The 115,343-nt window shown below is 32.5% G+C and carries 98 protein-coding genes and 1 tRNA gene (2 of these 99 only partly in view); 30 read left to right on the forward strand and 69 right to left on the reverse strand.

What is annotated here, in order from left to right:
* Nucleotides 1-123: the 5' end (the start) of a sodium-translocating pyrophosphatase gene (locus tag ABD715_RS07325; RefSeq protein WP_344787488.1), read on the reverse strand. 2,148 nt of this gene lie to the left of the window's left edge; the window shows 123 of its 2,271 coding nt (coding positions 1-123); its start codon is at nt 121-123; the stop codon falls past the left edge of the window.
* 131 nt (nt 124-254) lie between these two features.
* Nucleotides 255-788 carry an inorganic diphosphatase gene (locus tag ABD715_RS07330; protein WP_344787489.1) on the reverse strand — a complete coding sequence of 178 codons (534 nt, stop codon included), beginning with the start codon at nt 786-788 and terminating at the stop codon, nt 255-257.
* A gap of 227 nt (nt 789-1,015) precedes the next feature.
* Between ABD715_RS07330 and ABD715_RS07335 the strand changes: the two genes are divergently transcribed.
* Together ABD715_RS07335 and ABD715_RS07340 are read left to right on the forward strand one after the other, a co-directional pair.
* Entirely contained in the window at nt 1,016-3,235 is a 2,220-nt protein-coding gene (locus ABD715_RS07335) for a M1 family metallopeptidase (protein ID WP_344787490.1), read from the forward strand.
* 17 nt (nt 3,236-3,252) lie between these two features.
* Nucleotides 3,253-4,425: a cytochrome-c peroxidase gene (locus ABD715_RS07340; protein ID WP_344787491.1), complete on the forward strand. Its 1,173-nt coding sequence runs from the start codon at nt 3,253-3,255 to the stop codon at nt 4,423-4,425.
* 9 nt (nt 4,426-4,434) lie between these two features.
* On the opposite strand, the gene ABD715_RS07345 is transcribed toward ABD715_RS07340, so the two are convergent.
* The 6 genes from ABD715_RS07345 to ABD715_RS07370 form a co-directional block, all read right to left on the reverse strand.
* Nucleotides 4,435-5,556, reverse strand: coding sequence for a glycerate kinase (locus ABD715_RS07345; RefSeq protein ID WP_344787492.1), 1,122 nt, complete (start codon nt 5,554-5,556; stop codon nt 4,435-4,437).
* Between the two features lie 21 nt (nt 5,557-5,577).
* Entirely contained in the window at nt 5,578-7,185 is a 1,608-nt protein-coding gene (locus tag ABD715_RS07350; RefSeq protein WP_344787493.1) for a sodium:solute symporter family protein, read from the reverse strand.
* A gap of 2 nt (nt 7,186-7,187) precedes the next feature.
* Nucleotides 7,188-7,523 (reverse strand): GNAT family N-acetyltransferase, encoded by a 336-nt coding sequence (locus ABD715_RS07355; RefSeq protein WP_344787494.1) that lies wholly within the window; start codon nt 7,521-7,523, stop codon nt 7,188-7,190.
* Between the two features lie 134 nt (nt 7,524-7,657).
* Nucleotides 7,658-7,807 carry a hypothetical protein gene (locus ABD715_RS07360; RefSeq protein ID WP_344787495.1) on the reverse strand — a complete coding sequence of 50 codons (150 nt, stop codon included), beginning with the start codon at nt 7,805-7,807 and terminating at the stop codon, nt 7,658-7,660.
* A 133-nt stretch (nt 7,808-7,940) separates the two neighbouring features.
* Nucleotides 7,941-9,245: an MGH1-like glycoside hydrolase domain-containing protein gene (locus tag ABD715_RS07365; RefSeq protein ID WP_344787496.1), complete on the reverse strand. Its 1,305-nt coding sequence runs from the start codon at nt 9,243-9,245 to the stop codon at nt 7,941-7,943.
* A 101-nt stretch (nt 9,246-9,346) separates the two neighbouring features.
* Entirely contained in the window at nt 9,347-11,941 is a 2,595-nt protein-coding gene (locus ABD715_RS07370; RefSeq protein WP_344787497.1) for a TonB-dependent receptor, read from the reverse strand.
* A gap of 140 nt (nt 11,942-12,081) precedes the next feature.
* On the opposite strand from ABD715_RS07370, the gene ABD715_RS07375 reads away from it, so the two are divergent.
* From ABD715_RS07375 to ABD715_RS07395, 5 genes are all read left to right on the forward strand, one after another.
* The gene (locus ABD715_RS07375; protein WP_344787498.1) at nt 12,082-13,104 is read left to right on the forward strand and encodes a LacI family DNA-binding transcriptional regulator; all 1,023 of its coding nucleotides are present in this window, start codon (nt 12,082-12,084) and stop codon (nt 13,102-13,104) included.
* A gap of 101 nt (nt 13,105-13,205) precedes the next feature.
* The gene (locus ABD715_RS07380) at nt 13,206-13,685 is read left to right on the forward strand and encodes a phytanoyl-CoA dioxygenase family protein (protein WP_344787499.1); all 480 of its coding nucleotides are present in this window, start codon (nt 13,206-13,208) and stop codon (nt 13,683-13,685) included.
* Between the two features lie 68 nt (nt 13,686-13,753).
* The gene (locus tag ABD715_RS07385) at nt 13,754-14,548 is read left to right on the forward strand and encodes an undecaprenyl-diphosphate phosphatase (protein WP_344787501.1); all 795 of its coding nucleotides are present in this window, start codon (nt 13,754-13,756) and stop codon (nt 14,546-14,548) included.
* Between the two features lie 4 nt (nt 14,549-14,552).
* On the forward strand, nt 14,553-15,242 hold the full coding sequence (gene truB, locus ABD715_RS07390) for a tRNA pseudouridine(55) synthase TruB (protein ID WP_344787893.1): 690 nt from the start codon (nt 14,553-14,555) through the stop codon (nt 15,240-15,242).
* A gap of 52 nt (nt 15,243-15,294) precedes the next feature.
* Nucleotides 15,295-16,002 (forward strand): energy transducer TonB, encoded by a 708-nt coding sequence (locus tag ABD715_RS07395; RefSeq protein WP_344787502.1) that lies wholly within the window; start codon nt 15,295-15,297, stop codon nt 16,000-16,002.
* On the opposite strand, the gene ABD715_RS07400 is transcribed toward ABD715_RS07395, so the two are convergent.
* Entirely contained in the window at nt 15,986-16,603 is a 618-nt protein-coding gene (locus ABD715_RS07400; protein WP_344787503.1) for a thioredoxin family protein, read from the reverse strand. The two genes, ABD715_RS07395 and ABD715_RS07400, sit on opposite strands and share 17 nt — an antisense overlap.
* A gap of 120 nt (nt 16,604-16,723) precedes the next feature.
* Here ABD715_RS07400 and ABD715_RS07405 point away from each other — a divergent pair, with 120 nt between their 5' ends.
* The 9 genes from ABD715_RS07405 to ABD715_RS07445 all read left to right on the forward strand — a co-directional run bounded on the left by ABD715_RS07405 (nt 16,724) and on the right by ABD715_RS07445 (nt 25,559).
* Nucleotides 16,724-17,296 carry a DNA-3-methyladenine glycosylase I gene (locus tag ABD715_RS07405; protein WP_344787504.1) on the forward strand — a complete coding sequence of 191 codons (573 nt, stop codon included), beginning with the start codon at nt 16,724-16,726 and terminating at the stop codon, nt 17,294-17,296.
* Nucleotides 17,293-17,964: a DUF2490 domain-containing protein gene (locus ABD715_RS07410; protein WP_344787505.1), complete on the forward strand. Its 672-nt coding sequence runs from the start codon at nt 17,293-17,295 to the stop codon at nt 17,962-17,964. The genes ABD715_RS07405 and ABD715_RS07410 overlap by 4 nt, the downstream gene beginning before the upstream one ends.
* A 166-nt stretch (nt 17,965-18,130) precedes the next feature.
* Nucleotides 18,131-19,927 carry a tetratricopeptide repeat-containing sensor histidine kinase gene (locus tag ABD715_RS07415; RefSeq protein WP_344787506.1) on the forward strand — a complete coding sequence of 599 codons (1,797 nt, stop codon included), beginning with the start codon at nt 18,131-18,133 and terminating at the stop codon, nt 19,925-19,927.
* Nucleotides 19,927-20,664, forward strand: coding sequence for a LytR/AlgR family response regulator transcription factor (locus ABD715_RS07420; protein WP_344787507.1), 738 nt, complete (start codon nt 19,927-19,929; stop codon nt 20,662-20,664). Before ABD715_RS07415 ends, ABD715_RS07420 begins: the two co-directional genes overlap by 1 nt.
* A gap of 106 nt (nt 20,665-20,770) precedes the next feature.
* Nucleotides 20,771-21,181: a hypothetical protein gene (locus ABD715_RS07425; RefSeq protein WP_344787508.1), complete on the forward strand. Its 411-nt coding sequence runs from the start codon at nt 20,771-20,773 to the stop codon at nt 21,179-21,181.
* A 42-nt stretch (nt 21,182-21,223) separates the two neighbouring features.
* Complete coding sequence (locus ABD715_RS07430) at nt 21,224-22,195, forward strand: hypothetical protein (RefSeq protein ID WP_344787509.1); 972 nt, start codon at nt 21,224-21,226, stop codon at nt 22,193-22,195.
* 12 nt (nt 22,196-22,207) lie between these two features.
* Nucleotides 22,208-22,861, forward strand: coding sequence for a hypothetical protein (locus ABD715_RS07435; RefSeq protein ID WP_344787510.1), 654 nt, complete (start codon nt 22,208-22,210; stop codon nt 22,859-22,861).
* A gap of 45 nt (nt 22,862-22,906) precedes the next feature.
* Nucleotides 22,907-24,064, forward strand: coding sequence for a DUF6882 domain-containing protein (locus ABD715_RS07440; RefSeq protein WP_344787512.1), 1,158 nt, complete (start codon nt 22,907-22,909; stop codon nt 24,062-24,064).
* Nucleotides 24,065-24,068: 4 nt separating this feature from the next.
* A complete protein-coding gene (locus ABD715_RS07445) occupies nt 24,069-25,559 on the forward strand; it encodes a M48 family metallopeptidase (RefSeq protein ID WP_344787513.1) in 1,491 nt (496 codons plus the stop codon).
* 88 nt (nt 25,560-25,647) lie between these two features.
* Here ABD715_RS07445 and aat read toward each other — a convergent pair whose 3' ends face one another.
* From aat to ABD715_RS07460, 3 genes are all read right to left on the reverse strand, one after another.
* Complete coding sequence (aat, locus tag ABD715_RS07450) at nt 25,648-26,277, reverse strand: leucyl/phenylalanyl-tRNA--protein transferase (RefSeq protein WP_344787514.1); 630 nt, start codon at nt 26,275-26,277, stop codon at nt 25,648-25,650.
* Between the two features lie 94 nt (nt 26,278-26,371).
* On the reverse strand, nt 26,372-26,746 hold the full coding sequence (locus ABD715_RS07455; protein WP_344787515.1) for a DUF3127 domain-containing protein: 375 nt from the start codon (nt 26,744-26,746) through the stop codon (nt 26,372-26,374).
* A gap of 35 nt (nt 26,747-26,781) precedes the next feature.
* On the reverse strand, nt 26,782-27,651 hold the full coding sequence (locus ABD715_RS07460; protein WP_344787516.1) for a flavin reductase family protein: 870 nt from the start codon (nt 27,649-27,651) through the stop codon (nt 26,782-26,784).
* 122 nt (nt 27,652-27,773) lie between these two features.
* Between ABD715_RS07460 and ABD715_RS07465 the strand changes: the two genes are divergently transcribed.
* On the forward strand, nt 27,774-28,928 hold the full coding sequence (locus tag ABD715_RS07465) for a sensor histidine kinase (RefSeq protein WP_344787517.1): 1,155 nt from the start codon (nt 27,774-27,776) through the stop codon (nt 28,926-28,928).
* A gap of 2 nt (nt 28,929-28,930) precedes the next feature.
* Nucleotides 28,931-29,281, forward strand: a complete 351-nt coding sequence (locus tag ABD715_RS07470; RefSeq protein WP_344787518.1) for a hypothetical protein — start codon at nt 28,931-28,933, stop codon at nt 29,279-29,281.
* Here ABD715_RS07470 and ABD715_RS07475 read toward each other — a convergent pair.
* Entirely contained in the window at nt 29,276-29,665 is a 390-nt protein-coding gene (locus ABD715_RS07475; RefSeq protein ID WP_344787519.1) for an HIT family protein, read from the reverse strand. The two genes, ABD715_RS07470 and ABD715_RS07475, sit on opposite strands and share 6 nt — an antisense overlap.
* Before the next feature lie 112 nt (nt 29,666-29,777).
* Nucleotides 29,778-30,251 carry a transcription elongation factor GreA gene (gene greA / locus ABD715_RS07480; RefSeq protein WP_344787520.1) on the reverse strand — a complete coding sequence of 158 codons (474 nt, stop codon included), beginning with the start codon at nt 30,249-30,251 and terminating at the stop codon, nt 29,778-29,780.
* A gap of 169 nt (nt 30,252-30,420) precedes the next feature.
* Here greA and ABD715_RS07485 point away from each other — a divergent pair, with 169 nt between their 5' ends.
* Nucleotides 30,421-30,849: a hypothetical protein gene (locus ABD715_RS07485; RefSeq protein ID WP_344787521.1), complete on the forward strand. Its 429-nt coding sequence runs from the start codon at nt 30,421-30,423 to the stop codon at nt 30,847-30,849.
* Nucleotides 30,850-30,911: 62 nt separating this feature from the next.
* Here ABD715_RS07485 and ABD715_RS07490 read toward each other — a convergent pair whose 3' ends face one another.
* The 6 genes from ABD715_RS07490 to ABD715_RS07515 form a co-directional block, all read right to left on the reverse strand.
* On the reverse strand, nt 30,912-33,005 hold the full coding sequence (locus ABD715_RS07490) for a TonB-dependent receptor (protein WP_344787522.1): 2,094 nt from the start codon (nt 33,003-33,005) through the stop codon (nt 30,912-30,914).
* Nucleotides 33,006-33,302: 297 nt separating this feature from the next.
* Complete coding sequence (gene arfB, locus ABD715_RS07495) at nt 33,303-33,710, reverse strand: alternative ribosome rescue aminoacyl-tRNA hydrolase ArfB (RefSeq protein ID WP_344787523.1); 408 nt, start codon at nt 33,708-33,710, stop codon at nt 33,303-33,305.
* On the reverse strand, nt 33,710-35,263 hold the full coding sequence (locus ABD715_RS07500) for a DUF4301 family protein (RefSeq protein ID WP_344787524.1): 1,554 nt from the start codon (nt 35,261-35,263) through the stop codon (nt 33,710-33,712). Before ABD715_RS07500 ends, arfB begins: the two co-directional genes overlap by 1 nt.
* A 76-nt stretch (nt 35,264-35,339) precedes the next feature.
* Nucleotides 35,340-35,960 carry a nicotinamide riboside transporter PnuC gene (pnuC, locus tag ABD715_RS07505; RefSeq protein ID WP_344787525.1) on the reverse strand — a complete coding sequence of 207 codons (621 nt, stop codon included), beginning with the start codon at nt 35,958-35,960 and terminating at the stop codon, nt 35,340-35,342.
* An 8-nt stretch (nt 35,961-35,968) separates the two neighbouring features.
* Nucleotides 35,969-36,700, reverse strand: a complete 732-nt coding sequence (locus tag ABD715_RS07510) for a phosphoglycerol geranylgeranyltransferase (protein ID WP_344787526.1) — start codon at nt 36,698-36,700, stop codon at nt 35,969-35,971.
* Complete coding sequence (locus tag ABD715_RS07515) at nt 36,701-37,327, reverse strand: 4'-phosphopantetheinyl transferase family protein (protein WP_344787527.1); 627 nt, start codon at nt 37,325-37,327, stop codon at nt 36,701-36,703.
* 137 nt (nt 37,328-37,464) lie between these two features.
* Between ABD715_RS07515 and ahcY the strand changes: the two genes are divergently transcribed.
* Nucleotides 37,465-38,781 carry an adenosylhomocysteinase gene (gene ahcY / locus ABD715_RS07520; protein WP_344787528.1) on the forward strand — a complete coding sequence of 439 codons (1,317 nt, stop codon included), beginning with the start codon at nt 37,465-37,467 and terminating at the stop codon, nt 38,779-38,781.
* Nucleotides 38,782-38,987: 206 nt separating this feature from the next.
* Here the strand turns inward: ahcY and ABD715_RS07525 are convergent, their stop codons facing one another.
* The 3 genes from ABD715_RS07525 to ABD715_RS07535 form a co-directional block, all read right to left on the reverse strand.
* The gene (locus ABD715_RS07525; RefSeq protein WP_344787529.1) at nt 38,988-40,679 is read right to left on the reverse strand and encodes an alkaline phosphatase D family protein; all 1,692 of its coding nucleotides are present in this window, start codon (nt 40,677-40,679) and stop codon (nt 38,988-38,990) included.
* Between the two features lie 90 nt (nt 40,680-40,769).
* Nucleotides 40,770-41,504, reverse strand: coding sequence for a LytR/AlgR family response regulator transcription factor (locus ABD715_RS07530; protein WP_344787530.1), 735 nt, complete (start codon nt 41,502-41,504; stop codon nt 40,770-40,772).
* A 158-nt stretch (nt 41,505-41,662) separates the two neighbouring features.
* Entirely contained in the window at nt 41,663-43,834 is a 2,172-nt protein-coding gene (locus ABD715_RS07535) for a tetratricopeptide repeat-containing sensor histidine kinase (protein WP_344787531.1), read from the reverse strand.
* A 209-nt stretch (nt 43,835-44,043) separates the two neighbouring features.
* On the opposite strand from ABD715_RS07535, the gene ABD715_RS07540 reads away from it, so the two are divergent.
* Nucleotides 44,044-45,201 carry a vWA domain-containing protein gene (locus ABD715_RS07540; protein ID WP_344787532.1) on the forward strand — a complete coding sequence of 386 codons (1,158 nt, stop codon included), beginning with the start codon at nt 44,044-44,046 and terminating at the stop codon, nt 45,199-45,201.
* 68 nt (nt 45,202-45,269) lie between these two features.
* Here ABD715_RS07540 and ABD715_RS07545 read toward each other — a convergent pair whose 3' ends face one another.
* Nucleotides 45,270-46,274: a PorP/SprF family type IX secretion system membrane protein gene (locus ABD715_RS07545; RefSeq protein WP_344787533.1), complete on the reverse strand. Its 1,005-nt coding sequence runs from the start codon at nt 46,272-46,274 to the stop codon at nt 45,270-45,272.
* A 169-nt stretch (nt 46,275-46,443) separates the two neighbouring features.
* Here ABD715_RS07545 and ABD715_RS07550 point away from each other — a divergent pair, with 169 nt between their 5' ends.
* The 5 genes from ABD715_RS07550 (at nt 46,444) to ABD715_RS07570 (ending at nt 51,057) form a co-directional block, all read left to right on the forward strand.
* Nucleotides 46,444-47,346, forward strand: coding sequence for a NifU family protein (locus ABD715_RS07550; protein ID WP_344787534.1), 903 nt, complete (start codon nt 46,444-46,446; stop codon nt 47,344-47,346).
* A gap of 96 nt (nt 47,347-47,442) precedes the next feature.
* On the forward strand, nt 47,443-47,643 hold the full coding sequence (locus ABD715_RS07555; RefSeq protein WP_344787535.1) for a dodecin family protein: 201 nt from the start codon (nt 47,443-47,445) through the stop codon (nt 47,641-47,643).
* Between the two features lie 79 nt (nt 47,644-47,722).
* Entirely contained in the window at nt 47,723-49,825 is a 2,103-nt protein-coding gene (locus ABD715_RS07560; RefSeq protein WP_344787536.1) for a thioredoxin domain-containing protein, read from the forward strand.
* A complete protein-coding gene (locus ABD715_RS07565) occupies nt 49,822-50,181 on the forward strand; it encodes a DUF1304 domain-containing protein (protein ID WP_344787537.1) in 360 nt (119 codons plus the stop codon). Before ABD715_RS07560 ends, ABD715_RS07565 begins: the two co-directional genes overlap by 4 nt.
* 60 nt (nt 50,182-50,241) lie before the next feature.
* The gene (locus ABD715_RS07570; protein WP_344787538.1) at nt 50,242-51,057 is read left to right on the forward strand and encodes a mechanosensitive ion channel family protein; all 816 of its coding nucleotides are present in this window, start codon (nt 50,242-50,244) and stop codon (nt 51,055-51,057) included.
* A 71-nt stretch (nt 51,058-51,128) separates the two neighbouring features.
* On the opposite strand, the gene tsaB is transcribed toward ABD715_RS07570, so the two are convergent.
* The 34 genes from tsaB to ABD715_RS07740 form a co-directional block, all read right to left on the reverse strand.
* On the reverse strand, nt 51,129-51,806 hold the full coding sequence (gene tsaB, locus ABD715_RS07575; RefSeq protein ID WP_344787539.1) for a tRNA (adenosine(37)-N6)-threonylcarbamoyltransferase complex dimerization subunit type 1 TsaB: 678 nt from the start codon (nt 51,804-51,806) through the stop codon (nt 51,129-51,131).
* A gap of 100 nt (nt 51,807-51,906) precedes the next feature.
* On the reverse strand, nt 51,907-53,247 hold the full coding sequence (locus ABD715_RS07580; protein WP_344787540.1) for a TolC family protein: 1,341 nt from the start codon (nt 53,245-53,247) through the stop codon (nt 51,907-51,909).
* On the reverse strand, nt 53,240-54,355 hold the full coding sequence (locus ABD715_RS07585) for an efflux RND transporter periplasmic adaptor subunit (RefSeq protein ID WP_344787541.1): 1,116 nt from the start codon (nt 54,353-54,355) through the stop codon (nt 53,240-53,242). The genes ABD715_RS07580 and ABD715_RS07585 overlap by 8 nt, the downstream gene beginning before the upstream one ends.
* Before the next feature lie 12 nt (nt 54,356-54,367).
* Nucleotides 54,368-55,612, reverse strand: coding sequence for an ABC transporter permease (locus tag ABD715_RS07590; RefSeq protein ID WP_344787542.1), 1,245 nt, complete (start codon nt 55,610-55,612; stop codon nt 54,368-54,370).
* Nucleotides 55,613-55,614: 2 nt separating this feature from the next.
* The gene (locus ABD715_RS07595; RefSeq protein ID WP_344787543.1) at nt 55,615-56,844 is read right to left on the reverse strand and encodes an ABC transporter permease; all 1,230 of its coding nucleotides are present in this window, start codon (nt 56,842-56,844) and stop codon (nt 55,615-55,617) included.
* Complete coding sequence (locus ABD715_RS07600) at nt 56,837-57,538, reverse strand: ABC transporter ATP-binding protein (RefSeq protein ID WP_344787544.1); 702 nt, start codon at nt 57,536-57,538, stop codon at nt 56,837-56,839. Before ABD715_RS07600 ends, ABD715_RS07595 begins: the two co-directional genes overlap by 8 nt.
* A 128-nt stretch (nt 57,539-57,666) precedes the next feature.
* A complete protein-coding gene (locus tag ABD715_RS07605; protein ID WP_344787545.1) occupies nt 57,667-57,888 on the reverse strand; it encodes a hypothetical protein in 222 nt (73 codons plus the stop codon).
* Nucleotides 57,889-57,923: 35 nt separating this feature from the next.
* A complete protein-coding gene (locus ABD715_RS07610; RefSeq protein WP_344787546.1) occupies nt 57,924-58,457 on the reverse strand; it encodes a DUF420 domain-containing protein in 534 nt (177 codons plus the stop codon).
* Nucleotides 58,458-58,500: 43 nt separating this feature from the next.
* Nucleotides 58,501-59,244 carry an SCO family protein gene (locus ABD715_RS07615; RefSeq protein WP_344787547.1) on the reverse strand — a complete coding sequence of 248 codons (744 nt, stop codon included), beginning with the start codon at nt 59,242-59,244 and terminating at the stop codon, nt 58,501-58,503.
* A complete protein-coding gene (locus ABD715_RS07620; protein WP_344787548.1) occupies nt 59,231-59,953 on the reverse strand; it encodes a hypothetical protein in 723 nt (240 codons plus the stop codon). The genes ABD715_RS07615 and ABD715_RS07620 overlap by 14 nt, the downstream gene beginning before the upstream one ends.
* A 116-nt stretch (nt 59,954-60,069) precedes the next feature.
* Complete coding sequence (locus tag ABD715_RS07625) at nt 60,070-60,450, reverse strand: cytochrome C oxidase subunit IV family protein (RefSeq protein ID WP_344787549.1); 381 nt, start codon at nt 60,448-60,450, stop codon at nt 60,070-60,072.
* Between the two features lie 59 nt (nt 60,451-60,509).
* Nucleotides 60,510-61,490, reverse strand: coding sequence for a cytochrome c oxidase subunit 3 (locus ABD715_RS07630; protein WP_344787550.1), 981 nt, complete (start codon nt 61,488-61,490; stop codon nt 60,510-60,512).
* A gap of 137 nt (nt 61,491-61,627) precedes the next feature.
* Complete coding sequence (locus ABD715_RS07635) at nt 61,628-62,209, reverse strand: cytochrome c oxidase subunit 3 (RefSeq protein ID WP_344787551.1); 582 nt, start codon at nt 62,207-62,209, stop codon at nt 61,628-61,630.
* A 2-nt stretch (nt 62,210-62,211) separates the two neighbouring features.
* The gene (gene cyoE / locus ABD715_RS07640) at nt 62,212-63,105 is read right to left on the reverse strand and encodes a heme o synthase (protein ID WP_344787552.1); all 894 of its coding nucleotides are present in this window, start codon (nt 63,103-63,105) and stop codon (nt 62,212-62,214) included.
* A gap of 211 nt (nt 63,106-63,316) precedes the next feature.
* Entirely contained in the window at nt 63,317-65,416 is a 2,100-nt protein-coding gene (locus ABD715_RS07645; protein ID WP_344787553.1) for a gliding motility protein RemB, read from the reverse strand.
* Between the two features lie 121 nt (nt 65,417-65,537).
* Nucleotides 65,538-66,287, reverse strand: a complete 750-nt coding sequence (locus ABD715_RS07650; protein WP_344787554.1) for an energy transducer TonB — start codon at nt 66,285-66,287, stop codon at nt 65,538-65,540.
* A gap of 200 nt (nt 66,288-66,487) precedes the next feature.
* The gene (locus ABD715_RS07655; RefSeq protein WP_344787555.1) at nt 66,488-67,207 is read right to left on the reverse strand and encodes an energy transducer TonB; all 720 of its coding nucleotides are present in this window, start codon (nt 67,205-67,207) and stop codon (nt 66,488-66,490) included.
* A 69-nt stretch (nt 67,208-67,276) separates the two neighbouring features.
* Nucleotides 67,277-67,666, reverse strand: a complete 390-nt coding sequence (locus ABD715_RS07660; protein WP_344787556.1) for a VanZ family protein — start codon at nt 67,664-67,666, stop codon at nt 67,277-67,279.
* Nucleotides 67,638-68,018, reverse strand: a complete 381-nt coding sequence (gcvH, locus tag ABD715_RS07665) for a glycine cleavage system protein GcvH (protein ID WP_344787557.1) — start codon at nt 68,016-68,018, stop codon at nt 67,638-67,640. The genes ABD715_RS07660 and gcvH overlap by 29 nt, the downstream gene beginning before the upstream one ends.
* 65 nt (nt 68,019-68,083) lie before the next feature.
* The gene (sov, locus tag ABD715_RS07670; protein ID WP_425567956.1) at nt 68,084-75,454 is read right to left on the reverse strand and encodes a T9SS outer membrane translocon Sov/SprA; all 7,371 of its coding nucleotides are present in this window, start codon (nt 75,452-75,454) and stop codon (nt 68,084-68,086) included.
* Nucleotides 75,455-75,459: 5 nt separating this feature from the next.
* Complete coding sequence (gene ruvA / locus ABD715_RS07675; RefSeq protein WP_344787558.1) at nt 75,460-76,041, reverse strand: Holliday junction branch migration protein RuvA; 582 nt, start codon at nt 76,039-76,041, stop codon at nt 75,460-75,462.
* Nucleotides 76,042-76,092: 51 nt separating this feature from the next.
* Nucleotides 76,093-78,390 (reverse strand): NADP-dependent malic enzyme, encoded by a 2,298-nt coding sequence (locus ABD715_RS07680; protein WP_344787559.1) that lies wholly within the window; start codon nt 78,388-78,390, stop codon nt 76,093-76,095.
* A 140-nt stretch (nt 78,391-78,530) separates the two neighbouring features.
* Nucleotides 78,531-79,730 carry a sensor histidine kinase gene (locus tag ABD715_RS07685; RefSeq protein WP_344787560.1) on the reverse strand — a complete coding sequence of 400 codons (1,200 nt, stop codon included), beginning with the start codon at nt 79,728-79,730 and terminating at the stop codon, nt 78,531-78,533.
* Between the two features lie 137 nt (nt 79,731-79,867).
* The gene (gene queG, locus ABD715_RS07690; protein WP_344787561.1) at nt 79,868-80,794 is read right to left on the reverse strand and encodes a tRNA epoxyqueuosine(34) reductase QueG; all 927 of its coding nucleotides are present in this window, start codon (nt 80,792-80,794) and stop codon (nt 79,868-79,870) included.
* On the reverse strand, nt 80,784-82,130 hold the full coding sequence (locus ABD715_RS07695; protein ID WP_344787562.1) for a cytochrome P450: 1,347 nt from the start codon (nt 82,128-82,130) through the stop codon (nt 80,784-80,786). Before ABD715_RS07695 ends, queG begins: the two co-directional genes overlap by 11 nt.
* A gap of 120 nt (nt 82,131-82,250) precedes the next feature.
* Entirely contained in the window at nt 82,251-83,273 is a 1,023-nt protein-coding gene (gene ruvB, locus ABD715_RS07700; protein WP_344787563.1) for a Holliday junction branch migration DNA helicase RuvB, read from the reverse strand.
* Between the two features lie 108 nt (nt 83,274-83,381).
* On the reverse strand, nt 83,382-85,175 hold the full coding sequence (locus ABD715_RS07705; RefSeq protein WP_344787564.1) for a cytochrome c oxidase subunit I: 1,794 nt from the start codon (nt 85,173-85,175) through the stop codon (nt 83,382-83,384).
* A gap of 27 nt (nt 85,176-85,202) precedes the next feature.
* Nucleotides 85,203-86,276: a cytochrome c oxidase subunit II gene (locus ABD715_RS07710; RefSeq protein WP_344787565.1), complete on the reverse strand. Its 1,074-nt coding sequence runs from the start codon at nt 86,274-86,276 to the stop codon at nt 85,203-85,205.
* 29 nt (nt 86,277-86,305) lie between these two features.
* Nucleotides 86,306-87,643: a quinol:cytochrome C oxidoreductase gene (locus ABD715_RS07715; protein WP_344787566.1), complete on the reverse strand. Its 1,338-nt coding sequence runs from the start codon at nt 87,641-87,643 to the stop codon at nt 86,306-86,308.
* A gap of 13 nt (nt 87,644-87,656) precedes the next feature.
* On the reverse strand, nt 87,657-88,214 hold the full coding sequence (locus ABD715_RS07720; RefSeq protein WP_344787567.1) for a c-type cytochrome: 558 nt from the start codon (nt 88,212-88,214) through the stop codon (nt 87,657-87,659).
* Nucleotides 88,215-88,221: 7 nt separating this feature from the next.
* Nucleotides 88,222-88,752 (reverse strand): DUF3341 domain-containing protein, encoded by a 531-nt coding sequence (locus tag ABD715_RS07725; RefSeq protein WP_344787569.1) that lies wholly within the window; start codon nt 88,750-88,752, stop codon nt 88,222-88,224.
* 9 nt (nt 88,753-88,761) lie between these two features.
* On the reverse strand, nt 88,762-90,210 hold the full coding sequence (gene nrfD / locus ABD715_RS07730; RefSeq protein WP_344787570.1) for an NrfD/PsrC family molybdoenzyme membrane anchor subunit: 1,449 nt from the start codon (nt 90,208-90,210) through the stop codon (nt 88,762-88,764).
* Nucleotides 90,211-90,237: 27 nt separating this feature from the next.
* Complete coding sequence (locus ABD715_RS07735; RefSeq protein ID WP_344787571.1) at nt 90,238-93,330, reverse strand: TAT-variant-translocated molybdopterin oxidoreductase; 3,093 nt, start codon at nt 93,328-93,330, stop codon at nt 90,238-90,240.
* A gap of 60 nt (nt 93,331-93,390) precedes the next feature.
* The gene (locus tag ABD715_RS07740; protein WP_344787895.1) at nt 93,391-94,683 is read right to left on the reverse strand and encodes a cytochrome c3 family protein; all 1,293 of its coding nucleotides are present in this window, start codon (nt 94,681-94,683) and stop codon (nt 93,391-93,393) included.
* 213 nt (nt 94,684-94,896) lie between these two features.
* Here ABD715_RS07740 and ABD715_RS07745 point away from each other — a divergent pair, with 213 nt between their 5' ends.
* Nucleotides 94,897-95,283 carry an SPOR domain-containing protein gene (locus tag ABD715_RS07745; protein WP_344787572.1) on the forward strand — a complete coding sequence of 129 codons (387 nt, stop codon included), beginning with the start codon at nt 94,897-94,899 and terminating at the stop codon, nt 95,281-95,283.
* A gap of 83 nt (nt 95,284-95,366) precedes the next feature.
* Here ABD715_RS07745 and ABD715_RS07750 read toward each other — a convergent pair whose 3' ends face one another.
* The 9 genes from ABD715_RS07750 to ABD715_RS07790 form a co-directional block, all read right to left on the reverse strand.
* Nucleotides 95,367-98,132: an Ig-like domain-containing protein gene (locus ABD715_RS07750; RefSeq protein WP_344787573.1), complete on the reverse strand. Its 2,766-nt coding sequence runs from the start codon at nt 98,130-98,132 to the stop codon at nt 95,367-95,369.
* A 13-nt stretch (nt 98,133-98,145) separates the two neighbouring features.
* Nucleotides 98,146-99,156 carry an SAM-dependent methyltransferase gene (locus tag ABD715_RS07755; protein ID WP_344787574.1) on the reverse strand — a complete coding sequence of 337 codons (1,011 nt, stop codon included), beginning with the start codon at nt 99,154-99,156 and terminating at the stop codon, nt 98,146-98,148.
* Nucleotides 99,157-99,172: 16 nt separating this feature from the next.
* On the reverse strand, nt 99,173-99,739 hold the full coding sequence (locus tag ABD715_RS07760) for a phage tail protein (protein WP_344787575.1): 567 nt from the start codon (nt 99,737-99,739) through the stop codon (nt 99,173-99,175).
* A gap of 46 nt (nt 99,740-99,785) precedes the next feature.
* Entirely contained in the window at nt 99,786-100,721 is a 936-nt protein-coding gene (locus ABD715_RS07765; protein WP_344787576.1) for a methionyl-tRNA formyltransferase, read from the reverse strand.
* Nucleotides 100,722-100,759: 38 nt separating this feature from the next.
* Nucleotides 100,760-101,239, reverse strand: coding sequence for a hypothetical protein (locus ABD715_RS07770; protein WP_344787577.1), 480 nt, complete (start codon nt 101,237-101,239; stop codon nt 100,760-100,762).
* 207 nt (nt 101,240-101,446) lie between these two features.
* The gene (infB, locus tag ABD715_RS07775) at nt 101,447-104,263 is read right to left on the reverse strand and encodes a translation initiation factor IF-2 (RefSeq protein ID WP_344787578.1); all 2,817 of its coding nucleotides are present in this window, start codon (nt 104,261-104,263) and stop codon (nt 101,447-101,449) included.
* Between the two features lie 77 nt (nt 104,264-104,340).
* Nucleotides 104,341-105,573: a transcription termination factor NusA gene (gene nusA / locus ABD715_RS07780; RefSeq protein ID WP_344787579.1), complete on the reverse strand. Its 1,233-nt coding sequence runs from the start codon at nt 105,571-105,573 to the stop codon at nt 104,341-104,343.
* A gap of 13 nt (nt 105,574-105,586) precedes the next feature.
* Entirely contained in the window at nt 105,587-106,048 is a 462-nt protein-coding gene (gene rimP / locus ABD715_RS07785; RefSeq protein WP_344787580.1) for a ribosome assembly cofactor RimP, read from the reverse strand.
* A gap of 330 nt (nt 106,049-106,378) precedes the next feature.
* Nucleotides 106,379-106,451: transfer RNA gene (locus tag ABD715_RS07790), tRNA-Gln, on the reverse strand.
* 246 nt (nt 106,452-106,697) lie between these two features.
* Here ABD715_RS07790 and ABD715_RS07795 point away from each other — a divergent pair.
* Both ABD715_RS07795 and ABD715_RS07800 read left to right on the forward strand, forming a co-directional pair.
* Nucleotides 106,698-109,991, forward strand: coding sequence for a protein O-mannosyl-transferase family (locus tag ABD715_RS07795; RefSeq protein WP_344787581.1), 3,294 nt, complete (start codon nt 106,698-106,700; stop codon nt 109,989-109,991).
* 9 nt (nt 109,992-110,000) lie between these two features.
* Entirely contained in the window at nt 110,001-110,657 is a 657-nt protein-coding gene (locus tag ABD715_RS07800) for a polysaccharide deacetylase family protein (RefSeq protein ID WP_344787583.1), read from the forward strand.
* A 195-nt stretch (nt 110,658-110,852) separates the two neighbouring features.
* On the opposite strand, the gene ABD715_RS07805 is transcribed toward ABD715_RS07800, so the two are convergent.
* Complete coding sequence (locus tag ABD715_RS07805) at nt 110,853-111,149, reverse strand: thioredoxin family protein (RefSeq protein ID WP_344787584.1); 297 nt, start codon at nt 111,147-111,149, stop codon at nt 110,853-110,855.
* A gap of 138 nt (nt 111,150-111,287) precedes the next feature.
* On the reverse strand, nt 111,288-112,523 hold the full coding sequence (locus tag ABD715_RS07810; RefSeq protein ID WP_344787585.1) for a metallophosphoesterase: 1,236 nt from the start codon (nt 112,521-112,523) through the stop codon (nt 111,288-111,290).
* Nucleotides 112,524-112,709: 186 nt separating this feature from the next.
* Here ABD715_RS07810 and polA point away from each other — a divergent pair, with 186 nt between their 5' ends.
* Nucleotides 112,710-115,343: the 5' portion of a DNA polymerase I gene (gene polA / locus ABD715_RS07815; protein WP_344787586.1), read on the forward strand. 219 nt of this gene lie beyond the right edge of the window; only the first 2,634 of its 2,853 coding nucleotides appear in the window; its start codon is at nt 112,710-112,712; its stop codon lies off the right edge, out of view.

Below are 115,343 nucleotides of genomic sequence, written 5' to 3' on the forward strand. Positions count from 1 at the left end.
TTTGGCAATTCGAGCCATTTTAGCATCACCTACTTCTTGTTTAGAAACCCAAACATTTTTAATAAAAACAAAAGCTAATGCTAAGACCCCAAAAAGAGGCAGAAAATTCACTATTAATTCCATATTTAGTTAGTTGATTAAAAGGTTAATATTTTTTTAACAGAACTAAAAGTAGGAAAATAAAAGTGATAAAAAAAACCACCTTAAATTTAAGATGGTTCAATTATATTGCAATATTTTAAGAATATGATAATTTATATCGTAAAAGTACGTTTTTTCTTGTGCTCACTATCATCATATCTTTTAACACATTCGTGGTAAATTTTAACTGCAGCTTCAGCATTTCCCCATCCACCAGTATCAACTTTCTTCTTTTCTAAATCTTTGTATACTTGAAAAAAGTGTTCTATTTCTTTAAGTCTGTGTGGGTTTAAATCTGTAATATCCATTTTATTGCTCCAAATTGGATCAGAAACAGGTACACAAATCACTTTCTCATCTGGTCCTTTTTCATCTGTCATATAAAAAACACCAATTGGTCTTACTTCCATCACCACCATTGGATAAGTTGGTTGGTGACCAAGTACTAAAACATCTAATGGATCTTGATCTAAAGCTAATGTTTCTGGAATAAAACCGTAATCTCCTGGATACATCATAGAAGAAAACAACATACGATCAAAACGAATTTTATGTAATGTAAAATCGTATTCGTATTTATTTCTACTTCCTTTAGGTATTTCTATTAAAACATCAAAAGTTACTGATTCTTTCTTTTTATCACTCATTATTTATTTCGTTTTTGTCATTCTTTAATAATTAAAGAATGTGATTTTCAGTTATTAATTTAGTAATGCAAATGTACAGAACGAATATGCTTTTAACAATTAATAATGCAGTGGTTTTTTCGCTTTTAACAATATCGTAATCTGCTTACAAGTAATTAGTTGATTATTAACAAATCCTTATAAATATTAGTATCTTGTGCATGACTAACTCAAATATCTTAAATTATATGCGACAGCTAATCACTTTATGCTTGGCTCTTGGCTTATGCCAAGCACTAACAGCCCAAAAACAACCTTGGCAAGGCAAGTTCGAACCTATAGATCAATTAATTACAGCTCCAAATACATCTAGAACAGCTAGCGGTGCGCCCAGTAAAGCCTACTGGCAACAACGTGCAGACTATAAAATTAAAGCGACTATAAATACCCAAAATAATATACTTTCTGGAGAAGAAACCATAACATATTACAACAACTCGCCAGACGATTTAACTTATTTATGGATACAATTAGAGCAAAATATTAACCGAAAAGAAAACGAAGATTTCGGGAGTATTTTTGGAAATATAAAAAACAATATACCTACAAGAAACATGCAATTTTTAACGCGTGCTATCGATTTTCCTGCTGGTTATACCATAAAACATATTAAAGACAGCGAAGGCAACTCAATGACATCTATGGTAAATAATACCATGATGAAGGTTCTTTTAAAAACACCTTTAAAAGCAGGAGAAACACTTAATTTCTCTATAGCATGGTCTTACCCTATTACAGACAGAAGTATGTTTTTACTTTCTAGAGAAGGCTACGAATATTTCCCCGAAGATAAAAACACTATGTATTTAATTGCACATTGGTTTCCTAGAATGGCTGTTTATAATGATACTGAAGGTTGGCAAAACCAGCAATTTCAACGTCTTGGAGAATTTGCTTTAGAGTTTGGAGATTACGATGTAGAAATTGAAGTACCAGACAACCACATAATAGCTGCAACAGGCGTATTACAAAACAGTGACAAAGTACTTACTAGAAAACAACGTTTTAGATTGAGTAAAGCTAGAAAATCTTTTGATAAACCTTTACTTATTATTACACCAGAAGAAGCTAGAGAAAACGAAAAAACCACATCTAAAAGAACTAAAACCTGGAAATTTAAAGCTAAAAACGTACGCGATTTTGCATTTGCATCATCTAAAAAATTTATTTGGGACGCTCAAGCTTATAAGTTTTCAGACCACACAACTATGGCTATGTCTTACTTTCCTAAAGAAGGCTTACCTGTTTGGCAAGAAGAGTCTACCAAAGCTATAGTTGCTGCTTTAGAAGTTTACTCTAACGCCACTTTCGAGTACCCTTATCCTGCTGCTATTTCTGTAAACACATCAAACGTTGGCATGGAGTTCCCTATGATTAGTTTTAACGGTGGACGCCCTAAAAATGGTAAAATGACTGATGCTGCAAAAGAGAGAATGATTGGCACCATAATTCATGAAGTTGGACATAATTGGTTTCCTATGATTGTGAGTTCTGACGAACGCAAATGGATGTGGATGGACGAAGGCTTAAACACTTATTTACACCAAAGAACGGTGGCAGAAAAATACCCTAATTTTAAAAGTACAACACCTCAAAGCATTATTCCTTACATGAGTGGAGACAAGTCTATAATGCGCCCAATTATGACAACGTCTGATAGTGAGTCTTTAATGCGTATTGGCTCTAACTTTTACCAAAAACCTACGGTTGGTTTCCAAATGCTTAGAAACTCTATTGTTGGTAAAGAACTGTTTGATGCTGCCTTTAAAGAATATGCTAACCGTTGGAAATACAAACACCCCAACCCTGCAGATTTATTTAGAACACTTGAAGATGCTACTGGCTCTGATTTAGATTGGTTTTACAGAGGCTGGTTTTTTACCACAGACCATGTCGATATGGAGCTGGATAATGTAAAATGGTTTAAAGTTTACGAGGAGCAGTTAAATATTGAAGATCAACATAAAAAGAAATCTACAAAAATAGATAGTGAAAATAAAAGTGGAAAAGCTACAGATTTTTCTAACGGACCTGAAGTTATAAACATGACTACAACACCAGATGCTAGTTATGGCGGATTTTTATCGCGAATAGACGAACCTAAACTACGCAAACAATTAGCCAACAAAAACATTTACGAAATTACAATTAACAACAAAGGTGGTCTTGTAATGCCTGTAACTATAGAATGGGAATATACAGATGGTACTAAAGAAATAGATAAACTTCCTGCTCAAATTTGGCGTATAAACGAATACACCGCGACCAAAACATTTATTAAAGAAAAAGAAGTAAAAAAGGTTAATTTAGACCCTAATTTTGAGTTTGCCGATACCGATATTAAAAATAACACATTTCCTAAAACAGCAACTAAATCTGAATTTGATAGTTTTAAAGAAAAACAATAAATTAATTAAAACGTATTTTGATTTTATTAGTATTACATAAACGTATTTTACTCATTTTAATAATCGTACTTTTTTTTAGTTGTAATTCTAAAAGTAAAAGCAAAACAATAGGTATTTCCAGAATAGACACGCGCGTAAATGCGTTGCCTTTACAGGTAAAATCGCCTAAAAACAATAGTGCATCTGCAGAAAAAACCAAGTTGGGTCGTTTACTATTTTTCGACCCAATTTTATCTGGCAATAAAGATGTGGCTTGCGCAACTTGCCATCATCCTAAAAATGGTTTTGCAGAGTTTAGAGACATTTCTATAGGTGTTAATGGTAAAGGGTTTGGTAGCAAACGTGTTTTTAAAAAACCAAATACCATTCCATTTGTAAAACGTAACGCTCACACTATTTTAAACACTGCTTTTAACGGTATAGATTCCTTATACCACTATAACCCCGAAACATCGCCTATGTTTTGGGATAATAGAGCTAAAAGCCTAGAAAATCAAGCTATAGAACCCATAAAAGCTATGGAAGAAATGCGAGGTTTAAACTACTCTGAAACCTCTATTCTAGAAGAAGTTATTTCTAGACTAAAATCTATTCCAGAATATAAAAATTTATTTGAATCTGTTTTTAACGAAGCCATTACTATTGATAACATAGGAAAAGCTATTGCTGCTTATGAAAGAACTTTAATTGCCAATAATTCGCGTTTTGACCAATACATGCGTGGCGACTCTACCGCTATTTCGCTAGCAGAAAAATCTGGCTTTAATTTATTTAAAAAAGTTGGCTGTATAAATTGCCATAACGGACCGATGTTTACAGATTACAAAATTCATGTATTAGGCGTACCCGAAAACAATAAACTAGATATAGTTGATGATGGTTTCGAAAAACAATTTGGTTTTCGAACGCCAACACTACGCAACTTACGCCACACATCGCCTTATATGCATAATGGTACCATGCTAAGCTTACAAAAAGTTTTAGAGTTTTACGAAGATTTAAAATTTAAAAAAAGTAGAAACAAACAAGTTGCCATAGATAAGATTGATACACTAGCTCAAAATTTAACTATTGCTATGAAAGATTTTGGCCCTATTATATCTTTTTTAAATACTTTAAATGATGATAATTTTGACAAAACTATACCCAAAAAAGTGCCAAGCGGACTAAAAGTTGGCGGAGATATTTAAAAAGCTAAATTACAAGTGTTTAGAGAATTTTAACGCCATATTTTTTGTGTACTTATAACTATTAGACATGGCATCATTTAAATCTTTTGCATAATTAATAACTGCATCTGCATAAGCTATACCAAAGTCTTTTTCTTGATTTCCTTCTAAATCTATAGCGCCACAAAACGCAGCTACTTTTATTTTTTTTGCTTTCGCGGAAGACAGCACGCCTTGTATTGTTTTACCAGACATGGTTTGTGTATCTAACTTACCCTCGCCAGTAATTATCCAATCAGTATTATCGAGCTGAGCATCAAACTGAGCCAAATCTTTTATAAGTTGAATACCACGCTCTAAAGTACCATTTAAAAACACTTTTGAAGCAATACCCATACCACCAGCTGCACCAGCACCTTTTATAGTTTGTGCATCAATATTAAAAACTACATTAATAAGTTTAGAAAAATCTTCTAATCCTTTATCTAACAAAATAATATCTTCTGCTGTAGCACCTTTTTGAGCACCATAAATATAGGCAGCTCCCTGCTCTCCATAAAGCGGGTTGGTAACATCGCAGGCTACTTTAAAAATAACATTATTAAGTTTTTTATTTACTTGGCTAACATCTATAGATACTATTTTAGATAAATTTGCACCAATTGGTTTTATTTCTTTATCATTTTTATCTAAAAAACGGTAGCCTAAGGCAGTAGCCATTCCTATTCCACAATCGTTAGTAGCACTACCACCAATACCCAAAATAATGGTTTTAGCACCTTTATTTATAGCATCAACAATCATTTCGCCCGTACCAAGAGTTGTTGCATTTTTACAATCAAAATCTTCGAAATTTAACAATTTAACCCCAGAAGCTTCAGCCATTTCTATAAATGCTGTTTTAGAATTTTCAGCATATAAATACGATGCACTAACAGGTTTAAAAAAAGGATTGTTAACCTCAACATTTACCACGTTTCCTTTTAGGTAATAATTAACAACCTCAATAGTACCATCGCCTCCATCGGCTAAGGGTAATTTAACAATATCAATATCTGGATTAACAGCAAGAACTCCTTCTTCTACCGCATTACAAAACTCTAACCCTGTTAAAGAATTTTTAAACTTATCTGGTGCTAGTACAATTTTCATCTTTAATTATATTAAATCAACTTATGCAAAAAAACTATGAACAGAGTAAGCCACAACAACAATAAGTACAAAGAACCCTAATAGTACTGCAACTTCTTTTTTTCCGCCTTTATAAAAAGTAACCGGTAAACCTTGGTTAGCCTCTCTTTTAATTAATAAACTAACACCATAAGCAACAACTATAGTTACTAAACACCCTATGGCATTCCACCAGAACCAAAATATTTCTGGCACATAAAGCCATAAGTACATATTAAAAGCAACACCAGCAACAATACCAATATTAGCACCAAGAGCATGTGTTTTTTTAGTTAAAATAGCTAAGATAAAAGCAGCCAAAATAGGGCCATAAAATATAGAACTAATCTTATTAATTACCTCTATTACTGTACCTTCTATACTTCCCGCAAAAAAGGCAAAAAACAAACATACAACACCCCAAAATACAGATAATAAACGCGAGTTCATTACATATTGCTTATCGGTCATGTTAGGTTTAAAACGTTTTATAAAATCTTCTAGCGATACAGCAGACAAAGAGTTTACCGTAGAACTTAGCGACGACATGGCTGCAGACATTATTGCCACAATTAGTATACCTATAATACCATTAGGTAAATATTTTATAATAAAAACAGGCACCATTAAATCTGCTTTTTTACCTTCTAAACTACCTATATTAGATTGGTACACGCTTTCCATTAATTCTTGAAAACCTACATCTTGTAATAATAAAGTACCTAAAACTAACCCCATTACACAGTATGTAAGCGTAATTGGAAAACGAAGCAAACCATTTGCTAAAAGTAATTTCTTTATAGTAGGCATGCCTTTAGCAGATAATAAACGTTGCGATTGTGTTTGGTCGGTTCCGTAATAGGAAGCGTATAAAAAGAAACCTCCAATTACCATGGGCCAAAATCCAAACTCATCATTTTTATCTGCGTTGTTAAATCCCCATTTAGAAAAGTCTACAGCTGTTAATCTATCTTTATCTACATGTGTTAAAAAGTTTTCGAAACCACCTAATTCGCTAATACCATAAACTAAACACACAATTATACCGAAGAATAAAATACACATTTGAATAACATCTCCCCAAATAACAGCTTTCATACCACCTTGAAACGAATAAATCATGGTAATAACACCTATAAGTAGCACAGAAATCCAGAACTCGATACCAACCGTTGCTTGTAAAATTAATGCCATAGTATACACCATAACACCTGTTGCTACAGAACGACTAATTTGAAAAACAAAACTAATTAGTAAACGCGATGATGCATCGAAACGTTTTTCTAAATACTCGTAAACACTAACAATACCAGAATTATACAAAGTAGGAATTATAGCTATTAATAAAAAAGCCATTGCGAGTGGCACACCAAACTCGTAGGTTAACCACTGTAAACCTCCACCTTCTTTTAACCCTACAAAAGCAGGTGCAGAAATAAAACTAATGGCCGATAATTGTGTTGCCATGGTAGATAAACTTAACGGGAACCAGCCCATGGATTGTCCGCCTAAAAAATAGTCTTTAGAGTTATTGTTTTCCTTAAAGAAAAAACCTATTCCTATAAAGGCCAATAAATACACTACTATTATAATATAATCTATATAATTCATGCTTAGTTAATTTTAAGTTTAGTATTTAGTTTGTTTTGTAACTCAATTTTCACATACTCTATCCATTCCTGTTTCAAGATACTCATTAAAATAGCGTCTGTTATTCCTTTACCATCAATAGCTGGAAAAATGCTTCTTAAAACACCTTTATTTTTACATCCTACACTTTTTAAGGCAGAGATACTAATTTGATTATCAGCATAAGCATCAAAACCTATTCTTCCTACCTTAATGGTTTCAAACGCAAATTCGAATAATAAGTACTCGCATTGTTTATTTAATCCTACACCTCTAAATGACATACCGTACCAAGTGTGCTCCAGTTTTAAACTATTCATTTTTTTTTAGAATAATCGTAAAAATGCGTTGTACCAACGTACTGTTTTTTTAATTTATCGAAAAACTATAAAAGAATATTCTTTTTTTAAAGTTCTGTTATTAACAGTTGTGCTTATATATTTGGTTAAATTGTCTATTCCATTTCCTTTTTCAAGAAAAGAGGTCCAAATATTGGGGCTTTAGAAATTTCTAAAAGCACTCTATTGTGCTCTAGTCTTTGAGGGCTTAGCTTAACAAAATCGTTTTCTAAAACATCATTTTTTGTAAAGTCTGGTTTCCTCATTTTTATTTTTAAAGGACAATAAAGGGTTTTAATCTCTCACATTTAAAACCCCTTATTAAAAAAACACCGGAATAACTAAGAGTCTCAAAAAAAGAAATTCCGAATATTTTAATTGCTATTAATCCTTTGTATTTTATCGTTTTAACAAGTCGATATATAGAGCTGCACTCCAAGAAAAATCGTTTCCACCATAACCAGCGTTCCCATCTTTATGAGCTTGTTTTCTAGAATCGAAATACTCGTAAAACCCATTATTTGCTATAATATCTATAGTATCTTGTTTTACGCGTTCTGCGATATTGTTATAACCATATTGGTTTAAACCATTAAACAGCATCCAGTTTAGATTTACCCACACCGGACCTCTCCAGTATTTTTTAGGGTTAAACCTTTCGCTTGTTGGATCGAAAGATGCACATAAATATTGCTGATCGCCACCAAACTTATCCATCATAATATTAACCATAGATGCAGCTCTTTCTTTAGAAGGGATATTAGCATATAATGGCGCAAATGATGATGATGACAAATATCTTAATGGTTTTTCGTTTCTTAAATCGTAGTGAATATAAGCACCTAACTCTTCATCGAATAACTTGTTGTTAAACGACTTTACACTTTTATCTTGCCATTTTTGTAATTGCTCTACTTTATCGTCGTTATTTCCTATTAGCTTATACAATGCAATTAAACTTTGATTAGATTTTATAAGCATAGCATTAAATAACGGATCTTGAACTAAAAACGGAGATAATTCTGCTATTTTTTCGTCGCTATAATTGTGTTCTTTTGCTATTTCTATAATATGTAAATAGTGATCGTACTCTCTTTTTGATGGCCTTTCGGATGCATCAACATGCGTAGTATCTCGTCTTTCGAAAGTGTATTCTGGCGGATTCATTGTAGCCCAAATATCGTCCCAAATAGGAGAATTATCTGTACCCGATTCCCAGTTATGGTAAATATAAACTAAACCTTCGTTTTGAGGATCTCGCTTTGTAAAGAAATAATTGTGATTGCTATAAACCTTATCTATTACCGTTTCTATATATTTTAATGTGGCTGGTTTATCTTTGCTAATTCTGTACATTTCTTCTAACACAAAACCTGTAACTGGAGGCTGTGTCATGCCAGTAGATCTATATTTTTTTGATGCTTCTGGGTGTAAATTAGATTGATGAAAATCTGCCCCAGGAAAATAGGTATCTGTTTCTGTATGAAAAATGATATGAGGAATAAACCCATTGCCCCACTGCGCATCTAATAGTGTTTCTATTTCTTGTTCTGCTTTTTCCATATCGAAATGCGCAAAACCTATAGCTATTAAGCCAGAATCCCAGAACCATTGGAATGGGTATAATTTTGCACAGGGAATACTAAACCCTTCTTTAAAATTATTTACTAAAACCTCTTTAGCTTTTTTTTCTAATGCTTCCATTTATAATATACTTAATTATTAAAAAAAAGCCTATCACTTTCACTTTAAGAGAAAGTGATAGGCAACCAAACAAAACCTATTGCTGGAATAGGCCAAACAAATTAAAAATTAAACGTTGCGTTTAAAAATACCCTAGTAGGTAATACGGGTCTACCAACAAAATACTCTTCGTCTGTTTGACTGTTATTAAGTCTTGGAGACCCTTCTGTTATACCCTCTGAATTAAATATATTGAATACCTGAGTACCTACACGTAATGTTTCTCCTGCTTCTCCTACTGGAAAAGTATATCCTAAATTAAGACTAGCTAATCCAATAGCATCAAGCTCGATAGAGTTAGCATCGTTAGAGAATTTTTTTCCTGTGTAGTTGTAAATAAAACTTCCGTCGAATGCAGTATTATCGTAATCTAAACCTAAAGTAGCTACTACATTTGGTTGTCTTCTTAGCTCGTTACCTACAAAATCTGGATTAGAATCTGACTTAGAGATTTCGTGATCTTGGTATGTAAAAGAACCGTTGAAGTTAAAATCGTTTGTAAATTTATATCTCCAAGTTGTTTCTAAACCATATGTTCTAGTATCTTGATTATCTACTTCCTCTGTTGTTCCTCCAGACCCATCATTAACAAAACTAATAGCCTTACGATCTTTTAAGCTTACAGAATATAGAGCTGCAGTACCAGAGAATTTACCTGCCCCATACTTAACACCTAATTCTCCTTGAAGAATTTTTTCTGTGTCGTAAGAACTTGGGTTTCCAAAACCGTCAAACTGTACACCTCTTAATTCTGGAAAGAAGTATCCCCTAGAAAAGTTACCATAAGCACTAAAGTTATCGTTTACTTTATATAATGCTGCTAACGCTACTGCAAAATCGTCTGCAGACACGTGTCCTCTGGTCCAAGATCCATTACCCCATTGTACTGTATCTAGGTTAGCAATACCTGTATCGTCTACAACGAAATTTTCTTTGCCTTCGTTTTCTATATCTCCAGATGCTCTTTCGTAACGAATACCAAAATCTAAATTCCAACGTTCTAATTTTATTTCGTCTGCAATAAAAACAGCTATTTTATTACTATTTATATTTCTATTTGTGTAAGATGTACCTCTGTTAGTAACACCATTAACAGTGTACCCAGAAAGGTTTACCAACTCTGGTTTATCGTTATACTCTCCTAAATAGTTTGTAATTACGTTAAAATCGCCAGCTTTAGATCTAGACATAAAAGAACCAAAAGTAATATTGTGGTTACCAGCAGTTTTTGTTAATTTAAAATCTGCCATTAACTCTGTTAAAGGTCTGTTTCTATCTAAAATTCTATTTTCAAAAAGTAATGCATCACTTGCCAATGGCTGCCCATTTAACATCGTAAAATCGCCAGAAGTTAAACCTCTTGCTGCTAAATATTCTGCTTGAGTTTCTACAGCTTTAGCTCCGCTAATACCACTACCATCTAAAAACAAATTAAATTGGTGCTTGTAACGTGAGTATCTTAATTTAGCATCTAATTTTAAATCGTCTGTAAAATTATGTTTAAAATTAGTTAAAAAGTAACCCCCTTTAGTAACAACACCATCTTCTATTGGAGATCTGTAAATACCATCTGGCGTAGCGTAAGCTATATCTGAAGCTGCTGCAGTTTGCAACGTAAATATTTCTTCACCATTGTTTCCTGTTGGACGATTACGAGAACCTCCCTCTAGAGGGTAAGGTAAAAAGAACTGTACATTATCGTCTATAAATTGCCCCGAGAAAGTAACAGAACCTTTTTCTGTAACATGCTTTATATTACCTCTTAATTGAAAACCTTCTGTAGGCAATCCTGTTTTTATTGGTCCTTCATCGTATCTGTAAAAACCAGAAAGCGCATAAAATGTGTTAGAATCTTCGCCACCTAAAGGTCCGCTAGTTAAAAACTCACCTTTATATCTTGAATTAGACCCTAGCTCTGTTCTAATAATATTTTTAGGTTTTTCGTTACCTGTAACACTTGTATAGTTAATTATACCAGCAACAGATCCTACACCATATAGTATAGAAGATCCACCACGAACAAACTCTAAACTACGCATTCCAATATCGTTTCTAAAGTAAACATCGTGAGCAGAAGAGTTTAAACCAAACGTACTTAAAACAGGCATACCATCTATTTGTAAAGGGTTAAAAGCATATTGCCCTCCAGAAGGCAAACCTCTTACAAAAATGTTAGACCCTACTTCGCCTCCACCACCTTCGGCAGTAATACCTGGCACACTTCTTAATACATCGGCTTGGCTACTTGTATTTGTTTTTGCTAATTGCTTAGCACCAAAAGATGTAATAGATAAAGGGGTTTCTTTTTGCGAACGTTTAGTAGACGTTGCTGTTAAAACAACCTCGTCTAAAGAATTACCTCCTTCTTGCAATACAATGTTTAAGGTTATTGCAGCACCATTAAGCATTACTGTTTTTTCTTGTGTTTCGTATCCTAAGTAAGATATTTGAATCGTTTGCGATCCGTCAAGGGTTGTAGAGAAACTATAGTTCCCGTCAAAATCTGATGTTGCTCCAGACGAACTTCCTACTATAATAACATTTGCCCCGGTAACAGGCACTCCTGTGTTATCTTTAACAGTTCCTGAAATATCCGTTTGTGCAAACGTTGCAGAAATGCTAAATACACATAATAATGTAAAGATAATTTTTCTCATTTTATTTAGTATTAGTTTATTTACCTCAAATTTATAGTGAAATATGCATAAAAGATTCTAAAAAATTATCATATTTTTATGCAAACGATTGCGGGAACGATTGTTTTTGTGTTTTTTTTAACAAACGAAGATTATTTAGCATGAAAAAAGAAGTTGTCACCTTAAAAAAACTAGCCCAAATACTTGATTTATCGACATCTACAGTGTCTAGAGCTTTAAACGATCATCCAGATATAAGCGAAGAAACGCGCACTAAAGTAAAAAACCTCGCACAATCTATGAATTATGTTCCTAACATTTTTGCAAAAGGATTTAGAAACCATAAAACCAATATTATAGGTGTAGTTGTACCCAACATTACACATTATTTTACAACAACCATGGTTAGAGGTATTTTAGAAGAAGCTGCTATTAGAGGCTATAGAGTTATTATATCTGAATCTAATAATGATGTAAAAAAGCAAACCGAAATGCTCAATACCATGATGCAGTTTGGTGTAGATGGCATTTTAGCTTCTTTAACCAAAATGACACGAGATGTAGATGCGGTTTTACAAACCCTAAATAAATTACCTTTAATTTTATTTGATAAAGTCTCTAACAAAATACCATGTACACAAGTTACTATTAATGATGAAGAAGCTGCTTATAATGCTATAGAGCACTTAATTAATATAGAAAAAAAACGCATTGCAATTATTAAAGAGCGTGAATTCTCTTATACGTCAGAAAAAAGATACGCTGGTTACTTAAGAGCTTTAAAAGAACATAATATTAAAGTAGACGATAAACTTGTTATTAGTGTAGACGATATTTCTTTAGAGCAAGGCAAAAGAATGACAAACCATTTATTAAGTATAAAAAATAGACCTGATGCCATATTTGCTATAACAGATAGCGCTGCAGTTGGCGTTATACAAACCTTAAAAAAATTCAATATAAAAATACCCGAAGACATAGCGGTTATTGGCTTTAGTAACTCTAGACTATCTACAGTTATAGAACCAAACCTTACTACAGTAGACCAACCAGGAGAGACTATTGGCAGAAATGCCATAAAATATTTAATAGACGAAATAGAAAATAAAACACAAATTGTATCTAATAAAATGATAGAAATAAAAGGCAGCTTAATAATTAGAGATTCCACCTTTAAAGTGTAACCTACTTAGTTAAATGTCTTTTTTACAAACCTAGTTGTCGTTTTTAAAGAGTTACAAACTTATTGCTTTATATAATTTTGACTCAAATTAAAACAACTATTATGAAACAAGACATTAATGCTTTCTTTAAAGAAAACGGTTATTATTTAGCCAAAGGACTTTTTTCTAAAAAAGATATCGAAAATTTAGAACATGATTTTGATAAAATTGTAAATCAGTTACAAAAATCGAACACTAAAATTGATGCAACATGGAAAGGTGCAGCTATAGAAAACATAAAATCTAAAGACGATATTATTATACACACGCATAATGTGCAACAATACTCTAGTGTGTGGTTAAAGGCTTTGTTAGATTATACATTTTTAAATATAACCTCTAAAATTTTAGGAGAAAATACTGTACTACATCACAGTAAATTATTTCAAAAAGCAAATTTTGATGTAACCTGCGAATTTGGCCCTGTACCATATTTACCAACTTTGCCTTTTACTAATACACCCGTTTCGTCTCAATGGGAAATGAATATCTTTATGAAAAATCTACTAACCAAAACTTACAAACAATGGATGCTTCAGTAAATTAAGAATACTTTAAATTACACGTACATTTTGTGCTATAATAATCCTATTTTAATACTTTTGCGCTTATGGATATAATAGATGCAATTATTCTTGGTATTATTCAAGGACTTACAGAGTTTTTACCCGTATCGTCAAGCGGTCATTTAGAATTAGGGAAAGCTATTTTAGGAGACAATTCGGTTCCAGAAGAGAGCCTACTATTTACTGTTGTTTTACACTTTGCAACAGCTTTAAGTACTATTGTTATTTTTAGAAAAGACATTTTAGACCTTTTAAAAGGTGCTTTAAAATTTAAGTGGAACGACGATTTACAGTTTATATCTAAAATTGGTATTTCTATGATTCCTGCTGTAGTTGTCGGGCTGTTTTTTGAAGAACAATTAGAAGCCTTATTTGGTGGTAATATTTTACTTGTTGGTTGCATGCTTATTATTACTGCCATTTTACTTTTTCTTGCAGATAAAGCAAAAGACACCAATAAAAAAGTATCTTTTAAAAACGCTTTTGTTATTGGTATATCTCAAGCTATAGCTATGCTACCTGGTATTTCGCGTTCTGGCGCTACCATATCTACATCTGTACTTTTAGGAAACGACAAAACTAAAGCAGCTCGCTTTTCGTTTTTAATGGTGGTTCCTTTAATTTTTGGTAAAATTGCTAAAGATGTTTTAAGTGGAGACATTAATTATAACAGTGGTAATTTTACTGCACTTTCTATAGGTTTTGTAGCTGCTTTTGTAGCTGGTTTATTTGCTTGTACCTGGATGATCTCTTTAGTTAAAAAAAGTAAATTATCTTACTTTGCCATTTACTGTGTTGTTGTTGGGTTAATTGCGGTTATTTATTCTTTACTAAATTAAAATGATGACTGCAGAAAATTACCTTGCTGGACATGTTTTACTAATAGACAAACCTTTAAACTGGACCTCTTTTCAGGTAGTTAACAAACTACGCTGGGAAATTCGTCAAGCATTTAATATAAAAAAAATAAAGGTTGGTCATGCAGGTACCTTAGACCCTTTAGCAACAGGATTATTGGTTATTTGCACTGGAAAAATGACTAAACAAATAGACACTTTTCAAGGACAAATAAAAGAATACACTGGCACCATTACCTTAGGAGGCACAACACCATCGTACGATTTAGAATCTGAAATAAACGAAACGTTTCCTACCAACCATATCACCGAAGATTTAATACACCAGACCACCAAGCAGTTTATTGGAGAAATTCAGCAATTCCCTCCTGTTTTTTCTGCATTAAAAAAAGACGGTAAACGTTTATACGAATATGCAAGAGCTGGAGAAACGGTAGAAATTAAACCTAGAACAATTCATATTTCTGAATTTGAAATCACTAAAATAAATGGTTTAAATATTGAGTTTAGAGTGCTTTGCAGTAAAGGAACATACATTCGTTCTTTAGCTAACGATTTTGGAAAAGCATTACAATCTGGCGCACATTTATCTGTCTTACGACGCACAAAAATTGGCGATTTTAAAGTAGAAAACGGTGTTACTATCGAAGATTTCATAGCTAACTTAAAAAACTAAATTACATTATTTAACGTATATTGTATTAAAGAATACAATAAACACAACCGATTTGAGCCTAACAGATCAACATAAAGCCCTACTTATAACACTACTAATTACAGGAACAGTAATACTTTCTGTTTTTAACTTTGGACTTAACAAACAAAAAACTTTAGCTTCTGAAAGTTATTACGAAATAGAACCCGAAAAAGAACTACCTAAAGAAGAAACTAAAGTTTTAAACCAAAAAAATAATACTAAAGCAGAAACAAATAAAGCTTATAACGAAACAAAAAATAACAAGCATTTTGCACAGGCATATAAAACTATTGCTCCGCCAGAAGACTATGTTCCCAATGTAAAAACACCTACAACTTCTGCTAACTCTTACAACAAATACAGAGCTAAACCAAACGTTAAAAAAATAGATAAAAAAGAATTATCGTCTTTTGATAAAGTAAACAACTTACTAAAAAAACAAAAAGGAGAAGGTGCAAACACTAAAAGTACCATTAGTTATTCTTTGGTAAATAGAACACATTCGCATTTACCTACTCCAGTATATTTATGCGAAGTAGGTGGTAAAATTGTAATAAATATAACTGTAAATGCCAGAGGAAATGTTACAGATGCTTATGTAAACTCATCGTCTACATCGTCAAACGAGTGTTTAATAGAGCATGCTTTAGAGTACGCAAAAAACTCTCAATTTAACGCAGCACCTTCAAAACCGTCGCAAATAGGATCTATTACTTTTTATTTTATAGGAAAACAGTAGGCTTTAATTTACTTAGCATTTCAAGTAAATCATCTATAATATTTTGCCCTTTATTTTTATTATACCAATGTTGTAAATCTTCTTTAAACTCTGGAGTTAACGCTCCGTTTTCGGCTTTAAATCTATTTACGTAACCCGTAGCTTCACTTGGTCTTGGTCCATATGTATCTACAACTTCTCCTGTGGTGTTATCTATCATTATCAACTTAGGAATAGAGCGACCTCCATTGGTTAAAAAAGCATCCATTAATTCCAAATTTTCGTCTCTAAGTACTACTTTAAAATCAATTTTATCGTTTAAACTAGCTACTTTATTTAAAACAGGCATAACATGTGCCGCATCACCACACCAGCTTTCTGTTATAACTAGCCAAGTTACAGACTCGCTAAAGGCTTTCAATTTTTCTTGTGCTGCATCAGCTACCTTTATCGTTTTATCCCACCGCTTCATTCTTTTATCATTTAAAAACGTATAATTAGCTAGTACTTCCGTTTTCTCTTTTCCTGTATTAGAGTTCTCGCTTACCAGTTGCTTTACCAAAGCTCTGTAATCTTGGTAAGACATGCTTTTTGCTATACTTTCCTTTATGATTGTATCCATAATTTATTTTTTATCAGAACAAAATTAATATCTTGTACCTCCCTTTACGATGACTTTTGTCATGCTTTTACTTAAAACCTTACAGCCTAATTATTGGCTTTAATAAAACCTGAATTTTAAATGAATAAACACAGATGTAATTGGTGTGTTGGAAACGATTTATATGAAGCTTATCATGATGAAGAATGGGGTGTACCCGTTTACGATGATGCTACAATTTTTGAATTTTTAATGTTAGAAACCTTTCAAGCTGGTTTAAGTTGGATTACTATTTTAAAAAAACGTGAAAATTTTAGAAATGCTTTTGATGATTTCGACTATAAAAAAATAGCAAAATACAATCAAATCAAAATAGATACTTTACTGCAAGACACCGGTATTATTAGAAATAAATTAAAGGTAAAAGCAACGGTTACAAACGCTCAAAATTTTATTAAAATACAAGAAGAATTTGGTAGTTTTAGTAAATACATTTGGGGTTTTGTAAACCATAAACCTATTAATAATGATTTTAAAAACTTAAGCGATGTACCAGCGAACACACCTTTAAGCGATAAAATTAGTAAAGATTTAAAAAAACGAGGCTTTAAATTTGTTGGTTCTACAGTGGTATACGCACATATGCAAGCTACAGGTATGGTAAACGACCACGAAGTTAAATGCTTTAGATATGAAGAAGTAAAAACAGCATGAACCACATAAAAACCATTTTACTTTTTCTCGTTTTTATTAATTACTACAACCTCGCTTCGCAAAGTAATTTTAACTCTTTAGGCGAATCTGTGGTGTCTGTAGAAAACAAAACATCTAAATCTTATAGTTTTAATTTTGTTTTAAGAAGTCGGTATTTTTTATACCAACCCGAAACATTTAATTATAAACAACAGCAGGTAGATGCCTTTCATTTTTCTAATTTTAAATTAAAGCAATCGTATAAATTAAGTTTAGGCGTTTATTATAGAAACAGAGATTGGTTTGATAGCGGACACGACGAATTGCGTTTTCTAGAACAAATTACCTATTCTAAAAAACGAGCTATTGCCAAGCACAGCCATAGGTTTAGAGCAGAACAACGTATTATAAACTCTAAAACCATTTACAGACAACGCTATAAATTTGAGATAAACACTCCGCTAAACACAAACACAGTAAAATCGTATTTAATAACAGCCATAGAAGGTTTACTTAGCTTAAATAAAACTATAAAACCCGAAACAGATTTAAGATTTACAGCTATAGTTGGTTGGCAAATTAGCGAAGACTTAAAACTGCAAACAGGTTTAGAACACAGATTTGAAGCTTTTAATTTAGCTGCAAAAAACAATTTATTTGTATTATCATCTGCAGTAATAAAAATTTAAATTTCGCCTAGCCCAACTTTTATATTTTAAATGATAACATAATGCTAAATGTTTTTAAAAAACATATACGATTGTGTAATTTAGCCTATCCATATAACCCCAATTTTATTTTATGACTTTAAAATACAAAAGCCTATGGCCATTAAGCTTTGTTATTTTTTTTCTGATGCTTTTTTTTACCTGTTCTAGGCAAGATACTGTTAGACCCCATATAAAAACAAAACTTGCTGCTTTAGATACCTTGTTTGTAACACAACCTTTACAGTCTATTTTACAAATAGACAGCTTACTACAAGAAAGCTCTAATTTAAGCACCTTAGAGCAAGCAACATTATTGTTTAATAAAGGGGAAGCTTTATACTTAAACGATAAATACTTAGAAGCTTTAAATGCTCATTTAAAAAGCTATAAATTATTTTCTGAACTAAAGGACAAATACAACGAAGCGCGCTGCCTTATTACCCTAAGCGGAGCGTCTTTGCATATGGGCGATATAGAAACCTCGCAAGCATACGCCTTAAAAGCCTTGCATTTGTCGCAATTAATAGGAGACACTAGAATAGAAGGAAAAGCATACAACCAATTATTTAGTTTACACTTTAAATTAAAAGACTACAACAAAGCATTAACTTACATAAAAACAACAGATAGCTTATACACTAAAGCCCTAGACACCACTTCTATTATTGCCATAAAAAGCAACACAGCAAGTGTATACTTGCAGCTTAAACAATACAACAAGGCCTTGGCCAGTTACCAAGAAGCGATGACTTTAAGTCAAACTAAAAAAGACCCAAAAACATTTGTTAGTGTTTTAAATAATATAGGTTACACTTATATAGAAGCTGGTGAGTATCAAAATGCCGAAAAATTTTTACGAGGAGCTATTACCATAAATAAAAACATAAAAGCCATAAATGCTGCTCCTTTTAAAGGTCTAGGCTCTATGTTTTTGCTAACTAACAAAACCGATTCTGCTTATGTAAATTATAAAAAAGCTTTAGACATCTATGCTTCAAATAATAATGTAAAAGAAGAAATAGAAGTAAGAGATAAGCTAATTGCTATATTTATTATGACCAAAGATTACATAAAGGCTTTAAATTATCAAATAGTTAGAGATAGCTTGCAATTACAAGTTAATAGCTTAGAGAAAAATAGGTTGTTAGATTTTGCTAATGTTAACTACGAAGTAAAGCAAAAGGAAACAGAAATTAATCATCAAAAAGAGATTAACTCTAGAAATACATGGCTTTTAGCGAGTATTATACTACTATTTATTTTGGTTATTATACTAACAGCTTTTTATGTTTATAACTCTAAGTTAAGAGCAGCAAACAAGGCCTCTAAACTAGAGCAAAGTTTGTTGCGTGTACAAATGAATCCGCACTTTATTTTTAACACTCTTGCTGCTATTCAAAATATAACTTTAGAAGGAAACCCTATAAAATCATCAAATCACATTGCTAAATTTTCAAAGCTAATTCGACAAAATTTCGACTACGTAAAAAAAGATTCTATTGCTTTAAACAAAGAAATAGCCATGATTTCTAATTACATAGAAACCCAACAATTACGCTTTAATAATGCCTTTAGCTACACCATAAAAATTGACGATAGTATAAACACATCCAAAGTACATGTGCCACCTATGCTGCTGCAACCTTTTGTAGAAAATGCCATAGAATATGGTTTAAAAGAAAAAAAGAAAAACGGAGTACTTACCATTAAAATAAAGCAAGAAATGCAAGCTTTATTATTTATAATTCTAGATAATGGTGTAGGCAGATCTGCAAAAGCAAAGCAAGAAAAAGTTACCGAAGAATTACATGCAACATCTATTTTTATAGAGCGTTTAAAAATGAGAAATAAGGGAGAAGAAAAAACGTTTATTATAGAAGATTTGTTTGACAAAGACAATAACCCATCTGGCACAAAAGTATATTTTAAATTAAAACTTTAATGATAAAAGCAGTTATAATAGAAGACGAGTTTAATGCCCTTAACACATTAGACAAGCTTATTAAGTACACCCAAAAAGACATCGAGATTATTGCCAAAATAGATAATATAACTGAAGCTACAGTCTTTTTAAAAGACCAAAGCCCAGACCTTGTTTTTATGGACATTGAGCTTATTGGTGGCAATGCTTTTCATATACTAGAAGCTTTAGAAAGTATATCTTTTAAAATAATTTTTACTACCGCTTATGATGAATTTGCTATTAAAGCCATTAAGTTTGATACTATAGATTATTTATTAAAACCTATAGACTCAGAAGAATTATCGGCATGTATAGAACGCTTTAAAATTGGTTTTAAAAAAGAGCAAGTTTATAAAAATGCAGTAAATAAAGTTTCTAAAATTAACCAAAAAGAAACTCAAAAAACATTATTAATAAAAACTGCCGATGCCCAATACTTTCTTCAAATAAAAGATATTGTTCGTTGCCAATCAGACGGGAGTTATACCATTTTTCATACTAAAGACAAAAAAATAATGAGCGCTCGCAACCTCAAATACTACGAGAATATTTTAAGCGAACATACTTTTGCCCGCGTACACCAATCGCATTTAGTAAACATTAAATACATTAAAACAATTAACAGTAACAATACTGTTTTATTAACTAATAGCGAAAAAATACCCGTTGCTACCCGCAAAAAATCGTATCTAAAACAACTTTTAGACACTTTATAAACGCAAATACAAAACAAAAAACAGCACTTGTAAAACGGTTTTAAAAACCCCCTATTCAAATCTTAGTTTTGAGGTAAATAAACAAATAACCTTAAAATTAAAGATCATGGGATTAAAAGAAAACAGATTTACAAAGACATTTCAAGACGAACAATTTCCAGAATTAAAAGCACAAATAATTGAAGCTGCTAGCTTTAATGTTGCTTTAAATATTGAGTGGAGTACCTTATTCGAAGATCGTTTTTTACACCTTTACAACGACTCTTACCCTAAAATATATTTTATACCGCTTATAGAAGCTTTTAAAGCTATTACCGCAGACAATATGGGTAAAGAAGCTTTAACCCAAAGCTTAAAAGAAATACGCATAACAAACACAAAAGACCACCATAATCCAACACATGCATACACTTTTGCTAATGGGGTTTTAACGGTAGATCATAGCCCTATAATGAACGCAGACCAAGTAGAAAACAGAACTAAAACTTTAGTTAATCTGCTAGAAAACAACTTGTAAAGCAAAAATATAAACGTAATATAATTAGTAATTGTTATTAACATGTATAGACCTGTATTTTACATCATTTTAGTTAGTTTTCTTTTATTGTTTGTTGGTTGCGGAATTTCCAATTCTAAAGCAAAAAAAGACTTTACAGCGTATTTAAAATCGCATCATAAAGATAAATACGACATTATAACTTTTAAAAGAAATTTTAACGCAGCAAGCATGAATCCTAATTTATTTTGGGTAGAATTAATGCTTAAAGAAAACCCAGACATTGTAATTAACTTTCAATGGAATGCTAAAAACAAAGCATTATACATAACATCGGCTTATAGACAAGATTTAAGTATAGAATCGTTAACACATTATCAAGAACAGGAGATTGTACTAAAAAAACAATTACATGATGCCTTGAAAGAACATGTTTTAGATTTAGATATTAATGTGTTTAATCACTCCATAAGTATAAGTTTAGACAAGGAGCCAACAATAAAAGAGTTTGAATTCTTTTCTAGAAAAATATCTTACATAATTGAAGATTACCCAAAAACCTGGACACGAGAAGCCCATGTAGATTTTAAAATAAAAACTGAGAAAAAAGGCTTTTACGAGCTTATAGTTAAGCCTAACACGTTTAACGACAGCAACCAATCTTATCGTTATTACCCAAATTCTATTATAACAAACAACTACGGATCTAAAAAAGCAGAACATATAGATCGCATTGTACAACAAGAATTTGCACAACCAAACAAACCTGTTTTTTTAAGAAATATTTGGGTAAATCAAACACATTTAAACTCGTTTTACATTGCTGTAGAAAAGCACGAACCATTAAAAATAAAGGAGAACAAAAATAATTTAACAGAGGCTGTGGGCATGTATTTGGTAAAAATGACCTACCCAAATCTAGAGAAAAAAAAACTAACCTACTTCGATTACAAAACAACACCTAGAGAAGGCATCCATTTATTTCTTATAGATCAATTACCAGAAGATTATCAATTTCTAATAGAGCACTCCTAACATCTTTTAATCATGACAAAAACAGCTTATTACAAAGCTTTTATAGCCCAAACACCAGAAGATATTTTACAATCTATTTTAAAAAAAGACGACGACATATTAATAGGCATATCGTTAAACAATGGTACGTATCTAGAAGGTGTTATTCTAGATATATCTATAGAAAACACACACCAAAAAACAGTTTGCATGCTTTCTCAAAACGAACATGTATCGTTTTTTAACCTACACAATATAACAATTGTAAGTATAAAGCAACCTCAAAAAATGGTTGTAGAATTATCTAAAGGAGCCATTAGCAGACCAATAACAGCCAACCAAGAACTTAGCATTTTACAACTTAAACGCTGGTTAAGCAATAAAAAAGGACTTTATGGAGACCAAATAAAAACGCTTAAAGTAAACCATGTATCTCTTAACACATTAAATAACAGACTTAATATTCAAGATACATTTACTGCCTTAAAAACTGCCCTAGATCAAGTTACAAAAGATGATTTAGGTCAAGAAGCATGGCAAGAAATAGAAACCATTACACTACAACAATCAGACACTATAAGTATTAAAATTGAAGCAAAAACATTAATAATTTCTATAGCTATAAATAAGGCTTTACCTAAAACATTAGCTAACATTTTAGAAGATAGATTACTTCAAATATTATAAAACAAAAATCATTTTAAATCATTAATAAAAATATAAAACAACATTATGGGACTTAAAGAAAAAAGAATAATTCAAGCATTTCAAAACGATTTATTTCCAGCATTACAATCAGATATAAACACAGCTGCTGGCTACAATGTACCATTAAGCATTTCTTGGAACACATTAATGGAAGATCGCTTCTCGCATTTATATAACGACACATTTCCAAAAATTTATTTTTTACCATTAGTAGAAGCTTTTAAAGCTATTTGTATAGACGATATGGGAGTTAAACTTTTACAAGCAGGATTAAAAAATGTAATTATTGTAAACGAAAACAACGAGCATAATTTAGAACGCGCCATTACCTTTGAAGCAGGCGTTTTAAAAATAGATCATAGCCCAGTTATAAATGCAGATAAAGTAGAGGAAAGAGCAGAACGCATTACTAATTTATTAGAAGATAAACTTGAAGAATTTGCTGAAGGTAATACAGAGCAAACTACTTCTACAACCAAAAATACTAAAGAAACCACCGACAAAACCGAAAAAGTAAGTATTCAGGAATTATATAATCAATCGTTTCTTACCTCTCTAGAAAAGCAAGAAATTTTTAGCGAAATGATTGATGGCTTAAACTGGAGTTGCGATATTCTTGAAGGAAAAGTAACTTACGGAGACGATAAAGTTTTCGATATTCAAATTATTGGCACTTATTCTGAAAACGAAAAAAGTTGGTTATGGGCGTGGGGAAATACACAAAGTGGTATACCTGAGAAATTTTTACAATCATCTTTAGCCATGAAATCTATAGGCGAAGCTTATCAAATTGACGATTTATTAACCCCTAAAATAGGCTTCGACTCAGATCCTGGCGCATATTTTTCTACCATAGCATCTGCCATGCTAAAAGAAAGCAGTTTTGTACCGTTAACTTTTAAAGGTATAAAAGTATACGCCACAATTACATCTAAAGAAGCAGACGACAAAGCTAGAACTGCACCAGCTCTAATTTGTTCTCACGTCTCTAATATTGCTGCGCACTATGAGTTTCCGCATAAATACAGTTTATATTTTTATTTAAAAGCTAAAGGTTACGAGGTAGAATTACCAGGAAACAATATTGTAGCAAAAAAAGGAGACGACCAAATTTTAGGAATTTTTGATTTAAAAGGAAAATTAATGAAAATTTCTAATTCTAAAATACCAGTTAACGCTTAAAATTATGACATATACATCGCAAACCCTTTCAGAATTAGAAAAAGAGCATCAAAACGCTTTAAACACAGCTCAAGAAAAAATGCTAACAGATTTAAATGATGCTCAAGCCTCTGGAAATCTAGAAAAAATACAAGAAGCTAGCATTACTTTTCAAAATGTAACAACAGAATTGGCTGCAGAATACACCAAGCGTATTGAAGATATTAATGCTTTAAACCATAAAGCAATAGCAGATAAAGAACCACAAATTTATACTAATAACAGGTCGAATATAGACTTAAATTTATTAGTGTATGATGGAGATAGAGATTATGTTATAGCGTTTCAACAAGACGAATTAATTCAAAAAACATTAGTAAAAGTAAATAAAAACAGTGGTAAATTTAAATCTAGAAAACATTTATTAAAATCTAGTTTAAGGCTAACAAAAGCTCTAGCACCAATGCTTCACGAAATAGGTGACCATTGTAAAAAAGCATTAAAACTTAAAGCCGATATCGAGTTTTTTGTTTACCAAGGCGATACTTTTAACGCTTCGTGTTATCCGCCAGACGACAATAAACTATACATTATTTTATCTTCTGGAATTTTAGAACGTTTTACTAAAGACGAATTAACCTTTGTAGTTGGACACGAAATAGGCCATGTACTTTTTGAACATTTTGATTATCCTGTGCGCCAAATTTTAAGCGAAGGTGAAAATGATTTAGCGCCTATTCACGCCATGAAACTTTATGCTTGGAATAGAAATGCAGAAATAAGTGCCGATAGAGCAGGACTTTTATGTTGTCAAAATTTTGAAGCTGTAGGACGCACATTCTTTAAATTATCATCTGGAGTTACCACCGATTCTTTAGATTTTCAATTAAATGCTTATATAGAACAGTTTACAGATTTAGAAGAGGTTTTAAACGATTCTAACCACGATCCTTCAGACTGGTACAGTAGTCATCCTTTTAGTCCTTTAAGAATTAAAGCCTTAGAGCTTTTTAATAAAAGTGAAACCTATTCTGCTTTTAACGAAACTATTACTGGCGAAATTACAGAAGAAGCCATGGAGGTAGAAATTAAGCGTATTATGTCTTTAATGGAACCAGAAAACTTAGAAGAAGATGGTGAGCACTCTGAAAAAATACAACGTTTAATGTTTTTAGGAGGTTATTTAATCTCTAACGCTGATGGTGTTGTAGACGATTCAGAAATTCAAGCCCTAAGCAGTATTGTAGCCCCTAAAGTTTTTGCTAATTGTATGATGACAATTAAAGGGCTTACAGAGCAAGAAATGATTAGCGAAGTACAAGAACTTACAAAAGAACTGGACGTAGTATTATCTGTTATGCAAAAGCTAAATATACTTAGAGACTTATCTATTATATCTTATGCTGATGGAGAAATAGACGACAGCGAGGTTAATGTTTTATACAATTTAGCAAGACATCTATACATTAATACAGATTTTATAGATCGTGTTATTAGTGATGCGCAGGGCGTTTAAAATATTTAAATGATATTTTAATAACTCTAGGTTGTAATGCAATCTAGAGTTTTTTTATGCTCTTAAAAATTGGATTTAAATATATAAGTTAGTTATTCAATAACTCTAAAAATGCTTTTCTAGAAATTTCTTTAGCTCCTAAACTCTCTAAATGGCTAGTATATACTTGGCAATCTATAAGTTTATAATTTGTATTTTGAACAAAAGTTATAAAACCTGCTTTGCTCGCGTTGCTCTCTGTTGTAAACATGCTTTCTCCACAAAAAACATGGTTACCCAAATCTACACCATAAAGTCCAGCAACTAGCTTATCGCCTCGCCAAACCTCTATAGATTTGGCATAACCTAATTCATGAAGTTTAACATAAGCTTCAATCATACTATTAGTAATCCAAGTATCGTTTTGTCCGCTTCGTTTTATTTTAGAACAAGAAGAAATAACTGCTCTAAAATCTTGATTAACTGTTACTGTATAATCGCAATTTCTAAGAAACTGCCTCATACTTTTAGACACCTTTAATTGCTCTGGAAACAAAACAAATCTAGGGTTTGGAGACCACCACACAATAGGCTCGCTAGCATCAAACCAAGGAAATATACCCGATTTATATGCCAACAATAAACGCTCTACAGACAAGTCGCCACCAATAGCCAAAACACCTTCTGCTGTAGCTTCTTCAACATCAGGAAACCATATGTCTTCTGTTAAATATTGCATTTTTTTATTATAAAAATAATCAACCTCAACGTTAAAGAAACATTGAGGTTGATTTTATAAACTTTACATTCGCTAGAATGTTAAACCGGTTTAATTAAAATGGTAAATCATCGTGATCTTCCTCTTTTAAGTTTCCTGCAGGCTCGAAAGCGTCTGCTGGAGGCACTGGAGGCATTCCTGCTGGAGCTTCTGCTTGTAAAGCTTCTATTCTCCACCCTTGAATTGAGTTAAAATATTTAGTTTCTCCTTGCGGGTTAACCCATTCTCTACCACGTAAATTAATGCTTATTTTTACTTGTTGTCCTTCTTTATAACTGTTTAATAAATCACATTTATCTTGTACAAACTCCACCATAATATGCTGTGGGTATTGTTCTTCTGTAGTTACTACCACTTCTCTTTTTCTAAACCCATTACTTCCAAAAGTTTGAGTTTCTCCTACCATTTTAATTCTTCCTTGAACTTCCATTTAATATAATTTAAATCTATTTATAACTATTCTTTTTAACTTAATAATATTTTCCAAGCACTATCTACATCTCCAAGATTTAAATAATTTTGTGCCAACTTATGCTTTTCTACAAGTGTTATATTTTTATCGCTTGTATACTTTTTATCTAAAGTATTTATAAATGCTACAACGCTTTCTTTATCTGGTAAAGCCTCAACATTACCCAACATTCCTAAATTATTACCTGTTAAAACCTCACTGTTTTTAACATGACCTGGCAACCCATCTACACCAATTCCTTTAGTTAATATTGGCTTTGGTATTTCAAAAAAACCTTTACTAGCTCTACTATAATAACTCCCACCTGCCCTGGCTACTAAATCTAATTTCTTTTGGTTTATGCTTTCATCTTCATTTAAAATAGCATTGTTTATATGCAATTTTACAACTTCGCAAATCACCAAATTACCTGCGCCACCTTCTGTACCTAGCTTTACAATATCGTTTACCTTACACTCCATTTGTATTGGCGATTCGGCTACTCTAAAAGGCTTTACTATATCAGATTTTAACATGGTTAAACCTGCTTTATCAAACTCGTTTACACCTGTATCATATTCCGTACTCGACAATGACATTTGATGCACCAAATCGTAATTAACCACATTTATTACCACTTCTCCTGTTTCTTCTACATTTTGAAGCGTATGTTTTATTGTATTATTACGAACACGTCTAGCTGGCGAAAAAATTAAAATTGGCGGGTTTGCGCTAAACACATTAAAAAAACTAAATGGCGACAAATTTGGACATCCATTTTTATCAATCGTACTTGCAAAAGCTATTGGCCTTGGCGCCACAGCACTTAGCAAATAACTATGTAATTTACTGACTGTTACGTTTTTTGGATCTATAGAAAGCATGTCATTTATTTAGGAGCCACAAAGGTAACTAAACTATAACGCATCTAAAAACTGATTTACTAACAACTTGAACAATAATATTAACAGAATTGCATTATATTACATATTAAATAGATTTTAAAGTGATTTTTACAAAGCATAGTAACACCTTTCGTTGGGTAATGATTTCAATTTCTTTTGTAATTGTTTCCCTTATTCTATGGAACACCTACACCTTTTTTCAAAACTTTAAAGATGAAGAACGCACCAAAATGAAAATTTGGTCTTTTTCTCAACAAGAATTAACAAAAAGTAGCGATTTAGATGCCAACATAGGAGAATTGCCAATGCAAATAATACAGAGTAACAAGACCACTCCTATGATTCTTGTTAACAAAGATGGAAGTTACAGCTATAATAATATTAATGAAAAAAAAGCTGCAGACTCGGCCTACATACAAAAGCTTATTTTAAAGTTTGAGGCAGAAAACAAACCACATAAAATTATATTTAATGGTGAAGTTTTACAGACTTTATACTATGGTAATTCGCCATTGTTAAACAAACTAAAGTACTACCCACTTGCGTTAATTTTAATTATTGTTTTATTTGTTGCTGTTATTTTTTTCTTTTATAGTAGCAATAAAAATGCTACTCAAAACAAATTGTGGTCTGGAATGGCTAAAGAAACAGCTCATCAAATTGGCACTCCTTTATCTTCTTTAATTGGCTGGACAGAAATTTTAAAAACTGAAAATGTTAACCCAGATTATATTGTTGAGATTGAAAAAGATATTGATAGACTAAAAACTATTACCGAACGATTTAGTAAAATAGGTTCTGTTACGGTTTTAGAGCCTTTGGATATTATTTCTGAAACTCTTGAATCTTACGACTATTTAAAAGCACGATCGTCTAAACTAGTAGAATTTGAAATTATAACACCCGAAGGCGACATTCTTGTTAATTTAAACAAACAATTATACAGTTGGACTATAGAAAATTTAGTTAAAAATGCTATTGATGCCATGAAAGGTAGAGGTAAATTAACCATAGAAATATCTCAACTTGAAGACAACATAAAAGTAAATATAACAGATACAGGAAAAGGTATTATTAAAAAGAACTTTAACAAAATATTCGAGCCTGGATACACAACAAAAAAGCGCGGTTGGGGGCTTGGCTTATCGTTAACAAAACGAATTATAGAAGATTTTCATCACGGTAAAATAAAGGTTTTGCAGTCGGAAATTAACAACGGTACAACCATACAAATTGCACTTAAAAGAGCTCTTTAATTATGGATATACAATTTATAACCATAAAAAAAGTAACCTTAAACAATAATTGTCCTGAGTGTTACTGTATTGGCGGATTAAGCTTAACTTTTAAACAAAAGTTTATTAACTCTAAACTTTACAAAAGTATTTCTTCTGAAATTAAACATGAAATAGTATGTAAAAATTGTAACTCAACTATTTATCCTGTGCAATGGACTGATGATATAGATCGTGTTTTCGAGTATCAAAGAAAGGCTTTTATACCAAAAACAACCTCAACATATCTTAAAAAAACAGCTTGGATTATTATATCTTTTGTTATTGCAATACTTTTCGCTGCTATTTTAGCGTTAATTCTACCTAACTTATAATGCAGCTTTTATAGCATTAGCTGTTTCTTCAAACGCCTTTGGAGTCATTTTAGTTTTCTGAATAAAACGAGCGTCTTCCATAGTATGTAACGGAATTAAATGCACGTGTACATGAGGCACCTCAAGCCCAATTACGGTAACACCAATGCGTTTACACGGTATAGATTTTTCTATAGCTAATGCCACTTTTCTAGAAAATGCCATAAGACCATTATAAGTAGCCTCGTCTAAATCAAAAATTTTGTCAACCTCCTTTTTAGGTATACAAAGTGTATGGCCTTTACTATTTGGATTAACATCTAGAAATGCTAAAAATTCGCTAGTTTCTGCTATTTTATAACAAGGAATTTCTCCGTTTACTATTTTAGTGAAAATGGATGCCATATTTTAAGGAAATTATTTGAGAGTGTATGTGTAAATATATAAAAGATTCCTAAGTATTACACGTAGGAATCTTTAATTTTGAATTTTAAATCACTAAAATCTTTCGTAATAATTATCTAGAAATTTCTACAATATCAAATTTCATTACGCCACTTGGCACTTTAATTTCGGCAACATCTCCAACAGATTTACCTAATAAACCTTTTCCTATAGGCGAATTAACAGAAATTTTACCTGTAGCTAAATCGGCTTCGCCATCTGCGACCAAAGTATAATTCATCTCCATGCCATTGGTTTGGTTTTTTATTTTAACCTTAGACAACACTAATATTTTAGAATTATCTAGTTGAGATTCGTCAATAACACGAGCTCCAGCCAAGGCGTCTTCTAGTTTAGAAATTCTCATTTCTAACATACCTTGTGCCTCTTTGGCTGCATCATACTCTGCATTTTCACTTAAATCGCCTTTATCTCTAGCCTCTGCAATTGCCTTAGAAGCTTTTACACGCTCTACATCTTTTAATTGCCTTAGCTCGTCTCTTAATTTTTTTAACCCTTCTGGTGTATAGTATGATACTTTACTCATAACTTCATCGTTTACTTAATAAAAAGATTCCGAAATAAACTTCGATAATTGATGAAGCCTTCGGAATAAAAAAATCCCGTTTTACACGAGATTCAAAAACAAATATACGAAATTATTAACTCAATTTGCTTTTTGTTGTAAATTGCAATTCAATTTTTTAATGAAATACATGAAGCCCTTTTATATTTTAATTTGTTTTTTTATTATAACAAATTGTAGCAGTAGCCGAGAAGAAAACGAAAACTGCAAATTCTTACTTGATATTGCTGTAAACATTAATATTAATCTAAAATTACCCGAATACAGCCAATTAAAATTTGCTGGCAATTCTGTTTATATTGCAAACCAAGGTAATGGTGGTGTTATAGTATCTTTTACTGGTGCCGATTATTTAGCTTGGGATGCCAGAGACCCAAACCAAGTGCAAACAGAGTGCTCTATTTTAGTTAACTCTGGGTTAACCGCAACCTCTAGTTGCGACAATAAAAACGAGTATAGCTTGGTTACTGGTCAAATATTAAACAACGGTACTTTACCATGTAGCCTAAGAAACTACCGCGTAGAAAGCTTTGGAGATGCTTTACGAATTACATACTAAAATAGAACAAAAAAGGCTTGTACAGTTTTAATTATGCAAGCCTTTTTTAACTTCTTTTAAAATTAAAACTTTAACGTAACTCCCGCTAAAAAGTTTGATGTTGCCTGCGGATAATAATAAATATATCCCCAACCATAATCTGCTCCGTTAGACACGTATTTTCTATTAAAAACATTATTAAATAATCCTGTTATAACTATAGACTTAAACACGTTTTTAGGTTTAATTTCGTAACTAACATTAATATCGTTTACAAAATAGTCGTTTAATTTAGATGCTTCGCTATCTATATTTGTCATATACTGCTCTCCAACAAACTTACTTAATAACGATAACTGTAAATTATTTACTGGATAAAAATTAAGCGTATTACCAATAACTAAATCTGGAGAAAAAGAAATATTTGTATTCCCTAAGTTAACAACCTCATTATCTATAGTTGTATTAAAATCTTTGTTTTTATTACTACTTAATGTAATGTTTGTAGAAGTACTAAACATTTTACTAAACTGTATATTTGCATCAAGTTCTAGCCCTAACCTATAACTTTTACCACTTGTAGCACGTATTGGACTTCCAACATCGTCTACCTCTCCTGTTAGCACTAATTGGTCTTTATAATACATATAATACACATTAGTATTTACACTTACTTTGTTCTTGTTAAAACGCCAACCTAACTCAATATCGTTTAGCGTTTCATTATCTGTTGTTCCGTTTTCGAAATCGTCTCGGTTTGGCTCTCTATTTGCACGCGCATACGACACATAATAATTATTAAACTGAGAAGGCTTATATGTAAAACCCACTTTAGGATTAAAAAAATCGAAATTAGCATCTGTAATAAACTCGCTTCTATCTGAATTTAAACCCGCTGTTTTATAACTTACAAAACGCCCTTGTAAATCTACAAAACCAATAATTTTATCTGTTAATTTAAATGTTGCTTTAGAGAATACACTAAAGTCTTTTTTAGTAGCGTCGCCATCGTAATAATGGTCTCTAATGGCAGTATTTGCAGCCAAATTGCTACCCCAAATTACTTCACCAAAATGATCGCCATCATAAGCACTGTAAGACATACCTGTAATAAGCTCAAACGCATTCTCTTTATATGTTACGTTTGCATTTACTACATAAAAATTGTTATCTAACCATCTTCTAACAATTACATCCGAATTTTCTTCTATTAAATTATTAAAATCTGCTGCTGTTTCTTCTGGTTTATACTGCTCAAAATACCCTTTTCCCTTGGTATAGTTTAAACCTAAATTAGTAGACCAGTTATTATCGAAACGCTCGTTCCAGTGTAATTGATAATGGTCTTGCCAGTAATTATCGGTTTCGTTTTCGTACGTATATGGGTTTTGGCGTCTGTCTTCCTTTAATTCTTCTGCAGTTAATCCATACCAAGCTTGATAGGTTTGCTCTACATTACCAAAAGTTAAAGCTTTAATTAAAGTGTTATCATCTTTATAAACACCTTGTAAAAAGTACGATTTTAAATCTGTAAAAGCACGATCTATATAACCATCTGAATCTATTTTAGAAAAACGTCCAGATATTTCGAAATGATCGTTTAATAAACCTGTGCTTAATTTTACGGTATGCTTTCTTGTACCGTAGCTACCAAAACTATTAGAGATCTCTCCTGTAGCCACATTAGAAAACGCATCGGTTAACATATTTAAACTTGCTCCAAAAGCACCAGAACCATTAGTTGAAGACCCAACACCGCGTTGCAATTGCAAACTTTGTGTAGACGAGGCAAAATCTCCTAAATTAACCCAAAATGTACCTTGACTTTCTGGGTCGTTATATGGAATACCGTTAATTGTAACATTTACTCGAGTGGCATCTGTACCACGCACACGAATACCTGTATATCCAATACCTGCACCAGCATCACTTGTTGTTACAACCGATGGTAAAAAATTTAAAAGTGTTGGAATATCTTGTCCTAGATTACGTTTTTCAAGCTGTTCTTTAGATACGTTTGAGTGTGTAATAGGCGAATCTGCATCTACACGTACAGCTTTTACTAAAACTTCGTCTAGTTTTTCTGTTTTAGTTGAGTCTTGTTTTACTTGATTTTGTTGTGCATTAGCACAGACAGATAACACTATAAGTGTTATAAAAAGAAAAATGTTTTTCATCTCGATTACTATATAATCGAATAAAAAGAGGTAATTATTCTTTATTGTTAAAAATTAGTTGTTAAAAAAGAACACGTTCAAAACTGTAAATAAAACAATAGAAACCAGCTCAATACAATAACATCAAATTGCAATTATATTCCCTAAACAGCATTATCCGTTCAGGTTCAATGGGTATGATCTCAGCCTTTTGTAATAAAATTTTATACTAAACTTACTTACTAAAGCACCCCTTTTTTGAGAACGCCGCAAATGTAATAACGAATTATTGATTAACAATTAATTATCGCTAGTTTTTTAATCTAAATTTGGCCTTCTTCTGTTTGCCTTTTTTTCTGAATGTTTACGTTTGTTATTTAATCGTTTTCTAATTACTGATTTTGGCACTTTCGTTTTTACTCGCCTTTTGGGTAGTATTAATCCTGATTTTATTAATTCAAGAAATTTTTTAATAACCAGTTCTTTATTTCTATGTTGACTTCTACTCTCTTCGCATTGTAACACCAGCATAGATTCTTTTGTTAACCTATGCTGAAGTTTATATGAAATACGTTGTTTTTGAATATCGCTTAATACCAAAGACTTATTTAAATTAAATGACAACTCTACTTTAGAAGACACCTTATTTACATGCTGACCACCACTACCCGAACTACGAATAGCTTTAAAAGTTAATTCTTGAAGCAGTGCATTAGTATTAAACATTATAAAATTTGGTGGGCAGGCTTTAATAAATCGTTCACCGTTTTTACTGGGTTAAAAGTTTCTAAAGGTACTTCTACAAAAACAGAGTTCCAATATGCCATACTTCCATTCCATAACCCAGGTAGTTCTAAAGCTTTTATTGCTGTACCATTTTGAGTTTTCATTGTTATAAAAGCTGCTTCAGGATCTACAAAATCTAATAAATTAAATTTATTTCCTTTATAATCTTTAACACCACAAACCAAATCTGTAGGATTAAAATGTGTTGCTTTATATACTAATGATTGTTGCCCTTTTTTACTAAAATCTATTTGCGCAAACTCAACAATTTGTAAAGATACTTCGCCATTTTCATCTTTAACCCAAAAAGGGCCTCCACCAGGTTCTCCTTCATTTTTAACCATACCGCAAACACGAATAGGCCTATTTAACTTATCTCTTAAATACGTTGTTTTCTTTTCTGCAGTAAAACTATCAAAATCTAAAGCTATAGGTACATTTAACCTATAACGTAAAAACAAAGCCATTAATTTATAATCTGCTTCGCTTAAAGTAGACTCATCTAATTTATTTAAATATGCAAAAACTTCCTTTTGAACATCTAATAAAACACCTGCTAACAGCTTTTTGTAATTAGACACTTTTATATTTTTATCTGAAACAACAATGTTATCTATATTTTTTATAAAAATAATATCATTGTTTAAATCGTTTAAATTTTCTAGAAGTGCACCGTGCCCTGCTGGTCTAAACAAAATAGTTCCATCTTCTTTTCTATAGACATTATCATCAGAGGTTAGCGCAACGGTTTCGGTTTCTTCTTTTTGATACGAAAAAGACAAGTTAAATCTTGTTTTTGTTTTTTGCTCTAAACCTTCTTTTATTTCACTTAATACTTTTAAAAAATAATTGTGATGTTTTTCTGAAACCGTAAAATGAAGGTTTGCATTTCCGTTTGAAGATGCATATAAAGTAGACTCGAACAAATGCTCTTGAAAAGCAGTTATTGTTTCGTCTTTATACTTATGAAAGGGCAATAATCCTTTTGGTAAAAAACTATAGTTTAACCCGTTAACATCAAGCATAGCTTCTACAAATTTTAAATGTTTTTCGTCGTCAGACAAACTATCAAAGTCTGAGTTAGCAGCTTTTAATTCCGTAATAACTTCATTATAAAAAGGAAACGTTTTTAAATTCTTAATAAATGATATAATTAAATTATCATTTTGCCTTTCTGCATATGCCTTAATACTTTGTTTAGAAGGATTAAATGTTTTTAAAAAAAGAAATAAAAACTTAAACATTCTGGTTGCTGCTCCAGAAGCAGGAACAAACTTAATAATAGATAACTCATCTTGCTTAGATTCATATAGTTTAATAAAATCTTGAATCTCTGCTTCATCAAACTGTTCTATCCCTTTGTTTATTGTTGCTGCTGCTACCAGTCTAGAAAAAGTCATTCCGTTTTTTAAACGGTTTATTTGACTATTAACCTGGTCTATACTTATACCTTTGGCCTGAATTTGTGTAATGTCTTGGTCTGAAAAATTCACTGTTTTTTTTTTAATTATTGATAATAGCTAATCCTTAATATAATTACTTTATAAAAGTTAATTTAAAACAACATTTTTAATTCGTCTCAATTTTTTGTTTCCATGCTAAATAACCTAAAACAGCTATAACAGTAAACACTAAATATTGGATACTTGTTAGTGTAAATCCTTTATAAAAATATAGAGGCACAGATATTAAATCTCCAACAATCCAAAAAATCCAATTTTCTATCTTTCGTCTAGCCATTAACCACATGCCTACAAAAAAAATAGCAGTGGTAAAGGTGTCAACATAAGCAACCCATCCCGTCCATTTATCAAACGCGTGATAAATTACATAAACAAAAAATAAGCTAGCAAAAAATATAGTTATACTTACTTTTTTATCGTTTATAGTTAATTTCGAGATTGGAGTAACATGTTTTTCGTCTACTTGCCTTGTCCAAACATACCATCCATAAACACTCATTATAAAATAATAAGCGTTTATCATCATATCTCCTAACAACTCCCATTTCAGCAATAAATATACAAAAATAATGGTGCTAACCATACCAGTAGGGAATACTAAAATGTTATTTTTTTTTGAAAAAATAACTGACAAAAAACCAAAGACAACAGCTACAAGCTCTAAAACAATATCTATTGTATCATACGCTGCATATTGACCAAATAAAACCTCAAAAACAGAATTCATTAAACACATTATTTTTCTACAGTTAACTCCTTAAAAAAAGATTCATCATTTTCAAAAGCAGTTCCTATAACAACCAAATCTGCTCCAGAATTATAGGCCATTTCTAATTGATTTATATTTTTAATACCACCACCTACTATTAAAGGAATACTCAACTCGTTTTTCACTTTAGTAATTATATCTTTTGTTACAGCCTCTTTTGCTCCACTACCCGCTTCTAAATATATAAGTTTCATGCCCAACAACTCTCCTGCTTTTGCTGTATTTACAATACACTTAACATTAACTCTAGACATGGGTATAGTTTTAGTTACTTTTTCTACAGCAGTTTGCTTACCGCTTTCAATTAAAAGATAACCCGTTGGGATAACCTCAAGGTTTGTATCTGCTAATTTTGAAACTGCCTTTACATGTTTACCTATTAAATACTCTGGGTTTCTACCTGAAAGTAGTGATAAAAATAAAATGGCATCTGCTTTATTGGTTATTTGGGTAACATCGCCAGGAAATAAAACAACGGGTAACTTCGTGTGCTTTTTAATTTCGGAAACTAAAACATGCGTAGCAAGATCTCCCACAATACTACCACCAACGAAAATATGTGTAGCAATAGAGGTATTTACTTTTGCAATAAAACCACTTGTGTTTTCTATTTGAAATTTATCTGGGTCAATTAAAACTGCTAACAGCCTTTGATCTTGAACAACTAACTCCTTAATATTTGTATATATAGAATTCATTTAAGCTATGGCATAAGCACAAGTAAAACCTTCAAACTCTAAAAACTCAATGTTGTAGCGGTGTTTCCTACTTTTGTAATCAATCCATGCTATTGTTTCTTCATCATTAATTTCAAAAGGAATAGCTAAACAATGCTGTTTAAAACTTAAACCAGGTGTGCAAAACAATTTGTAAAGCGATTCTTTTATGCACCAAATAACTGTTAACTTATTAATATAATCGTTGGCTGTATTATTTAAATAATCCAACTCGTAATCAATAAACTTATGTGCAATAACACCAATTTTATCACGCTGTTTTTCAATATCTATACCCACAATTAAATCGCTAACAATAACTGCCGAAAAATTAAACGAGTGCGTAATAGAAATCTGTTTACCATCCTTTAAATGCGGTTTACCATTTTGGTCATAAAACAAATCGGCATCTGCATAACCAAAAGCCTTTAATAAGTGTCGAACGCTTAAAAAGCCACGTTGATGTAGTTCGCTTTTCATACTTAAAACACGTTTTAATGAGTTAGAAGTCAAATCAACTCCTACCATTAAAGCATCGTAAGACTCTTTAATTTTCCAGATTTTAACAGTAGTTTCTCTGTTTGGCGTAATGGTTTTATAAAGTGGCATTAAAATTTATGAAAGTTATTGATTATCATTATCTTTGCAGAGCCTTTGGCACTTAAACAGTTCTGATAAGCGAATTTAAGTATTTTAAGCGCTAATCACAATCAAGTTATAGTTAAAAAAACAAAAGAAAAATCAATATGAGTACAAAAACAATTCCTTACGTTGCTAATAAAGTAAAAGACGCATCTCTTGCAGATTGGGGACGCAAAGAAATAGAATTAGCCGAAGCAGAAATGCCTGGTTTAATGAGTCTACGTGAAGAATATAAAAACGAGCAACCTTTAAAAGGAGCACGTATTGCAGGATGCTTACACATGACCATCCAAACAGCTGTGTTAATTGAAACTTTACAAGCCCTAGGTGCAGAGGTTACTTGGAGTTCTTGTAACATATTCTCTACACAAGACCAAGCTGCTGCTGCCATTGCTGCTGCGGGAACTGCGGTTTACGCTTGGAAAGACATGACCGAAGAAGAATTCGATTGGTGTATAGAGCAAACGCTTTTCTTTGGCGAAGACAGAAAACCACTTAACATGATTCTTGATGACGGTGGCGATTTAACTAACATGGTGTTAGACAAATACCCAGAATTAGCAGCAGGAATTAACGGTTTATCAGAAGAAACTACAACTGGTGTTCACAGACTATACGAGCGTGTAAAAAACGGAACATTACCAATGCCTGCAATAAACGTTAACGACTCGGTAACAAAATCTAAATTTGATAACAAATACGGATGTAAAGAATCTGCAGTAGATGCTATTCGTCGTGCAACCGATATTATGCTAGCAGGAAAACGTGTTACAGTTTGTGGTTATGGCGATGTTGGTAAAGGTACAGCAGCCTCTTTTAAAGGAGCAGGAAGTATAGTAACCGTAACAGAAATAGACCCTATTTGCGCACTACAAGCAGCTATGGATGGTTTTGAAGTTAAAAAATTAGAAACTGTAATTGGCAATACAGACATCGTAATTACAACAACGGGAAATAAAGACATCGTTCAATCTCGTCATTTCGAAGCTTTAAAAGACAAAGCCATTGTTTGTAACATTGGGCATTTTGATAACGAAATTGACATGGCTTGGTTAAACAAAAACTACGGTCATACAAAAAACACGATTAAACCACAGGTAGATAAATATACTATCGATGGAAAAGATATTATTATACTTGCCGAAGGTCGTTTAGTAAATCTAGGTTGTGCAACTGGTCACCCAAGTTTTGTAATGAGTAACTCATTTACAAACCAAACTTTAGCACAAATCGAATTATGGAACAATGCTGATGCATACAAAAACGAAGTTTACATGCTTCCAAAAGCATTAGACGAAAAAGTTGCAAAATTACACCTTGCAAAAATTGGTGTAGAGCTTACAGAGCTTCGAGAGGAGCAAGCTAGCTATATTGGTGTAACGGTAGATGGTCCATATAAACCAGAACATTACAGATACTAATCTAATACCTTTAGATTTTTTATAATACTAAATCCCGAGCAGTAATGTTTGGGATTTTTTTATATTTAAGAGATCCCAATAAAGTTGGTTTTATGGCATATACTGAAACTTAATTACTTTTATGTTACGCTATAAATAAAACACATAAATATAAAAAGTCACGTTTTGTAAAACGTGACTTTTTATGTTATATATGCAACTATAATTTACGAGTAAGTAACTGTATGTCCTATTTCGGCTGTATAATTTTCAGTAAGAATAGAGCTTACAAAAACCCATTCCGATTTAACTTCGGTTTGCGTAAATGTAGCCATAAGATATCCACGTCTAGAGGCATCAAAATAGTTTAAACCATCTATTAAGATACTTAATGCTTGCTCAAAACTAGAAATAATGGCTGCATCATCACCTATAAAGCTCTCAAAACCAGGAGAACTTACTCCTGCTGTAGCCAATTCTACACCAACTTCTGCACCTCCTTCGGCATAAAGAGTATTGTTCCATGCATTATGTGTATCGCCAGCAAGTGTTACTAACTTTTTATCGGCTAAAGCAGCGTAAATAATCTCGCGTTCTACAGGGTAACCATCCCAAGCGTCTAAATTATAAGGCAAAACCGTTGTAACACGAGCTATTTCTTGATTAGTTAAAGTAGCATCATTATTAAGCACCCTAAGTTTAATAGCAACAAGCTCGGCAAGTATTTCATTAAAATTAGCAGAACCAAAAGCTAAAAGCATTTCTGCTGGAATATACATTTTACCCATTAAAACCTGCTGCCCTAAAACTTGCCATTTGGCATTACTAGAATTAATTTGATTTATTAACCAATCGCGCTGTGTTGTTCCTAAAAGAGTCCTACTAGTGTTGCTTATTGCTGTTTGATATGTTGCAGCGTCGAAACCTGATGCTGTAAAATAATCGAAAATATTTAATTGTTTATCACGACCAATAATTCGTGTATCTAGCATCACTAGGTTTACTAAATTACCTAAATTAAACGTTCTGTATATAAGCTCGTTATTATTTTGATCTGTTCTAGAAAACGGTAAAAACTCGCTATAAGCCTGCAAAGCATAGGCTTTTCTTAATTCGTAATTACCTTCGGTGTCTTGGTTGTGGTTTTCTGCACCATCTTTATATGCATCGTTTGCTATTTCATGATCATCCCAAACGCAAATAAATGGCTTCTTTTGATGAGCAAGTTGTAAAGATTGGTCTGAGCGGTATTGCTTATAACGCGTTCTATAATCCTCTAACGATAAGATTTCATTTTCAGGTTCATGCAATCGGTTTAAAAAAGCATTTTCACTGTTAACGCCATAGCCACCAGCACCATATTCATAAAAATAATCACCCAAATGTACAATAATATCGGCGTCAGAATTTGCCATAGCATCATACACATTAAACAAACCAGCTTGGTAATTCGAACAAGAACAAACAGCTAATTTTAAAGTGTTTGCATCAATAGGTAACGTTATGGTTTCTCCAACAACAGATATAGCTTCATCTGCTACATTAGCAAAACGGTAGTATAACTCTTTATTGGCATCCAACTCCGTTAATTCAATAGCTATTGTATAATCTCTCGAAATATCTGTTGTAACTTCTCCGTTTCTAATAATGTTTTTAAAATTGGCATCGGTAGCAACCTCCCAAGAAATAAGATTTGTATTTCCGCTATAGCGTGTCCAAATTATTACACTTGAGTTTGTTGGATCGAAACTAGCAACACCCTCGGTAAAAAATTTAGTTTCTAATTTCGTTGGATCGATGTTAAAGTTAATATCGTCGTCAGACTTACAACTAATAAAGTTAGGCGCTAGCATAATGCCTCCCGCTGCCATTAAAGTTTTTTGCAAAAAACTTCTTCTACTATTATTTTGTGATTTCATGAGTGGTTTTAAATTTCTATAAAACTCTAAAAAACCACACACCCTTTTGTTATTTTAACCTTATATTTTTGTTACAAAAAAACTCTTTAACTACTTAAAAAAGGTTAATAAATTAGATTTTTTAGACGCTGAAACCATAACTTGTTGTCCATTACTTAAAATCACACTTCCTCCTTTACCCTTAACATATTTAACCACTTCGTTTACATTTACTAAATACGATTTATGCACACGAGCAAAGCTATTTTCTGCCAAGGCATCTTCAAAATACTTAAGTGTTTTGCTTACTAGTTTCTTTTTATCGTTAATAAGGTAAATCTGGGTATAATTATCATCTGCCTTGCAATACAAAATATCTGAAGTGTTTATAATTTCGAATCCATCTTGCTGTGGAATTGTTATTTTGCCATTTACAGTATTAGTTTTTGGCACCAAAACCTGGTCTTGTAAAGCCTCTTCTTTAGTTCTTATTTCTGTAACATAATCTACAGCCTTAATAAGCTCGTCAATCGAAATAGGTTTCATTAAATAATATGATGCATGTGCATTTAAAGCGTCTACTGCGTAATGGTTATATGCGGTAACAAAAACGGTTTCAAAATTAATATCGCCTACTTTTTCTAGTAAATCAAAAGCATTACCATAAGGCATTTCGACATCTAAAAATACTAAATCTAAATTATTATTTCTTATTAAAACTAAGCCCTCTTCAATATTTTCAGCCTCTCCTAAAACCTCAACATTGGGGCAATATTTACTCAAGTAATTTTTTAAAATACGTCTACTTGTTTCTTCGTCTTCAACAATTATAGCTCTTAGTTTCATGTTACTATTTATTTAAATTTTTAAAGGCACTCATCGCTCGTTTATACTCCTTAACTTTTAAATCTAGAGTTTTTACCCGTTTTACTCTATTATCTTCAACTTGGTTTTAACAGGAGAACATTACCTAAACAACTAGTAAAACCCGCTTAAATTAAATATTAATCCTTTTTTAATAAGACAATAACCTTTGTTCCCGCATCCTCGGCTGCTTTAAAATCGTCAATAAACACATCTACTTTATCTTTGTACATGGCATTTAAAATAGAAACACGTTTTTTGATATTTCCCATACCTTTAGAGTTCTGTTTTTGCTGATTTTCTGTTTTTAATGCTTTCGATTTTTTGCGCCCAATACCATTATCTATAATTGTAATTATAAGCTCATCTGCCTTTTTTTGTTCTATATTTATAATTAATTCACCTTTTGTTTTCTTATATCTTAATCCGTGCCAAACCGCATTTTCTATATAGGGTTGCAATAACATTGGTGGAATTTGAAATGCATTAACATCAATATTTTTATCTATATAAATATTATAATCAAACTTATCTTTAAATCTAAAATGCTCTAACTTGGTATATAATTCTAAAAGTTCTATTTCTTTTTTTAACGGAATAAAATCTTCTTCACTATTCTCTAAAACCGCACGCATTAACAAAGAAAAATCTGTAAGATATCGGTTTGCTGTACGCTCGTCGTTTAGTGCTATAAAACTATTTACAGAGTTTAAAGCATTGAATATAAAATGAGGATTCATTTGACTTCGCAACGATTTTAATGCCAACAAATTATTTGCCAAACGTTGCTGTTTTATGTATTTAAACATTAAATAAGCTGCAATTAAAAGCAATAAAACACCACCAAATAAGGAGTAAATAATAAGTTTTTGTCTTTTAGATTGCTCTATAGTCAGTTCATATTTACTTTCAGACAATGCTCTGTCGCTTTCTAAACTTACAATACGGTTTTGCTTAGCTGTAATGTCTTTACTAAACCTTGCCGATTGCGAAATTTCTTGTTCTTTTTTAGCGTAAAGTTTGTCTACTAAATCGACATAATTTTGATAAATAGTTAATGCTTTATTGTAGTCTCCAGCATCTCTGTACACCTCAGACAACCGTCTTGTAGCATCTTTTTGTACAATTAAATCGGCTTTATCATCTGCCTCCTCAATACTTTCTTCTAAAAAACTAATGGCATTAGCAACATCATTTTGTTGTGCATAAGCATTACCAATTTTATACTTTTGTTTTTGGGGTGTTAGTGCGCTCTCGTTATTTAATTCAGACTCGTTTCCTATCTCATTTATGTCTTCAAGCGCTTCTTTACGTAATTGAATTTCTAAATCGTAAGAACTTGTTTTATGCTCAAAATCGGCTGCTTTAACTTTTTCTTGAGCAGATCGTTTTTTGTTTTCTTTCTTAGCCAACTCTAAAGAATTCTTAAAAAACCCTCTAGCCTGTTGTTCGTTTCCGCTAGAATTGTAAACTTCGGCAAGTTTAGAGTTTAAATCTGTTATTTTAGGAGTAATATAATGACTTTTTGCTGTTTCTAATCCGCTATTAAAGTACTTAACAGCGGTATCAAACTTATTAATTTTGGCATACACATCGCCTAAACTTTCGTCTAGCAATACCAATTGATAATGAGATAATTTACTTTTATTTACTTGATTATAAACCGATATACTCTCTTGATAATTTTTATTAAAATAATAAGCCTTAGCCAACTTTAACTTTAAATACTCTGATGTTTGGTTTTGCATACTAATACTAAAATTAGATACAGCTAAGTCGTACTGTTTCCAGTACATGTAAATATCTCCCAACAGCTCGTAAGCGTTAGCGTTATTTGTTTTTGTAGAGCTTTCTGCCAGCGCAAGTGTTACAAATTCTAAACTTTTTTTTGCGTCTTTTTTTAAATACGCTTTCGCGGAATCTATATACGTTTCGAATAAAGGAAGTTTAGATCTTGTTTTTTTTAGCTTTAAACTGCTAGACACTTTATCTTCAGCAGGATCTACCTCTACAATTATTTTATCATCACTTTTAATAATGTAATAAACTGTTTTAAAATCTTTGTGTCTTATTACAAGTTCGTCTCCTTTTCTTGCCTGCACACTAAAATCTCCAAAACTATTGGTTGTTGCATAACCGCTTCCATTTACTTCTATATTTACATTTGGAATAGGGTCTCTAGTATCGCTCTCTATAACAGATCCTTTTACTGTAAACTTTACAGATTCGTACAAACCATTTTCTTGCCCCAAAGATTTGTTTAAGTAAATAAGCGCTGTAAAAAATAGTATGTATTTAAAAACTAATTTCATTTATACGTTTAAAGTAGATAAACTTACGCACTTTCGTTGATTAAATAAAATGAAGATTTTAAAATTAGAGGCTTTTTGGCTTACAAATAAAGACATAACGCATTTAAAAGTACCGTTTACGCATTAAAACACCTGTTTTACTCATTCGTCTTTTTTTAATAAAAAGGTAGAACATAGATTTACTGCGTTAATCAAAAACATAAAAAATCATGAAAACACATTTTAAAACACTCCTTTTAGGCTTAGCCATTATAAGTTTTACCTCTTGCAATGCAAAAAACAAAAAACAAGATTTGGCTATAAATACAACTAAAACTGTTACACCCAAACCCAACAAACAGTTTATAAAAGTAGCCTTATTACTAGATACAAGCAATAGTATGGATGGTTTAATAGATCAAGCTAAAGCGCAGCTTTGGGAAATAGTAAACGAACTATCGTATGCTAAATGCAACAATAGCAAGCCAAATTTACAAATTGCCTTATACGAATATGGAAATGATAATTTAAGTGGAGCAGAAGGCCACATAAGACAAGTTTTGGCCTTTAGCGAAGATTTAGATGATATTTCTAAAGAGTTATTTTCGCTTACCACAAATGGTGGCAACGAATATTGTGGGCAAGTTATTCAAACCTCGTTAAACCAATTAACCTGGGGAAATAATCCTGACGATTTAAAGTTAATTTTTATTGCTGGAAACGAGCCTTTTAACCAAGGAAAAGTAAATTACAAAGACGCCTCTATTAACGCAAAAGAAAAAGACGTAACTGTAAACACTATTTTTTGTGGCGATTACAACCAAGGCATTAACACCAATTGGAAAGATGGGGCAAGCTTAACCAATGGCGATTACTTAGCAATAAACCACAATAAAGCAACAGTACATATAGCATCGCCTTACGATGATGCTATTTTAATTTTAAACAAAAAATTAAACAAAACCTATGTAGCTTATGGACATAAAGGCGAAAGCAAAATAAAAGTACAAGCCGAGCAAGATATAAATGCTAGCTCGTATAGCAAAGCCAATGCTGTAGGAAGAACAATAAGTAAAAGTTCGCATTTATATAAAAACAAATCTTGGGATTTAGTTGATGCTGAAGCAGAGCAAGAAATTAAAATTGAAGATTTAAAACAAGACGTTTTGCCTAAGGAATTAAAAGGAAAATCTCCCAAAGAGATTAAAAGCTATATTGACAACAAACGTAACGAACGCGCTTCTATTCAAAAACAAATTCAAGATTTAAACATTAAAAGAAAAGTATTTCTTTCTAAACAAAAAAACGAAAAGCATAACGGGCTAGAAAACGCAATGACAAAAGCCATTAAAACACAAGCAAAGAAAAAACAATATATTTGGGAGTAAACGTTTTAAATTAAAAGTATAAAAAAATCCCGCTTTTGGCGGGATTTTATTTTTTATAATATTTCTTATTAATTTACAGCAGGGCAATTACAATCGTACTTTTCTCTTCTACAATTAAAGTTATAACCTAAAGTAAATTGATGAAACCCGCCATTAGTAAACACAACAGGGTTTGTTTGATGCGTATAGTTATAAGCAAACATAAATTGGTTATAATTTACACCTATTATAGGTGTTATATTTTGCAACTTTTGGCTACGCACATTATTAGAACCATTAATGTATTGGGCCCCATCTAAGCTTCGCCTATAAGAAAGTCCTGCCCAAAGGCTACCAAAATCCATTTGTTTATATGCTTTAGCATTAAAATCTATAGAAGATTCTCCGGTTCCGTCTTTGTACATAAACATAATAGACGGTTCGTAACTCCACTCGCTTCCGTATTTAGAAAATACCCCACCAGCAGATAATAAATATCGTCTTAAATTACTTGTTATTTGTAAATCATTATTAATTCCAGAATTCTCTAGTAAATTTTTAGCAGTACCATGTAAATAATAATCTAAATAATGGTAAGAAAAACCAAAATCGATATTCATATTGGTTTCGCTCTGCACAATACCTTCAATAATATTGTCTGGCCCATCAAAAAGAAAATCGGTTTCGTCTAGTTTGTATTGAATAAATCCAACACTCAATCCAAAAGATAACATATTTAAATCTACAGGGTTTCTAGAAAACATTAAATGATGCGCATAAGTTACATAAGCACCGTTTTGAGAATGATATCCATTTTTATCAGTATATAAAATACCCCCAATTGCAGATTGCGATTCGCCAATTCTTCCGTTTAAACTTAGGGTCATTAATTTTGGCGCATCTTCATGCCCAAACCATTGTTGTCGTGCTGTTAACCTAACCTTAGAGCAGTTTGCTACACCAGCCATAGATGGATGAATTAAATAATAATTATCGGTTAAATAGTCGGCATAAACAGGCAAACCTTCTTGAGAAATAGCAACATGGCCAAAAAGCCCCAAAATTGCTACCATTAATATATTTTTTAATTTCATAAGTTTGGTTGTATGGGCTTATCAATATAAAAACGTCTAATTTAATAATAAATTAAACATAAAAAAGATAAGTTAATACCCTTACCTATTTATTTTATCCAATCAACAATACTCAAATATATGGATATCTATAGTTTTCTTTTAGTATTTTTGTAAAAAAATAGCTAAAATGAATACTTTCACCGTTTCAATACAAGAAACATCAAACAAAGCCATAGTTAAGTTCGAATTAAATCAGTTTGTAACTAAGCATCAAAGCTTTGAGTTTAATAATATAGACGAAGCAAAGTCGTCGCCATTAGCACAACAATTATTCTATTTACCCTTTGTAAAAAAAGTATATATATCTGGAAACTTTATTGCTGTAGAGCGCTATAACATTGTAGAATGGACAGACGTACAAAACGAAGTAGCCGAGCAAATAGCAGCTTACTTAAACGAGGGAGGCGTTGTTGTAGAAGAATCTGCTATAGCTAAAAAAGTTGCGGTAACTGTGTATGCAGAGAGCACTCCAAACCCTGCAGTTATTAAGTTTGTTGCCAACAAAAAAATTGTAACATCGTTGTTCGAGTTTACATCTATAGATGATGCTAAAACATCGCCAATGGCTACAGAATTATTCCATTTTCCTTTTGTAAAAAGCGTGTTTTTTGACGAAAACTACGTGTCTATTACAAAATACGATATTGCAGAATGGGACGATATTACCATAGAACTTCGTGAATTTATAAGAAGTTATATAGAAAATGGTAAAGAAATAGTTTCTCCAGAAGCCACAAAAACGCAGCAAACATCTACAAAACAACTAGATGATAAATATGATGCGCTTGACGACACCTCAAAAGAAATTGTAAATATTCTTGAAGAATATGTAAAACCTGCTGTTGCGAGCGATGGAGGAAATATTCAGTTTATATCTTACGATGCAGACACAAAAAACGTAAGCGTATTGCTTCAAGGAGCTTGTAGTGGTTGTCCTTCTTCTACATATACCTTAAAAAGCGGTATAGAAAACATGTTAAAAGAAATGATGAAAGGCAGAGTAGAAACAGTAGAGGCTATTAACGGTTAAAATTTATTAGGTGACTTTTATATTTTTTTAGTGTCAAAAATTTAGGATTCTTTATTTACAGAGTCATTAATAAATTTATTAACTAAAAACATAGACATGGCAGTATTAAAAGTTATTGAAGTATTATCAAACTCAGAAAAAAGCTGGGAAGACGCGACTAAAAAAGCAGTAAAACACGCATCAAAAAGTGTAAAAAACATACGCTCTGTTTATGTGCAAGACCAAAGTGCTAGTGTAACAGACGGAGAGGTAACAGATTTTAGAGTTAACTTAAAAATTACTTTCGAAGTAAAATAAAGCTTAACAAAATATAAAAGACTAAGCGTTCTATAACAGGAACGCTTTTTTTGTGCGCTATTTTCGCTAACTTTGATTTATGAAGCACATCGCATTACTTTTAACAATTTTTATATTAAGCTGTAAAGGGCCAAATTCTGAAACAGAAAAAAACCAATACACAAATAATCTTATAAACGAAACGAGCCCGTATTTACTACAACACGCTCACAATCCTGTAAATTGGAATGCTTGGAACGAAACAACTCTAGCCAAAGCAAAAGCCGAAAACAAATTAATAGTTATTAGTGTTGGTTATGCAGCATGCCATTGGTGCCATGTTATGGAGCACGAAAGCTTTGAAGACAGCTTAGTAGCGCAAACCATGAATACTAATTTTATAAACATAAAAGTAGATAGAGAAGAACGTCCAGATGTAGACCAAGTATACATGAACGCTGTACAACTCATGAAAGGTAGCGGTGGTTGGCCTTTAAATATAGTGGCTTTACCAGATGGAAGACCTGTTTGGGGAGACACTTACCTGCCTAAAGACCAGTGGACCAGTGCACTTAACCAGATATCAAAATTATATACCGAAAACCCAGAAAAACTTATTGATTATGCCGATAAGTTAGAAGAAGGCATTAAGTCTATAGATATGGTAACCCTTAATACAGACGAGCCAATTTTTGAATCAAGCTACATAGTATCGGCAGTAAAAAATTGGTCTTCTCAATTTGATAATAAACATGGAGGCACAAATAGAGCTCCAAAATTTATGATGCCTAACAATTATCACTTTTTATTACGTTATGCCTATCAAAATGATAATAAAAAACTACAAGACTATGTAAATTTAACGCTTACAAAAATGGCTTATGGAGGTGTATTCGATCATGTTGGAGGCGGTTTTTCAAGATACTCTACAGATATAAAATGGCATGTTCCTCATTTTGAAAAAATGCTTTACGATAATGGCCAATTAGTGAGTTTATATGCCGATGCGTACCTTATTACAAAAAACAAACTATACAAAGATGTTATTATAGAAACTTTAAAATACGTTAAAAACGAAATGACCGCAAACAACGGTGCTTTCTACTCTTCACTAGATGCAGATAGTAAAACACCTAAAGACAAACTAGAGGAAGGCGCTTTTTATGTTTGGCAAAAAGAAGAGTTAAAAACACTCTTTAAAGATGGTTTTGATTTGTTTTCTGATTACTATAATATAAATAACTACGGACTTTGGGAGCACAACAACTACGTTTTAATAAGAAAAGATGACGATGCAACCATTATAAAAAAACACAACATAACACAAGAAGAATTAAACACCAAAAAAGAAAACTGGAAACAAACCCTTCTAGATAATAGAAACAAGCGTTCTAAGCCCAGACTAGACGATAAAACCTTAACATCATGGAATGCCCTAATGCTAAAAGGTTATATTGATGCTTATCGAGTTCTTGGCGATGATAATTATCTCGCTTCAGCAGAAAAAAATGCTAACTTTATAATTAACACTCAGCTTAGAAAAGATGGTGGTTTAAACCATAATTTTAAAAATGATGTTAGTAACATTAATGGTTATCTTGAAGATTATGCTACAACTATAGATGCTTTTATTACTCTTTATGAAAACACACTAAACGAAAAATGGCTAAACACCGCTAAAAACTTATCTAACTACACATTTAATCACTTTTTTGATAAAACAAGTGGTATGTTTTATTTCACCTCTAACCAAGACGAATCTTTAGTATCTAGAAGTATCGAATATAGAGACAATGTTATACCAGCTAGTAACTCTATAATGGCAAAAAACCTATTTAAATTATCGCATTATTATGATGATGGACATTATGCTAAAACAGCTATAACCATGCTTAACAATGTAAAACCAGAAATACAGGAATACCCTTCTGGTTATTCTAACTGGTTAGATTTAATGCTTAATTATGTAAATCCTTTTTACGAGGTTGCCATTGTTGGCGACGATGCAAAGCAAAAAATTACCGAGTTAAATAAAACTTACATTCCTAATAAATTAATTGCTGGTAGCACAGCAGACAATACTATGCCATTATTAAAAAACAGATATAGCCCTGACGAAACTTTAATTTATGTTTGTGTTAACAAAGCTTGCAAGCTTCCTGTATTAGAAGTAAACAAAGCCATAAAACTTATAAAACAATGAAAATATTAAGTATTGCTTTAATAGCTTTTGTAGCTCTAGAACACGCCTATTTTTTAGTATTAGAAATGTTTTTATGGACCACCCCAAAAACCATCAAAGCTTTTGGATTAAAATCTAAAGCATTTGCAGAAGAAACCAAAGTTTTAGCTGCAAATCAAGGGTTATACAATGGCTTTCTTGCTGCTGGTTTAATATTTTCTATTATTAAAGAAAACATTAATACCGCATTTTTTTTTCTAATATGTGTGACTATAGCTGGTATTTATGGGTCTTATTCTACAAAGAAAATTAAATTATTTTATGTACAATCAATTCCTGCAATTATGGCATTGATTATACTTTATTTTAATATTTAATTAATTTTAAAGTCAAACTTAAATTGTAATATTACTAACCAAAATTATTAAAGAAACATTATGGAATTAGAAAGTGCTAACGTAGAAAAATGGGTTGATTTAGGAACCGAATATGGTCTTAAAATACTCGGAGCTATTGTTATTTGGATTATTGGGTCATGGATTATTAAAAAAATGAAAAAAGGCATAGCCTCTGTAATGACCAAACAGAATTACGACGAAAGTCTTCAAAAATTCTTACTTAATTTAATTGGATGGGTTTTAAAGATACTTTTAATCTTAACTATCTTATCTCAATTAGGTGTAGAAACAACATCTTTTGCTGCTATTTTAGCTGCTGCTGGTTTAGCTATAGGTATGGCTTTACAAGGTTCTCTGGCTAATTTTGCTGGTGGGGTTTTATTAATGATTTTTAAGCCTATTAAAATTGGTGATTTAATTGAAGCTCAAGGTGAACTTGGTGTGGTAAAAGAAATTGAAATTTTTACAACTAAAATGGTATCTCCAACTAATAAAGAAATTATTATTCCTAATGGTACTTTATCTAACGGAAATATTACTAATTACTCTACAGAAGGAAAATTACGTGTAGATTTAACTATTGGTGTTAGTTACGATGCCGATATTAAACAAACTAAAGAGGTTTTAATGAAGGTTTTAACAGATAACCCTCAAGTTTTACAAGATCCTGCTCCATCTGTAAATGTATCTGAATTGGCAGACAGTTCTGTTAATTTTGCTGTAAGACCTTATGCTACAGTTGCAGATTATTGGGATGTGTATTTTGGCACTATAGAAAAATGTAAATTAGCTCTTGATGCTGCTGGTATAGAAATACCTTACCCTCACTCTGTCGAGATTCATAAAGACGCATAATTATTTATATAATTGTAAAAAAAAGGACTTAGATTAAAACCTAAGTCCTTTTTTATTTTTAATAAAGTATGTTATTTCTTCTTAGGCTTAAGCGCCACAAAATCTTTTAAATAATAAGGTTCGAAATAAGCGACATCTTCAAAATTATCGTTTTGGAACTTGCTAAAAGCTAAAGCACTCATTTCGTTAGCCGATGGTAATTTATCTTCAACAAAAATAGCATTGTGATGATTAATTATAGTTTTTGTTTTCTCTACACCATTACCAATAAAATACACTTTTCCTTTTTCTAAATAGTCTGCAAAACTATTTTCGTCTAGAATTTGAGCTTGAGTTTCTCTAATTTGATTATAATTAGCATCAAAAATAGCAGCATACACTTCCATACGACGCGCATCAATCATAGGTATAACAATACCACTTTCTAACGTAGCTTGATTTGCTAAAGCTTCAAGTGTAGGTATAGAAATTAATGGCTTATCTAAAGCAAAGCAAAGTCCTTTTACTGCCGATACACCAATGCGCAACCCTGTGTAAGAGCCTGGGCCTTTACTTACTGCTATTGCGCTTAAATCACTCTGTGCTACTCCTGCTTCATTTAAAACAGCATCAATATACACATGTAACCTTTCGGCATGCGAATAATTGTCATTATAATCTTCTTTTAAAACAATGGTTTCACCATTCCGCGAAAGCGATACAGAACAATTTGTTGTTGCAGTTTCAATATTTAGTATTAATGTGCTCATCTTAACTTTTTAATTAGATGATGCAAAACTATCACTTTGTTATGATATTTCCGCAACTAAAACTTTCTACTACAATATTTTTTAAGTTTTTATATTAAAACTATTTAGTTAAAGATTTACCCATATAAAAATCTAACACCTTAGTTTTAAAAACAAAATCGTATTTCGCATTAATTAAAGACGATTTCGCATTAATAAGTTGCACTCTAGTTTGCTCTAAATCGAAAGCTGTCATGTTACCAATATTATAACGCTCTTTAGAATTATTAAAAGATAAGTTTTGAGATTCTAAAGTTTTTTTTGCTGCCTCGTAAGCTTTAAAAGCTGCTTGAGCATCGGTAAAAGCACGTTGTACATTAGACTCTAACTCTAATTTAGCTTGTTCTAAGTTTAGCTTACTATTCGCTTCTCTAATTTGAGATTTTGCAACTGCGGTTTTATTTTGAAATCTTGAAAATATTGGAATGTTAACATTAACTCGAAAACTATGAGATTTTTGATTGTCTAACTGTTGTAAAAACGATGCTTCGTTAGCAGATAAATTTGTAAAAAACGCACTTGAGCCATACGAATAACCCCCAGAAACCGTTGGGTAAAATCCGCTTTTAGAAATTTCTGTATTTAATATAGAATTTTCAATATTTTTCTCGGCAACTTTAATTTCGTTTCTATGCTCTAAAGCATAATCTAAAATAGGATTAACATTGGTATACAAAAGCGCTTCAGATGGCGAATTAATTTCTATAATTTCTACATCGAACCCATTATAAGATACTTGCAATAGCTGAGACAATGTTAGTAATGCCAAATTAAAGTTGTTTTCTGCAATGGTAACCTGTTGCGCATCTCGGCTTAATGTAGCATCGGCATCGTAAATATTTACTTTAGGCTGTACACCCAAATTTACCAATTCTTTAACCTGAGCCAATTGTTTTGTACTAAACTCGTACTGCGCCTTTGCGGTTTCTAAATTTTCTTTATTAAAAAGTACATTTAAGTAAGCATTTACAACATTTAAAGAAATATCGTCTTTAATTCTATTTAACTCTAACTTTTGAGTTTCAAGATTTAATTGTGCTTGCTTGTGTAAATTAGTTAATCTAAAGCCATTAAATATTGTTTGATTTGCACTAACACCAATATTAGAACTATTTGCAGTTCTGTCTACAAACTGCCCTTGAAAAACCTCGGCATTACCTATAGATAGCGAATGCCCCATGCTACCACCTATAGATGGTAAAAATTGCCCTTTTGCTGCTATAATATCTTGCTGATTAATAAGTATTAAGTTTTCGTTTTGCTGTATAGATATGTTATGCTCTAATGCATGCGACACACACTCTTGAAGTGTCCATTTTTTTTGCTGAGAAAAAGCTGAAAAGCCAACTAGACAGCAAACTAATGCTAAATGTTTAAATCTGTTTATTTTATTTTTATTCATCTTTGTCTTTGTCTTTTTCTGATAGTTTATTCCAAACCTTAATTTTATCTCCTATTTCTACACCATCAATAATTTCTACATTTATACCGTCAGACACTCCTAACTTTACATTTTTCTTTTTGAACTTATCGTCTTCTTTTAGAATTTCGACAAAGGGTTTTTCAGAAATTCTATTGTATTGCAGTAAGGCTTCTTTAATACTTAAAACACTGTCTTTGTTTTCTATATCAATTTCTGCATTAGCACTGTAACCTGCTCTAATATTTACCGTAGAATCTATAACCACATTGGCTTTTATTGTAAATTGAACCGCTCCGTTTTCTTCTTTCCCTTTAGGGGCAACAAAAGTTAAAGTGGCAGGAAACTCTTTATCGTTAATGGCGCCAAGAACAACCTTAATATCTTTTCCTTCTTCTAATTTACCAACTTCTGCCTCGTCTACTTTACCTTCAAAAATCATAAGACTCATATCTGCAATAGTTGCAATAGTAGTTCCTGCATTAAAGTTATTACTTTGTATAACTTGGTCGCCTTCTCTAACAGGAATTTCTAATATTGTTCCAGATATTTGAGCTATAATATTGGTGTTTGCCGAATTACCACCAGAAATAGAACCTCGTTTTATAATTTGATAATCGTTTTGTGCTTGTGCGTAAGATTCTTTAGACTGATTAAAAGACAACTCGCTACTCTCGAAGGTTTGCACAGAAATAACACCTTTATCAAAAAGTTTTTTATCTCTATTGTACTGTACTTTACTATTATCGTAAGATAGCTTAGCAGAAGCAATTCTACTCTTAGCACTTACTAAACTTTGCTCGTTAGGCACCACTCTAATTTTTGCAATTAAATCGCCTTTTTTAACAACATCTCCTTCTTCAACAAGAATTTTATCTACAATTCCAGAAATTTGAGGTTTTAATTCAATTTCTTCCTCTGGGTTTAATTTTCCTGTTGCTACCGCTTTTGTATTTATCGACGTATAAAAGGGTTCTTCTACAGCGTAATCTACTACGTCTTTAGAGTTTGAATCTTTAAAGTATTTTAATACAAAGATTAGTAATACAACTACAACTAGTCCTAAAATAATTTTTACTGCTTTATTCATTTTTTTGATTGTTTATTCTTCTCGTAATGCTTCTATTGGTTTTATACTTGTGGCTTTAAATGCTGGAATTAACCCTATTAATGTTCCTAAAACAACTAATATAATTAAGGCTATAAATACAACTGCTATAGATACAGATGCGTTAACTATAGTGGCATCTGGACCTTGGCCAAAAGCTGAATCTAGACCTATTAAAATTAACCCGCCAGTAATAATTCCAAAAATCCCTGCTACTAATGTTAAAAAAACTGCCTCTACAACTATTTGCCTTTTAATCTCATAAGGTGTTGCTCCCAAAGCTCTTCTTACTCCTATTTCTTTGGTACGCTCTTTAACTGTTATTAATAATATATTACCAATGGCAAAAACACCTGCAAATAGGGTTGCAATGCCTACAAACCAAGTTAAAAACTGCATTCCTGTTAAAAAGCCTGTAACTCTTCCAAACTCTTTTCCTGCATTAGCACTGCCAAATGCACGATTGTCTTCTGGGTGTATATCGTTTAAGTTTTTTAATAATAGTTTGGCATCCCGTTCTATTTGAACGATATTATATTCTGGTTTTCCAGTAATCATCATCCAACCAATACGATCGCCTTGATTATAAACTTGCTGAAATGTAGTAAACGGAATATGGATTTCTGTAGAAGGCCCCATATTAATTGTAGATGTTTTAAAAACCCCAACAACCATAAAATTGATATCATTAATTTGAATATAGTTTCCTACTGCTTCCACATTTTTTTGAAACAGTTGCTTATATATTTCTTCTGATATAACAGCTACTTTTTTTCTACTATCAATATCACTTTGGTTAATAAAACGACCGCTTATTAATCTCTTTTTTTCTACAACATCTAACAAAGGGTAATCTCCAGCAACTAAAAAGCTACCAGACATTAAGTTTCGAACTACATCTGTGTTTCTTTGGTTTCTGGGCACTACAAACTCAATACCCTCAATATTTTCTTCTATTTTTTTAGCATCGGTTAAAGATAAGTTTACACGTCTCCCTTCTTGAAAACCTTTAAACGGTTTACTTGTACTTTGCCCCCAAATAAATACACTATTGGTTGCAAAATCACCAAATAAGCGATTAAAAGAGTTTTCTAATCCCTTTGCAGACCCTAATAAACCTATAAGCAACAATATGCCCCACCAAACACCAACCATGGTTAAAACAGACCTTAGTTTGTTTTTACTAAAGCTATCATAAACTTCCTGCCAGGTATCTCTTTCGAATAAAAATCTTAACATAATTAGTCGTTTCTTAAGGCTATTATTGGTTTAATTTTCGATGCTTTTTTTGCAGGTAAATATCCCGCAATAGCTCCTGCAATTATTAAAGTGGCAGTTGCTCCTATTACTAAACTATTGCTTACTCCTGGATCTTTTATAAAAAAGTCTTTTAAACTAGGTTCTGCTAACTCTAACACACCAACACCTATTAACAAACCAACATAACCAGCAATGGTGGTTATAAGTATAGATTCTATTAAAATGATAGAAACAATAGATTTAGGTGAAGCTCCAAGTGCTTTTCGTATTCCAATTTCTTTGGTACGTTCTTTAACTATAAAAATCATAATATTACTAATACCTACAATTCCTGCAATTAAAGTACCAAAACCAATAACCAGAATAATAACCGTAAGCCCAAAACTCATTTGGCTTATAGCTTTAGTGCCTTGAGCCATATTACGAATTCTAATAGCTCTTTGATCGCTTTTAGCAACCGAAAATCTATTCTTTAATTTTTTAGTAAGTAACGTACTAAACGACAAGGCCTGATCGTAATCCATATCAGGGTTGTAAGTTAAATTTATCTGATTGATGTAATCATTATTACCATAAATACGCTGTGCTGTTGTTACTGGCATAAAAATCATACGCTCTTCGTTATCGCCTCCATCATCATGAAAAACGCCAACAACTTTATAAGGTATTCCGCTTAAATTAATATACTTACCTAAAGCTTTTTCTTTAACAAATAAATCTTCTTCTACTAAACGCCCAATAACAACAATTTTAGTACGGTTTTCTAAATCATTATTATTAATATAACGACCAGATTGCATTAAGGTTTTTTCTATATATTGATGCTCTGGATGCACAGCTCTTAACGGATAACTATTTTGTTCGTTTTTATAAGAAGCGACTACATTTTTATATATTCTTGCAGTAATAAACTCTACTTTATCGCCAAACTCTTTTTTTACATAATCGAAATCTTCATTTTTAAATTGAATACGTCTACCAGCTTGAAGGCCTTTATGCGCTTTAGTTGTTCGTCCAGAATTAATAAAAATTGAATTTGAAGCCTCGTCTACAAAAGCTTCAGAAAACGTGTTTTGCAATCCGTTTGCTATTCCAAAAAGTATGGTAAATAATAAAATAGCAAAAGCCACCGTAAAACCAGAAAGCAAACTTCTGGTTCTATTTTTATTTATACTTTGAAAAATTTCGCGCCAAAGGTCTAAATCAAACATATTGCTCTGCTCTAACTTGATCTACTTTTTTATCTTCCATAATAACACCATCGCGTAAACGTACAATGCGTTTACACATGTTGGCTATATCTTCTTCGTGCGTTACCATTAAAATGGTTTTTCCTTCATCGTTTAAAGATTGAATAAAAGCCATAATTTCGTGAGACGTTTTGGTATCTAATGCTCCTGTAGGCTCATCTGCCAATAAAAGTTTGGGATTTGCTGCCAAAGCTCTAGCAATAGCCACACGTTGTTTTTGTCCTCCAGAAAGCTCTTTAGGTAAATGTTTAGCCCAATTTGCTAGGCCTACTTTTTCTAAATGGAACAAAGACAACTCTTGTCTTTCTTTACGTTTTATACCTTGATAGTATAAAGGCAAAGCAACATTCTCTAGTGCAGTTTTGTAATTTATTAAATTAAAAGACTGAAAAATAAAACCTAAAAATTTATTTCTGTAAACAGCTGCTTTCTTTTCTGTAAGGTTTTTAATAGGTAATTCGTCTAGAATATAATCTCCAGAGTCGGCTTCATCTAACATGCCAATAATATTAAGTAATGTAGATTTACCAGAACCCGAAGAGCCCATTATAGCTACCATTTCACCCTCTTCTACAGAAAGGTCTATACCTTTTAAAACATGCAAACTAGAGTCTCCTATTGCATAGGATTTGTGAAGTTGATTGATTTTTAACATTCTTTGATTGATTAGTTAACACTATTTATTTTAAGAGCTTACCTCAAATTAAATAGCACAAGCTTAATGTTCTTTTACATTAGACTTTCTTTACAAAGAAATGTTACAATATTTATTATAAAAAAAATTTATTCTTTTTTTAACTTAAAATATTTACGGTAAATAAAGAAGCCTAAACCACCAACTAATATATACGGTATAGCCATTAAATACACTATACCATTATTAATACCCTCTGCTGTGGTTTGTCCCTCTTCGCTTTCTAAAACCGCACGACACATAGCGCACTGCGCATTTGCCTTTATAAAAAAGAGAAACGAAATAAGAAAAAAGAATACCTTGTTTTTCATAATGCAGATTATTAAACCATGCTTAAAATAACTTTTTAAACATAATAAGGTGAAATCATTATATAAACAATAACTCCAGTAACTGCCACATATAACCATAATGGAAATGTTATTTTGGCAATTTTTTTATGTTTTTCTATGCTATTAGTTATACCTCTAACAAATGTTATTAGTACAAAAGGAATAACAGCTACAGATAATAAAATGTGTGTTATTAATATAAAATAGTAAATATATTTAATAGTGCCTTCGCCACCGTAAGTTGTCGAGTCGCTTGTCATATGATACAATACATACAACACCAAAAACACAACAGAAAGCGCTATAGCAAATTTCATTAGTTTTTCGTGTGTTTGTCTATTTCCTTTTTTTATTTGTACTACCGCTAAAATTAAAACTAGAGCAGTAAGCGCATTAATAGTAGCATAAATTGGTGGTAAAAAAACAGGCAATTCTAAATCTATTTTTACACCAAAAAGAATGGCTACGGCCAAAGGAATTACTACAGATAATACTATAATTAACTTGTTATATTTTTTTTCGTCTAAAATTTGATTGTCTTGGCTCATAATATATTAATTAGATTTTTAAGAGAAAGGTTAAAAAAAATAATTACTCGTTTAAAAGTTTTCTAATATCTTCTTTTAAATCGCTTATTTCTTCTTTAGCACCATCGTCATCAACTTTTTCTGCTTCAGATGCAATACCTCTATAATATATAATAGGATTACCATGCGCGTCTTTTCTAGAACGAATAAATCCATTTTTATCTATTAAAGCAAAGTTACCAGAATGCTCAAAACCACCAGCAGCACTTTCTTCTTCGGCTGTATATAAATTAAAACCTTTGTTAGATAGGTTATATATAGCTTCTTTATCGCCGGTAAGAAAGTTCCAATTAGGATTTGTAACACCGTGTTTCTGGGCATAAGCTTTTAAAACTTGTGATGTATCATGATCAGGATTTATTGTAAACGATGCTACTCCAAAGTTTTCAAAATCTTTAAATGTATTTTGAACCTGAACCAAATTGGCATTCATTCTTGGACAAATAGTTGGGCAAGTAGTAAAGAAAAATTCTAAGACATAAACCTTACCTTCATAATCTTTATTGGTAATTGTTTTACCGTCTTGGTTTGTAAACGAAAAAGCAGGTACTTTTTTGGCTTCTCCATTAATTTCTATAAATGCTAAGTTAGACGGTTTAGATTTATTGTTAGCTTTAAAATCTGATCTGCTTTCGTTTCTTGTTACGTCCTCAGCAGTAATTCTATCTACAATTTTTGGTATAAAATAAATTCCAAAAACTAAAATTACAAATGCAATACCTATGTACGAATAATTATTTTTCTTCATCACTATTTTTTAAATCACTTGCTCTTCGGGTATCCGAGTTAAACTCACCTTTACGCTTTTGTCTGTATTCTGTAAATAAAATACGCATATCCTCGCTCATTTTATTTTTAATTTCTGCTACTTTTATACAGTTAAAAGAATACAATCCATAAATGGCCTTATTTTTTTCTAATTCGTTATCTGTTCTATCATCTAAACGCCCACGTTGGTTTAAATCTTTATCTATAATATAAACATGATCTGTAGAAAAGTCGTGCCTTAATGTTACTTTACTTTTTAAACTACCAAATACACCTCGAATAGTTTCTGGCTCGCCAAAAACAAAATGCCAAAATCTAATGTCTTGATAAGAACTTATTTCTTCTTTAAGTTGTTTTACAGCTTCCTCTGTTCCTTTTGGCATTACAATTACCACTTGAAACTTTTTAAAACCTTTAAATGTATCATAAACCAATTCTTTTAGGTTTAAGGCTGTTGTGGCTTTATCCATAGGATATTTACCAAAAAAACCAAGAACTGTAATGTGGTCTTTTAAAAGAATAGTTTCTTCTGTATCAGATGTAAAACCGTTTAAGTCTAATACCGACTCGTTAACAATATCTAAAGGCGTATAATTATGTGTTGCCGGATACAAAAACAATAAAAAAGTAACAGGAAGAAAGAATAAAACTCCTAATACTACATATCTACCAACTTTCTTAAAATCCATTAAATATTTTCTTTTTTATATTTTGCAAAAATAAAAAAAGACGGTTTAAAAACCGTCTTTATATATCTTATTTAACACTTGTTTTGAGCTTATTCTAACTCAAAATTATTAGTTAATTAAAAATCTCTTTTTATGTAACCGTTATCGTAAACTCTAAATACGTAACCACCTTCTTGTAGCAAGATAAATATTAGGTATAAAATTAAGAAAATACCTGTCCAAACAACAGCTCTTCTTAACCCTTTAGTTTCATCACGCATATGCATAAAATCCCAAGTAATGTAATATGCTTTTACAATAGTTAAGATTATAAAAATCCAGTTAAGTGCTTTCATACCTAAAACCATAGATTTTCCCCATTCTGGCTTAATAATACCCAAAATAACTTCTATTGCTGTAACTATACTTAAGAAAATTAAAACTCCCCAAATTTTTTGAGTATTAGATTTAAATTTTACTAAGCCTCTAAATATTTCTAATTTATGTTCTTGTGCCATTTTAAATGCTTTTTTAGATTTCTTTTATCAAAGAAATGAAAAGATAAACTTTTATATAATTAAACTAGGTAAAAGAATGTAAATACAAATACCCATACTAAATCGACAAAGTGCCAGTATAAACCAACTTTCTCTACCATTTCGTAACTTTTACGTTTTTCGTACGTTCCTAATACTACATTAAAGAAAATAATAATATTTAAAACAATACCAGAAAACACGTGAAAACCGTGAAAACCTGTAATAAAGAAAAAGAAATCTGCAAATAAAGGCGAACCATACTCGTTTACATGAAGGTTTGCACCTTCTACAACTACTTTACCATTGCTTTTTAATTGCTTTAAAGACTCTGCTCTAGAAAGTACTGTTTTCTCACCTTCTTCGTTTATTACTTGTGTTCTTATTAAAACATTTTCGTTAGCTTCTAAACCATGTATAACCTCTTCTACAGTATAAGTTGGTAAAGTGCCTTCTCCAACAAACCATAAACCGTTTTTACTTTCGTGTTGTGTTCTGTCCACATGTGTATCTGCTACAACAAAATCTCTAAGTGCTACACGTTTACCATCTGTATCTACAAACTGAAGAATATTTCCTCCTTTAGTTTGTACTGCTCCAAAATCTCCTTTAATAAAAGTGCCCCACTCCCAAGCTTGAGATCCAACAAATATAATTCCACCAATAATGGTTAAAAACATATAAATAGTAACTTTAGACTTGTTTAAATGATGACCTGCATCTACAGCTAATACCATAGTTACCGAAGACATGATAAGTATAAACGTCATAAACGCTACATATATCATAGGATAATTACCATGAAAAAACGGAACGTGTGTAAACACTTCGTCGGCAATTGGCCATGCATCAATAAATTTAAATCTTGAAAATCCGTAGGCTGCTAAAAAGCCTGAGAATGTTAAGGCATCCGACACGATGAAAAACCACATCATCATTTTACCGTAACTTGCTTTTAATGGCTCGTTTCCGCCATTCCAAGTTTTACCTTCTGCTCCAGTATTTGCTACTGCTGTACTCATATATAATGGTTGTTATTTAAAAGTTGCACAAAAATAATCATTTTATTTTTCTAATGAAGCATCATCCAACAAATTTTAAACACATTAGAAAATGTTTAAAAAGATGCGTGCTTAATCATTAATAATTCAATAATAATCTATCTTACAAAATATAAGAATAAAAACAGATAGACCCACAGTATATCTATAAAGTGCCAAAATGTAGCAGCCAATTCTAAGCCTAACATTTTTGTTGCCGAATACTTTTGTTTAAAATGATTATAAATTACAACCAATAAACAAATTAAACCAACAACAACGTGCAATATATGCACCATAGCTATTAAATAAATGTAAGACATGGTTACATTACTTGTAGGTCCTGTAAAATTATATCCTGCATCTATGATTTGCTGAAAGCCCGAAAACTGACAAAACACAAACACAATACCCAAAACCAATGTAACAAGTAACCAAATAGATGTTTGTTGTCTATTCGTCTTTTTTAAAGCTTGTTTTGCTAAAATAAAAGTAATACTACTTAAAATAATAACAATAGTACTTATTAAAAAGCTATTTGGTAATTGAAAATCTTTTAACCAATCTGGTCTAGAACTACTTACCACAAAAGCACTAGTCCAGCCTGCAAAAGACATAATTAAAGAAATAATACCAAACCATAGCATCATTTTTTTTGCTCTTCCTTTTTTTACTTCTAAAGTACCTTGAGTTAAATCCATGCTTATCTTATAAATTTATCTATTACATAAACAATTTGTACCAATGTAATATACAATACGCTTGCTAACATTAATGTTTTAGCAGCTTTCTCTGTCATTTTTTTAAACAATTGAATAGCATAATACAACATGCCTAATCCTAAAATAAATACTACAACAGCAGCTATAATAGACAATTGTAACCTACCTGTAAAGCCAAAAACAGGGATTATAGACACCAACAATGTCCAAATAGTATACATTATAGTTTGCACAGCTGTGCCTTTATCTTGTTTTCCTGTTGGCAACATAAAAAATCCGCCACGTTTATAATCTTCAAACAAAAACCAACCAATAGCCCAAAAATGAGGGAATTGCCAAAAAAACTGAAGTGCAAACAATGTTCCTGGCTCAATACCAAAATCGTCTGTAGCAGCAACCCAACCTAACATAAACGGTATAGCGCCAGGTATGGCTCCAACAAAAACTGCTATAGGTGTTTTTGTTTTTAAGGGTGTATACACACAAGTATATAAAAATATAGAAATAGCGCCAAACATGGCAGTTTGCTTATTAATTGTATACAATATAGCAATGCCCAAAATGGTAAAAACTAAAGCTATAATAAAAGCAGTAGTAACAGACATGCGTCCAGAAGGAATTGGCCTATTTTTTGTTCTGTGCATTAAAGCATCCAAATCTTTTTCAATAATTTGATTAAATGCATTAGATGCTCCCACCATAAAATAGCCACCAAAAGCCAATAATACTAAGGTTTTATAATTTACTGTATCTACGCCTAATAAATATCCAGCAAGAGATGAAAACACAACGCTTAATGCCAATCGCATTTTTGTAATTTCTTTAAAATCAGAAATAACAGAAGGTGTTGCTAATGAAGAATTTGAATCACTCAAAGTTTAATTGTATTGATCGCTTTTAAATGCGAGTGCAAAGATACTCTATTATAGCATTTCGAGCAATGCTTTTATTAGGGAAATTAAAACACTTATAAAACAACACATATTTGGGCGTTACCACAAGGGTCGGGCTATACGCTACAAGTCCTCGCTTCGTGCCTTCGCTGTGGGCTTTTCGCTGCTATCCCTAACGCAAAAGTTAAACGTATTAATTATCGAAATACCAGTTAAACAAATCAGTCCTTACACCAAAATTAAACCAAACCGTATCGCTTTTAAAAGTAGACATTGTAGTTGCGTCTGGGTTAAAATTTCTTACCGTAATGTCTGTAAACACCTTTAAATTAGATGCTGGATTTATAACATAACCAGCTTGCAAATTGGCGTTAAAAGTTTTTGCACTTAAACCTTGACCTACTTCTACTCCGTTATTAAAAGGACGATCATTATAATCTCTATAAATATCGCCACCATAACTAAAATTATCTGTACCATCGTTAAAATCTAACCCACGATTACCAACAACAATTTTTGCATTACCAAACCAACGCTTATAATGGTAACGTCCTATTAAAACAGCTTCGCTAAAATTTGCACCCCATAAATGTGCCATAGATTGGTTATTGTGCCCATAATTTAAAACAATAGTGTTATGAGAATATGTATAAGGTCGTACTCTATTATACTCAAATTGTAATAATAAATTATCTACATTAAAAGCATTGAAATATTTAACGCCTAATTGGTAACCAAACTTATTTTTCCAGCTTTTATCGCCTGCTTTTACATCGCTTAAAGAGAATTCGTCTAAAATAAACTGACTATAAAAATTAATATTATCATTCCATTTGTACTTAGCCGATGCGCCTAAAAGTGCATTTCCTGCGCCTTGCCCTGTTTCAAACTCAATGGCTCTATAAAATATAATAGGGTTTAAATAATTAACATCAAAACCCCTATCGTTAGTATTTGTCCACAAAACAGATTCGAATAAACCTATGTTTAATTTCTTAGACACATTCCAACTCAAGTAATGATTAGCAATATATTTAGTCAAGAAAGCCTTATCTACAGTTGCTGCATCTCTTACATCTTTAAGCCACATCCAAGTATTGGTGTACTTAATTTTCCAAAACTTGGTATTTAATTTTAAAAAAGGGTGCGGACTAGCAACATCGCTTAATAGTAAAGACCTGTAACCGTCTCCTATAAAATTTTTACCATGCCCAAACTGTATATTAATAAACTTAGCTGGCGAATAAGACATGTAAGCCTCGGCCACAGGATAATCGTAAGAGTCTGTTTTAAAACGCTTGGCTATACCACGACCAGGAATAATAGCTGGATCTGGACCAAAGGCCTTTAAAGATTCGGCATATTCGTTTACATAACGTGCAAAACGCCCTTGACTTTCGTAAACCGTAGAATAGAAATTAAAGTTTTTACCCAAACCTCCTTGCACAACAAACCCTCTTGTATTGTTGTAAGTTGAGCCAAAATCGGCATCAGTATCTTTTCCAACTTGTAAATCTAAAATTGGATCTACAGTAAACCAATAATCTTTAGCTTGTAATTGCACTAAATGCTCGTTCCAAAGTTTGCGTTCTACCCAAGAATCAGCATCTTTTTTTAATTTTTCTTTTTCAGCTTTAAAATCATAATATTTAGAAACTTCATCATATAAAAAAGGCTTAGATGCAGTATGACTATTCGTGCCTACAACATTCATGTTTCTATCAAACTTAGCATATTCGCTATGTACAAACGGAATATTTAGTTGACTAGAATATGCCTTTCCTGTATAAGGTGTGTGTACCTTTATAACACTATCGAATTCTGTTTTTGCTTGTGCCTCTAATTGCGATATTTTATTTATTTTGCCTAATGTCTTTGCCTTCGCTGCTTCATTAACAAGTGGTATTTTTATAGCTAGCGAATATTGTGTAAACGTTGGCTTACCATTATATGTGCCTGGTGTAATTTTTGGTAACTCGGCAAAAACTCTATCTGTTTCTTGTATTAATTCCTTATACATACCATCTACATAAATGGTTTTAAACACACCTTCTTTATCTACTTCAAAAAGCACGACAACTTCTCCTTTATATTTTTCTTCTACAACATTTTGTGGCACCTTAAAATTATTAAAAATAAACGTGTTTACTTCTCTATCAAAACAAAGTCTTAACGAGTCTATTGAAGATGATTTACAATTTGGAAAAACTGGAGATTTCTCGATATAAGATTTATTTTGAGCATATAAATTATACTGAATAACCAGTAAAAGTAGAACTATGAATTTCTTCATAAAAATTAAAGTAGAGATTTAATTAAAGCCGAAAGATACTATATTTTTAACAATAGAAACATCAAAAAAAGTCGCTATCTATACAGATAACGACTTTATACATATTAAATTATAGCGTTGTTTAATGCTCTACTTTAAATTTAATTGGCAAAACATACCTAACACCTACTGCCTTGTCTCGCTGTTTACCCGGTTTCATTTCTGGAATGCTATTAATAACGCGTTCTGCTTCACTTTCTAGTTTTGGATGAGACGCCCGCGTTTTAACATCTTTAATGTTACCTGTATTATCTATAGTAAATTGTGTTTGAATACTTTGTATACCAGATAATCCTAAATCTCCTGCCAAATCGGTTCTAAATTTTTTTTGAATGAGTTTTGTTAATTTTTCAGACATGCATTTTTTACGTTGCGAATTCGTTTTTTTGCTTTCGCACCCCGGATAAATGGGAACCTGCTCTATAGTTACAAAATCTACAATAACATCTTCAGGAATATCTTCTATATTATCTAAATCTCCAGGGTTTATAGGTTTCTCCGACGTTGTATCGTCTTCTTCGGTTATAATGTCTAAAGCTTTTAAAACTTTAGTATCATTGTCTACAATTTTAGGTTCTTTAGTTAAAACTACCTTTTTAACCTCTTTTTGCTTGACTTCTTTAACAGGCTCTACATAGATTTTAAACTCTTCTGCATGAGGTTCTGTGTTGTCAATTAAATCTACAACCAAATCATCATTGGATAAAGTTGCTGCTTCAAATTTCATTTCAAGCATACCATAGGCAGCCATTAAGCATACAATTAACCCTATTTGAAAGTAAAGGGTTGAGTTTTTTTGTAAATTCGCATCATGCTTTTGCGATTTTTTCACGATTTGCTCATTTTGCCGAATGAGTTCGTGAGTCTTCTTTGAAGTTCTCATAATTATTATTATTTAAAATGTTAATATTATGATAAAATAACAATAAGCATACCAAAAAAGAAAACCCGTTACATAAATGTAACGGGTTTTTAATTTTTATAATTTTAAGCTATAATTAAGTAGTATTTAACTGCTTAAAAGCAAGTAATTTAATCTTGTACTTGAAAAATAATTGGTAATGAATAAGGAACTGTTACTGCTTTACCACGTTGTTTTCCTGGTTTCATTTTTGGAAGCATACCAATAACTCTAGCAGCTTCTTTTTCTAATCCTGGATGTGGAGCTCTTGCACGAATACCTGTAATGGCTCCTGTTTTACTAATTTTAAAGATTACATTTATACGTTGTCTTCCAGATAATCCTAAATCTGAAGCTAACTCTGTATTAAATTTTCTATTTACAAATTTTGAAATTTTCTCAGACATACATGCTTTTTTCTTAGCATTACTACCTTTTTCGCAACCTGGAAATACTGGTACATTTTCAATTACAGAAAATGGTACTTCTATATCTTCTTCTATTTCTGCTACTTCAATTTCTTCAACCTCAACAATTTCTTCTTCTTGGTCTGTTTCAGTAGACTCAATTACAGTTTCTTCAACCTCTTCTTCATCTTCAACAATCTCAATAACTTCTGGAGCTGCTGGTGGCGGTGGCGGTGGCGGTGGTGTTTGTAATTGCTCTGTTAATGGAATTTCTTCTTCAAGCTCTTCTTCCATATCTAACATACCTATATCAATAACTGCCTTATCGTATGTTTTATAATTAATCGCATAATTTGTTAAAAATAACATTAATGCTAAACCAATTGCAAAGTATAGTGAACTGTTACGTCCAACATTGGCTTTAGGATTTTTTTTAAGTTCCATATTTTATCTGTTTTAGAGGATTGCTAAAATAACTATTTATTTATCAAAAATGCAAACGTTTATATATTTTTAATAAGTAATTCTGTTTTTTACTTTTAAAACTAATGCGGTTATTAATGCTCCTAGACTATTGGCTAAAGCATCATAATAATCAAAAGATCTTACTGTTGTTACTGTACCTTGTAATACCTCAATAAGTATACCATAAAGCACCGCAACTATAACAGCTACTAATATTGCTTTTTTCTTTGCCCAATTAAACTTTAAAATAAAGGTATACACCCATAATAAAGTAAAAACGCAATAGGCTAAAAAATGAAATATTTTATCGCCATGAGAAACACCTACATCTGGTAAATTTCTTAGCGATATTAAACACACAGTTAGCAAAGCAAGTGTATACAGTATACTTGCAAAAAATATAAGATTTTTAAGCACCAATAAGCGCTTTATAGTCATCTGCAGACATTAAACCTTCTACTTGCTCTGGATTAGATATTTTTACTTTAATCATCCAACCTGCACCGTAAGGGTCAGAATTTACAGTTTCTGGTTCGTCTTCTAAACCTTCATTAAACTCAATAATTTCTCCTGAAAGTGGTAAAAATAAATCAGAAACCGTTTTAACAGCTTCAACTGTTCCAAAGATTTCGTCTGCTTCTAAAGTTTCATCTAAAGTTTCAACTTCTACATAAACGATATCTCCTAATTCACTTTGGGCAAAGTCTGTAATACCTATAGTTGCTATGTCTGCATCTACGCTAACCCATTCGTGATCTTTTGTGTATTTTAATTCTGAAGGAATGTTCATTATTTTATTTTTTAATTAGTCTAGCAAATGTATTTATTCAAAATATATTATCAAATTAATAATTACTAATTTCCAAAATTGTAACGTAAGGTAAATCCTGATCGTATAGTTGTTTGAGGAAACGCTGTAGATATAGCATATTCTGAGAACGAATAATCGAAATAAAATATACCTGTTAGGTTTTTACTAAACGAATAATCTGCAGAGTATTTTAATCCCCAAATGGTTTGCCCTGAAGTTACTTGATTGTTTTCAAGATCTAAATACCTTATAATAGTTTTATTATCTCTAACAGAAATATCTGCTTTCATATTTAAATCGCTTACAATACGTTTTTTAGGACCTGCCAATTGCGATTTAATACGTACATCTTTTATGCGATACCCTAAACCAAAAATATATTCATTTCCTTGAATTTCGGTTAGTAAATTATTATCAAAACTTAAAGATAACATTCTGTCTTTTTGAATTTCTGCTAGAATTTTAATAGAATTTTTCATCTCAAAATCTATTCTTACTAACGGACTGAACATCTCGGACAAGTTAATATTACTGTACAATGTTTCGTTTTTATAATTACCAGATTGATCTTTAGACTCTGCTACTTGGTTGGCGTCATTATAAGCTAAGGCATAGTTTGGAGCGGTATAATCTAAGTTTGTTTGAAATTGATTAATGGTATAAACCGAACGGTAACCATGCGTTACAGAAAAACGTTTAAAACGTTCTTTAAACCATTTCATTTTCATGAAACCTGTGTACTTTAAATCCCAGTTAGGTATTGGCACATCTCTAAATGCTCCTAATTTTACATCGTTAGCATCTTTACCTGTATAGGCTGCTAAAAATGATGGTAATAATACTGCTTGGCTATTTTTACCAAATCCTTTTGGGTAACCTTCGTCATCTACATCGTTAACATCTGCTCCTTTTTCTGCTGCCAAACGTCTTGCTACTGTTAATCTATTATCTCTAAAATCGTTAAAAGCATCCGATGTTACTTCATCACTTTTACTAAATGCTGTTTTAATTAATAAGGTTGATATATTAAAGTTTCCAAAAGTATTGGGTGTTAAAGCATTATACTCGTAACTATTACCTACAACATCTACTCTATAATTCTCTGTAAAGTTTTCGTAGTAAGCTCTATTAGCAACTAAATCTATCTTTAAATCTTTAACAGGTTCTAGGTTTGCAGAAACATCTAATTGTTTAGTATGTGTTTCTGTATATTGCTGGTTAAATTCTGGAAAAACAGTTAACCAACCTCGTCTTGCTGCCAAATATCTAATATCACTTTGGCTTCCAAATGTATATCCTAATGTTGGTTTTAAAGTTCCAACAAATCCTGGTGACTGTAAATAACCTGGTAAAAATGTTCCGTTGTTTTCAGAATAGTTAAGCGTTATTCTTTTTATACTCGTTAACACATCTATACCAGCATTAAGTAATTTGGCACCTGCCTTATTTTTACTTTTTGGTTTTGATTCTTTTTTCTTTGGCACACCTGGAGGACTTCCTGGTAAAGTTCTAGTTCTAGTTCTCGTTCTAACCGTTCTTGTTGGCTTTTTTTCCAACCCTACGTATTTGTAAAACTTTCTCATGTCCAAATTTGCATTAATATTATGCGTATTGGCATTTTGGATGTTATTTCCTAAATCGTATGTGTTACCTTCAAATTCTAACGCTCCGTATAAATCAGATCCCTTTTGCCATTGAAAATTACCACTATATTGATAAGTAGCATCTATAAAACTAAAGGTTGGTATTTTATTTAAAGGCAGTTTATAAGTAACACCTAAATCTTGATTTTGCCTATTAGGATCTCCAAAATCTAAGAACCCATCCCAAACATCTAGAGTTGGATCTTGCTCTCCGTTTACAATATTATCTTTAAAATAATTACGTACAATGTTATTGTTTGCAGCTGTAAAGTTAAATTGCAACGATTTTGTTAGGTTGTAATTTATAGTATACTGAAAATCGAACGTGTAATTTCTTCTAAACAATTCTTCTATACCTATATTATCTCCACCTAAGTCAATCTCTCTAAACTTTTGCTTGTTAAATTGTCGGTTAATATCTGTATTAATAGTAAAACTTGTTGGTAATAAGTTAAAATTAAAATCTTTTAAAAACTTCCAATACTTGCCTTTAAAAATAGAATCGTTCTTTTTAAATGGTTCTATAGGCACCGGATTAAAATTAAAAGCATAATTTGCCCCTGCTCTTACTGTTTTGTTTACAGCATTTTCGATTTCGAAATCTCTATGCTCCATTTTGTTATACGAATAATTGAATGTAAAATTCTCTACATCGTAAAAACGCGGTGTCTTATCTGTTGTTCTTGTTTTTCTTACCCCTATAAAGTTGATGCTTTGGCGCTTTGTATAATCTTCTGAATTTTGTTTAACCTCTTCTCTATCGACAGCTGTTTCTGCTGCATTTAAACGTGATTCTAAAGTTAAATCCTTGTAAAACTGATCGTATTTAGGTGTAATAGTTTCTTCGCTTTGTGCATAATTAAAAGGGACTTGCACACCCCATTTTTTAGGTAATAGTTGCCCAACATTAATATTAGTTACAACATCGTATTGCTTTACATCTTCTAAACTACGTTGACTTGGACCTTGCTCTATAGTACCAAAACCAGAAGTACTGCGCCTTCCTGTAGCGCTAATATTCATAAAATCGGCCACATTGGTATCTACACTTAAAACTGCAGCCCAACCACCTTCGTTATCCATGTCTGATAAACGTAATTCGTTAAACCAAACTTGGGCACAAACAGGAGATGCTGCTGGCGTATCGCCTGCAACAGCATTTTTTACACCTACCATAAGTGTACGTATATCTCCAAAATTAGGATTACCCTTTATGGCCACACGATGCTGCCCAACAGTATATGGTGCAAACTCATTTGTAGCAAATACATCGTCTCCTATAACATCATAAAAACTAGCCTCTCCATTTGAAGGATTGGCAATAAGCTCTGCTTTAATTTTACCTAAAACATCTATAGTTAAGTTTATTTGATTTTCTTCTGGCCAGACTTCATTTTCGTTTGTAGATCCCTTTGCCGATTTCTGTAAAGGCAATTCTATTTGATAATAATTCTCGGTTAAATCGTTACCCATTCTTATAAAACCAACTAAGGATTTATTAGGATCGCTATCAGATTCGTCATTAAAACCATTTCCTTCTTCCTCTGCATGTATAAACATTCTTAAACGTTTATATTGGCGCATATCAACATTTAAGTTTTTATAAACACCACGAGAATCTTGCGATTCTAGATCGCAAACATTTACAACTAAAGATTGTTCGTTTTGACGCACAACCGTATTGTTATTAAATAACTCTTCTTGTTCTATCCCAGGCGGCACAACATAACTACCTTCGTTTTCTATAGTACCAATAATACCTACAGAAAAATCGGTAGCATCGTCGTCTGGGTTATCTTTGTTAGCTTGTAAAGTTTGTTTATAACGTCTCCAATCACTTCGTACTAAATCTAACGTTCCAAAACGAAATACTGTTTTCTCTTCAAATTCTTTTAAATACATTCTAACAAAACGAATAGATCTAAAATCTGTAATACCTCCATACCTTTTATACATTTGATTTCTAGGATTAGAATCGTCATCAAATCTATCTAAAGGCACGTCAATTGGAATTCTTACTTGATACCATCTTACATCTACTCTGTCTCCATTGGCAAGTGTACGAGGCTGTACTTTAATGTCTGTTAAAAATTCTTTAAACGTATTAGTATCTGGTATTTCATCTATATCATTAACCTCTGGAAACGAAGCTCTACTTATATCTAATTCGTATTCAAAATAGCTATCAATCGTGTTCATGGTATTATCACGATTAATATCCTCTACATCTGGTTGGGTATTTCCTGCTCTTTGCGTGTCAGAAAACGTATCTGGTGTATTGCCTTCTACCCCATTATATTTTTTATATCTCTCAAAAATATCTCCTTCTGTATTTAAAAAATAAGAATAGTTATCGTTTGATGGATCGTCTCCAAATCCTGTTCCAAATTTGGCTAACTCTTCGTTGTCATCATATCCATCGTAACCTACATCTTGGTTTACACGCTCTTCTCCTGTAGAATCGAATGCGTAAATTAAAGATTGGTTTTGTGGCACTACCGATCCAAAATCTGTTGGTAATAACCCGCTAATATCTCCGTTTTTTGGTAATCCGTTTTCGTATAATTTACGCCCATCTTTAACGATATCTTCAGAAATGTTACCTAAGTTAAACACTAACTTACCACCAGCGGTAGCTGCATTTGGGTTATCTTGAAATGGGTCTTGCAACCAAAACTCGATATACTCTACATTGGCTTGTTCTAAATCTGATGATGTTAATTGGCGTGTAATACCTGCCCAAGAGTCTTTTGGCGATGTTAAATCGTTTCCATTAAGGCCATAGGGTTGAAAATTGTAAGGCCCACGTTCTTCTGGGTAGTACGCTAAATCCAAAGTATTAATTACAGATATTTGACCCTGTACTAAATCTCTATCTGGAAAAAGCTCGTTTATAAACACACGACTAGTAAATAAGGTAGAAATATCGTCGTCTGATATTTCTCCTGGACGCTGATTACTATAAAATATAGGATCGATATTATACCAGTTTAACATGGCTCTATCGTAACCGTTTTCTATTCCATTACCATCTTTAACTTCATTTTCATCATTATTACCATCTACATCTTTTGGCCTACTGGATAAAAACCATGATTGTTGTGATTTTAAGTCGATAGCGTTTTGAGACCCTTCAAAATCGTCAACATAAGATGTTGCTTCTCCGTTTAAATCTGTTCCCTTTGGCGCTCCTGGTGCTAAATAAGCGAACTCGCCTCGAACAGATAAGTTTGATGGTACATCGGTATCTATATTTGGTAATTTATTTGCTAAACGTGTTAAAAAGGGCACTTCGGTAGCGTAGTTACCATTAAAGCCAAAAATGGTATTATTAATAGGTTCTGTACCGTAATTTGCTTTTTGAGTAAGTGGACGCTCGTTAAGGTTTAAAAGTGTTGCACCTAAAACAAAATCGTCGTTAAATTTATGCTCTACATTAATACCTGTAAAACGTTTTGTTTGCTGACCAAAGACTGCATTATTTTCTGTTGATACTTGAATTGGTGTGTTTGATGCTTTTAAGGCTTCGTCTAAAATTTGAACACGACCTAATTGATAATTTACTGTATAATCAATACCTTCTACCAAAACACGACCACCAGCTGTAACTTTTACAGAACCACGAGGTACGTTAAATGCACCTAAAGGAATACCGTCGCCTCCAGAGGATTTGTAACGTCCTTTTAATTGAAACTTATTCTTCTCAATTTCTTCTAACGCAGCTGTTTTTGTTTCTTTATAAAGAATATCGTAGACGTATTTTTCTTGATTGGCATTGGCATATTCGTCTGCCTCATAGTCTGCTTCATTATTATTGGGGTTACCATCATTATCTAAAATATCAAATAAATAACGCCCAAAGGGTTCTACTTTAGTAAAAATTATTTTTCCGTTTTGGGGCAATACTGTTAAGCCTGGTACAAAATCGAAAAAACCATCACCATTACTTTGCGGATCGTTATTGTAATTTAATTTATCTAAATTAAATAAACGTAGTAATGGTGTGTCTATTATTTCCTTATCATCACTTGTATTTGTTGTTAAATTATCGAATAAAGGAAACGGAGTACCATCTACTGGTTTTATAAAATTTAAAGGCGATGCTTCGTTATAAAAAATATTGAATTTAAAATCTTCTGAACTAAGGTTATAAGCCCCTGTGTCGTAGATATTCTTCATCATTAAATCCCATATGGGTTGATTAATGTTAGTAATACTACTCTTTAATAATTTTAAAACCAAATTTGTGTTTACAACTTGTGTTACTTGCCCTGAATTAGTATCGGTAGACACATCGGTAGCATTAACACCATCGTTAGCAAACTCACCTACTTGATACACTTTATCGCCTCGTGTATATTGAAAAGCTACAGCTAAAACCTCGTCGTTATTTAATCGTTGATTTAACGAAATATATCCTAATTGTGAATTAAAAACATACTCTTGACCGTTAATTAATTTTCTTGCATTTTCTAATTTGGCATAATCAAAACCTTCTTTTACTTGATTAGATAGTGGGCCAAAACCTTGTTGGGCAGTAGCAACATCTCTAATGGCTTCTGTTAAAATAGAGCCTGAACCAATAGTTGTTGGGTCGAAACCATTATTTCCATTGTCTGGATAAGCTCCTGGTGCAGAGTTTACTGGTACAGAAGACCCTAATTTATCGCTTTCACCTAAATCTTGAAGCGCAACGATGTTTCTAACATTCTCGGTTCTATTACTTCTATTTGTTATCCAAACCTCTAATCTTGTAATTTGTACACCTCCATTGTTTATAAACGGATAATTAACCAAGGCTTGGTCGTACTTGTCTCTAAAATATTGTGCTAAAAAGTAATGTCGGTTTTCGTCGTAATCTCTAGCAAAGAGTTCAAATTCCTCTAATGTCCCGCCACCTTGGGCAACCACAGTTGTAGCCTGCGATTTTTGTTCTGAAAACACACCTGTAACGGTGGTTCTTCCAAATTGTAATTGTGCTTTAACACCAAATAAACTTTGTGCTCCTGTAATTAAAGAACTGTTTAAAGGCATACTAACATTACCTATTTCTATTTTTTGAATGATAGAATCTTCGCCTCCACCGGCGGTTGGATCGAATTCTAATTTAATAAGATTTTGAAAATCGAAGGTAGATTGTGTATCGTAATTAGCATTAACTTGTACTCTAGTACCTACTTTACCTAATAAACTTAGACTAATTCTTTGATCGAAATCGAATGTAAAGTTACTTCTGTTTTTTGGTGAAAATGAAGGGTTATCTTGTTTTGAAAACAAAACACCTAAATCCATTTCTACAGACCCCTGCGGAACAACTTCAATTACATTACTACCAAAAATGGTTGAAAAAAGATCTGAATTAACATAAAACTCTGGTAATAAGTTTTTCTGTCCATCTTCTGTACCATTTTTTTTACCATCAAAGGCGTCAATCTTTTCTTTATAATAAGATTTTAAATTCTCTTTAGCCACCAAATCTTGAAACTCCTTTGGTGTTAAAATAATAGGGTAATTAATGTTGAATTCGCCTATTTTTTCGGTAAAAATATAACGATCTGTAATAGCATCATAAGTATATTTAGACTCTATACTAGAAGATTTAGGCATTTTTATTGTGCCTAAATTAAATCCTGTTTTAACTGAGTCTTTAGCTGGCTGCTGTGACCATACAGATAACGAACATAAGAAAACTAAAAGTAAAAAAGTGTTTTTAATGTACTTTACGCGACCTCTTATAATCGATTCGTATAAATTATAATTAGCTGTATTCAAATCTATTATAAATTTTTTAAAGCCTGTTTAATAATATCCTCCACACTTGCTTCGGGTTGTGCTACAACAATTTTATCGACAACTCGTTCTGCCTGTTTTTTAACAAAACCAAGCACCTCCAATGCAGATAACGCTTCATCTTTATTGGTATTGCCTTTACTTACAGAAACTTCGTCTAAATCATAAATTTTTAGAACTTTATCTTTAAGGTCTAAAATAACACGTTGAGCTGTTTTTGCACCAATACCTTTTATAGATTGAATTAAAGCGACATCGCCAATTGCAATACCTTCTCTTACTTGTTTTGGAGTTAAAGACGACAACATAGTACGAGCTATACTTGCCCCAATACCACTTACAGATATTAGCAACCTAAAAATTTCGCGCTCTGCAATAGAAGAAAACCCATAAAGAGTATGCGAATCTTCTTTAACCTGTAAATGAGTATACAGTTTTAGTTGCTCATTATCTGGTATTTGAGAAAAAGTATGTAATGAAATATTTAGCATATAACCTACTCCATTGCAATCTATAACCACATGGGTTGGGTTTTTCTCTGTAAGTTTTCCTTGTATATGTGTTATCATTTATGTCGATTCGTTGGCTTCCCAAATGTAAGGAAATTATTTTCTAATTGCCTAATCTGCTATTGGGTGCTCAATTCCCCACTTTTCTTTGTGTTGAGCATCTATAACAGCAATAGCGGTCATGTTTACAATTTCGTCTACGCTTGCATGTAATTGTAATATATGAACTGGCTTACGCATACCCATCATTATTGGACCAATTGAATCTGCTCCGTTTAACTCTTTTAGCAATTTATAGGTCATGTTTGCCGAATCTAAATTAGGAAAAACTAGTGTATTTACTTTTTTTCCTGCTAATTTGGAAAATGGAAACTGGTCTTGTAACATTTCGTTATTTAAAGCAAAATCTGTTTGTAACTCTCCATCTACAACTAAATCTGGATGATTACGGTGCAACAATGCTACTGCTTCTCTTACTTTTGTAGCTTGCTCGTTAGACGAAGATCCAAAGTTAGAATAAGATGTCATTGCCATTACAGGCTCTATTCCAAACATTTTAACAACCTTAGATGTCATTTGTGCTATCTTATACAAATCTTTTGAAGTTGGATTTATATTTATTGAGGTGTCGCTTAAAAACATAGGCCCTCTTTTTGTCATCATAACATTGGTTGTTGCAATACGCGAAGCTCCTTTTGCCATACCAATAAGTTCTAACATTGGTTTTACTACCGTTGGATAACTTCTAGAATAACCAGATATTAATGCGTCTGCGTCGCCTTCGTTAACCATCATAGCAGCAAAATAATTTCGCTCTCTCATTAAACGCTGGGCTGCATAATATGTTACACCTTTACGCTTTCTTTGCTCCCAATATACTTTAGCATATCTGTTTTTACGCTCGTTTTCTTCTTCTGTTTTTGGGTCTACAATAAGAACATCTTCATCAAAGCCAATCTCTTCCATTAATTCTTCAATAGTTTCTTTTCGCCCTAAAAGAATAGGAATAGCAATACCTTCTTCAAAAGCTATTTGAGCAGCTTTTACCACAGCAAGCTGATCTGCTTCTGCAAAAACAACACGTTTCGGGTCTAGTTTAGCTCTGTTTAATAAGAGTCTAACCAATTTATTATCAGAACCTAAACGCTCTCTTAAAGTTTCTTTATACTTATCCCAATCTAGAATTGGCTGTTTAGCAACGCCACTATCCATAGCTGCTTTTGCTACAGCTGGTGGTACCTCGGCTATTAAACGAGGATCGAATGGTTTTGGAATAATATAGTCTTTACCAAAGGTTAATCTCGTTTTTCCGTAAGCCACATTAACTTGTTCTGGCACTGGCTCTTTAGCTAACTTAGCTAAAGCTTTAACCGCTGCCATTTTCATTTCTTCGTTAATGGCATTTGCTCGTACGTCTAACGCTCCACGAAAAATAAATGGAAATCCTAATACATTATTAACTTGGTTAGGATGATCGCTACGCCCAGTAGCCATAATAATATCGTCGCGAGTATCTATAGCTAATTGGTAATTAATTTCTGGGTTAGGGTTAGCCATAGCGAAAACAATAGGTTTTTCTGCCATTACTAAAAGCATGTCTGGAGATACAATATCTGCCATAGATAAACCAATAAATACATCTGCATCTACCATTGCTTCGGTTAGTGTATCTATTTTTCTATGTGTTGCAAACTCTGCTTTTTGAGAGGTTAAGTTATCTCTATCGTTTCTAATAACCCCCTTACTATCAAGCATTACCATATTTTCTCGTTTTGCACCGCAAGCTTGGTATAAACGAGAACAAGAAATAGCTGCTGCTCCCGCACCACTAATAACTATTTTTACTTTACTTATATCTTTTTCTGCAATTTCTAATGCATTTATTAAGGCTGCTGCCGAAATTATTGCGGTACCATGTTGGTCGTCGTGCATTACAGGAATATCTAGCTCTTCTTTAAGGCGTCTTTCTATTTCGAATGCCTCTGGAGCTTTTATATCTTCTAAATTTATTCCTCCAAATGTAGGAGCAATATTCTTTACTGTTTCAATAAACTCATCTACATTTTCGGTATTAACTTCAATATCAAAAACATCTATATCTGCAAATATCTTGAAAAGCAAACCTTTACCTTCCATTACTGGTTTAGATGCTTCTGGACCAATATTACCTAAACCTAAAACAGCTGTACCATTAGATATAACTGCAACTAAATTACCTTTAGCGGTGTATTTATAGGCATTATTTTTATCTTTTTCAATTTCTAAACAAGGCTCTGCAACACCTGGAGAATACGCTAAAGACAAGTCTCTTTGGCTTGCATATTTTTTGGTTGGTACTACTTGAATTTTTCCTGGAGTTGGCTTTTCGTGATAGATTAAAGCTTCGCTGCGTTTGTTTTGTTTACTCATAATGGATTATTAGTTAACTAAACGAACAAAGATAATAATACTACTAACCAAACAACCTATCTTTTAAAAAATTTGACGCTATATTTCTTTTTTTATAACACTTAATTATTAATACCTTTCTATCTCTTATTCTAGAAAATTTATTTCTCTAATGTGAAAATAAATTTAGCCCCATTTCCTAATTGTGAGTTTACTTTTATTGATCCTCCCAATTTTTCTACAATCTTTTTTACTGTAGCTAACCCTATGCCATTACCATGCTCGCCATACTTATCTACACCAATTTTCTCAAAAATATTAAATATTATTTCTTGATTATCTATTGAAATACCTGGACCTTTATCTTCAACATAAAATTTATAGTGTGTCATGTCTTCTGAAACACCCAGCTCGATATCAACATTATCTTTATCGTTGTATTTTATAGCATTAGATATTAAGTTAATTAAAATTTGATTAATTGCAGTTTTATTAACCTCAATAGTAGTTAAAGATGATTTTAAAGTTATTTTTAAATGATTATCTACGCTAAAAAGATCGATCATCTCATTTTTTAATTCTACGACATTAAGTTTAGCTGTATCTTCTCTTAATATTTCTTCACTTCTGCTATAGTTTAACAAGCCATCTATTAAACCACTTAAACTCCCTGTAGATGTTATAATGATTTTTAGCATATTTTGCCCCTCTTCGTCAATCTTTAAATTGTATTCGCTTAATACAAGTTCTGCTAAACTTGTAATGTTATTTAAAGGCGATTTAAGGTCGTGTGCAGCTATAAACGCAAAACGCTCTAGCGCTTCATTCTTTTCTTCTAAGTTTTTTAAAGTATCTTCTAGTAACAATTTACTTTTATGAAGCTCTAATAGATTCATAACTTGATTAGAAAGAGCTTTTAAAGACTTTATTTGGCTTACACTAAGCACATTGGGCTTATGGTCTATTACACATAAAGTACCTAAAGCAAAACCACTCTTATTTACTAACGGAATTCCTGCATAGAAAATAACGTGTGGATCTCCTGTTACTAAAGGATTGTCTTGAAACCGCTCGTCTGTTCTAGAATCTTGAACAACAAATATATCATCAGGATTATTAATGGCATGTCCACAAAAAGCATACTCCTTAGGCGTTTCTGTAGCATCTAGTCCATGATGAGATTTAAACCACTGTCTTTTATCGTCTAAAAGACTAACAAGAGAAATTGGAGTCCCACATATTTGAGCAGCTATAGCTGTTAAATCGTCGTAACTAGATTCTGGAATAGTATCCAGAATAGAGTAAGCTTTTAAGCTTTTTACTCTTTCTTTTTCGTTAAGAGATTCTAGGGGCTTTATCAAAATGGGTTTGTTTAGTTAAACAAATCTAATAAAATTACACCTTAGAATAGTACTTAAACCACAAATACTTTTGTTTTATTTTCTTTCAAATCGACTTAATTAAGAATCATTTAACCTTTTAACTGTTCTTTTTAACCCTATTTTAAGAAATTAATGTTTCTTTTAAGCCCTGAATACTTTGTGCGTTTTACTGCCGACTTTTGAAATACTTTTTTAAATGTATCTTCGGTTATTTCTTCCCAATCTTTTTTACTCATAGATAGTAATTCTGGGTGCGGATTAAACAAAGGTTCGTTATGCGGTTTTGAAAACTTATTCCATGGGCATACATCTTGGCAAACATCGCAACCAAACATCCAATTATCAAACTTACCCTTAAACTCATTTGGCAAATTCTCTTTTAGTTCTATTGTAAAATAAGAAATACACTTACTGCCATCTACAACATAAGGCTCTGTAATTGCCTCTGTAGGGCACGCATCTATACAAGCTGTGCATGTTCCACAATGATCTGTTGTTGGTAAATCGTACTCTAAATCTAAATCTATAATTAATTCTGCAATAAAATAAAACGAACCTACTTGCTGAGTTAATAAATTACTATGCTTTCCAACCCAACCTAAACCAGATTTAGATGCCCAAGCTTTGTCTAAAACCGGAGCAGAATCGACAAAAGCTCGTCCTGAAACCTCTCCAATTTCATCTTGAATAAAATTTAAAAGCGATTTAAGTTTATGTTTTATTACATGATGATAATCGTTACCATAAGCATATTTAGATAATTTTGGAGTTGTTTTATCGTTTTGAATTTTGGAAGGGTAATAATTAAGTAATAATGAAATAACACTTTTAGAGTCTTCTACCAATTTCGTAGGGTCTAAACGCTTATCAAAATGATTCTCCATGTATTGCATTTGACCATTCATATTTTTGTTTAGCCAATTTTCTAATCTGGGAGCTTCTACTTCCAAAAAACCTGCTTTGCTTATACCACAAGACAAAAAACCAAGACGTTTGGCTTCGTTTTTTATAAGATTAGAATATTTTTCTTTGTTATTTATCATGCCCTTTTAAAGTAAACTTCAATTTAACATCTACTGGTTTTAGAGTAATTAAAGGGTTTATTTTTATTTTTTTACTATCTGATGAAATATTAAATTTTTTAACAATGGCACTAACAGCCAAAACCATTTCGTACATAGCAAAATTATTACCAATACATAGTCTTGGGCCTGCTCCAAAAGGCATGTAATAAGGCATTATGTCTTTTTTATTTTCTTTGGAAAAACGTTCTGGCTTAAAAGCTTCGGCGTGTTTCCAATACTTTTCATTTCTATGTAACTCATAAATTGAAGCTCCTAAAATAGTTCCTTTTTTTAAAAAATAATCATCAACCTTATCATCTTCTATATTTACTCTATCTGTTATCCACGCTGGCGGATATAAGCGTAAACTTTCTTCTATACAGCTCATGGTATAAGTTAGACTTTTTATTTCTTCTAAAGCACTTAATTTATTAGACGCTATCTCCTTTACTTCTGCTTCTACTTTATTTAAAACATTTTCATGTTCTGCTAAAAGTTTTAAGGTAAATGTTAACGAGTTTGCTGTAGTTTCGTGACCTGCAACAAACAAAATTAATATTTCGTCTATTAATTGCTTATTAGTCATTGTAGAACCATCTTCATACTCTGCCTTTAATAACATATCTAAAAGATCGTCATGCTCTTTTTTAGATTGTCGTCTTTTTTCGATTACATTATTAATTATATCTTGACTTTCTTTAACTAACTTCATGTGATAGTTAATATCTCCATTCAATTTATACCATAACTTTTTATAAGGTAGTCGTAACTCTTTAACAATAAACAATTGTAGCTTTTCAATTATAAATTGTAACCGTATTAAAGTATCTTTTTCTGCCGAAAAATTAAATAATGATTTTGCCACGACATCAAATGCTAATTCATTCATTATAGAATATAAATCTACTAGGCCATCATCCTTTATATTTTTTACATTAGATCCTATTGCAACTTCAATTATAGAAACGAGATTATTTATTTTTTCTTTATGAAAAGCGGGTTGAATTAACCGTCGTTGTTTAAGCCAATAGTCTCCACTAGATGTTAAAAGTCCGTAGCCAACATATTTTGATAAATACGTTGTTTGAATTTTAGATTTGTAATATACTTTATGATTTTTTTGAAGCATATGCTTTGTTACTGAAGCATCTCGCGTTAAAACAATATACCCATAAAAAGGCGACTTTATTGCAAAAGTATCTCCTACATCATTAAACCACTTGTTATGAAACGGAATTGGGTTTTTAGCAATTGCAGATACACCCAACAAAAACTTAAAAAAAGAAACCGTATTTGGGTATTTATATTTAGGCATACCACAAACTTATAGATTAAAAGTGTTATTATCTAAAAGCATGGGTTATAAATCTTTTATAATGAAAAAAAAGAGTATTTAAATTTACTGTTTTGCAATTAAAATACCCTAAAAAGGATCTTAAAACAAACCACCTTGAACAGACCCCTTTACTTTGCCTAAATGCTTATAAGCGGCTTCTGTTACTTCTCTACCACGAGGTGTACGCATTATAAAACCTTGCTGAATTAAAAAAGGTTCGTAAACTTCCTCAATAGTTTCTGTACTTTCACTAACTGCAGTTGCTATTGTAGATATACCTACTGGTCCGCCTTTAAATTTATCTATTATGGTTGCTAGTATTTTATTATCCATTTCGTCTAGCCCATGAGCGTCCACATTCAAGGCTTCTAAAGCATATTTGGCAATCTTAATATCTATACTACCATTTCCTTTAATTTGAGCAAAGTCTCGAACACGTCTTAATAATGCATTAGCAATTCTAGGTGTGCCACGACTTCTACCTGCTATTTCTATAGCAGCCTCCATAGAAATAGGCACTTCTAAAATACTAGCACTTCTTTGTACTATGGTAGTTAATAAATCGGTTTTATAGTACTGGAGCCTACTTTGTATACCAAAACGTGCTCGCATTGGAGATGTTAATAATCCTGAACGAGTTGTAGCCCCTACTAAAGTAAATGGATTTAAATTAATTTGAACAGTTCGCGCATTAGGTCCAGATTCAATCATTATATCAATCTTATAATCTTCCATTGCCGAGTACAAATACTCTTCTACAATAGGACTTAACCTATGAATTTCATCTATAAATAATACATCTCTATCATCTAAATTGGTTAATAAACCTGCTAAATCTCCAGGTTTGTCCAATACAGGACCAGATGTCACTTTAATACCCACACTTAATTCGTTAGCCAATATATGTGCTAGAGTTGTTTTACCTAAACCTGGAGGACCATGAAATAAAGTATGATCAAGAGCCTCTCCTCGTAAATTAGCAGCCTGAACAAAAATTTGAAGATTCTCCAACACCTGATCTTGTCCTGTAAAATCGCTAAATTCTAAAGGCCTTAATTGTTTCTCAATATCTATTTCTTCAGGAGAAAAATTATCGTTTGATGGATCTAAATTTTTGTTCATTAAATATTATGTTAAAGCAGCTTACTTAAACGCGTTGACTATAAGCAAATATAAACAAAAAGCCTTTCCGAATAGGAAAGGCTTTATATATTGTTATTATAAAATATTTTAATGTTGTAATTCTTCTTCTCCCTCTTTTAAAGGAATATCCTGAGGAACAAAATCGACATCATGTCCTGGTTTACTATAATCGTAAGCCCAACGGTATACATGAGGGATAGCTCCAGGCCAGTTACCATGTATATGTTCTACAGGAGTTGTCCACTCTAAAGTTGTAGACTTCCATGGGTTTTGTGTAGCTTTCTTTCCGTAGAAAATACTGCTAAAGAAATTGTATAAATATACTAATTGAGTAACACCTCCAATTAATGCAAAAATTGTAATGATTACATTAACGTTTGCTAAATCATCAAATAGAGGGAAATTAGAGTTTGTATAATAACGACGTGGTAATCCTGCCATACCTATAAAGTGCATTGGAAAGAAAACTCCATAAGCACAAACAGCAGTTATCCAAAAGTGAATGTAACCCAAATTTTTGTTAAGCATACGTCCAAACATTTTAGGATACCAGTGATAAATACCAGCAAACATACCATAAAGCGCAGATATACCCATTACTAAGTGGAAGTGAGCTACAACAAAATATGTATCGTGTACATTAATGTCTAATGCACTATCACCTAAAATAATACCCGTTAAACCTCCTGTAATAAATGTTGAAACAAAACCTATAGAAAACAACATTGCAGGATTCATTTGCAAGTTACCTTTCCAGAGGGTTGTAATCCAGTTAAAGGCTTTTACAGCTGAAGGTATTGCAATTAATAATGTTGTAAATGTAAATACAGATCCTAAGAAAGGATTCATACCTGAGATAAACATATGGTGTCCCCAAACAATTGTTGAAAGGAATGCAATAGCCAATATAGATGTTATCATTGCTCTGTAACCAAAAATTGGTTTACGTGAGTTAGATGCCATAATTTCAGAAACTAATCCCATGGCAGGTAATATTACAATATATACTTCTGGATGACCTAAGAACCAAAATAAGTGTTCAAACAAAACTGGAGATCCTCCTTGGTAGTGTAATACCTCGCCTTGAATAAATATATCTGATAAGAAGAAAGATGTTCCAAAGCTTCGATCCATTATTAATAATAATGCGGCAGATAATAATACAGGGAAAGAAATAACACCAATAATAGCAGTTACAAAAAATGCCCATATTGTAAGAGGTAATCTAGTCATAGACATACCTTTTGTACGCAAGTTAATTACTGTAACTACATAATTTAATGATCCTAATAAAGAAGAAGCAATAAATATAGCCATAGATACTAACCAAAGCGTCATACCCATTCCAGAACCACCTTGAGCCATTGGCAATGCACTTAATGGAGGGTAGATTGTCCATCCAGCTGCAGCTGGACCTGCTTCAACAAACAATGAAATAACCATGATTACACTTGATAAAAAGAATAACCAATAAGATACCATATTTAAAAAACCAGAAGCCATATCACGAGCACCAATTTGCAACGGAATTAATAAGTTACTAAATGTACCACTTAAACCAGCTGTTAGTACAAAGAATACCATTATAGTACCGTGAATTGTTACTAATGCTAAATAAATATCTGCATCCATAACTCCATCGGGAGCCCATTTACCTAATAATGCTTCAAACAATACGTTTGGCTCTTCTGGCCAAGCAATTTGCATACGGAACATTAATGACATTAAAACCCCAATAACACCCATTATAGTACCCGTAATAAGGTACTGTTTAGCAATCATTTTGTGGTCTTGACTAAAGATGTATTTAGTTACAAACGTTTCTTTAGGATGATGTCCGTGGTCGTCGTCGTGAGCGTGTGTATCTGCGTGTGCTGACATAATCTTATATCGTGTTAATCTTTATAATTAGTTAATTAGAGAATTCTTGAATACCTTTTGCTCTTTAATCCAAGCATCATATTCTTCTTGAGTTTCTACAATAATTTTCATTTGCATATTGTAGTGAGATTTACCACAAATTTTATTACATAATAAGATGTAATCAAACTCGTAACGCTCTAAGGCTTCTTCGCCTTTAGCAATTAATGGTTTACTATTTTCAACTCTAATTTTATTAATATTTGCAACTTTCTCTATCATTTGAGGAGTTGCTCGCATGTCTTTAGTAGTTACAGTAGGTGTAAAACCAAACTGCGTAATCATACCAGGAACACAGTTCATTTGTGCTCTAAAGTGAGGCATGTAAGCAGAATGAAGTACATCTTGAGAACGCATTTTAAATAATACAGGCTTTCCTACAGGTAAGTGTAACTCTGTAGTAATAATGTCGTCTTGTGCATTAATATCGCCTTCATCTAAACCAAGAATATTAGCACGATCTATATCGATTAAACGAACATTTGATTTCCCTAAAGTATTATCAGCTCCAGCGTATCTAGCTTTCCAGTTAAACTGCTGTGCATATAATTCAACAATTAATGGATCTTCAGTTTCATCTACACTAGTAATATTAATCCAAGTATTTAATCCATAAATAATTAAACCTGCTAAAACTATTACAGGAATAATTGTCCAAATAAATTCAAGTTTATTATTATCAGCAAAGAATAAAGCTTTTTTACCTTTCTCACCTTTATATTTAAAAGCAAAATAATGTAATAAAAACTGAGTAATTGTTTGAGTAATAAATATAAGCACCATAGAGATAACCATTAAGTTATCTATTGTCGGTCCGTGTTCTGATGCTGAATTAGACATTAATGGTAAATCGCCCCATTTTACAAAACACACAATGGTAATAATGTAAATAAAAGCTAGGAAGCCCATCATTAAATATCCATTTAATGTATTATCCTTATCGGTAGCAACCCCATAGTTTGCATTTTCATTTTTAGCTTGAGCTAAATCGAAAATCTTTACCATTTGCCATATGGCAATTAAAATGAATATTAAAACTATAATTGTTAATAAAGTAGTCATTGTTCTCTTTCTTCTTTATTTATAACTGATTAATAATGGAAATCTTGACTTTCCTTGATTAAAGGGTTTCCTTTAGATAATAATGGTGCCTTTGTTAAAGCAGTAAAAACTATAAAGATAAATAACCCTGCAAATAATAATACAGATGATATTTCTGGAATCCCAATAAACCATCTATCTCCTACTGTTGCTGGCATAATCATATTGAAGATATCAATATAATGACCAAATAATATTACTATTCCAGTCATTACAACAAACCAAGGAATACGTTTATAATCTGCATTCATTAACATTAATACTGGGAAGACAAAGTTTAAAACCACCATTCCAAAAAATGGTAAGTTATAATCGTTTATACGAGTTATAAAGTATGTTACCTCTTCAGGAATGTTAGAATACCAAATAAGCATAAATTGTGAAAACCATAAGTAAGTCCAGAAAATACTAATAGCAAACATAAATTTAGCTACATCATGTAAATGATTTGCATTTACAAACTCTAAATAGCCTTTAGACTTTAAATAGATAGTAATTAAAGATATTACAGTAATACCGCTTACAAACATACTTGCAAAAACATACCATCCAAACAATGTAGAAAACCAGTGAGGGTCTACACTCATTATCCAATCCCATGACATAATAGATTCTGAATATAAGAAGAATACTAAAAATGCTGCTGAAATACGAAAAGTTTTTTTAAAGTTACTGTTATCGTTAGCATTATCTTGTGCAATAGAAAATTTTCTTGAAAAATGACGGTAAGCAAACCAACCTGCAATAAATATTAATCCACGAACTGCAAACATTGGTTTATTTAACCAACCCGATTTTCCTTGAATTAATGCATCTTCTGCAACAACCTCTGGATTCATCCAGATAAAAATATGATCACCAGCTAATAAAGCTATTGCCAACACAATTAAAGCGCCTGGTAATAAATAAGCAGTAATACCTTCCATTACTCTAAAAAGCACTGGAGACCAACCTGCTTGAGAAGCAAATTGTACAGCGTAAAAAGCTAAAACACCTAAAGCTATCATCATAAAGAAAAAAGCTGCTACATATAAAGCAGACCAAGGTCTATTATGTAATTGGTGCATTACGTGTTCTGCATGAGCATCACCATGATGAGCATCTGCTTGTTCTGCATGATGTTCTTCTCCAGATGCAGCATGAGAATCTGCAACCTCATGTGTTGCTGCTTCAGCATGACCACCATGACCGGAAGCTTCTTCAGCAAGCATAACTTTTACATCATCTAGACTTTGGTGAGATGACATAAAACCATATCCTACTCCTAATGCTCCTAAAATCATTAGAATAAAAGAAAATGTCTTTAATTTATTTGAAAATGTGTACATATCTAATATAATCTTACTTTTCTAAATCTGATTTTAACTTTAACACGTATGAAACTACTTGCCAACGTTCTTCTTGTTTTAATTGATTAGCATAAGAACCCATCGCATTTTTACCGTAGTAAATAGTATGATAAATACTTCCTGCTGTAATTGCTCTACCCGCATCATCGTAACTAGGTATACCAAGTATTTTTTCTCTTTTAACTAAGTTCCCTTGTCCGTTACCTTTATTACCGTGGCAAATCCCACAGTAAACATCGTATAAAGCTTTTCCTTTAGCTAAATCAACTTGAGTTGAATCTAATGGGTTTACTAACGTTGTTTTTGCTAAGTTGTAACCTTCTGTAGAGTTTTCTATATCAAATGGTACGTAACCTCTAGGTATTGATCCTTCTACAGGCATTCTTGCTTCCATACCGTTTGCAAACATATCGTTTTCACCGTAAGTTTCGTAACCTGCAGACTCATACATATTAGGCATGAATTGATAGTTTGGTCTAGTATCTTTTTTACATGAAACAATAGTTAGTAAAACCATTGCTATGACTGATATTTTAATTAAGCTTTTCATCTTTATCTTAATGCGCTTTATCAATTAAATTAATCTCAACTGCACCTGTATCTTTAAGTAAGCTTTCAAGTTCGTTTTCGTTTCCATTAACTGCAATTTCCATTAAAAAATGGTCATCTGTAGTTCTTGGGTCTGGGTTTTCTGCATTTTTAAATGGCCACATTCTACTACGCAAGTAAAATGTTATTACCATTAAGTGAGCCGCGAAAAACACCGTTAATTCGAACATAATTGGTACAAATGATGGCATGTTTTCTATATAACTAAAACTTGGCTTACCACCAATGTTTTGTGGCCAATCTTCAATCATAATGAAATTCATCATTGTTATTGCCACTGTTAAACCAACTAAACCATACATAAATGCTGTTATTGCAATACGTGTTGGTTCTAACCCCATCGCTTTGTCTAGTCCGTGAACTGGAAAAGGTGTATAAATTTCCTCTATGTGAAATCTTTCTGCCTTTACCTTTTTAACAGCAGACATTAAGATATCATCATCCGTATAAATAGCGTGAATTACTTTTGAAGCTTCCATATGCTACTTTTAGTTTTTTGTTTTATTATTATCTCCAGATGTTCTTGCATCTGCACCAGTACCAGCTAAACTGTCTCCGGCTTCTCTAATTCTTTTGTAACGTTCTCCAGAAGATTTTAAAATCGTCTTAACCTCTGCCTGTGCAATTACTGGGAAGGTTCTTGAGTATAATAAGAATAATACAAAGAAGAATCCTATTGTACCTATGAATATTCCAATATCTACAAATGTAGGCGAGAACATAGTCCATGATGATGGAAGGTAATCTCTATGCAACGATGTTACAATAATTACAAAACGCTCAAACCACATTCCTATGTTTACTACAATAGAGATAAAGAAAGAGAACATAATACTTGTTCTAAGTTTCTTGAACCACATAAATTGTGGAGAAAACACATTACAAGTCATCATTGCCCAATATGCCCACCAGTAAGGTCCTGTTGCTCTATTTAAAAATGCATATTGTTCGTACTCAACTCCAGAATACCAAGCTATAAATAACTCTGTAATATAGGCTACACCAACTATAGAACCTGTAATCATAATTACAATATTCATTAATTCGATGTGTTGTACAGTAATATAGTCTTCAAGATTACACACTTTTCTCATAATAATAAGAAGCGTGTTTACCATAGCAAATCCAGAAAATACAGCTCCTGCAACAAAATAAGGAGGAAATATTGTCGTGTGCCAGCCAGGTATAACAGATGTAGCAAAATCAAAAGATACAATAGTATGAACAGAAAGTACCAAAGGTGTTGCTAAACCAGCAAGAACTAAAGATACTTCTTCAAAACGTTGCCAATCTTTTGCTCTACCAGACCATCCAAAACTTAATAACGCATATATTTTCTTTTGAAAAGGTTTTACTGCTCTATCTCTTAACATGGCAAAATCTGGTAATAAACCTGTCCACCAGAAAACTAATGACACAGATAAATATGTAGAAATTGCAAATACATCCCAAAGTAAAGGCGAGTTAAAGTTTACCCATAACGAACCAAATTGATTCGGAATTGGTAATACCCAATATCCTAACCATGGTCGACCCATGTGAATAATTGGAAATAAACCTGCCTGAACTACAGAGAAAATTGTCATTGCTTCTGCAGAACGGTTAATTGCCATTCTCCATTTTTGACGGAAAAGTAATAGTACAGCAGAAATAAGTGTTCCTGCATGACCAATACCAACCCACCAAACGAAGTTAGTAATATCCCAAGCCCAACCTACAGTCTTGTTAAGACCCCAAGTTCCAATACCTGTAGATACTGTGTAAAGTATACATCCAATTCCCCAAAGGAAAGCCATAAGTGCTATAGAAAAAACTATCCACCATTGTTTGTTTGCTTTTCCTTCTACAGGTTTAGCCACATCCACAGTTACGTCGTGGTATGATTTTTCTCCTGTAACTAAAGGTCTTCTAATAGGTGCTTCGTAATGAGACGCCATAATTATATAATTGATTCTTTAATTAATTTATGCTTCGGTTGTGTTTCTCACTTTTGTATGATATTGTACATTAGGTTTTGTCCCAACGTGCTCTAACAAGTGATACATACGGTTATCTTCTAAAAGTTTTGCAACTTTACTGTCTTTATCATTAATATCTCCAAATACCATGGCTCCGCTACTACAAGCTGCAGAACATGCTGTTTGAAATTCTCCATCTTTAATTACTCGACCATCGCGTTTTGCATCAAGAATGGTTTTTTGTGTTTTTTGAATACACATAGAACATTTTTCCATAACACCACGAGAACGAACAACTACGTCTGGATTTAATACCATACGTCCTAAATCATCATTCATATGATAATCAAACTCATCATTACCATTGTACAAGAACCAGTTGAAACGACGTACTTTATAAGGGCAGTTATTTGCACAATATCTAGTACCTACACAACGGTTATATGCCATATGGTTTTGACCTTGACGACCATGTGATGTTGCAGCCACCGGACATACAGTTTCACAAGGTGCATGGTTACAATGCTGACACATTACTGGTTGGAAAGCTACCTGAGGATTATCAGAAGCATTTTCCATTTCTCCAAACTCACTTAAAGAGCTTCCTAAACCAGAAATATTATCTTTCTTCTCATTATCACCTGCAAAAGATTCTTCAGATGAATAATATCTATCAATACGCAACCAGTGCATATCTCTACTTCGTCTTACTTCACTTTTTCCAACTACTGGCACATTGTTTTCTGCATGACATGCTATAACACATGCCCCACAACCTGTACAAGCATTTAAATCTATAGATAAATTAAAGTGATGCCCAATAGAACGATCAAATTCATCCCATAAATCAACTTCTGGAGAGGTTACCTCTACCGGATTATGATTTAAAGACACCATAGGAACAGCGTTCCAGTGTTTTTTATCTTTAGTATTAAAAATTTCTAAAGTAGTTTCTTTAATAATATCTCCACGTCCCATTAAGGTATTGTGCAACTGTACAGAAGCAAACTCATGTTCGCCAGCAGCTGCCTCTATAGTAACGTTTTGTACATTATTAAAGTTTTGGTATAATGCAAAGGCATTAACACCTGTTTGCATTTCTGTTTTTAATCCTAATTTTTTACCGTATCCTAATGCTAACCCAACAGAACCTTTTGCTTGTCCTGGTTGAATCATTACCGGAGCAGTAATTGTAACACCATTTACAGTAACATTTGCATAACTTCCATTTAAGGCACCGTTAGCAACATGTTTATTTTCTAGGCCTAATGCTTCTGCATCTGCTCTAGAAACCGTCAAGTAGTTATCCCAAGATGCTCTAGTTATAGGGTCTGGAAACTCTTGTAACCATGGGTTGTTGGCTTGTTGTCCATCACCCATACCTGTTTTAGTGTATAGAGTTAATTCTAACCCTTCTGATTTAGCTGAAGCTGATAATGCTCTAGCTGCATTTCCAGAAGACACTTCAACATCTTCTGATGCTGTTGCTGTATCCTCTACTTCAGTAGCTATTGTTCCAACAAAAACACCATCATGTAATGCTGTATTAAAAGACCCACCACCTAAAATAGATGTTCCCCAAGTTTCTTTAATATAATCGTGGTATGAAACACTGTTTCCTGTCCATTTTAATAAAGCCTCTTGAAATTGTCTTGTATCAAATAAAGGACGAATAGTAGGTTGCGTTAATGCATAATGTCCTTTTTTAAGTTCAACGTCACCCCAAGACTCTAAATAATGAGGTACTGCAGCTAAATATTGTGTTTGTGAAGCTGTTTCGTCTGCTTTTAAAGAAAACGATACCGATAAAGCTACATTCTTTAATCCTTCAGAAAACTCTGAAGCATTTGCTAAACTATAAACAGGGTTAACACCACTCATAATAATAGCACCAACTTTCCCTGATTTCATATCGGCTACTAATTTAGCAACCTCTTTATCATTACCTTGTCTTGTTTTAATTGGCGTAGCAGGATCAAATGCTTTACTGTTTAAAGCTTCGTTAATCTCTAAAGCAACAGTTTGTGCATTTACATCTTGAATTCCTGTAACTACTACTCCTTTACTTCCTGCCTTTTTTAGTTGAGAAGCAGCACTCTTTACAGCAGCTTCTATATGCTCTGGTAAAGTTCCAGAAACAGAACCACCAACAACATAACTATATAATTTTGCTAAAGCTATTTTTTGTTCACTTGGTGTTAATGGCACACGCTTATCTGCATTTGCACCAGAAAGAGACATATTAGACTCAAACTGAACGTGTCGAGACATTTTACCATGCTGTGGCACTCTATTCTTAGAATATCCAGCATCAAAACCTCCACCTTGCCAATCTCCTAAGAAATCTGCTCCAACAGAAACAACTGTCATCGCTTTAGAGAAGTCGTAATTCGCTAAACCTCGTTCTCCATATTTTGCTTGGTAAGCATCTAATGCAGCAGATTCAGAAACTGAATCGTAAACTACATGACGAACATTACCATATTTTTCTTTGAATTGAGAAATTAGTTTACTTGTAGAAGGACTAGCAAAAGTTTGTGTTAATAACACAATATCTTTATTTCCACCTTTTAAGCTTTCTAAAGCTTTTGATGTTTCAGCATCAAAATCGCTCCAAGAAATCGCTTCGCCAGCTTTACTTGGTCCTTGCGCTCTTAAACTATCGTACAATCCTAAAACCGAAGCATTAACTCTTGCATTTGCACTACCATTGGTAGCTGCCATAGTATTGTTTTCAATCTTAATTGGACGACCCTCACGAGTTCTAACTAAAACACTTGCAAAATCAAATCCGTTTGCAATAGTTGTTGCATAGTAATTTGCAACACCAGGAATAATTTCGTCTGGCTGTACTACGTAAGGAATCGATTTAACCACTGGCCCTTCACAAGCAGCAAGAGAAGCTGCAGCTGTGCTAAACCCAACGTATTTTAAGAAATCGCGACGCGTTGTAGTAGACTCTTCTAATGACTCTTTATTACCTAAAAATTCATCAGTAGGAATCTCTGATACAAACTCGTTTTGTTTTAGCGTCTCAACAATAGAGCTATTTTCGTTTAGCTCTTCAACACTTTTCCAGTATTTCTTGTTTGATGACATATTATATAATTGAATTACTTCTTGTTAATTTTTATTAAATTTTTCGCTTTCGCGGAAACTTTAGTAATGACATTTACCACATTCCAGACCTCCCATTTCGGCAGCTGTTAACTTATCTACACCATACTTCTTAGATAATTCTTCATGAATTTTATCATAGTATGCATTATCTTGAACTTTAACATTTGTTGTTCTGTGGCAATCAATACACCAGCCCATTGTTAATGGTGCGTGTTGATACATAACTTCCATTTCTTCAACCGGACCATGACAAGTTTGACATTCTACACCTGCAACAGATACGTGTTGAGAGTGGTTAAAGTAAACAAAATCTGGTAAGTTATGAATACGTACCCATTTAACAGGTTGTGTATCTCCAGTATACTTTTGATCTGCATCACTCCATCCTGAAGCTGCATATAATTTTTGAATTTGCTCGTCGTAAAACTCTTTAGAATACTCTGCAGATGTTTCGCCATTGTACTCATAAATAGATTTATGACAATTCATACAAACATTTAGAGAAGGTATTCCTGATGTTTTACTTACTCTAGCAGAAGAATGACAATACTTACAATCTATACCATTATCACCTGCATGTATTTTATGAGAGAAATGTATAGGCTGCACTGGTTGGTAACCTTGATCTACTCCAATTTGAGATAAATACCCATAAACAAAATAAGCACTCGATAACAAAAAGAAAATAGCAACAACAATCATTAAAAATTGATTCTTGATAAAAGCTTTCCATAACGGTGTTCTTTCTGTAGCTTCTGGCAATTCAATGTTTTGAGCAGTTGCAAAACGACGAAGTGTTTTATTAACTAAAAACAATCCAGCTGCTAAAAGCATAAATAAAATAGCTAATGCTCCTAGAATAATCTCATTTGACACACCTCCAGAAGTTGCTACGGGTTGTGCAGCAACAACTCCACCTGCAGGTGCAGCTGGCGCCTTCTTTTCTTCAGCTGTATATGCTAAAATATTATTTAAATCATCATCAGATAACTGAGGGAAAGCTGTCATTGCAGCTCCACCAAACTCATTATAAACTTTATTTGCATAAGCATCGCCAGACTTAATAAGCCCTGAACTGTTACGAACCCATGAATAAATCCAATCTCGATCCAAACCCTCATCATCAGATAAGCGTTGCTCTACATTACGTAAAGCAGGCCCTGTCATTTTTTTATCTAATTGATGACATGCTGCACAATTGGCATTAAATAAAGATTTTCCTTTTGCTGGGTCTCCATCTTGAGCCGATAAAGACGTTGTAAACGCTAATAAAATAACTAAACCTAAACTAAGAATGTTTTTGCCTAATTTACGGTGAATCACCTGTTTCATATTGTTGGTTAAATTAACTTCTAAACTTTGGTATGATTTTTTCATATAACTATGACCAATATCATACTAATAAAATCTCAGGCAAAAGTAATATTAAAAGTCCATTTTAGAAATGTTAGCGAAGTGTTAATTGGTAATTTAGAGAGATTCTAAATAATAAAATCAGCCAAAATTAAATTAATAACGTATACATTTGTATAAATACATTTGAAAATGAAATCATTGAATATAAAAATCTCTACAATAGCAGCAATATGCCTTATTAGCGCTTCAAGTATTTGTAGCGCTCAAGACGCAAATATTAGTATTAATCAAGACGCAAAAATTGATAAATTACTAGAATTGAAAAAAGGCATGAATAAAGAAACTACCGACCGGTATAAAATTCAAATATATTCTGGTAACAGATCTGCTGCTCAAAATGCTAAAGAAAAATTTTTATCTAAATACAGTAATTGGAGTCCTTCTATGGTTTTCGAAACACCAAATTACAAAATCTGGGCTGGTAATTTTAGATCTAGATTAGAAGCCGATAGAGCTTTAAAAAAAATTAAAAAGAATTTCTCTGGAGCTTTTATATTTAAGCCTAAGAAAAAATAGAGTATTATTTAAATTTAAGAAATAAAAAAAAGGATCAAATATTTTAATATTTGATCCTTTTTTTTATTTGCAACAATAGTCTTTTATTCTTTTATAAATTTAATAGTAAAACTAGCATCATCGTTAAGTAATGTAACAGAAGCCAAATACATACCTGTAACTAAACCACTAACGTTTAAAACACTTCCTTTTCCTGATAATACCTCTACCCCATTTATACTAAACACTTTTATTCTGCTAATTTGAGAAGAACTATTAAGCTCTAGAATATTAGTAACGGGGTTTACAAATGTAATATCATTCTTAGATGATACATTATAATTTGTACTTAAACTAAAATCGTAAGTTGTACTAAACTGCATTGCTAAGCTGTTATTATTACCTGCTTCATCAGTAGCTACATTAGCTGCCACATCAACTGTTACAGTTCCATTTGCCGATGGAGTAATATCTGCAGTAAAAATTATATTATCGCTTGTTTGCACATTTGAAGCAACACCATTACCAACCGTTATATCAGCTAAATCGAAACCGGTTACTTCTTCACTAAAAGTAATTGTAACGGGTATTGGATTTGCGCCTGTAGGGTTTGACTCTCCTGATGTAATTGCGACAGTAGGAGGCGTTTTATCTTGACAAAACTCAAAGTTATCTAAACCTATGTACACAAAATCTGAAACGATTTCAAACTCTAATTCATCTATTAACATTGAACTAACATCACTACCATCTAATGAAGAAAAATCAATTTGAAAAAAACCATTATTTCCTTGTGCTGTAGATGTTGGAAAGGTTGTATTAGACGTGTTTAATGTGGCACTAAACTGCTCTATATTTCCTTTTTTACCTTTAATTATAATAGAACCATCATTAGTAGGATTATTAGCAGCTGCTATTGAAGACAAATAAACATACAAACTATTAGCTCTAAATAAGGCTCCTGTAGTTTCAACGGTAAATATACCTGCTCCACTACTCTCATTATCTAGATATTTATGAGAATCATCTACTCCTGCTTCATTTAATTCGAAGATATCAACTCCTGTTGTTATAAACGTTAAATCGTTACTTGCTAAAGAAGAACTACCTACAGCAAAACTCTCAAAATCCTCTATAAAACATTCTGAAATAGTATGGTTTTCTCCATTAGTATAAGCCGGTGGTCCAGAATTAGATAAACCATCTTGTATATCTGTAGCTGCATTTAAATCTATACTTATGGTTCCAAATCCTAAGATATCACTTACCGTTACCGTATAAACGCTACCAGAACCTGTTACGTTAGATATAGCTGCAGATATACTACCTGTAGAATCTATCGAGAAATCATCAGCAGAAACATTAGTTACATTTTCGTCAAAAGTAACAATATAATCAACTGTTGTTGCCACAGAAGTAGGGTTTCCTGAAACATCGATACTCAATACATCTGGAGCAAAAGTATCTACCACGCCAGGCTCACAAAACTCAAAATGATCTATTGCCAAATAAACAAAAGCTCCACTTAGTATAATTTCAATTTCATCTACATTAGTAGTTGTATAATCTGAAGCACCTTCTGTCGCAAAGTTTAAATTAAAAAAACCATTATCTCCATTTGCTATAGAAGTAGGGAAACCAGAGTTTTTTGTAATTGTATATAAAGTTGACCCAGATAATTTCCCGTTAATAGTTATTGTTCCATCATTTGTTGGAGGATTACCTCCCGAATTAGAAGACAAATACAAATCTATTGTTTTGATTGTAAAATTTACTCCTGAAGATTGAATTGCATAGCTAGCTGAAACTATTCCTTCATTACTTAAAAACTTATCAGAATCTCCTGCACCAGCATCAGCAATTGTTTCAATATTTAAACCTCCAGTAGAGCTAAATGAAATACCGTTACTAGTAAATGAAGTATCATTGTTACTTGTTCCCTCAAAAGATTCTAAAAAACATGATGAAACAGTATGAGTTTCTCCATTTGTATAAGAATTGGTACTTCCATTTGTTCCATTACCATTTCCTATACTATCAACTATATCAGTGTTGGCTTTTAAATCTACACTTAAACTTCCTTCTCCAGAGATACCATTTGTAGAAACAGTATAATTTGTACCAGAACCAGAAATACTAGACAGCGTTGCTGTTACACTTCCTGTAAGGTCTAATTCAAAATCATCTAACGTAACATTATTAGCATCTTCATTGAATGTTATAATAAAATCAACCGCATCAGCTGTTGTTTCAGGAGTTCCGCTTCTAACTATAGACTGTACAACTGGAGGCGATGTATCTGCTGCGACCACTTCTGGTCCAAAAGTAAATTCGTCTACAGCTATGTAAATAAAATCTCCTGTTAATTCAAACTCAATCTCATCAATGTTGGTTAAACTATTATCTGCACCTCCTTCTGTAGCAAAATTTACGTTAAAAAACCCATTATCAGGAGAAAATCCAGTAGGAATACCCGAAGTTATATTTACTGTAAACTGAGTAACTCCTGCTTTTTTTCCTCTAATAATTAATCCTCCAGGGGTTCCTCCAACAGTATTCCCACTATCTTTAGATAAAAAAATATCAATATCTTTTATTGTAAAATTTATACCATTTGTTGTTTTAATTGAATTTATGTCTCCTATACTTTCGTTAAAAGAGTTGTCTACAAAAACGTTTGAATTTGAGGCGCCAAACCCTTGAAAATTAGTTTCTACGTTAAAACCACTTACTCCTGTGGTAAAAGGCTGACTATTGCTTGTAAAAGTATTTTGATTATCAGAAAATCCTTCAAAAGTCTCAGTAAATTGAGAAAAACACATATACGTTCCTAGTAGGAAAGTAATTGCAGTAATGTAAATTTGTTTCATTGTTTGTTAGGTATTAGGTTAATATGGTCCAACTTGGATCTTTTTTTATACTATATCTTACTTTAAATTTAGAAAATCCTTTTTCTTTTAGATTATATAAAGATCCTAAACAGTATGGATTTGTAATTAGGGAGTCGGAATCGTGTAATTTAATGTCTTTAAAAATATTAATTGTGGTAAAAATGCAGACATCTGGAGTATCTTGTATATTTTGCGGTAACTGTATCCAACTACTCTCAAAAATAAAATTTTCAAAAATACTACTCGATGTGTTTTTTAATTCGAACAAAGAAATCATTCCATCTCTATTTATACTTTTATTAGAATTAGAAATGGTGTATATATCTTTATACTGATTTAAAAAAGGCTCTTTACTAAAAAAACTATATCCCATTTTTATTTCTATTTTTTCGGGTATTAAATAGCCTCCTTTTGTAATTTGAAGTTTTAAATTCTCTGTTATCGCAACTTGTGGCTCTCTAGTTAAAGCATGAAACATTGTTTCTGTAATAACAATATGCAATTTTTTAACTTTAGAATACTGATATGTAATTGCATCGGCCACCAAAACATCATCAATAAAATTTTGAAATTCAAGTTTATCAATAATACTTTTAACACTTTTAACAGATGATGAATTAACATCTAAAATTGTTACCTTTAATTTATTATCATCTTTAAACAATGATAATAAAGGAATTATTAATGGGGCATAAGGCCCACTTCCTGCATATAAAATGTTTATGGTTTCGCCAGAGAACTTATTTAAAGAAGAAAGGATACCTTGATAAGTACCTTTTATAAAGGCAACAGTTCTTTTGTAATCTTTTATACAATCTGCAGCATGTTTGGCAGATAATGCATAACCATAATCTAATGGAATATCTTTCTCATCAAGTTTGTTAAACGAGAACGTATTATAAAACTCAAGCAAACTTTGAACAGCAAACTCCACATCTTCTTCTGAAGACGAAAGTATAATGCTGCTCGCAATTTCTTTAAGTTTTAAAATACTTGAAGCCATAGATTATATAAAGTATTTAACTTCTTGAAGGAAAAACACCTTGTAGAGCTATAATATAATTAGTAGTTAAATATGGTTGCATATTATTATGCGCTTGATTGCCTCCATTATTTAAAGCAGTAGGACCAGCTCCTGTATTAAGCGTTACATCTGGTGTAGCGTTATTATATCCTGATATTGGCTCAAAAGATCTTCCAGAACCATTACCTGGCGCTGCTAAAGTACTACCATTACTTGGCGTACTTTCTGTGGCATTTGCTGATGTTACTTTTACACCTCCATCTTGTATTATATGATTATGAGAAGGCATCTCTAAAGTATTTAAGGTATGCGCCTCTTGACCTGATCTTGAACCTAATCTACGGTCTGACAAGCCAGGACCATGCCCCTGTCCTATAGCAACTCTACCTCTTAAATCTGGTAACGCAAATGTTGTTCTACCATCACCCCCATAAATTGTTCCTAAAATTGAAAATAGAGCTGAGTTTTGACTTATTGGTAATAATTGTCCTTCACACAACGCCCAGCCTCTTGGAGCAAAATTCCCCCCAAACATCACGATTTGTCCTAAAAATGGATCCATAATTTTTAAATTTTAAATTAGTATTTATTTGATTAGTATTCTATTTTTATGCTTTTGTTGTAAACTGTTGCCCCATTTGCATACCTATTGTTACATATTTAGTTCCGGTTAAAACTCCTGCATCAGTTTTCATAATATTTATACGTAACAACTCTCCGTTTTTACAACAAACAAAAAGCCCTTCTTGTGGGTGTGCATGTATTATTTTTCCAGGAACCTCTCCTTGCATGGACTCAGTATTACTTGCTGGTGACACTTCAATAATATTAACTTCTGTCCCTTGGTAGTAGGTTATTGCTCCTGTATACTTAGGGTTACATGCATTAACTAAGCTTTCAATATCATCAGCAGTTTGATTTTCCCAATTAATAGTTAAATCGTCCCTACTAGGTTTTTGTCTATATAAATCTAAATTAACTTGTTTAACATAGTTTTCAGAATTACCAAGCAATTGTAAAGATTGCTTTAAAACCTGCAAAGCTTGTAATGTTAATTTAGAGCTTAACATGCCACTTGTTTCTCCAAAATAAACAGAAACAGCTTCTTCTAATAAAACAGGCCCTGTATCAAAATTGGCATCCATTTTATGAATTGTAATCGCAGTACTTTTCTCTTGATTCTTTATTGTCCAAAAAAGAGGATCTGCTCCTCTATTTCCTGGCAGTTTCCCAAAATGTATATTTAAAAAACCGTGTTTAGGAATAATTAGAGATTCCTTTTCTATTAGTGTTGGGCACCCAAAAACTACAACTACATCTATTTTATTATCTTTTAAATATTTAGCTAAAGCTATATTTAATTGCAATTTCGATGTAAAAACTCCTGATACGTTGTTCGCTTTAAACTGTAAAGACAAAATATCTTTCACTTCTTGAGAACAATATTCCTCTAAAACAAAAACAGCATCTAAACTCTCATTTTCCAACAAGTATTTATAAATTGTTAAAGCACTAGGAAAACTTCCTAAAAGAATAGTTTTCATCAATTTTAATATAAAGTGAATAAATAACTATAAAGCGGTTAAAGAACCTTAACATAGTTTTTTTTCTTAAAAGAATGCACCTCTACAATATTACCGTCTATGGTTTGAAACCTAAAATCTTTTGTTTGATTGGATTTTAATATTTTAAAAGGTGTTGTAGACCTTACTGTATTAATATCTTTCAATTTTTCTAAACCATGTGATTTTAAAGAAAATTTGAAATTTGATATAAACACGCTATAAGTCTCTAAATGCTTATTGGATAACAAAAAATGATCGCCATTATCCATTACTAGAAGTAAACCTTCTTCGTCTCCCCTTAATAAGTTTTTCTTTAATAAAGGAAATGCTTTACATTGAGAATTAAGACTAAATGATTCATTAAATATAACCTCATAGCCTTCAGTTTGTAACTTAGAGTTTATTAATGAGGTAAAACCTGAATGGTTAAGAGTTGTTTTTGATGAAGAAAATGCAATATTACTACCTAGGGGAACCCCGAGTAAGGCAATCCCCATATTCTTAATGAGGAATCTACGTTGGTTATTCATAAAAAAAAAGTTAGGTTATCTGATAGTAATGTACAAATAATCTGCTTACAACAACGCTATATCGTATTTTTTTTTATTTAAACTATAGATACAAATTAAAATCACTTTATCTTAAACAAAAAAAGCACCTATTTAAATAGGTGCTTTTAGCCAAATTGAATAAACAATTTTATTTTATTTCAGTTTCTTTTTAACTTCAACTTCGTGGAATGCTTCAATTATATCGCCTTCCTTAATATCGTTATAGTTTTTAATTTGCATACCACAATCGTATCCTTTAGACACTTCTTTGGCATCATCTTTAAATCGCTTTAACGAAGCTAATTCGCCTGTATAAACAACTACACCATCTCTAATTAAACGAATTCCTGAAGATCTAAGTATTTTTCCGTTAGTAACCATACAACCTGCAATAGTTCCAACTTTAGATACCTTAAATATTTCTCTAATTTCTGCTGTACCAGTTATTTCTTCTTTAAGCTCTGGAGATAACATACCTTCCATAGCGTCTTTAAGATCGTTAATAGCATCGTAGATAATAGAATATGTTCTAATATCTATTTCTTCTTTATCAGCAATCATTCTTGCATTACCAACAGGCCTTACATTAAACCCTACAATAATAGCATCTGAAGCCGAAGCTAATAATACATCACTTTCTGTAATAGCTCCAACACCTTTGTGTAAAATATTAACTTGAATTTCTTCTGTAGATAGCTTTTGGAAAGAATCTGTTAATGCTTCAACTGAACCATCCACATCACCTTTAAGGATAATGTTAAGCTCCTGGAAGTCTCCAAGTGCAATACGTCGTCCAATTTCATCAAGTGTAATATGACGTTGTGTACGTACAGATTGCTCTCGTTGTAATTGTGCGCGTTTAGAAGCTATTTGTTTTGCTTCACGTTCGTCTTCAAAAACATTAAATTTATCTCCTGCTTGTGGCGCTCCATCTAGTCCTAGAATAGATACTGGAGTAGAAGGTCCTGCAAATTCAATATCATGTCCACGTTCATCATGCATGGCTTTTACTTTACCACTATTTTTACCAGCCAATACATAATCGCCAACTTTTAAAGTTCCCGCTTGTACTAATATAGTAGATACATAACCTCTACCTTTATCTAAAAAGGCCTCGACTACAGTACCAACAGCTGCTTTTTCTGGATTTGCTTTAAGCTCTAATAATTCGGCTTCAAGTAATACTTTTTCTAATAATTCTTTAACACCTGTTCCCTTTTTAGCTGAAATATCGTGAGATTGAATTTTACCTCCCCAATCTTCAACTAATAAATTCATTTGTGCTAAACCTTCCTTAATTTTTTCTGGATTAGCTGCAGGTAAATCAATTTTATTTATGGCAAAAACGATAGGTACTCCCGCAGCTTGCGCATGCGAAATAGCTTCTTTTGTTTGTGGCATAATATCATCATCAGCTGCTGCTACAATAATTGCAATGTCTGTTACCTGAGCACCACGAGCACGCATGGCTGTAAAGGCCTCGTGACCTGGCGTATCTAAGAAGGCAATTTTTTGACCACCTTCTAACTGCACACCGTAAGCGCCAATATGCTGTGTAATACCACCTGATTCTCCTGCTATTACATTCTCTTTACGAATATAATCTAACAGAGATGTTTTACCGTGATCTACGTGTCCCATTACAGTAACAATAGGTGCACGAGTAACTAAATCTTCAGGCTTATCTACAACTTCTTCAATTGACTCTTCAATATCTGCAGTTACAAACTCTACTTTATATCCAAACTCATCTGCTACAATAGATAATGTTTCAGCATCTAAACGCTGATTCATAGTAACCATCATACCTAGAGACATACATGCAGAAATAATTTGAGTTACCCCAACATCCATCATTGTAGCCATTTCGCTTGCAGTAACAAATTCTGTTACTTTAATGATTTTACTTTCTGCTGCTTCGATTTGTTGATCGATTTCAGTCTGTTCTCTATGCTTATCTCTTTTATCTCTTCTATTTTTAGCTCCACGTCCTTTGTTAGATTTTCCTTGAAGTTTTTCAAGAGTTTCTCTAACTTGTTTTTTCACATCTTCTTCAGATGGTTCTTCTTTAGGCACATTACGTCTGCCTTGACCTGGTTTACCTTTAAAACGATCGTTTCCTCCTGGTCTTCCTCCTGGACGTCCTCCTCCTGGTCTATTACCTCCAGAATTAGGTCCACCAACCTTACTTATACGACGACGCTTTTTCTTATTAGCATCGCCTGGTTTTCCATCGGTTTTCTTATCTGCTGGTTTTTTCTTTGGTTTATTAAATTGAGATAAATCAATTTTATCGCCAGCAATTTTAGGCCCAGTAAGTTTTTTATATTGAGTTTTAACCTTTTCGTCTTCAACAACAATATCTCCAGTTTTTGGTTTTTCAACCTTAGCAACAGGAGTTTCTTTTGTTGTTTCTGCTTTAGCATCGGTGTTTGCCTTTTCTATAGGAGCTTCTTTTTTGGCCTCTACAGGTTTAACTTCTGCCTTAACTTTTGGAGTTGGTTTTTCAACTTTAACCTCCTCCTTTTTAGGAGCAGGAGTGTCTTCCACAACTTTCTTAGGAGCTTCTGAAACAGTTTCTGTTTTAACAGGGTCTGCTGGCTTAACTTCCTTTTTCTTAGGATTTAAATCAATTTTCCCAACTTGTTTTGGTCCAGAAAGTGTTTTAGTAGCTTTTACAACTTCTTCTCTTCGGGCTTGTGCTTTTTGCTTCTCCTCAAGTTCACGCTCACGTTGTTCGCGCAAAACTTCTTTCTCTTTCAGTTTTGCTTCACCTACTTCTTTAGATGCAACTTTTTTGTTTGCATCGGTCTGAAAACCTTCAGAAAGCACGTTATACGTTTCTTGTGAAATTTTTGTAGTAGGTCGCTTCTCTATCTCTATGCCTTTAGAATCTAAAAATTCTACAGCACGATCTAAAGAGATGTTAAGCTCGCGTAATACTTTATTTAATCTAATTGTGTCAGCCATAATCGCCTTTAAAATACTCAAATATAATTATTATGTCTTTTTAAGACATACAATAACGCAAAATTTGCCTTATTTTTTTACTCTTCGAATTCTTCTTTTAGAATTCTAACAACGTCTAAAATCGTTTCTTCTTCTAAATCTGTTCTTTTTACAAGGTCTTTTACATCTTGTTCTAGAACACTTTTTGCAGTATCTAAACCTGCTTTGCTAAATTCTTCTATAATCCAGCCTTCTATTTCGTCAGAGAATTCTCTTAATTCTACATCTTCTTCTGCTCCTTCTCTAAATACGTCTATTTCATAACCTGTTAATTGGCCTGCTAAACGTATGTTGTGTCCACCTCTACCAATAGCTTTACTAACTTCTTCTGGTTTTAAAATAACCTCTGCTCGCTTTGCTTCTTCGTTAAGTTTAACAGATGTTACTCTTGCAGGACTTAAAGCTCTTGTTATAAATAGCGGTAAGTTAGTTGTGTAATTAATTACATCTATGTTTTCGTTTCCTAACTCACGAACAATACCGTGAATTCTAGAACCTTTCATACCCACACAAGCTCCTACTGGATCTATTCTATCATCATAAGAATCTACAGCTACTTTTGCTTTTTCTCCTGGTATTCTTACTACGTTTTTAATAGTAATTAAACCATCAAAAACTTCTGGAATTTCTTGCTCAAATAATTTCTCTAAGAACGCAGGCGAACTTCTAGACATTATTATTGTTGGTTTAGCACCTTTAAGTTCTACACTATCAATTACACCTCTTACATTATCTCCTTTACGGAAAAAATCTGATGGTATTTGTCTGTCTTTTGGCAATACTATTTCGTTACCTTCATCATCTAACAAAATAACAGCTCTGTGTCTTATATGGTGCACTTCTGCTGTATATATTTCGCCTATTAAATCTTTAAATTGCTTATAGATAATAGTGTTATCGTGCTCGTGTATTTTAGAAATTAAGTTTTGGCGTAGTGCTAAAATAGCACGTCTTCCTAAGTCGATTAATTTAACTTCTTCAGATACATCTTCTCCTACCTCAAAATCTGGTTCAATTTTACGAGCTTCAGTTATAGTAATTTCTTGATTTGGTTCTTCTACCTCACCGTCTGCTACAACTATTCTATTTCTCCAAATCTCTAAATCTCCTTTGTCAGGGTTAACAATAATATCAAAATTATCGTCATCTCCAAATTTCTTTTTCAAGGCGCTTCTAAAAACATCTTCTAAAATTGCCATTAAGGTTACACGATCTATTAATTTATCGTCTTTGAATTCAGAAAAAGATTCAATTAACGCAATATTCTCCATAACTCTTCTTAAATTAAAATTTAATCATAACTTTTGCTTCTAAAATATCTTCGTAAGCTATATTAGCTTTCTTTCTTACCGTTACTTTACCTTTACCTATGGGTTTAGGCTCTCTAACTTTCCATTCTAATAAAATATGAGTATCTGTTGCTTCTGCAAGCTTTCCTTCAATTTTATCAGAGTCGGTTTTAACATCCAATACACGACCAACATGTTTCTTGTATTGTCTTTTATGAACTAACGGAGCTGTTGCCCCTGCAGACATAACTTCTAAAGAAAAATCGTGTTCTTCTCTATCTATATTATGCTCTATAGCTCGGCTAATAAACATGCAATCTTCTACTAAAAGACCTTTATCACCATCTACTATAATTTTAATATGGTTTTCTTGATTAACAGAAAACTCTATAAGGAACAAATCACTACGCTCTGTTAGTGCTTCTTCAAGTAAATTTTTAACTGTAGTTTTAAACATTTTCTAGTATAAAAAGAGGGGACTTCTCGTCCCCTCATTTCTTAATTTCGCCTTTCAACGCTGCAAATATATAATATTTTATTGATTTTTAAAGCAATAATGTATAAAATTATAAGTAACACCGCAAGGCAACCTATTATAAAAAGAAGTGTTTCTTCTAGCTTACACAAACCAATAAAAAACATCTTTAAAACTGATGCCCAATGCATTAAACGCCATATTAACTCTATATATTACTAAAGCTAAATTTAAAACAACTGCGACATAACAGAAAAAATTTGAGAGCATGAATTAAAAAAGTCCTAATCAAATAAATGATTAGGACTTTTGTTGGCCTACTAGGGCTCGAACCTAGACTCTTTGGTACCAAAAACCAACGTGTTGCCAGTTACACCATAGGCCATTCGTGTAATGAGGGTGCAAATTTAAAACAAATAATTATTTTTACAAGCTTTTTTTAAAAAATATTATCAATTTGTTTTCGCTTATCAAAAAACACATGTAAACATTTGCTTTTAATTAACTGTAAACCTGCTTGTTTAGGTGTTAAAATAGCTTTAAAAGTATTTATGTTAAGTCTAATATAATATTACGGGCTCATTTCATATTTATTATTAAATTCGCCAAAGCAAATAAAAGATCTTTATACATGGCACATTTCAACTTTAAAAAATGGAACACTATTTTAGGATGGTTCACTTTTTTAATTGCATTTATAACTTATAGCCTAACCGTTGAACCTACTGTAAGTTTCTGGGATGCAGGCGAATATATTTTAACATCGGCTAAACTTCAAGTTGGACACCCTCCAGGAGCTCCTTTATTTCAAATGATGGGTGCCTTTTTCTCTATGTTTGCTTTAGAACCTACACAAGTGGGCTACATGATGAATATGATGAGCGCTGCTGCTAGTGCGTTTACTATTTTATTTATGTTTTGGACTATCACGCTATCTCTAAAAAAATTAGTTGAAAATGATGGTGAATTAAACGAAAATAAAGCTAAAGCAATTTTAGGCAGTGGTATTGTAGGTGGTTTAGCCTTTACTTTTACAGATTCGTTTTGGTTTAATGCAGTAGAAACCGAAGTTTACGCCATGGCCACATTAATTATGTCTGTGCTTTTCTGGCTAGGTTTACGCTGGGAACAAGACATGAACAAACCACGTGGCAACCGTTGGCTTATTTTAATTGCTTTTATTATTGGGCTATCTTTTGGTGTTCACTTTATGGGTTTATTAACTATTCCTGCCATCGGACTTATTTATTACTTTAAAAACTACAAAGAGGTTACTATAAAGAATTTTATTATCGCAAATGCTGTATCTGTTGCAGTTTTATTATTTGTTTTTAAATTATTAGCCCCAAATATTCTTAAAATATTTAGTGCTTCAGAAATTTTCTTTGTAAACAGTATAGGCCTACCTTTTAACTCGGGTTCTATTATTGCAGGTATTGTTTTAGTAGGCTTAATTTTATACGGTTTAAGATATACACGACAAAAAAATTACATACACCTTAATACAGGTATTCTTTGTATTACTTTTATAATTATTGGCTTTTCCACATGGTTAATGTTACCTATAAGAGCTAATGCCAATGTTGTTATTAACGAAAACAACCCATCTAGTGCAAGAGAATTATTAGCATATTACAACTTAGAGCAATACCCAGAAACACATTTATTTTACGGTCCGCAGTTTACAGATCAGTATGCTTATTTAGACGAAAACAACCCGTACATAGACGACAAGCCTAAATACGAAAAAGACGAAGAAAAAGGAAAATACATTATTGTAAACGACTGGAAAAACGCAAAACAAAATTACAACTCTAAACACGCCTCGTACCTCCCTAGAATGTGGAGTACAGAGCATGCCGAAAACTATATGATGTTTTCTGGATTTTTAAATTTTAAATTAAAACCAGAATACAGATTGGACAACGAGTACATTAAAATGGTTACCGATTTTAAAAAAAATGTAGCACAAGGCAATGTAGATTACGAGGGGTACAATCAATTCTTAAAACAATTTCAGCCTTATATAGATATTGAAAAACCATCGCTTTGGGACAACATAACTTATATGCTAGAATACCAATTAGGCTACATGTACTGGCGTTATTTTATGTGGAATTTTACTGGAAGACAAGACGATATTCAAGGTAGATACGATAACCACGGAAACTGGCTTAGTGGCATTAACTTTATAGATGAAGCGCATTTAGGTTTTCCGCAAGAAAATTTACCTAGCGATGTAAAAAATAATAAAGGCAGAAATACATACTACTTTTTACCTCTTATTTTAGGCCTTATTGGCATGTTCTTTTTATTTAATTCTGATAAAAAAACATTCTGGATTATGCTGGTATTTTTCCTATTTACAGGATTGGCTATTCAAGTTTACACAAACGTACGTCCTTTTGAGCCTCGCGAACGCGACTACTCGGTAGTTGGCTCGTACTACGTATTTGCCATTTGGATTGGCTTTGGAGTTTACGCCCTTTTTGATGCCTTAAAAAAATACTTACCAAAAAAATTAGCTGCACCAATTATTACCTTAGCATGTTTAGTTTTAGTGCCTTGCGTGCTTGCTGCAAACAACTGGGACGATCATGACCGTTCTGGAAAATACACAGCACGATCTATGGCAAAAAAATATTTAGATTCTTGCGAAGAAAACGCCATTTTATTTACCATTGGAGATAACGACACGTTTGCCCTTTGGTATGCTCAAGAAATTGAAGGTTATAGAACCGATGTTAGAATTGTTAACACCAGTTTATTTCAAACCGATTGGTATATAGACCAAATGAAACGCAAGGCTTACGAGAGTGACCCTGTACCATCGCAACTAGAACATAAAGACTACCAATATGGCACAAACGATTACGTTAGAAAACAAAATGTAATTAAAGACACTTTAGAGCTTAAAGAGTTTTTAAACTTTGTATCGAGCGATAACCCAAGAACCAAATACAAATACATTTTACAACAACAAGGTGTCGATCTTTCTCAAATTAGAAATCAAGATTTAAACGTAAATTATCTACCTACAGAAAACCTAAGACTTCCTGTAAACAAAGAAAATGCTTTAAAATATGGTATTGTAAAACCAAAAGATGCAGATAAAATTGTACCCTATATAGACATTAAAATTAAAGAAAGTGCGTTGTACAAAAACAGATTATTAATGCTAGACATTGTAGCTAACAACGAATGGAAACGCCCTATTTACTTTACAGGAGGTAGTTTTGGTGATGACGATTACCTTTGGATGAAAGACTATTTACAACTAGATGGTATGTGCTATAAACTGGTACCTATTAAAACAGCTATAGATAGAACAAATCCTTTTGATATGGGACGCGTAGACTCAGACATTATGTACGAGAAGGTTAAAAACTGGGATTGGGGCAATAGCGGAAGCCCGGATATTTATCATGATGTAGAAACACGTAAAAACTCTATTTCGTACCGTGGTAATTTGGCGCGTTTAATGCAACAACTTATAGACGAAAAACAGATGAAAAAAGCTGAAGAAATTGCAGATATAGCCATGAAAAACATGCCTGTAGAGTATTTTGGCTTTTACACGCTGCTTGAGCCATACATTACCGCTTACTATGCTGTAGGCAATAAAGACAAAGCCCAACGCTTGTATAAAGACGTGTCTAAAAAATACCAAGAAAACTTAACGTATTACAGCACACTATCTGTTAAAAACCAAGAACGTTTGTTTGAAGATATTTATACAGATATACAACGCTATAAAAGTTTAGTTGATATTTTGGTAGAGTATGATATTGAATTTGCTAATACTGAAGGCGACATTTTTAACGATTACCTAAAACGTTTCCGACATTTTTATGGTGATGGACCACAAGAACCTAAGCGCGAAGACAGAGATTTACCTGTAGATAGCGGATTAATTATTGACTAAAATTGAGGCATGACCTTAATACCTATAAAAACACCTAGGTTTGTAAAAAGGATGTTTCCAAACTATGTTTGGGACATTGCTACAACCCATAAAGTTATTTATTTAACTTTTGATGATGGACCAACGCCAGAAATTACAAACTGGACTTTAAACCTGCTAAAGCAATACCAAGCTAAAGCCACTTTTTTTTGTATTGGAAATAATATAGAAAAACATCCCGAAATTTTTCAGGATATTTTAAAAGACGGACACGCCATTGGTAACCATACACAAAACCATGTTAAGGGCTGGAAAACCAATACAGACTTATATATAAATGAGACTACCCAAACGCAAAGCATTATTAATGCAGAAATTGCTAAGGCAAACGATTACAAACGTACCAAGTCTTATTTATTTAGACCTCCTTTTGGAAAAATAAAAAATAAGCAAGGTAAAGCTCTCATTGCTTTGGGGTATAAAATAATTATGTGGGATATTTTGGCTTTTGATTGGAAAGACACCAGCCCAGAAACTTGCTACAAAAACGCTATTTCTAAAACAAGCCAAGGTAGTATTGTTGTGTTTCATGATAGTGTAAAAGCTGCTAAAAACATGCAATATGCGCTTCCTAGGGTTTTAGAGCATTTTAGCAAAAAAGGCTATAGCTTTAAGGCTTTAAACTAACTCTAGCAAACTTGCCCGCGTTAGGGATTGATGCGACATCCTTTTTAAAAACTTGTACACATTAAACTTGGTTATATCTTTTAAGTTAGTAAATAATACTCTTACTTAATTTACAGCTTTATTTTTTTAAAAAGATATAGCGGAAAGCCCGACCCTTTATGGGTAACACCCAATGCAATTATGTTTTGTAATTATTTAGATGTATTCGTTTATAAGCGCTATTAGTGTATTAGCGTCTTGCTCGCCACTTTGTCTCCATTTCATTTCGCCTCCTTTATAAATCATTAAAGTTGGCAAACCTTTTACTCTTAGCGCCTCTGCTAGATCATGGTTTTTTTCTACATCAATCTTAATTACTTTAGCTTTATCGCCTAGAGCAGCTGCAACATCGCGTAAAATGGGATGCATGGCTGTAGATTGATCGCTCCACTCTGTATAAAAGTCTAACAGCACTGGAATTTTAACATCAATAAGTTCCCCGAATTTTGACATATCTCAATGGTTTAGCTCGTAAAAGGCATTATAAAATCACCTTTTATTTATTTAAAATTGTATCAATTTACTTAATTTGGTAATGCCTAATTCATAAATATAAGCAATTTCCTTAAATATCTTATTTTTTAAGTGTAATTAAACTGTTACTTTTCCTTTTTTAAGCTCTATTACGGTAATTTCTGGCCAAATACCTACTCTTCCAGGAAAAGCTAAGTAACCAAAACCACGATTTACATTAATGTATTGCCCTAGCTCTTCGTAAATACCTGCCCAATGCTTATAACGCCATTTTACAGGACTCCATTTAAACCAACCCGGAATTTCTATACCAAATTGCATACCGTGCGTATGACCGCTTAAGGTTAAGTGATAGTGATAATCGTCGGACACCACTTGCTGGTCCCAATGCGAAGGATCGTGACTCATTAGTATTTTAAAATCGTCTTTTTTAATTTTTGATGCTGCCAATTTTAAATTGCCCGCTTTTTTAAATCCGCCAGCTCCCCAGTTTTCTACCCCTACTAAAGCTATTTTTTCGCCATCTTTTTCTAGGTACTTACTTTCGTTTAGTAAAAGATTAAAACCGATGTCTTTTTGAATGCTTTTTAAATGTTCTAAATTTTGAAGCTTAGCTTCTTTAGACTCCCAATTTACATAATCGCCATAATCGTGATTTCCTAAAACAGAATACAATCCGTCTTTAGCCTTTAACTTATTAAACACATTTTTATAAGGCACTAGCTCATCTGCTTTATTGTTTACAATATCGCCTGTAAATAGAATAACATCGCTTTCTTGTTGATTAATTAAATCTACAGCATATTTAACCTTTTCTATGTTATCAAAACTTCCAGAATGTATATCGCTAATTTGCGTAAGCTTATAACCATCAAAAGCTGCAGGTAAATCTTCAAAATGCAGAGTGTATTTTAAAACTTTGTAGTTATACTTACCTTTATAAATACCATAAATTATAGAGGCGAGTGGTATTGCTGCCAAACCTAAAGCTATTTTACTTATAAACTGCCTACGCGATGCAAAATAATTACCCTTTGCTGCACTACCCTCTGTAAAATAACGAAAAATGGCTTGTGGCACTCTAAATATATCTTCGGCAAACATACCTAGCAATAACACCATTTTTGGCACTAAGAGTGCTATTAAAAAACCAAAAGCATAGGCGTGTGCATGCGAAAACCCATCGCTACGGTTAAAACCGTAATAATGAAATATAAAATTGCCTATTACCAAAACAGAAATAGCCCAATATAAAATTTGAATCCAATTGTTTTTTACAACATTTCTAAAGGCTTGAAATGCATAAACGTCTACAACCACAAAAACAATAAGAAAAATAACCCAACGTAACATAATCTAATTTTTATCAAATATAATTGTAATACACCTGAATAGGTAAAAAGTGAATTTAATTTAACTAATAGTTAAGATTTAAGCCCATTCCTTACAAAAACAATTATAAAATATAAATCGTTTAAAGATTAATTTCTGTTAGCTATTTAGTTTTCGTAGTTTTGATTTTACATCAAAATTTACAAAATGTCAGATCAAAAACGCGTTTTTCTAGTCGATGCATTCGCATTAATATTCCGTGGTTACTATGCTTTTATTAAAAACCCAAGAATAAACTCTAAAGGAGTGGACACCTCTGCTATAATGGGGTTTATGAATTCTCTTTTAGATGTTATTAAACGCGAACGCCCAGACCATTTGGCTGTTTGTTTTGATAAAGGTGGAAGCGCAGACCGTGTAGAAATGTTTGAAGCTTACAAAGCCAATAGAGACGAAACCCCAGAAGCCATTAAAATTGCTGTGCCTATTATTCAAGATATTTTAAAAGCCATGCACATTCCAATTATGGTAAAGGAAGGTTTCGAGGCCGATGATGTTATAGGAACACTATCTAAACAAGCCGAAAAAGAAGGCTACCAAACCTTTATGGTAACACCAGATAAAGATTTTGCGCAATTGGTAAGCGAAAATATTTTTATGTATCGTCCTGTTTTTGGTGGTGGTTACGAGACTTGGGGCATACCAGAAGTACAGAAAAAATTTGAAGTTACAGACCCTTTACAAGTTATAGATTATTTAGGCATGATGGGCGATGCTAGTGATAATATACCAGGTTTACCTGGTGTTGGAGATAAAACAGCTAAAAAATTCTTAGCTGCTTATGGTAGCATGGAAAACCTATTTGCCAATACGCACGAGCTTAAGGGCAAGATGAAAGAAAAAATTGAAGCCAACCAAGAGTTAGGTTTACTTTCTAAAAAATTGGCCACTATTATGCTAGATGTTCCGGTAACCTTTAATGCTAAAGATTTTGAGCTAGACCAACCCGACATTCCTAAAGTAACCGAGATTTTTCAAGAGTTGGAGTTTAGAAGACTTATAGATAATTTTACTAAAACATTTACATCTGGTGCAGAAGCCACATCGCTTACTAGCGATAAAGCTTCAGAAAAAGCAGCACCTAAAGTAACGCCAAAAGAAGCAGAAAGTGCTGGAGCAGGACAATTCAATTTATTTGGAGGCAATCCTAATTCCGCAGAAGCAAATACAGAAAATACTTTTGAGCGTAAAACTGCCAAAAACACCTCGCATTTTTACCAAAGTATTGCTACGGGAATGGCTACTAAATTATTCATTAAAAATTTATTGAGTCAAAGCAGTGTGTGTTTTGATACAGAAACAACAGGATTAAATCCGTTAGTTGCAGAGTTAGTTGGTATTTCATTTTCATGGGAAATTGGTAAAGGTTTTTACCTACCGTTTCCGGAAGATAAAACCGAAGCACAAGCGTTAATTGAAACTCTAAAACCGTTTTTTGAAAGTGAAACCATCCAAAAAATTGGTCAGAATTTAAAATACGACATCAAGGTTTTAGCCAAATACAACGTGCAGGTAAAAGGTCCGTTGTTTGATACCATGTTAGCGCATTATTTAATAAATCCAGATATGCGACATAATATGGATGTACTTGCAGAAACCTATTTAAATTACACGCCAATTTCTATAACAGAACTAATTGGTAAAAAAGGCAAGAACCAATTATCTATGCGCGATGTTCCGTTAGACAAGCAAACCGAATATGCAGTAGAAGATGCCGATATTACCTTGCAACTTGCAGCACATTTTAAAAAAGAATTAGGCGAAGCCAATACACAAAAATTATTTGATGATATAGAGATCCCTTTACTACGTGTTTTAGCAGCGATGGAACTGGAAGGGATTAACTTAGATAAAGATTTTTTACAGTCTTTGTCTCAAGATTTAAACAAAGATATTGATGCCTTAGTAACTAAAATTTACGAGGTTGCTGGCGAAGAATTTAATATTGCCTCACCAAAGCAATTAGGTATTATTTTGTTTGAAAAACTAAAACTAGTAGACAAGCCTAAAAAAACCAAAACAGGACAATACAAAACGGGCGAAGATATTTTATCTGCCTTAGCAAAAGAGCACGAAATTATTAGAGATATTTTAGAGTATCGTGGACTTGCAAAACTAAAAAGCACGTATGTAGATGCCTTACCTCTTCAAGTGGAAGAAATTACTGGACGTGTACATACAGACTATATGCAAACCGTTGCTGCCACTGGGCGTTTAAGTAGTAACAACCCAAACTTACAGAATATCCCTATACGTACAGAACGTGGGCGTCAAGTACGTAAAGCCTTTATACCACGAAGTGAAGAGTATACTTTACTGGCTGCCGATTATAGCCAAATAGAACTGCGTATTATTGCAGCTTTAAGTAAAGAGGAAACCATGATCGAGGCCTTTAAAAATGGTGAAGATATTCACGCGTCTACAGCCTCTAAAGTTTTTGGTGTACCTATTGAAGAGGTTACTAGAGCGCAACGTAGTAACGCCAAAACCGTAAACTTTGGTATTGTGTATGGCGTGTCTGCTTTTGGGCTAAGTAACCAAACCGATTTATCGCGTGGTGAAGCCAAAGAACTTATAGACACCTATTACGAAACGTATCCAAAACTTAAAAAATATATGAGCGAGCAAGTCGAATTTGCACGCGATCATGGTTATGTAAAAACTATTTTAGACAGACGTCGTTACCTAAAAGATATTAACTCTGCCAATGGTATGGTACGTAGTGCTGCAGAGCGTAATGCGGTAAATGCACCAATACAAGGTAGCGCAGCCGATATTATT

Origin of the sequence: Postechiella marina (assembly GCF_039538365.1) — a bacterium.
Taxonomy (GTDB): domain Bacteria; phylum Bacteroidota; class Bacteroidia; order Flavobacteriales; family Flavobacteriaceae; genus Postechiella; species Postechiella marina.

Excerpts from the sequence above, each read along its gene's own strand:
- ABD715_RS07610 (WP_344787546.1), bottom strand. The coding sequence starts at position 58,457 with ATGAGCCAAGACAATCAAATTTTAGACGAAAAAAAATATAACAAGTTA.
- ABD715_RS07630 (WP_344787550.1), bottom strand. The coding sequence starts at position 61,490 with ATGAGTACAGCAGTAGCAAATACTGGAGCAGAAGGTAAAACTTGGAAT.
- ABD715_RS07540 (WP_344787532.1), top strand. The coding sequence starts at position 44,044 with ATGAAAACACATTTTAAAACACTCCTTTTAGGCTTAGCCATTATAAGT.
- infB (WP_344787578.1), bottom strand. The coding sequence starts at position 104,263 with ATGGCTGACACAATTAGATTAAATAAAGTATTACGCGAGCTTAACATC.
- ABD715_RS07445 (WP_344787513.1), top strand. The coding sequence starts at position 24,069 with ATGACATATACATCGCAAACCCTTTCAGAATTAGAAAAAGAGCATCAA.
- nusA (WP_344787579.1), bottom strand. The coding sequence starts at position 105,573 with ATGGAGAATATTGCGTTAATTGAATCTTTTTCTGAATTCAAAGACGAT.
- ABD715_RS07725 (WP_344787569.1), bottom strand. The coding sequence starts at position 88,752 with ATGGAAGCTTCAAAAGTAATTCACGCTATTTATACGGATGATGATATC.
- ruvB (WP_344787563.1), bottom strand. The coding sequence starts at position 83,273 with ATGAACAAAAATTTAGATCCATCAAACGATAATTTTTCTCCTGAAGAA.
- ABD715_RS07410 (WP_344787505.1), top strand. The coding sequence starts at position 17,293 with ATGAACCACATAAAAACCATTTTACTTTTTCTCGTTTTTATTAATTAC.
- ABD715_RS07385 (WP_344787501.1), top strand. The coding sequence starts at position 13,754 with ATGGATATAATAGATGCAATTATTCTTGGTATTATTCAAGGACTTACA.
- ABD715_RS07545 (WP_344787533.1), bottom strand. The coding sequence starts at position 46,274 with ATGAAATTAAAAAATATATTAATGGTAGCAATTTTGGGGCTTTTTGGC.
- ABD715_RS07760 (WP_344787575.1), bottom strand. The coding sequence starts at position 99,739 with ATGGATCCATTTTTAGGACAAATCGTGATGTTTGGGGGGAATTTTGCT.
- ABD715_RS07510 (WP_344787526.1), bottom strand. The coding sequence starts at position 36,700 with ATGAATTCTATATATACAAATATTAAGGAGTTAGTTGTTCAAGATCAA.
- ABD715_RS07800 (WP_344787583.1), top strand. The coding sequence starts at position 110,001 with ATGACCTTAATACCTATAAAAACACCTAGGTTTGTAAAAAGGATGTTT.
- ABD715_RS07440 (WP_344787512.1), top strand. The coding sequence starts at position 22,907 with ATGGGACTTAAAGAAAAAAGAATAATTCAAGCATTTCAAAACGATTTA.
- ABD715_RS07365 (WP_344787496.1), bottom strand. The coding sequence starts at position 9,245 with ATGGAAGCATTAGAAAAAAAAGCTAAAGAGGTTTTAGTAAATAATTTT.
- ABD715_RS07695 (WP_344787562.1), bottom strand. The coding sequence starts at position 82,130 with ATGCCTAAATATAAATACCCAAATACGGTTTCTTTTTTTAAGTTTTTG.
- ABD715_RS07335 (WP_344787490.1), top strand. The coding sequence starts at position 1,016 with ATGCGACAGCTAATCACTTTATGCTTGGCTCTTGGCTTATGCCAAGCA.
- ABD715_RS07635 (WP_344787551.1), bottom strand. The coding sequence starts at position 62,209 with ATGGATTTAACTCAAGGTACTTTAGAAGTAAAAAAAGGAAGAGCAAAA.
- ABD715_RS07415 (WP_344787506.1), top strand. The coding sequence starts at position 18,131 with ATGCTTTTTTTTACCTGTTCTAGGCAAGATACTGTTAGACCCCATATA.
- ABD715_RS07380 (WP_344787499.1), top strand. The coding sequence starts at position 13,206 with ATGAAACAAGACATTAATGCTTTCTTTAAAGAAAACGGTTATTATTTA.
- ABD715_RS07810 (WP_344787585.1), bottom strand. The coding sequence starts at position 112,523 with ATGTTACGTTGGGTTATTTTTCTTATTGTTTTTGTGGTTGTAGACGTT.
- ruvA (WP_344787558.1), bottom strand. The coding sequence starts at position 76,041 with ATGATAACACATATACAAGGAAAACTTACAGAGAAAAACCCAACCCAT.
- ABD715_RS07560 (WP_344787536.1), top strand. The coding sequence starts at position 47,723 with ATGAAGCACATCGCATTACTTTTAACAATTTTTATATTAAGCTGTAAA.
- ABD715_RS07420 (WP_344787507.1), top strand. The coding sequence starts at position 19,927 with ATGATAAAAGCAGTTATAATAGAAGACGAGTTTAATGCCCTTAACACA.
- ABD715_RS07755 (WP_344787574.1), bottom strand. The coding sequence starts at position 99,156 with ATGGCTTCAAGTATTTTAAAACTTAAAGAAATTGCGAGCAGCATTATA.
- ABD715_RS07620 (WP_344787548.1), bottom strand. The coding sequence starts at position 59,953 with ATGGATTTTAAGAAAGTTGGTAGATATGTAGTATTAGGAGTTTTATTC.
- ABD715_RS07565 (WP_344787537.1), top strand. The coding sequence starts at position 49,822 with ATGAAAATATTAAGTATTGCTTTAATAGCTTTTGTAGCTCTAGAACAC.
- ABD715_RS07590 (WP_344787542.1), bottom strand. The coding sequence starts at position 55,612 with ATGTTAAGATTTTTATTCGAAAGAGATACCTGGCAGGAAGTTTATGAT.
- ABD715_RS07805 (WP_344787584.1), bottom strand. The coding sequence starts at position 111,149 with ATGTCAAAATTCGGGGAACTTATTGATGTTAAAATTCCAGTGCTGTTA.
- ABD715_RS07555 (WP_344787535.1), top strand. The coding sequence starts at position 47,443 with ATGGCAGTATTAAAAGTTATTGAAGTATTATCAAACTCAGAAAAAAGC.
- ABD715_RS07350 (WP_344787493.1), bottom strand. The coding sequence starts at position 7,185 with ATGAATTATATAGATTATATTATAATAGTAGTGTATTTATTGGCCTTT.
- ABD715_RS07525 (WP_344787529.1), bottom strand. The coding sequence starts at position 40,679 with ATGAAATCACAAAATAATAGTAGAAGAAGTTTTTTGCAAAAAACTTTA.
- ABD715_RS07740 (WP_344787895.1), bottom strand. The coding sequence starts at position 94,683 with ATGAAACAGGTGATTCACCGTAAATTAGGCAAAAACATTCTTAGTTTA.
- ABD715_RS07330 (WP_344787489.1), bottom strand. The coding sequence starts at position 788 with ATGAGTGATAAAAAGAAAGAATCAGTAACTTTTGATGTTTTAATAGAA.
- ABD715_RS07580 (WP_344787540.1), bottom strand. The coding sequence starts at position 53,247 with ATGAATAAAAATAAAATAAACAGATTTAAACATTTAGCATTAGTTTGC.
- ahcY (WP_344787528.1), top strand. The coding sequence starts at position 37,465 with ATGAGTACAAAAACAATTCCTTACGTTGCTAATAAAGTAAAAGACGCA.
- pnuC (WP_344787525.1), bottom strand. The coding sequence starts at position 35,960 with ATGAATTCTGTTTTTGAGGTTTTATTTGGTCAATATGCAGCGTATGAT.
- ABD715_RS07750 (WP_344787573.1), bottom strand. The coding sequence starts at position 98,132 with ATGAAACAAATTTACATTACTGCAATTACTTTCCTACTAGGAACGTAT.
- ABD715_RS07550 (WP_344787534.1), top strand. The coding sequence starts at position 46,444 with ATGAATACTTTCACCGTTTCAATACAAGAAACATCAAACAAAGCCATA.
- ABD715_RS07715 (WP_344787566.1), bottom strand. The coding sequence starts at position 87,643 with ATGTACACATTTTCAAATAAATTAAAGACATTTTCTTTTATTCTAATG.
- ABD715_RS07355 (WP_344787494.1), bottom strand. The coding sequence starts at position 7,523 with ATGAATAGTTTAAAACTGGAGCACACTTGGTACGGTATGTCATTTAGA.
- ABD715_RS07400 (WP_344787503.1), bottom strand. The coding sequence starts at position 16,603 with ATGGATACAATCATAAAGGAAAGTATAGCAAAAAGCATGTCTTACCAA.
- ABD715_RS07765 (WP_344787576.1), bottom strand. The coding sequence starts at position 100,721 with ATGAAAACTATTCTTTTAGGAAGTTTTCCTAGTGCTTTAACAATTTAT.
- ABD715_RS07475 (WP_344787519.1), bottom strand. The coding sequence starts at position 29,665 with ATGGCATCCATTTTCACTAAAATAGTAAACGGAGAAATTCCTTGTTAT.
- tsaB (WP_344787539.1), bottom strand. The coding sequence starts at position 51,806 with ATGAGCACATTAATACTAAATATTGAAACTGCAACAACAAATTGTTCT.
- ABD715_RS07745 (WP_344787572.1), top strand. The coding sequence starts at position 94,897 with ATGAAATCATTGAATATAAAAATCTCTACAATAGCAGCAATATGCCTT.
- gcvH (WP_344787557.1), bottom strand. The coding sequence starts at position 68,018 with ATGAACATTCCTTCAGAATTAAAATACACAAAAGATCACGAATGGGTT.
- ABD715_RS07710 (WP_344787565.1), bottom strand. The coding sequence starts at position 86,276 with ATGACTACTTTATTAACAATTATAGTTTTAATATTCATTTTAATTGCC.
- ABD715_RS07530 (WP_344787530.1), bottom strand. The coding sequence starts at position 41,504 with ATGAAACTAAGAGCTATAATTGTTGAAGACGAAGAAACAAGTAGACGT.
- ABD715_RS07585 (WP_344787541.1), bottom strand. The coding sequence starts at position 54,355 with ATGAATAAAGCAGTAAAAATTATTTTAGGACTAGTTGTAGTTGTATTA.
- ABD715_RS07770 (WP_344787577.1), bottom strand. The coding sequence starts at position 101,239 with ATGGGGATTGCCTTACTCGGGGTTCCCCTAGGTAGTAATATTGCATTT.
- ABD715_RS07405 (WP_344787504.1), top strand. The coding sequence starts at position 16,724 with ATGAATAAACACAGATGTAATTGGTGTGTTGGAAACGATTTATATGAA.
- queG (WP_344787561.1), bottom strand. The coding sequence starts at position 80,794 with ATGATAAATAACAAAGAAAAATATTCTAATCTTATAAAAAACGAAGCC.
- ABD715_RS07595 (WP_344787543.1), bottom strand. The coding sequence starts at position 56,844 with ATGTTTGATTTAGACCTTTGGCGCGAAATTTTTCAAAGTATAAATAAA.
- ABD715_RS07535 (WP_344787531.1), bottom strand. The coding sequence starts at position 43,834 with ATGAAATTAGTTTTTAAATACATACTATTTTTTACAGCGCTTATTTAC.
- ABD715_RS07605 (WP_344787545.1), bottom strand. The coding sequence starts at position 57,888 with ATGAAAAACAAGGTATTCTTTTTTCTTATTTCGTTTCTCTTTTTTATA.
- ABD715_RS07360 (WP_344787495.1), bottom strand. The coding sequence starts at position 7,807 with ATGAGGAAACCAGACTTTACAAAAAATGATGTTTTAGAAAACGATTTT.
- ABD715_RS07570 (WP_344787538.1), top strand. The coding sequence starts at position 50,242 with ATGGAATTAGAAAGTGCTAACGTAGAAAAATGGGTTGATTTAGGAACC.
- ABD715_RS07795 (WP_344787581.1), top strand. The coding sequence starts at position 106,698 with ATGGCACATTTCAACTTTAAAAAATGGAACACTATTTTAGGATGGTTC.
- greA (WP_344787520.1), bottom strand. The coding sequence starts at position 30,251 with ATGAGTAAAGTATCATACTATACACCAGAAGGGTTAAAAAAATTAAGA.
- ABD715_RS07345 (WP_344787492.1), bottom strand. The coding sequence starts at position 5,556 with ATGAAAATTGTACTAGCACCAGATAAGTTTAAAAATTCTTTAACAGGG.
- ABD715_RS07705 (WP_344787564.1), bottom strand. The coding sequence starts at position 85,175 with ATGTCAGCACACGCAGATACACACGCTCACGACGACGACCACGGACAT.
- ABD715_RS07430 (WP_344787509.1), top strand. The coding sequence starts at position 21,224 with ATGTATAGACCTGTATTTTACATCATTTTAGTTAGTTTTCTTTTATTG.
- ABD715_RS07720 (WP_344787567.1), bottom strand. The coding sequence starts at position 88,214 with ATGAAAAGCTTAATTAAAATATCAGTCATAGCAATGGTTTTACTAACT.
- ABD715_RS07425 (WP_344787508.1), top strand. The coding sequence starts at position 20,771 with ATGGGATTAAAAGAAAACAGATTTACAAAGACATTTCAAGACGAACAA.
- ABD715_RS07680 (WP_344787559.1), bottom strand. The coding sequence starts at position 78,390 with ATGAGTAAACAAAACAAACGCAGCGAAGCTTTAATCTATCACGAAAAG.
- aat (WP_344787514.1), bottom strand. The coding sequence starts at position 26,277 with ATGCAATATTTAACAGAAGACATATGGTTTCCTGATGTTGAAGAAGCT.
- ABD715_RS07370 (WP_344787497.1), bottom strand. The coding sequence starts at position 11,941 with ATGAGAAAAATTATCTTTACATTATTATGTGTATTTAGCATTTCTGCA.
- truB (WP_344787893.1), top strand. The coding sequence starts at position 14,553 with ATGACTGCAGAAAATTACCTTGCTGGACATGTTTTACTAATAGACAAA.
- ABD715_RS07615 (WP_344787547.1), bottom strand. The coding sequence starts at position 59,244 with ATGAAGAAAAATAATTATTCGTACATAGGTATTGCATTTGTAATTTTA.
- ABD715_RS07435 (WP_344787510.1), top strand. The coding sequence starts at position 22,208 with ATGACAAAAACAGCTTATTACAAAGCTTTTATAGCCCAAACACCAGAA.
- ABD715_RS07735 (WP_344787571.1), bottom strand. The coding sequence starts at position 93,330 with ATGTCATCAAACAAGAAATACTGGAAAAGTGTTGAAGAGCTAAACGAA.
- ABD715_RS07645 (WP_344787553.1), bottom strand. The coding sequence starts at position 65,416 with ATGAAGAAATTCATAGTTCTACTTTTACTGGTTATTCAGTATAATTTA.
- ABD715_RS07625 (WP_344787549.1), bottom strand. The coding sequence starts at position 60,450 with ATGGCACAAGAACATAAATTAGAAATATTTAGAGGCTTAGTAAAATTT.
- ABD715_RS07470 (WP_344787518.1), top strand. The coding sequence starts at position 28,931 with ATGGATATACAATTTATAACCATAAAAAAAGTAACCTTAAACAATAAT.
- ABD715_RS07485 (WP_344787521.1), top strand. The coding sequence starts at position 30,421 with ATGAAGCCCTTTTATATTTTAATTTGTTTTTTTATTATAACAAATTGT.
- ABD715_RS07455 (WP_344787515.1), bottom strand. The coding sequence starts at position 26,746 with ATGGAAGTTCAAGGAAGAATTAAAATGGTAGGAGAAACTCAAACTTTT.
- ABD715_RS07375 (WP_344787498.1), top strand. The coding sequence starts at position 12,082 with ATGAAAAAAGAAGTTGTCACCTTAAAAAAACTAGCCCAAATACTTGAT.
- ABD715_RS07515 (WP_344787527.1), bottom strand. The coding sequence starts at position 37,327 with ATGCCACTTTATAAAACCATTACGCCAAACAGAGAAACTACTGTTAAA.
- rimP (WP_344787580.1), bottom strand. The coding sequence starts at position 106,048 with ATGTTTAAAACTACAGTTAAAAATTTACTTGAAGAAGCACTAACAGAG.
- nrfD (WP_344787570.1), bottom strand. The coding sequence starts at position 90,210 with ATGGCGTCTCATTACGAAGCACCTATTAGAAGACCTTTAGTTACAGGA.
- ABD715_RS07660 (WP_344787556.1), bottom strand. The coding sequence starts at position 67,666 with ATGACTATAAAGCGCTTATTGGTGCTTAAAAATCTTATATTTTTTGCA.
- ABD715_RS07655 (WP_344787555.1), bottom strand. The coding sequence starts at position 67,207 with ATGGAACTTAAAAAAAATCCTAAAGCCAATGTTGGACGTAACAGTTCA.
- ABD715_RS07600 (WP_344787544.1), bottom strand. The coding sequence starts at position 57,538 with ATGTTAAAAATCAATCAACTTCACAAATCCTATGCAATAGGAGACTCT.
- ABD715_RS07460 (WP_344787516.1), bottom strand. The coding sequence starts at position 27,651 with ATGCTTTCTATAGATCCAAAAAACGTAACAGTCAGTAAATTACATAGT.
- ABD715_RS07490 (WP_344787522.1), bottom strand. The coding sequence starts at position 33,005 with ATGAAAAACATTTTTCTTTTTATAACACTTATAGTGTTATCTGTCTGT.
- arfB (WP_344787523.1), bottom strand. The coding sequence starts at position 33,710 with ATGTTTAATACTAATGCACTGCTTCAAGAATTAACTTTTAAAGCTATT.